Here is a 115,343-nt window from a genome sequence, read left to right on the forward strand (position 1 = left end):
GGCCCCCGGCAGTGGGCGGGCGAGGCCGTCGAGGAGGACCTGCGGCTGGTGCCGGAGCGGCGCGCCGCCCTCTGGCAGGGCGGCGAGATCCGGCTCAGCGACATCGAGTACCGGCTGCTCCAGCTCCTCGTCCGCAACCGGGGCCGGGTCGTCACCACCGAACAGCTCCTGGACCAGGTCTGGGACGACACGACGGCCATCGGCCGCGACCGGGTGAAGTTCGCGGTGCTCCGCCTCCGCCGCAAGCTCCGCACCGCCGGCGGCCCCTCCGCACGCGACCCCTTGGAGGCGGTACGGGGCCTGGGCTACCGCTACGAGAGCGCGGACCGCCCGGCGGCGCGCTCCCCCGGCGCGGCGGCGCACGGCACCGGCGGAGGGTGACGGGCGCCACCGCGGAATCGGGACGGAAGTCCCGGGCGGACCGGTCCGGAGGGCCCGGACGGACGTCCCGACCCTCCCCGCCCGGACCATGGCAACCGTTCCGCAACCGTGCGCCACCGGAGCGCGCGACCGTGGCCCGTCAGCGTCGACGGCATGAACACACTTCCTGCCCGCAGTGTCGCCGTCGTCCTCGGTACCCGCCCCGAGCTGGTCAAGCTCGCCGAGCTCATCAGGAGCCTCGGCCCGGCCGCCCGGGTCGTCCACACCGGCCAGCACTACGACGACGCGCTCTCCGGCAGCTTCCTCGACGAGCTGGGGCTGCCGGAGCCCGAGTACCTCACCGGGGTCGGCGGGCAGCCCCGGGCCGTCCAGGTGGCCGCCGCGCTCACCGGCCTCGACGAGCGGTTCGCGGCCGATCCGCCACTCGCCGTCGTCGTCCAGGGCGACACCAACGCCGCCCTCTCCGGCGCCCTCGCCGCCAACGCCCGCGACCTGCCGCTCGTCCACGTCGAGGCGGGGCTGCGCAGCCACGACCGGGCCATGCCCGAGGAGCACAACCGGGTCCTCATCGACCGGCTCGCCGACGTCCTGTGCGCGGCCACCCCCGACAACCGCGAGCTGCTGCTCGCCGAGGGCGTGCCCGAGGAGCGGATCGCCGTCACCGGCAACACCGTCGTCGAGGCGGTCCACGACCACCTGCCGCCGCCGGAGGAGCGGGCGCGCCTGCTCGCCGTCAGCGGCCTGGTCCCCGACGGCTACGTCCTGGCGACCGTCCACCGGCCCGAGAACACCGACGACCCCGCCTCGCTCGCCGCCGTCCTCACCGAGTTGGCCGAGCTGTCCCGCGAGCTGCCGGTCGTCCTCCCCCTCCACCCCCGCACCCGCGCCCGGATCGAGGCGGCGGGCCTGCTGTCGCTCCTCGACGGGCTGACGGTGCTGCCCCCGGCCGGGTACGGCACCTTCCTCGCCCTGGCCCGGCACGCGGCGCTGATCGTCTCGGACTCCGGCGGCATCCAGGAGGAGACGACGGTCCTCGGCCGCCCGCTCGTGGTCGTCCGCCGCTCCACCGAACGCCCCGAGTCGCTCACCGACTTCGCCGACCTCGTCGAGCCCGGTCCCGGGATCGGCGAGGCGGCCCGCCGCCGCCTCGCGGAGGGCGGGCTCGGGCTGCGCCGCCTGGGCACGCTCCCCAGCCCGTACGGCGACGGCACCGCCTCCGACCGGATCGCCGGGCTCCTCAGGGACCTGGTCGCCGAGCACGCCACGGACGCGACCGTCCCGGCCCCGCGCACGACGGCGCCCCACGCCACGGCGGCCTGAGCCCCCCGCGCACCGCCCGAGCGCCCCGAACCTCCCCCACCCCACCCGGAGACCCCCATGAGCCTCCACCTCCTGCTGTACGTCTTCCCGTTCCTCCTCCTCGCCGGCTTCCTCGCCTACTGGGCGGGCTCCCGGTACGCCTACGCGCGCCGCCGCCCCTCCGAGACCGGCGACCCCGCCGCGTACGACTGGCACTTCTTCGTCCCCTGCCGCGACGAGGAGGCCGTCATCGCGACCACCGTCACCCGGCTGCGGACCGACTTCCCCACCGCCCACGTCTGGGTCATCGACGACGCGAGCGACGACCTCACCGCCCCGATCGTCACCTCGCTCGCCGGCCGGGACCCCCGCATCCACCTCGTCTCCCGGACGCGACCCGACGCCCGCATCGGCAAGGGCGCGGCCCTCAACGCCGCCTACGCGGCGCTCGACACCCACCTCGGCGACGTCGACCGGACCCGCGTGATCGTCTGCGTCGTCGACGCCGACGGCCAGGTCTCGCCCGACGCCCTCGCCCACGTCAGCGGCCCCGACGCCTTCGCCGACCCCGACATGGGCGGTGTACAGATCGGCGTACGGATGCGGAACGTCGACGACGAACGACCCCTGGAACACCGGGGCCGGCTCGCCAACGCCTACGCCCGTCTCCTCATCCGTATGCAGGACGTCGAGTTCGCCGTCTCCAACACCGGCATGCAGCTCCTGCGCCGCCGCACCGGCTCGGTCGGCCTCGGCGGCAACGGCCAGTTCACCCGCCTCACCGCCCTCGACCGGATCGCCGCCGCCGAGCGCCGCCCGTGGCAGCAGGACGCCCTCCTGGAGGACTACGAACTCGGCCTGCACATGCGCCTCGCCGGTTACCAGGTCACCCACGTCGCCGACACCTGGGTCAGCCAGGAGGCACTCCCCTACACGCGCCGCTTCCTCACCCAGCGCACCCGTTGGGCCCAGGGCAACATCACCTGCGTCCGGTACGCGAACCGCATCATCGGCTCCCGCCACTACAAGGCCCGGGGCGTCCTGGAATCCCTCTACACCTTCTTCCAGCCCATCGCCCACCTGGCGACCCTGCTCCTCACCGCGGTCATGCTGGTCGCCCTCGTCCTCGGCGGGAGCGCGGCCGACGTGATGCTCTCCGCGTGGCCCCTCGCCCTCGCTCTGGCCGTCGTCTCGATCGTCCCCTTCCTCCTCTGGGGCCCGGTCTACCGCCGCGAGTTCGCCCCGGACCGCTCCCGCGTCAAGGGCCTCCTGTGGGGCTTCGCACTCTGGCTGTACGCGTACCACCTGTTCATCGTCTCGGCGCGCGGCTTCGTCCGTCTCGTCCGCGGCCGGACCGGCTGGGCCAAGACCCGCCGCAACTCCGAGACCGCCGGTGTCGGCCCGATCGCCACGGAGTCCTGACGACGGGTACGCGGAAGGGGCCCGGACCGTGTACCGGTCCGGGCCCCTTCCGCGTACCGTGCTACGCCTGCGGCAGGGTCGCCAGCTGCGTCTGGATACGGGCGATGTCCTCGTCCGCCTTGGCGAGGCGGGTCCGGATCTTGTCGACCACGTTGTCCGGGGCCTTGGCGAGGAAGGCCTCGTTGCCGAGCTTCCCGTTCGCCTGGGCCTTCTCCTTCTCGGCGGCCGCGAGGTCCTTCGCGAGGCGCTTGCGCTCGGCGGCCACGTCGATCGTGCCCGACAGGTCGAGCGCGACGGTGGCGCCGGCGACCGGCAGGGAGGCGGTGGCGGAGAAGCCCTCGCCCTCCGGCTGGAGGCGCAGGATCTGGCGGATGGCCCCCTCGTGCGCGGCGAGCGAGGTGCCGTCGAGCGTGAGGCGGGCGGGTACCTTCTGGGCGTCCTGGAGGCCCTGTTCCTTGCGGAACCGGCGGACCTCGGTGATGACCCGCTGGACCAGCGCGATCTCCTGCTCGGCGGCCGCGTCGCGGAAGCCGCTGTCCTTCGGCCAGTCGGCGATCACCACGGACTCGCCGCCGGTCAGCGTGGTCCACAGCGTCTCGGTGACGAACGGGACGACCGGGTGCAGCAGGCGCAGCATGACGTCGAGGACCTCGCCGAGGACCCGGCCGGAGACCCGGGCGCCCTCGCCGCCGGCGAAGAACGTCGTCTTCGACAGCTCGACGTACCAGTCGAAGACCTCGTCCCACGCGAAGTGGTAGAGGGCGTCCGACAGCTTCGAGAACTGGTAGTCGTCGTAGAACGCGTCGACCTCGGAGACCGTCTTGTTGAGCCGCGACAGGATCCAGCGGTCGGTCGCCGACATCTCCGAGGGGTCCGGCAGCGGGCCCTCGACGGTGGCGCCGTTCATCAGCGCGAAGCGCGTGGCGTTCCAGATCTTGTTGGCGAACTTGCTGGAGGCCTGGACCCAGTCCTCGCCGATCGGGACGTCGACGCCCGGGTTCGCGCCACGGGCCAGGGTGAAGCGGACCGCGTCGGAGCCGTACGTGTCCATCCAGTCCAGCGGGTTGACCACGTTGCCGAAGGACTTCGACATCTTCTTGCCGTTCTGGTCACGGACCATGCCGTGCAGGGCGATGGTGTGGAACGGCGGGGTGCCGTCCATCGCGTACAGACCGAACATCATCATCCGGGCGACCCAGAAGAAGAGGATGTCGTAGCCGGTGACCAGGACGGAGTTCGGGTAGAACTTCGCGAGGCTCTCGGTCTTCTCGGGCCAGCCGAGCGTGGAGAACGGCCACAGGCCCGAGGAGAACCAGGTGTCCAGGACGTCCGTGTCCTGGTGCCAGCCCTCGCCCGTCGGCGGCTGCTCGTCCGGTCCGACGCAGACGATCTCGCCGTTCGGGCCGTACCAGACCGGGATGCGGTGGCCCCACCACAGCTGGCGCGAGATGCACCAGTCGTGCAGGTTGTCGACCCAGTCGAAGTACCGCTTCTCCATCTCCTGCGGGTGGATCTTGACCTTGCCGTCGCGGACCGCGTCACCGGCGGCCTGCGCGAGCGGGCCGACCTTGACCCACCACTGCATCGACAGGCGCGGCTCGATGGTGGTCTTGCAGCGCGAGCAGTGGCCGACGGAGTGGGTGTACGGGCGCTTCTCGGCGACGATCCGGCCCTCGGCGCGCAGCGCGGCGACGATGGCGGAACGGGCCTCCAGGCGGTCCAGGCCCAGGAAGGGGCCGTGGACGGTGATGACCGCGCGCTCGTCCATGACGGCGAGGTTCGGCAGGTTGTGGCGCTGGCCGATCTCGAAGTCGTTCGGGTCGTGCGCCGGGGTCACCTTGACGGCGCCGGTGCCGAACTCGGGGTCGACGTGGGTGTCGGCGACGACCGGGATCGTACGGTCGGTCAGCGGCAGCTTGATCTGCTTGCCGACCAGGTGCTTGTAGCGCTCGTCGTCGGGGTGGACGGCGACGGCCGTGTCGCCGAGCATCGTCTCGGCGCGGGTGGTGGCGACGACCAGGGACTCGTCCCCCTCGCCGTACCGGATGGAGACGAGCTCGCCGTCGTCGTCCTGGTACTCGACCTCGATGTCCGAGATGGCCGTCAGACAGCGCGGGCACCAGTTGATGATGCGCTCGGCGCGGTAGATCAGCTCGTCGTCGTAGAGCTTCTTGAAGATGGTCTGGACGGCCTGGGACAGGCCCTCGTCCATGGTGAAGCGCTCACGGGACCAGGCGACGCCGTCACCCAGACGCTTCATCTGGCCGGAGATCTGGCCACCGGACTCGGCCTTCCACTGCCAGACGCGCTCGACGAACGCCTCGCGGCCCAGGTCGTGGCGGGACTTGCCCTCCTTGGCGAGCTCGCGCTCGACGACGTTCTGGGTGGCGATGCCGGCGTGGTCCATGCCCGGCTGCCACAGCGTCTCGAAGCCCTGCATCCGCTTGCGGCGGGTGAGGGCGTCGATCAGCGTGTGCTCGAAGGCGTGGCCCAGGTGCAGCGATCCGGTGACGTTCGGCGGCGGGATGACGATCGTGTACGGCGGCTTCTCGCTGTTCGCGTCCGCCTCGAAGTACCCGCGCTCTACCCAGCGCTCGTACAGCGGCCCCTCTACCTCGGCCGGCGCGTACTGGGTCGGCAGTTCGGTGGTGGGCGCTGTCTGCTGCTGAGTGTTCTCGGTCACGGGGCCAGTTTAGGGGTGTTGCCGCCCTGTCCCGAAACGCTTTGGTTCGGTAACGGTGTGGCCCCCGCCGCACTTCCGCCTCGTCGGTTCCGCCAGGATGTTCGGTAGGCATAAACATCCTGTGAGGGGAACCTGTCGATGAGCTACAACCAGCCGGGACCGTACGGCGGCCAGCCGCCCCAGCAGCCCGGTCCGTACGGCCAGCCGGGCCCCTACGGCCAGCAGCCGCAGCAGCCGGGCCCGTACGGCCAGCCGCAGGCTCCCCAGCCGGGTTACGGATACCCCCAGCAGGCCCCGCAGGGCGTCCCGCCGCAGCAGCCCCCGTACGGCTACCCGCAGCCCCAGCAGCCCGGCCCCTACGGCCAGCAGCCCCAGTACGGCGCCCCCCAGGGCCCCGGCGGCTACGTACCGCACCCCCCGGCCCCGAAGAAGTCCAAGGCCGGCTGGATCATCGGCGCGGTCGCGGTCGTCGCGGCGCTCGGCGTCGGCGCGTACTTCCTGCTCGGCGGCGGTGGCTCCTCGGTCGCGGACGACGGCCCGCACAAGCTGATCACGCCGGACACGGTGCTGACCGATTACAAGAAGGCTCCGGACAAGGGGAGTTCCGCCGGGGAGGACTCCCTGGCGGAGGCCGAGAAGAACGGCGTCAAGAACGCGACGCAGGTCAAGGCTTCCTATCAGGTGGAGAACAAGGCCAACCCGCTCGCGAGCAAGATGATCTCCTTCAGTGGCCTCTACGGCGAGATCGAGGACCCCGAGAAGGTCGTCGACCTCATCTTCGCCAGCGCCAAGACCGAGGCCGAGAAGGACTCCGGCAAGAGCGACGCGCCGCAGCTCGTCGACAGCCCGAAGGCGTACGAGCCGGCCGACCTCGACGGCGCCGTCCTGAAGTGCCAGCAGGCCAAGACGAAGGCCGACCCGGCCACCAGCATGCCCGCGTTCACCATCAACATGTGCGTGTGGGCCGACCACAGCACCGTGGGCTTCGTGGTCCCGGTCGACATGTCCGCGATGATGACGGGCAAGTCCGGCTCGGCCGAGGAGGCCGCCGCCCTGACCGCCAAGCTCCGCAAGGAAGTCCGCGTCAAGTCCTGATCCCGGGTGTGTACGCGGAAGGGGCGCCCCGCCGGTCGGCGGGGCGCCCCTTCGCTGTCCGTACGGCTCAGGCCGACTTCTCGTGCCTGCCGTCGTTCTTCACGATCCGGGGGACCAGCGTCGGGTTGACGTTGTTCCGGACGACGTCCGCCGTGATGACGACCCGGGCCACGTCCTTGCGGGACGGGACCTCGTACATCACCGACTGGAGGACCTCCTCCATGATGGCGCGCAGGCCTCGCGCGCCGGTGCCGCGCAGGATCGCCTGGTCGGCGATGGCCTCCAGGGCCGGGCGGTCGAAGTCCAGCTCCACGCCGTCGAGTTCGAAGAGGCGCTGGTACTGCTTCACCAGCGCGTTGCGCGGCTCGACGAGGATCTGGAGGAGCGCCTCGCGGTCCAGGTTGTGGACCGAGGTGAGGACGGGGAGACGGCCGATGAACTCCGGGATCATCCCGAACTTCACCAGGTCCTCCGGCATGACCTCCTGGAACTGGTCGCTCGCCTCGATCTCGCGCTTGGAGCGGATGGTCGCCCCGAAGCCGATGCCCTTGGCGCCCGCCCGCGACTCGATGATCTTCTCCAGGCCGGCGAAGGCGCCGCCCACGATGAAGAGCACGTTCGTCGTGTCGATCTGGATGAACTCCTGGTGCGGGTGCTTCCGGCCGCCCTGCGGCGGCACGGAGGCGGTGGTGCCCTCCAGGATCTTGAGGAGCGCCTGCTGGACGCCCTCACCGCTCACGTCACGCGTGATCGACGGGTTTTCGCTCTTACGGGCGACCTTGTCGATCTCGTCGATGTAGATGATCCCGGTCTCGGCCTTCTTGACGTCGTAGTCGGCCGCCTGGATCAGCTTGAGCAGGATGTTCTCGACGTCCTCGCCGACATAGCCGGCCTCCGTCAGCGCCGTCGCGTCGGCGATGGCGAAGGGGACGTTGAGCATCCGGGCCAGTGTCTGCGCGAGCAGCGTCTTGCCGGACCCCGTGGGGCCGAGCAGCAGAATGTTGGACTTCGCCAGTTCGATGGCGTCGTCCCGGCCCTGCGCGCCGCCGTTCTCGCCGGCCTGGACGCGCTTGTAGTGGTTGTACACCGCGACCGAGAGGGCCTTCTTCGCGGGCTCCTGCCCGACGACGTATCCCTCGAGGAACTCGTAGATCTCGCGAGGCTTGGGGAGCTCCTCCCACCGCACCTCGCTCGTCTCCGCGAGTTCTTCCTCGATGATCTCGTTGCAGAGGTCGATGCACTCGTCGCAGATGTACACACCGGGTCCTGCGATGAGCTTCTTCACCTGCTTCTGGCTCTTTCCGCAGAACGAGCACTTGAGCAGGTCGCCGCCATCACCGATGCGTGCCACGAGGTGCTTCCCCTTCGCCTGGGAGTGCTTGGTTCAGCGACTCCTGGTGCCTCATATTCGACGGTACCTTGCCGGGCCCCCCGTTCGGGCCCCCCTTGGCACGGTTCACATGAACGTGAATGCGTCATGTGCCCCGTGCCGAGGGAAGGTCGGGCGTCAGCGCTCCGTGGAGGCCGTGCTCTTGCGGGTCGACACGATCTGGTCGACCAGGCCGTACGCGAGCGCGTCCTCGGCGGTCAGGATCTTGTCACGCTCGATGTCCTCGCGGATCTTCTCGATCGGCGTCGAGGAGTGCTTGGCCAGCATCTCCTCCAGCTGGCTGCGCATCCGCAGGATCTCGCGGGCCGCGATCTCCAGGTCGGAGAGCTGCTCACGACCGGTGCCGCCGGAGGGCTGGTGGATCAGCACGCGCGCGTTCGGCAGGGCCATCCGCTTGCCGGGCGTACCGGCGGCGAGCAGCACGGCCGCGGCGGAGGCCGCCTGGCCCATGCAGACCGTCTGGATGTCCGGCTTCACGAACTGCATCGTGTCGTAGATCGCCGTCAGCGCGGTGAAGGAACCACCGGGGCTGTTGATGTAGATCGAGATGTCGCGGTCCGGGTCCATCGACTCCAGGCACAGGAGCTGCGCCATGACGTCGTTGGCGGAGGCGTCGTCGATCTGCACGCCGAGGAAGATCACGCGCTCCTCGAAGAGCTTCGCGTACGGGTCGTACTCACGGACGCCCTGCGAGGTGCGCTCGACGAAGCGCGGAACGACGTAGCGGTTGTCCATCGGCGCGCCGGTGTAGAGACCGCTCGCGGAGAGGTTGTTAAGCATCTGGGTGTTCACCGTCCTGGTGGCGTTCGGTGGGCTGGGGCTCTTGAGCGGACTGCCGGGGCTCAGGCGCCCGTGCCGCCGCCGCCGGGAACACCCGCGGCGTGCGTGATGATGGCGTCGATGAGGCCGTAGTCCTTGGCCTCGTCCGCGGTGAACCAGCGGTCGCGGTCACCGTCGCGGATGATCGCCTCGACGGTCTGGCCGGAGTGGTGCGCGGTGATCTCGGCCATGCGCTGCTTCGTGCGAAGCAGGTACTCGGCCTGGATCTTGATGTCCGAGGCGGTGCCGCCGATGCCGGCGGAGCCCTGGTGCATCAGGATGTCGGTGTTCGGCAGCGCGAAGCGCTTGCCGGTGGCGCCGCCGGTGAGCAGGAACTGCCCCATGGAGGCCGCCATGCCCATACCGATGGTGACGACGTCGTTGGGGATGTACTGCATGGTGTCGTAGACGGCCATGCCGGCCGTCACCGAGCCACCGGGGCTGTTGATGTACAGGTAGATGTCCTTCTCCGGGTCGGCGGCCAGGAGGAGCATCTGAGCGGTGATCTTGTTGGCGATCTCGTCGTCGACCTGCTGGCCGAGGAAGATGATCCGCTCGCCGAGGAGCCGGTTGTAGACATGGTCGCCGAGGCCGCCACCGATGGACGGCTCACCCGCGGCGTAAGGCTTCAGATTCGTCACGTATCCACCTGCTCGTCTCCGACGGCCAGGGCCGTCTCAGCGTCTCGTTCCGAGGGCAGTGCCCTCGTATTCATGGACCCTAACGCGCAGGTGGGACAACGCCATCCCGGTTCCCGAACTGTTCGCTGGGAGCGCAAGGTCAGCGGGGGCGCGTAACCGGTCCGGGTACGCCCACGGGCCCGTGCGCACAGCAGTGCGCACGGGCCCGTGGAAAGCGTTCCGCGCGGGGCGCGGGGCCGCTTACTTGTCCTCGGAGACCTCGGTCTCGCCGGTGACGGCCTCGACGGCCTCGGCGGCGGTCTCGACCTCGTCCTCGTCGTCGGAGAGGTCGACGACCTCACCGTTGGTGTCGACGACCTTGGCGGACTCGACGACGACCGCGAGGGCCTTGCCGCGGGCGACCTCGCCGACGAGCATCGGCACCTGGCCACCCTGGGCCACGGCCTGGGCGAACTGGTCGGGGCTCATGCCGGAGGAGGCGGCACGGCGGAACAGGTGCTCGGTGAGCTCCTCGCGGGAGACGTCGAGCTTCTCCTTGTTGACGAGCTCATCGAGGATGAACTGCGTCTTGATGCCCTTCTCGGCCTGCTCCTTGGTCTCCGCCAGGAACTCTTCCTCGGTCTTGCCCTGGAGCTCCAGGTACTTCGCGAGGTCGATGCCCATCTGGCCGAGCTGGTGGTGCTCCAGGTTGTGCTTGCGGGTGTTGATCTCGTCCTCGAGAAGCTTCTCGGGCATCGGGACCTCGACCAGCTTGAGGAGCTCGTCGAGGACGCGCTCCTGGGCCTGGGTGGCCTGGTCGAACTGCTTCATGTTCTCAAGGCGCTTGCGGCTGTCGGCCTTGAGCTCGTCGAGGGTGTCGAACTCCGAGGCGAGCTGGGCGAACTCGTCGTCCAGCTCCGGGAGCTCACGGGCGGCGACGGTGGTGACCTTGACGGTGACCTCCGCGTCCTTGCCCTCGGCGGTGCCGCCCTTCAGCTGGGAGGTGAAGGTGGCCTCGCCACCGGCCTCCAGGCCCTTGACGGCCTCGTCGATGCCGTCGAGCAGCTCGCCCGAACCGATGGTGTACGAGACACCGTCGGCGACACCGTCGGGGAGGACCTCGCCGTCGACCTTGGCCTCGAGGTCGATGGTGACGACGTCGCCGTCCTGGGCGGCACGCTCGACCGGGGAGGTCGAGGCGAAGCGCTCGCGGAGCTGCTCCACCGACTTCTCGATGTCCTCGTCGGTGACCTCGACCGCGTCGACGGTGACCTCGATGCCGGAGTAGTCCGGGATCTCGATCGTCGGGCGGATGTCGACCTCGGCGGTGAAGGCCAGCAGTTCGCCGTCCTTCAGCTCCGTGATGTCGACCTCGGGCTGACCCAGCGGGTTGACCTCGGCCTCGTTGACGGCCTCGGTGTAGAACTTCGGGAGCGCGTCGTTGACGGCCTCTTCCAGCACGGCGCCGCGGCCGAACCGCTGGTCGATCACGCGAGCCGGGATCTTGCCCTTACGGAAGCCCTTGACCGTGACCTGCTGGTTGATCTTCTTGTACGCCGCGTCGAGGCTGTCCTTGAGCTCCTCGAAGGGCACCTCGACAGTGAGCCGAACCCGAGTCGGGTTCAGGGTCTCCACGGCGCTCTTCACGGTTCGGTCTCCTTGTGGCTGATTCCTGGAAACCGCCGATGCCGCGTGAGAGCGGTTCCGGCGGCTCGGCCCGGTCAGAAAGACACACGGGCACGCAGCTTGCATAGTAACCGCAAGCGGGGAGGCGCCCACAACGTGATCATGAACGCGGCAGGCGGGCGCGTGATCGTCATGGTCGGGGTGGCGGGATTTGAACCCACGGCCTTCCGCTCCCAAAGCGGACGCGCTACCAAGCTGCGCCACACCCCGTCGGTGCGACACGTAGGGTACATGGACGGAGACTGTGCGGCGCCCCCGTTTTACGGGGTGTGCGCGAAGGTCCCCCGACCGGCTACCATGCTGTTCGTGCCGCGGTCCTCGTGACCTGCGGTGCGATGCTGTGCGGGCGTAGCTCAATGGTAGAGCACTAGTCTTCCAAACTAGCTACGCGGGTTCGATTCCCGTCGCCCGCTCCACGACCTCAGGGCCAGGCCGGAGAAACCTCTCCGACCTGGCCCTGAGGCGTTTCCGGGTGCCGCGGGCGGGGTTCCGCGGGGCCGCCGGCGAGGCTCCCGGATGCCGGGGCGGGCGGGCGCGCGCAGACTGGGCAGAGCCCGTCTCACCGCCGCGTCGGAGGTAGCGATGAAGGACCTGAAGTTCGAGCGGAAGCGTTCACTGTCCCGGCTGGAGGCAGCCGATCAGTTGATGTCGCTCGCGACCGCCCTGAGGGAGGGCGGGGAGGCCGAACTGGAACTGGGGTCCGGAACGCTGAGTCTGCGCATCCCCGACGAGCTCCGCAGCGAGGTGGAGATCGAGGTCAGCGACGGGGAGATCGAGCTGGAGATCGAGCTGACGTGGTCGACGGGCCGCCCGAAGGCCGCGGCGCCGAGCCCCGCCGTCGCGGGCAGCGACAAGGCGGCGAAGCGGTCGGCGCCGAAGCCCACCGGGTCGCCCACGAAGCCGAGCGGCACCGCCAGGAGCACGAAGAAGACGGCCAAGCCGACCAAGACGACCAAGACGACCAAGACGGCCAAGACGGCCGGCGCGGCCACGACCGCCACGGCAGCCAAGACCGCGGCGAAGGCCGCCAAGTCGTCCAAGGCGGCGAAGTCCTCGAAGTCCGGCTGAGGGCCTGGAGTGGCGGGCGCCGGTCCGGCAGGCCGCCGGCCGTCGCCCGCGCCGGCTCAGAACTTGATGGAGCCGACCGTCTGCGTTATCGAGTCCAGGAAGCGCTGGATGTCGTCGGCCATGCCGGTGGAGGCGAGGAAGAAGCCGAAGAGCACGGCGATCACGGCCGGTCCGCCCTTGAGGTTCCCCCCTCGGATCAGCACCACCAGGATGATTGCCAACAGCAACACCACAGACAGCGAAATGGCCACAACTGCTCACACCCTCGGTCGGTCCCGCCCTGCCCACAAGGGAGTCCGTGTCCCGGAAATCCCCCCGTTTTCTCCATCGTGCCACCAACCCCCTTGCCCCCGCTGGCGGGTGACGAATCGTCGCGTCCTCGCCGAGGTCGCGCCGGAGAGAATCGTCACACTCGTACAACCATGCGGCTTTTGCCGGCCTAAGGGAGGGGCCGGTGACGGAGCCGGAGATGGCGTGGGCGTTCAGGCGGGACGGGAGATGAGCAGCAGGGCCCGGTCGTCGTTGACGTCCTTGGCCACGGCTTCGATCAGGTGCCAGGCGACGCCCTCGAAGCCTTCGGCGACGCAGCGGTCGGCCTCGCCGGTGAGGCGGTCGATGCCCTCGGCGATGTCCCGGTCGGCGGCCTCGACGAGTCCGTCGGTGAAGAGCATGAGGACGTCTCCGGGGCGCAGCGAGCCCTTGACCGGGTGGAACTCGGCTCTGTCGTAGACGCCGAGGAGGGGCCCCTCCGCGGCCTTCTCCTCCCAGCGGCCGGTGCCCGCGTGGAGCTGGAGCGCGGGGAGGTGGCCGGCGGAGAAGAGTTCGTAGTCGCCGGAGTCCAGGTCGAGGACGAGGTGGACGGAGGTGGCGAAGCCCTCGTCCCAGTTCTGGCGGAGCAGATAGCCGTTGGCCGCGGGGAGGAAGCCGTGCGGCGGGAGCGAACCGAGGAGCCCGCCGAAGGCGCCGGAGAGCAGCAGCGAGCGGGAGGCCGCGTCCATGCCCTTGCCGGAGACGTCGGTGAGGACGACCTCCAGGGTCCGGCCGCCGTGGGTGCGGGCGGCGACGACGAAGTCGCCGGAGAAGGACTGGCCGCCGGCCGGGCGGAGCGCCATCTCGCGGTGCCAGCCCTTGGGGAGCCGGGGCAGGGCGCTCTGGACGCGGAGGCGTTCGCGCAGGTCGAAGAGCATGGTGCCGCCGCGCCGCCAGGGCACGCCGACCCGGGCGCGGAACTGGGCGATGAGCAGCCCGAAGAGACCGCAGGCGGCGACGACGAGGACGGTGCCGGGGGTGACCCGGGCGGGGCCCTGGGTGTACGGGCCGAGGACGACGGACTCGACGATGAGGGCGCCGGCGGCCGCCGCGTACAGACCGAGCAGGCTGGCGGGGCGCAGCAGCAGTCCGCCGGCCACGATGGGCAGGACGAGCGCGGCGGGCGCGCACCAGACGGGGTCGAGGATCGTGCCGCAGGCGATGGCCGGGATCATCAGGAGGAGTCCGGCGAAGGCGAGCCAGTCGGAGCCGTCCCCGCGGAAGTAGTCGACGCCCGATTTACGCAGGGCGATGCGGGCCCGGCGGGCGCGTCTGCGCATCCGGGCCGCGTACGTGTTCACTCCGGCGCGGTGTCCCATTGGCCTGGACCCTATCCACCTCGTCCGACATCGCGCAGGGGTACCCCGGTGACAATGTGCGTGAAATCGGGTCGCCCCGGGCGCGCGCCGCTGATATCGATGGCATATGACGACTGAACTGCGGGTGCTCGAGCCGACCGAATGGGACCGCTGGTACGAGGTCCTGGAGCTTGCGTTCGGGGGCGTGGCGGAGTCTCCGGAGGAGCGGGAGCTGTGGCGTGACCTGACGGAGTTCGATCGTTCCCTCGGGGCGTGGGACGGCGACCTGTGTGTGGGGACGGCGGGCGCGTTCTCGTTCCGGCTGACGGTTCCGGGCGGGGCGTCGGTGCCGGTGGGCGGGGTGACGATGGTCAGCGTGGCGGGGACGCACCGCAGGCGCGGGATCCTGACCTCGATGATGCGGCGCCAGCTGGACGACCTGCGGGCCGCGGGCGAGTCGGTCGCGGTGCTCACGGCCTCGGAGCCGGAGATCTACGGGCGGTTCGGCTACGGCATCGCCGCGTACTCGGCGCGGACGACGATCGACACGACGCGGGTGCGGCTCTCGGTGCCGGAGGGCACCGACGAGGTGGTGCTGCGCCGGGCGGACCTGGCGGGGTCCGCCGCGGCGTGCGAGGCGGTGTACGCGCAGCTGGTGCCCGGCCGGCCGGGGATGCTCGCCCGGCGGCCGGGGTGGGAGCGGCTGCCGCTGATCGACCCGCCGGCCGACCGGGAGGGTTCCTCTCCGCGGCTGTGCGTGCTCGCGGAGCGGGGCGGGGAGGTCGTGGGCTTCACGCAGTACGCGATCAAGCCCGAGTGGTCGTACTCCGGGTCCGAAGGGGCCGTCCTGGTCCACCAGTTGATGGCGCTCGACCCGGCGGCGGAGGCGGCGCTGTGGCGGTTCCTCTGCTCGGTGGACCTGACCTCGGAGGTACGGATCCGCAGCAGCCCGGTGGACGGCGCCTGGCAGCAGCTGGTGAGCGACGTACGGCGCTGCGCCCCGACGGTGCGGGACGCGCTGCATCTGCGCCTGGTGGAGGTGGGCGCGGCTCTGGAGGCGCGGACGTACCAGGCGCCGGTGGACGTGGTGTTCGAGGTCGCGGACGCGTTCTGTCCCTGGAACGAGGGGCGTTGGCGGCTGACGGGCGACCGTAAGGGCGCGGTGTGCGTGCGGACCTCCGATCCCGTGGATCTCGCGCTGTCCGTAGGGGAGTTGGGCGCGGCCTATCTGGGCGGGACCTCACTGGTCTCGCTGGCTGCGGCCGGGCGGGTGCGGGAGCTGCGCGAGGGGGCGCTGGTGGAGGCGTCGGTGGCCTTCGGATCGCCGGTCGCGCCCTGGCTGCCGCACGGGTTCTAGCCCGAGGAGCCGAAGGCTCCTAGCGGGTCTGGCAGCCCGGGCACCAGAAGAGGTTGCGGGCCGCCAGGTCGGCCGTGCGGATCTCGGCTCCGCAGATGTGGCAGGGCTGGTGGGTCCTGCGGTAGACGTACACCTCGCCGCCGTGGTCGTCGACGCGCGGCGGACGGCCCATCGCCTCGGGCATGTGCTCGGGGCGGACGGTGTCGATGCGGTTGAGGCGGACGCCCTCGCGCATCAGCGCGGCGAGGTCGGTCCAGATCGCGTCCCACTCCCCCGGTGTCAGGTCCCGGCCCGCGCGGTAGGGGTCGATGCCGTGCCGGAAGAGGACCTCGGCGCGGTAGACGTTGCCGACGCCGGCGATGACCTTCTGGTCCATGAGCAGGGCGGCGATCGTCGTGCGGGACTTCGAGATCCGGCGCCACGCCTTGTCCGGGTCGTCGCGCCCGCGGAGCGGGTCGGGGCCGAGGCGGTCGTGTATCGCCTGCTTCTCGGCGTCCGTGATGTACGCGCACGTGGTGGGGCCGCGGAGGTCGACGTACCCGTCCGTGTCGGCGATCCGCATGCGGACGGTGTCCGTGGGCGGCGGGGCCGGGGCGGCGACGGTGTCCCCGAAGGTCACCTTGCCGAAGAGGCCGAGGTGGATGTGGATCCACCGCTCGCCGGGGAAGCCGAGGAAGAGATGCTTGCCGTGGGCCTCGGTGGTCTCCAGGACGCTGCCGTCGAGCAGGGCCGCCGAGTCGGCGAACTTGCCCTGGGGGCTGGAGACGCGCACGGGCCGGCCGCCGAACCGCTCGCGGTGGTCGGCGGCCAGCCGGTGGATGGTGTGCCCTTCGGGCATCAGACGGTGGGCTCCTGCGGGTGGTGCGCCGGGATCGGGGGGAGCTCGCCGGTGGTCTCGTACTCCGAGAGCATGTCGATCCGGCGGGTGTGGCGTTCGTCACCCGAGTACGGCGTACTCAGGAAGATCTCGACGAACTTGGTCGCCTCTTCCTGGGTGTGCATCCGACCGCCGACGGAGATCACGTTGGCGTTGTTGTGCTCGCGGCCGAGGGCGGCGGTCTGCTCGCTCCAGGCGAGGGCGGCGCGCACCCCCTTCACCTTGTTCGCGGCGATCTGCTCCCCGTTGCCGGAGCCGCCGATGACGATGCCCAGGCTGTCCGCGTCGGCGGCCGTCTTCTCGGCGGCGCGCAGGCAGAACGGCGGGTAGTCGTCGAGGGCGTCGTAGATGTGGGGACCGCAGTCGACGGGCTCGTGGCCGTGAGCCGTGAGCCACTCGACGAGGTGGTTCTTGAGTTCGTAGCCGGCGTGGTCGGAACCGATGTAGACGCGCATGGTGCCGAGTGTGGCATGTCAGGGCGCGGGTAGCGGTCAGCGGGGTCGGGACGTTCACCCGACCTGGTATGGACCTTCGCCTCTCGCGGAGTGGCCCTCGCAACGATCCGGAATGACCCCTTCCGATCACGCCCTCTCACAGTGTTGAATGCACGGGCTCGCGACCCGAGCGCCCCCCACACGTTAGGAAGCGTTCATGAATACGCAGCCGACCCTGGAGAAGGAAGGCGAAAACACCGGTACGGCCGGTGTTCCGCAGTCCTCCGACGGGCTCAAGGCCGGGCTCAAGAACCGCCATCTCTCGATGATCGCCATCGGTGGCGTGATCGGTGCCGGCCTCTTCGTCGGCTCCGGCTCCGGCATCGCCGCGGCCGGCCCCGCGATCCTGCTGTCCTACTTCCTCGTCGGCGCCATGGTCGTCTTCGTGATGCGGATGCTCGGCGAGATGGCCGCCGCCCGGCCGTCCTCCGGCTCCTTCTCCGCCTACGCCGACCGGGCCCTCGGCCGCTGGGCCGGCTTCAGCATCGGCTGGCTGTACTGGTTCTTCTGGGTCGTCGTCCTCGCCGTCGAGGCGACCGCGGGTGCCAAGATCCTTGAAGGCTGGGTCCCGGCCGTACCGCAGTGGGGCTGGGCGCTCATCGTGATGGTGGTGCTCACCGTCACGAACCTCGGCTCCGTCGCCTCGTACGGCGAGTTCGAGTTCTGGTTCGCCGGCATCAAGGTCGTGGCCATCGGCGCCTTCGTCGTCATCGGCATGCTCGCGGTCTTCGGCGTGCTGCCCGGCTCGGACAACCCGGGCACCGGATTCGCGCACCTCACCGACACCGGGGGCTTCTTCCCGATGGGCGCGGGCGCGGTCCTCACCGGTGTGCTGATGGTCGTCTTCTCCTTCATGGGCAGCGAGATCGTCACCCTCGCCGCCGGCGAGTCCGAGGACCCGCAGAAGGCCGTCACCAAGGCCACCAACAGCGTGATCTGGCGGATCGGCGTCTTCTACCTGGGCTCGATCTTCGTCGTCCTGGCCCTGCTGCCGTGGAACGACAAGTCGATCGTCGAGAAGGGCTCGTACGTCGCCGCCCTCGACTCCATCGGCATCGCGAACGCCGGTCAGATCATGAACGTGATCGTCCTGACGGCCGTGCTGTCCTGCCTGAACTCGGGCCTCTACACCGCCTCCCGCATGGCGTTCTCGCTCGGTCAGCGCGGCGACGCGCCGAAGGCCTTCGCGAAGGTCAACAAGCGGGGCGTGCCGACGGCGGCGATCCTCGGCTCGGTCGTCTTCGGCTTCGTCGCGGTCTTCTTCAACTACAAGTGGCCGGACACCGTCTTCGCCTTCCTGCTGAACTCCTCCGGCGCGGTCGCGCTCTTCGTCTGGCTGGTCATCTGCGTGACCCAGCTGAAGATGCGCGGCATCATCCTGCGCGAGACGCCGGAGAAGCTGGTCGTGAAGATGTGGCTCTTCCCGTACCTGACCTGGGCGACGATCGGCATGATCGTCTTCGTCCTCGGCTACATGCTGTACGACGGCGGCAGCGCCCGTGAGCAGGTCGTGCTCTCGCTGCTGGTGGCCGCGCTCGTGATCGCGATCGCGCTGGTCCGGCAGTGGAGGGCGAAGGCCTCCGCGCGCCCGTAGTCCTCGGACACGCGAGAGGGCCCGTCGTTCCCCGGGGAACGACGGGCCCTCTCGCGTATGTACGGAGCCGCTCAGCCCTTGCGGCCGACGAGCTTCCAGGCGGCCGGCAGGGCGCCCATGGCCAGCGCGGCCTTGAGCGCGTCGCCGATGAGGAACGGGGTGAGGCCCGCGGCGACGGCCTGGCCGAAGGTCATGCCGGTGGCGAGCGCCAGGTAGGGCACGCCGACCGCGTAGATGATCGCGGAGCCGAGGGCCATCGCGCCGGCCGTGCGGAGCACCGAGCGGTCGGCGCCGCGGCGGGCGAGGGCGCCGACGACGGTCGCGGCGAGCATCATCCCGAGGATGTAACCGAAGGACGGCATCCCGTAGCCCGAGGTGGCCTGCGCGAACCAGGGCACGCCCGCCATGCCCGCCACCGCGTAGGCGGCGAGGGCCAGGAACCCGCGGCGGGCGCCGAGGGCGGTGCCGACGAGCAGCGCGGCGAAGGTCTGGCCGGAGACCGGGACCGGGGAGCCGGGGACCGGGACGGAGAGCTGCGCGGCGAGGCCGGTGAGGGCGGCGCCGCCGACGACCAGGGCGATGTCCCGGGCGCGGCTCGCCGGGAGCAGGTCGGCGAGGACGGTGCCCGCACGGAGGGAACGGACGGGGGCGGCGGCGGTGCTCATCGGTACTCCGCGAGGGTGAGGGTGGGTGGGACAGGTTGACGGTATGCCAGGAGTGAGCGTCCGATCACCGTCAGCCGCCGACAAAGCGAGAGCCCGGCACTTCATGGGGTTCCGACAAACAGCCGACCCCGTGCATCTTCCATGCATCGCGCTACGTGACCCTTGTCACTGGCAACTCGCCAGGAGACGCCCCTTTTGCGTCAACGGGAGGTCAACAGAGAGACTGTGGGGTCTCCATAAAGTGTCATCTCCCCGAGAGCGCGAGCCTTCCACCATGCGCGACGCCCCGTCGTCCCCTCTGGTCACCGAACCGGAGCCCCTGTCCCACGGCCTGAAGCAGCGTCACCTGACGATGCTGGGGCTCGGCGGGGTGATCGGCGCCGGGCTCTTCGTCGGTTCGGGGGCGGGCATCGCCGTGGCCGGACCCGGCATCGTGATCTCGTACCTGATCGCGGGCGCGCTCGCGATGCTCGTCATGCGGATGCTGGGCGAGATGTCCGCGGCGATGCCCGCCTCCGGGGCCTTCTCGGTCCACGCCGAACGGGCGCTCGGCCGCTGGGCCGGGTTCTCGGTGGGCTGGCTGTACTGGTTCCTGCTGGTCGTCGTCCTCGCCGTGGAGGCGACGGGCGCGGCGCGGATCGCGAACGGCTGGGCGCCGGGGGTCCCGCAGTGGGGCTGGGTGCTGGTCTTCATGGTCGTGTTCACCCTCGCCAACCTCGCGGCGGTGAAGAACTTCGGCGAGTTCGAGTTCTGGTTCGCGGCGCTGAAGGTCGGCGCGATCGTCCTCTTCCTGATCCTCGGCACGCTCGCGATCGTCGGTTGGCTCCCCGACACGGACCCCGTGGGGATGGCCAATCTGACCGGCCAGGGCGGTTTCCTGCCGAACGGCTGGGAGGGTGTGGTCTCCGGTGTCCTCGCCGTCGTCTTCGCCTTCGGCGGCCTGGAGGTCGTCACGATCGCCGCGGCCGAGTCGGCCGACCCCGCGCGGAACGTGGCACGGGCGGTGCGCAGCGCGGTGTGGCGGATCCTCCTCTTCTACGTGGGGTCGATGCTGGTCATCGTGACGCTGCTGCCGTGGACGTCGATGGAGCCTGGCATGTCGCCGTACGTGGCGGTCCTGGACGCGATCGGGGTGCCGGCGGCGGGCCAGATCATGAACGTGGTGGTCTTCGTGGCGCTGCTCTCGGCGCTCAACGCGAACCTGTACGGGTCGTCCCGGATGATCTTCTCGCTGGCGGAGCGCGGGGAGGCGCCCAAGGGGCTGCTCCGGGTCTCGGCCGGAGGGGTGCCGCGCCGGGCGGTGCTCGCCTCGGTGGCCTTCGGCTTCGTCTCCGTCCTCCTCAATCTGAAGTGGCCGGACTCCGTCTTCCTCTACATGCTCAACGCGGTCGGGGCGGTGCTGCTCTTCGTCTGGGCCCTGATCGCCGTCTCGCAGCTGCGGCTGCGGCCCCGGATCGAGCGCGAGGCGCCCGAGACCCTGACGCTGCGGATGTGGGGCTTCCCGTGGCTGACCTGGGTGGCGCTCGCCGCGATGGCGGCGGTGCTCGTCCTGATGCTGACGGACGACGCGGCGCGCCCGCAGGTGCTGTGGTCGGGGGCGGCGACCGGGGCGGTCCTGCTGGTGGCGTGGGTGCGGGAGCTGCGTACGAACCGGTCATGAACCTTCACTTTGTGTGAAGGTCGTGACCGTATAGCGGACATCGGTTCCCTGTGAGCGGTGCGCCCGCCCAGACTGTGGGCTCCCTCCCCGTCTCAGCTAGTGAACAGGGCTCGCCCATGTCTCGGACCACCGCGCCCGCGCCGGCCGACCGCAAGGACGGCGCGACCGCACCCGCCGAGGGCCTCACGCACGGCCTCAAGCAGCGCCACCTCTCGATGATCGCCCTCGGTGGCGTCATCGGTGCCGGACTCTTCGTCGGCTCCGGCGCCGGCATCGCCGCCGCCGGCCCCTCGATCGTGATCGCCTACGCCCTCTCCGGCATCCTCGTGATGCTCGTGATGCGCATGCTCGGCGAGATGTCGGCGGCCAACCCCGCCTCCGGCTCCTTCTCCGTCCACGCCGAGCGGGCCTTCGGATCCTGGGCGGGCTTCACCTCGGGCTGGGCCTTCTGGTTCCTGCTCTGCGTCGCCGTCGGCCTGGAGGGCATCGGCGCCGCGAAGATCATGACCGGTTGGTTCCCCGGCAGCCCCGAGTGGGCCTGGGTCGCGCTCTTCATGGTGGTCTTCTGCGCCACCAACCTGGCGGCGGTGAAGAACTTCGGCGAGTTCGAGTTCTGGTTCGCCGCGCTCAAGGTCGGCGCGATCGTCCTCTTCCTCGGCATCGGCATCCTCGCCATCACCGGCCTCCTGCCCGGCACGGACGCCCCCGCCCCCGGCACCGCGAACCTCACCGGGGACGGCGGCTTCTTCCCGAACGGCTCCGAGGGCCTGATCATCGGCCTGCTGGCCTCCGTCTTCGCGTACGGAGGCCTGGAGACGGTCACCATCGCCGCCGCCGAGTCCGAGCACCCGGTGCAGGGCGTCGCCAAGGCCGTCCGGACGGCGATGTGGCGGATCGCGCTCTTCTACATCGGCTCGATGGCGGTCATCGTCACCCTCGTCCCGTGGGACGACAAGGCGGTCGTCGAGAAGGGCCCGTACGTCGCCACCCTCGACCACCTGGGCATTCCGGCGGCCGGCCAGATCATGAACGTGGTCGTGCTCGTCGCCCTGCTCTCGGCGATGAACGCCAACATCTACGGCGCCTCGCGCATGGCCGGTTCGCTCGTCGCGCGCGGCCAGGGCCCCAAGGCGCTCGGCCGGCTCTCCGGCGGGGTCCCGCGTCCGGCCGTCCTCGTCTCCTCCGTCTTCGGCTTCGGCTGCGTGCTGCTGAGCTACTGGCGGCCGGACGACATCTTCATCTGGCTGCTCAACACCATCGGCGCGATCATCCTCGTCGTCTGGTTCTTCATCGCCGCCTCCCAGCTGGTGCTGCGCCGCCGCACCGAGCGCGAGGCGCCCGAGAAGCTGGTCGTGCGGATGTGGGCCTTCCCGGTGCTGACCTGGGTGGCGCTGGCCGGCATGGCCGCGATCTTCGTCCTGATGGCCCGCGAGGAGGGCACCCGCGTGCAGCTGTACTGGACGGGCGGGCTGACGCTGCTGCTCGCCGCGGTCGGCTACGTACGCCAGAAGGCCGCGGCGGGCCGCGCTTCCTGACCCGCACCCGCTGGACGAGAATCCCCGAACCGCCTTCCGGTTCGGGGATTCTCTGCGCGTGCCTCGGCGGCCCGGCCGGTCCTGGGTCTCAGTCCTGGCCCCCAACGGTCTGCGCAGTCTCGCGCACGAACGAACATGCGAGGCTAGCTCCGTTCGGAGGAACGCCACCAGTTTTGGCGCACGTCGCATCCCCTCACCGTTACGTTGTTCGAGGCAGGTCACCGACCTGCTCGGCGGCCGGGAGGGTCGTCGCGGGACGGACCTGAGCGCCGTCGAACTCCCCGGAGCGATCCAGGGGAGAGTCTCCGGTCTTGGGCCGGAGAGAACTCCAACTGCAGTACAAGAACCAGAAACTCGACTTCGTCGAGACGTACTGGCAGGTCGTCGATCGACAACAACGGCCGCGACGAGCCGAAGGACGTATGCGTCCTTCGGCTCTTTCGTTTACACGACCTCGCTCCTCCGTGCCTCGGCGAACACTCTGGGCTCCGGCTGGGGTGCGCTCGCGGCGAGCCGATCAGCAAGGGATGATCGGCATGCGAGTCCACGACCGCCAAGGCAACCTCGGCCATGGCCGGGTCCCGCGTCTTCGACGTGCGAACCAGAAGGTGGACTTCATCGAGGCCATGTGGCAGGTCGTCAACTGGCAGGACGTGAGCAGGCGCTACCAGGCGGCCAAGGCCTCCGTACCGCTGATCTCCTTCTGATCCGAGCCGTGGAAGGCTCCCCGTCGTCCTGCTCGTGATCGTCTTCTCACCCTTCACGCGCGGGCGGAATGACGAAGAACCCCCGCGATGACCTGAATCGCGGGGGTTCTTCCGTGCCTGCGGCGCGGACTACTCGAAGCTGGGCGCCGCCGTCCGGGTGCGCTTGATCTCGTAGAAGCCCGGCGTCGACGCCACGAGCAACGTGCCGTCCCAGAGGCGGGCGGCCGCGTCGCCGCGCGGGGTCGGGGTCACAACGGGGCCGAAGAAGGCGACCTCGTCACCCGTCGGGCCCGGGACCGCGATGACCGGGGTGCCGACGTCCTGGCCGACCTTGCCGATGCCCTCGTGGTGCGAGGCGCGCAGCTCGGTGTCGTACGTGTCCTTCTCGGCGAAGTCCGCGAGGTCCTCCGGCAGGCCGACGTCCGTCAGCGCGCCGACGATCGCCTCACGGGTCGGGCCCTCGCCGTTGTTGTGGAAACGGGTGCCGAGCGCCGTGTAGAGCTTGCCGACGACCTCGTCGCCGTGCAGCTGCTGGGCGGCTATGACGACCCGGACCGGGCCCCAGGCCTGCGTCTCCAGCATCTCGCGGTACTCGGCCGGCACCTCGTCGAGACGGTTCTCGTTGAGCACGGCCAGGCTCATGACCTTCCAGCGCACGTCGACCGGGCGCACCTGCTCCACCTCCAGCATCCAGCGGGAGGTCATCCAGGCCCAGGGGCACAGCGGGTCGAAGTAGAAGTCTGCGATGGTCCTGCTCTCGGACATGTCACTCCTCGGTACGGCCGTGATGAAGGTGGTGCGCCGAAAGGAGCAAACGCCACGGGCGCTCGAAGGCATTCCCGTGTGCCGGGTGACAGTGGCACATGGGAAGATCGGTGCTGTTTCGAACGTGCCACGAAGGAGTGACCGTGCCCGGTGAGAATCTGTCCCGCGACGAGGCCCACGAGCGGGCCGCGCTGCTGTCCGTCGACGGGTACGAGGTCGTCCTCGACCTGCGCTCCGCGGTCGGCGAATCAGCCGAGGCGGTGCGCACCTTCCGTTCGGTGACGACGATCCGGTTCCGCCGCACCGGCACGGGCGGGTCGACGTTCGTCGACCTGATCGCCCCCTCCGTGAACGCCGTCACCCTCAACGGCCGCTCCCTCGACCCGACGGTCGTCTTCGACGGCTCGCGGATCGCGATCGACGGCCTCGCCGACGAGAACACGCTCGTGGTGGACGCGCAGTGCGCCTACAGCCGGACCGGCGAGGGCATGCACCGCTTCGTCGACCCGGAGGACGGCGAGGTCTACCTCTACACGCAGTACGAGCCGGCCGACGCCCGCCGGGTGTACGCCACCTTCGAGCAGCCCGACCTCAAGGCCCCGTACCGCTTCGCGGTGACCGCGCCCGAGGGCTGGACGGTCTGGTCGAACGGCGCCGGGGAGCAGGACGCCGAGGGCGTGTGGCGGTTCGCGGAGACGGCGCCGATCTCCACGTACATCACCTGTGTCGTGGCGGGCCCGTACCACTACGTGACCGACAGCTACGAGCGCGGCGACCTGACGATCCCGCTCGGCGCGATGTGCCGCAAGAGCCTCGCGAAGTACTTCGACGCGGACGACGTCTTCCTGATCACGAAGCAGGGCTTCGACTTCTTCCACGACAACTTCGACTACCCGTACCCCTTCGGGAAGTACGACCAGGCCTTCGTCCCCGAGTACAACCTCGGCGCGATGGAGAACCCGGGCATGGTGACCTTCCGCGAGGAGTACATCTACCGGGGCAAGGTCACGCAGGCCTCGTACGAGAGCCGGGCCAACGTCATCCTCCACGAGATGGCCCACATGTGGTTCGGCGACCTCGTCACCATGGTGTGGTGGGACGACCTGTGGCTGAAGGAGTCCTTCGCGGACTTCATGGGCTCCTTCGTGAACGCCGAGGCGACCCGCTTCACCAACAGCTGGGTCACCTTCGCCAACAACCGCAAGGCCTGGGCGTACCGCGCCGACCAGCTGCCGTCCACGCACCCGATCACGGCCGACATCCGTGACCTGGAGGACGCCAAGCTCAACTTCGACGGCATCACGTACGCCAAGGGCGCGTCGGTGCTGAAGCAGCTCGTGGCGTACGCGGGACGGGACGCGTTCCTGGAGGGCGCGCGCCGCTACTTCAAGCGCCACGCGTACGGGAACACCCGCCTGGCCGACCTCCTCACGATCCTGGAGGAGACCTCGGGCCGCGACATGAAGACCTGGGCGAAGTCCTGGCTCCAGACCTCCGGCGTGAACACGCTGACGCCGGCCGTCACCTACGACGCGGAGGGCCGGATCACCGAGCTCGCCGTCGTCCAGGAGAGCGGCGAGCTCCGTCCCCACCGGGCCGCTGTCGGCCTCTACCGGCTGACGCCCGACGGCGACCTCGTGCGCTTCGCGCGCGCCGAGACCGACATCACCGGCGCCCGGACCGTCGTCGCGGAGCTGGCGGGCGAGGAGAAGCCCGACCTGGTGCTCGTCAACGACGACGACCTGACCTACTGCAAGATCCGCTTCGACGAGGGTTCGCTCGCCACCCTGCGCGCGCACCTCGGCGACATCACCGACCCGCTGGCCCGCGCCCTGTGCTGGTCGGCGCTGTGGAACCTGACCCGCGACGGGCTGATGCCCGCCCGGGACTTCGTCTCCGTCGCGCTCGCCTTCGCCGGCCGCGAGACCGACATCGGCGTGCTCCAGATGGTGCACGCCTGGTCGAAGTCGGCCGTCACCCTCTACGCGACGCCCGAGTGGCGCGAGGAGGGCGGGCGGCTGCTCGCCGAGGGCGGCCTGCGCGAGCTGCGGCTGGCCGAGCCGGGCAGCGAGCACCAGCTGACCTGGGCGCGGTTCTTCGCGGCCACGGCCTCCACGGACGCCGACTTCCAGCTCCTGGAGGGGCTGCTCGACGGTACGGCGAAGATCGACGGGCTCGACGTCGACCAGGAGCTGCGCTGGGCGCTGCTCTCCCCGCTGGCCGTGCACGCCCGGGCGGACGAGGGCCGGATCGGCGAGGAGCTGGCCCGGGACGACACGGCGACCGGCAAGCGCCACCAGGTCCGGCTCCTCGCCTCGCGACCCTCGGCCGCGGTCAAGGCGCAGGCCTGGGCGCAGGTCGTCGAGTCGGACACCCTGTCGAACGCGCTGGTCGAGGCGACCATCGCCGGCTTCGTCCAGCCCTCGCAGCGTGAGCTGATCGCCCCGTACGCGGAGACGTACTTCGCGGCGATCGAGCGCCTGTGGGGCGAGCGGTCCATCCAGATCGGCATCGACATCGTCCGGGGCCTCTTCCCGGGGCTCCAGGACAGTGACGAGACCCTGGCCGCGACCGACGCCTGGCTGACGGCGCACGAGTCGGCGGCGCCGGCGCTGCGCCGCCTGGTCCTGGAGGCGCGGGACGACCTGGCGCGGGCGCTGCGCGCGCAGGCCTGCGACCGACTGGCCGCGTAGTTCTCGGAACGGTGGGGGTCGCGCGCTTCGGCGCGCGGCCCCCACCGGCATGTCCGGGGCGCGTGTGCTTCGGCGCGCGGCGCCGCCGGCATGTCCGGGGCGCGTGTGCTTCGGCGCGCGGCGCCCCCACCGGCATGTCCGGGGCGCGGCCTGCACCGGCATGTCCGGAGCCGTCGGCGGGGCGTGCGGCCCCCGTGGGTGCGCGGCCCCCATCGGCACTCGAACGCGCGTACTTTAGGGCGAGGTTGTCCCTAAATGTCGACGAGCGTGTAACAGGGGTTAGGGGGACCTTCGGAAGCGGAAGACCCCCGGCATGAACCACAACACCCCCATCACCCCCCGCCCCCTCCCCCTCGCCTCCCGCACCACGCGGACCCAACGACTCGCCTCCGCGGCCCAGTTGAGGGCGCAGGGCGTGCCCGCCGGCGAGGTCGCCGCACGGTGCCGGCCCGGCGGCGGCTGGCAGCAGCTCCTCCCGGGCGTCGTGTTCCTCCACCCCGGGCCCCCCACCAGCGAGGACCGGCTGGGCGCCGCGCTCCTGTACGCCCGCCGGTCCGGGTCCGTGCCACCACAGGGACCCGAGGCGATGATCACCGGGCTCGCCGCGCTGACCCTGCACCGCTTCGCCTCCGCTCCCCCGCTCACCGCCCTGGACCGCATCGACGTCCTGGTCCCGCGCACCCGGCGGCTGCGCTCCACCGGCTGGGTGCGGGTGCTGCGCGCCGCCGACAGCCCGGAGCCGGTGGAGCTCACCGGCCTCCCCGTCGCCCCGGTCGCCCGCGCCGTCGCCGACGCCGTGTCGGGCCTCTCGGACGCCGACACGGTACGTCGGCTCCTCACCGAGGCGGTCCGCGGCGGCCACTGCGAACCCGCCGCGGTCGTACGGGAGTTGAGCCGGGCCCGACTGCTGACCCGGCCGCACGTGGTGGACGCGGTGGACGCGCTGCTCGTGGAGGGACGCTCGCTCTCCGAGGAGCGGCTGTACGAGATGGTGCGGGAGTTCGGGCTGCCGGACCCGCTGTGGAACGTGGACCTGCGGCTGCCCGGCGGCCCGCACCTGGGCGGGGTCGACGCCTACTGGCCGGACCAGGCGGTCGCCGTCGAGCTGGACACCCGGGCGCCCCGGCAGGACGACGACGCGCTGTGGTCCGAGTACACCCGCAAGCGCGAGCACCTGGAGCGGCTCGGCATCACGGTCGTCCACCTGACCCCGCGCAAGCTGCGCGAGGCCCTGGACCAGCAGGCCACCGTGGTCCGTACGGCCCTGACGGCCGCTCCGGACCGGCAGCCCAGCGCGTACGTCGTCGTCCTGCCGCGCTGACCCGGTGAGGGGTCAGCCCTGCGGGGTGACGCCGCAGAACTCGGCCTCCAGGACCGGCCCGGAGTCGCCCGTCCAGTCGGCGTTGAAGTTCAGGGCGAGCGAGTGGCTGCCGTCGCGGGTGACCTGGGCGTCGGAGGAGGAGCCGTGGATGCCGCCGCCGTGGCCCCAGATCTCCTCGCCGCAGCTCAGCTTCTGCTTCATGAGCCCGAGTCCGTACCCCGCCCCGGGGAGGTCGGGGGAGATCGGGACGGTGGTGGTCATCTCCGTCAGCTCGGCCTTCGGGAGGAGCCGGCCCTTCAGCAGGGCACGGTAGAAGGTCTGCAGGTCGCCGGAGTCGGAGATCATCTCGCCGGCCGCGTAGGCGAGGGTGGGGCTGAGCCGGCTGACGTCGTGGATCTGCGCGTTCGGGTCGGCGTAGAGCTTGGACCAGGCGGGGGAACTCGGCTTCGGCATCGTCACGTCGGTGCCGGGGACGCTGGTGGCGCGGAGCTTGAGGGGCTTGATGATGCGGTTCTCGACCGCCTTGCCGTACGGACGTCCGGTGACCTTCTCGATCACCATGCCGGCCAGGACGTAGTTGGTGTTGGAGTAGTTCCAGTCGGTGCCGGGGGCGAAGTCGGGGGCGTGGGTCATCGCGATGGCGACGAGCTGCTCCGGGGTCCACCGGTCGTAGCGGTGCTCCAGGAAGCCGGGGCCGAAGACCTTCTCCTGGAAGCCGGGGTCGGACGTGACGCTGTAGATGCCGCTGGTGTGGTTGAGCAGCTGACGGACGGTGGTCTTCCGCCCGTCGTGGCCGTTGCCCCGGACGACGCCGGGCAGCCACTTCTCGACCGGGTCGTCGAGGTCGAGGCGGCCCTCGGCCTGGAGCTGGAGGAGGACGGTGGCGACGAAGGTCTTGGTGATGGACCCGACGCGGTAGCGGTCGTTGCCCTTGCGCTCGCCCGCGGTACCGGTCCACGCGTGCCGTCCGTCGCGGGCCTGGGCGACGGCGCCGGGGACGCCGGCGTCGACGGCGGCCTGGAGCGCCTTCTGGGTGGGCGCGTGGTCCTGCTTCACGGGCGCGGGCGCCGCCAGGGCGGGTGCGGCGAGGGCGGTGGCCGCGAGGCCGGCCACCAGGGTGGCGGCGACGACGGTACGGGCGGTGCGTGCGGCTGACATGCGGGCTCCCCTGTTCCTGTTCCTGCGAACGCTGTGCTGCGGTCGGCGGGGAGGACCACGGGGTTGCCGGGACGGTTGAGCGGGAGCGCGGTGGTTGAGCCGTTTTCAGCCGTTCGGAGCATGCGAAGGAGAGGTCAGCCGTTCGACGGATCGGCGAGGCGGGAACGGCCCACGGGAGGTCGCTCGCGCCACAGGTCGAGCCCGATGTCGACGAGGGAGACGCGGGGCAGACCGGGGACGGCGTCGAGCGGATGCCAGGCGGCGAGATCCGTCGAACCGCCGGTCTCGTTGCGCAGGGCACCCCCCGTGACCTGCGCCTCGTAGATGATCCGCAGGCCCTGGAAGTCGCCGGGACCGGCCAGGCGGCGGAGCCAGCTCCGGCGGATCGAGTCGATGCCGAGGAGGGCGGTGGGTTCGGTGAGGTACCCGGTCTCCTCCTCGACCTCGCGGACGACGGTGTCGACGGGCTCCTCGCCGTGGTCCATCCCGCCGCCCGGCAGGGTCCATTGCTTGTTGCCGTCGCTCGACACCCAGCGGGCGAGGAGGACCTCGCCGTCACGGACGCACACGGCGTAGGCCGCCACCCTCAACTCCTGCTTCATGCACAGAGGTTAGAACCAGTACGCGGGATATGTCCGCCCCGCTGCACGGGCTCCCGTGAGACCCACTGCGACGAGGAGGAGGGAGGCGAGCGCGAGAAGGCCGAGAAACGACCAGAACGGCGGGGACTGGAGGGCGACGATGACCGCGGTGGCGGCGGCGGGCGAGTGCGGGGTGCGGGCGCACATCATCACGCCGAGCGCGAGGCCGCCCGCGACGGCGGCGCCCCAGAGACCGGGTCCCGCCACGGCGAGGACCGCGAAACCGGTGAGGGCGGAGAGCAGTTGGCCGCCGACGACCGAGCGCGGCTGGGAGAGCGGCAGGTCGGGGGCGCCCGCGACCAGCGCCATGCTCGCCGCGAGCGGGGGGATGAGCAGGGGCTGGTGGAGGAGGGTGCCGACGGCGACCAGGAGGAGGAGCGCGGTGACGGCGGTCGCGGTACCGGCGAGGAGGACCCGGGGGCGGGGGCGGGCGGGGGGTCCGGGGCGGGCGGCGGCCGGAGGGGCGGTGGCCGTCGCGGGTGCCGGGGTGGCGGTGGCCGGGGTGGCGGTGGCCGAAGTCGTGATGGCCGGAGTGGTGGCGGCCGGGGTGGCAGTGGCCGAAGTCGTGATGGCCGGAGTGGTGGCGGCCGGGGTGGCAGTGGCCGAAGTCGTGGCGGCCGGGGTGGCGGTGGCCGGGGTGATGGGCACGGGCGGTCCTCGGGTCAGGGGGTCGACGGGTTGGCCGGGGAGTACTCCGGTGCGGACCAGCGCAGGGGGCTGCCCGCCGGCGTCTCGGCCGTGCGGTCGACGCGGAAGCGGACGAGGCGCCCCTCGGGGCCGTACTCCGTGTGCGCGAGGCCGCTGAGCTGGAGGGTCGTCCCGGTCTCCCAGTCGAGGAAGAGCAGGCCGGCGCGGCCGTCCTCCTCCAGGTTGCCCAGGGTCAGGAACATCGCGTTGCCGGGGTAGTCCCGCCAGCTGAGCTCCCGGGGCGAACCGACCCGGACGAAGCCGGGGTTGCCGCCGCGGTGGCTGGTGTCGACGCCGTCGGGTGCGGCGGTGGCGACGAAGAAGGTGTCGGCGGCACGGACGCGGCGCACCTGGTCGGGGGTGAGCGCCTCGCCGTGCCGCACGGCACCGGACTCGGGACGGGCGGCGCCGGAGTCGTACAACTCCCGCTTCTGGAGGTACTTCGGGCAGTTGGAGAAGACCTGCTCGGCCTCGATGGCGAGGCCGCGCGCGCTGGGCCGCGCGGTGCCGTTGAGCCGCATGCGGCGGCGGGTGCGGGGGTCGAGGGCGATCGTGCCGACGGGGGTTCCGGCGGCGGTGACGGCCGCGGCGAGCGGGTCGTGGGCGGGGACGCCCCCGGCGACGGAGACGGTGTGCGGGCCGGTGGCGCGGGCGAAGCCGGGCGCCCCGGTGAGCAGCGACGACCAGACCCGGCCGCCGGGGTCCGCGGCGCCGATGACCAGCATCGGCTGGGCCTCCAGGAAGGCGGCGGCGACGGGGCGGATGCCGGGGGTGATGGAGCGGCCCACGTGGGCCGCGAGGTCGCGGACGCCGAAGCGTTCCTGTACGGCGAGGGAGCCGGAGTGGTAGGCGCCCATGAGGTCCTCCAGGGTGAGGGTCGCGGGAGTACGGGCCTTGGCGCGGCCGGCGCGTTCGGGTTGTGCCCACCCTCCTCCAGAGGGGGACCCCCAGCCCCGGCGGAACGCATGCCCACAACCAGGTCCAGTCAGAAGAACCCGCAGGTGGGGGCCGTTCCGACCGGGGCTTCGGCGGATTCCGCACCCGTCGGGACCGAGATCTCCAGGCGGGTGCCGTCCGGGTCGTGGAAGAAGATGCCGCCGGAGGCCGCGCCCTCGCGGTGGGCGACGACGCCCTCGTACGCGAAGGAGGTGCCGCGGGCCGTGAGCGCGGTCTCGGCGGCGCGGACGTGCGCGAGGGACTCGGCCTCGAAGGCGAGGTGGTGCAGGCCGGGCCGGGCGGAGTCGTAGGCGCCCTCGGCCTGCTGCCAGAGGGTGAGGACCAGCCGGCCGTCCTGGCCGAGGAAGGCGTAGCGGCTCTCCCCTTCCTTGCCCTCGCCGAGGACCTCGAAGCCGAGGACGTCTCCGTAGAAGCCGAGCGAGCGCTCCAGGTCGGTGACGTTGAGGCCGACGTGGTGGGTGGTGAGCGTGCCGATCGCGGACATGGCTGTCCCTTCCTCGCAGTGGCCGGCCCCCCTCGGGCTAACCTCTTAATTCGACTTTAAGGGTTAGACGCGAAGGGCGTCAACCGCTCACGTACTCTTGAGGGGTTAGTTCACCGAGGAGGGTGCCCGCCATGACCGCCACCGACCCCAGGCCGCTCACCGGCGAGCCCGTCTCCCTCGACCTGCTCAACACCCGCTGGAACGAGGAGGGCGTCCGCCAGGACCTGCTCACCGGCGTCGAGGGCCTCACCGTCTGGCTCACCGCCAACGGCCTGGCGGACCGGTTCGCCGCCGACGCCACCACCCTGCGCCACACCCTCGCCGCACGGGACGCGCTCTCCGCGCTCGTCGACGCCCCCGGCGACCCCGCCGCCACCGCCCGCGTCGACGCCGTCCTCGACCACGGCCGCATCCGGGCCACCCTCACCGCCGAAGGGCCCGGCGAGGAGGCCGAGTTCGCCGACCCCGCCTGGGGCCCCGGCTGGACCGCCGCCCGCGACTACCTCCACCTGCTGCGCACCGCCCCCGACCGCATCCGGGCCTGCGCCCACGAGGCGTGCATCCTGCACTTCTTCGACACCTCACGGAACGGCACCCGCCGCTGGTGCTCGATGGCGATCTGCGGCAACCGGGCCAAGGCCTCGCGCCACTACGCCCGGACGAAGGAGAGCTGACCCGCGGAGGAGAGCAGACCCGCGAAAGAAGCCGGTCCGCGGAGGAGAGCTGACCCGCGGAGGAAGCCGGCCCCCTCACGCGGCCGGCCCGCGGGACCGTCAACTCGCCCCGGTTGAGACTCATTCCTCCCCTGTGGCGCATCGAGAGCACTGGCGGGTTTACGCCTCGGCGGCAAACCGGCCCCGGATAACTCTCCACAAACCCCTGTCATTTACGAAAGGCTGAGCGGTCATCCGGCACCGGAATCCGGACCCTCTCCTTTCACCAACAGGGATGTAAATGACCACCCCCGAAACTCGGAGCTCCATACCCGGTGGCTCGACGCACGGGCACAGGCGAGCGGCTCGCATCGCCGCCGCCGCCGGTCTCGTCGCCGCGCTCGTCGCGACCGGCGCCGCGCCCGTGCTCGCCACCGAGGCCCCGGCCACCACTCCCCCGGTCAAGGCCTCGGACCCCGCCGACAAGCTCGGTGCCATCGACGCCCAGCGGCTCACCGAGGCGCAGGCGAGCGGCGAGCAGAACGTCACCGTCCTCGTCGCCACCGCCCCCGGCGCCACCGAGCAGGTCGCGAGCCAGCTCGACGCCGTCCCCGGCGCTTCCGTCGGCAACCAGCAGGACGCGCTCGGCTACGTCCGCGTGACGCTGCCGACCGCGAAGGCCGAGGCCGCCATCAAGGCCGCCACGAAGCTCTCCTCCGTGCAGTCGATCGACCTCCAGGCCGAGATCGTCCTGGACGACCCGAGCCCGGACGCGGGCGCGGCGACGGGCGCCGTCGACGGCACCACCGTCACGACGACGTACCCGGCCCCGGGCAAGAACACCCCGGCGAAGAACCCGTACAACCCGTCGCACGAGACGGGCGCGGTCGACTTCGTCAAGGAGCACCCCAAGGCCGACGGCCGCGGCGTGACCATCGGCATCCTGGACTCCGGTGTCGACCTCGGCCACCCGGCCCTGCAGAAGACCACCACCGGCGAGCGCAAGATCGTCGACTGGGTCACGGCGACCGACCCGATCACCGAGGGCGACGCCACCTGGCGTCTGCAGAACGCCCCGGTCACGGGCCCGGTCTTCACCGGTGCCACGCAGAGCTGGAAGGCCCCCGAGGGCTCCTTCCAGTTCAGCCGCTTCACGGAGTCCGTCACCACGGGCGGCGACCCGGCCGGTGACATCAACCGCGACGGCGACACGACCGACGTCTTCGGCCTGCTCTACGACCCGGCCGCCGGAACCGTCCGCGTGGACTCCGACCAGAACAACGACTTCACGGACAACGCGCCGATGAAGCCGTACAAGGACGGGTACCAGCTCGGCTACTTCGGTACCGACAACCCGGCCACCGAGGTCGTCGAGAAGACCCCGTTCGTCGTCGAGATCCGCAAGGACGTCGCGATGGACCCGCTCGGCGGCAGCTGGGTCGGCCAGAAGCGCGACTTCGTCAACGTCGGCCTCGTCGAGTCGTCCCACGGCACGCACGTCGCCGGCATCACCGCCGCCCACGGCCTCTTCGGCGGGAAGATGAACGGCGCCGCGCCCGGCGCGAAGATCGTCTCCTCGCGCGCGTGCACCTGGACCGGTGGCTGCACCAACACCGCCCTCACCGAGGGCATGACGGACCTCGTCGTCAACCGCGGCGTCGACATCGTCAACATGTCGATCGGCGGCCTGCCGCAGCAGAACGACGGCGACAACGTCCGTTCGCGCCTCTACACCCGCCTGATCGACCAGTACGGCGTCCAGCTGGTCATCTCGGCCGGCAACTCGGGCCCCGGCATCAACACGATCGGCGACCCCGGCCTGGCCGACAAGGTCCTCTCGGTCGGCGCGGCCGTCTCCAAGGAGACCTGGGCCGCGAACTACGGCTCGGCCGTCGAGAAGAAGTACGCCATGTTCCCCTTCTCCTCGCGCGGTCCGCGTGAGGACGGCGGCTTCACCCCGACCATCACCGCCCCCGGCTCGGCCGTGAACACCATCCCGACCTGGCTGCCGGGTGCCGGCGTCGCCGAGTCGGGCTACGCCCTGCCCGCCGGTTACGGCATGCTCAACGGCACCTCGATGTCCTCGCCGCAGGCGGCGGGCGCGAGCGCGCTGCTGATCTCGGCCGCGAAGCAGAAGGGCATCGCGCTCACGCCGCTGACCCTGCGGACCGCGCTGACCTCCACCGCGAAGCGCATCCCCGGTGTCGCCGCCCACGAGCAGGGTTCGGGCCGCATCGACATCGTCGAGGCCTGGGAGTCGATCAAGGACGGCGCGACCGCGCACGACTACAAGGTCGAGGCCCCGGTCGACACCGCGATCTTCCCGGCCCCGCACACCGGCACCGGCGTGTACGACCGTGAGGGCGGCCTCAAGGTCGGCCAGAAGAAGGTCTACGACGTCACGATCACGCGCACGAGCGGCCCGGACGCGCCGATCGAGCACGAGCTCGAGCTGAAGAACAACGACGGCACCTTCCGTCTCCTCGGCGACGACGAGATCGACCTGCCGCTGAACACGCCGGTCACGGTCAAGCTCCAGGCCCGCGCCGCCACCGCCGGTGCGCACAGCGTCATCCTGGAGGCCGACGACGAGCGCACCGAGGGCGTCGACAAGCAGATCCTCGCCACCTCGATCGTCGCGAGCGACCTGGTCTCCCCGGGCTACGGCTTCTCCGCCACCGGCTCGGTGCAGCGCAACAGCACCAAGTCCTACTTCGTCACCGTGCCCGAGGGCGCCAAGACGCTGGAGGTCTCGCTGGCCGGTCTGAAGGAGAAGAGCCAGACCCGGTTCATCGCGATCCACCCGTACGGCGTGCCGGTCGACCCGACCGCCACCACGGGCTGCTACCCGCACTACAACCCGGCCAACACCTGCCGCCCGGACCTGCGGTCCTACGCGAACCCGACGGCCGGCGTCTGGGAGATCGAGGTCGAGTCCCGCCGTACGTCGCCGGACCTGGACAACCCGTACACCCTGGGTGCCTCCGTCCTCGGCGCCGACTTCGACCCGGCCGTGCAGACCGTCGCCGAGGCGAAGATCGGCACCCCGGCCCCGGTCCAGTGGACGGTCACCAACCGCTTCGCCGGCATCGAGGGCACGCTCAAGGGCGGCTCGCTCGGCTCGCAGAAGTCCGAGACGCCGACCATCCAGCACCACGAGAAGCAGACGAAGACCGTCACCATCGGTGAGGGCGTCGAGCGTCTCGACATCGCCATCGGCAACACCTCCGACAAGGCCGCCGACCTCGACCTCACGGTCAGCCTGAACGGCAAGCAGGTCGGCCAGTCGGCGGACGGCGACTCGGAGGAGTCCGTCTCCCTCGTGAAGCCGGCCGCGGGCACGTACACCGTCGTCGTCGACGGCTACGCGGTCCACGCCGAGGGCGGCACCACGTACGACTACAAGGACGTGTACTTCTCGTCCGCGCTCGGCACCGTGCAGGTCGACGCCTCGAAGTCGGTCCCGCTGGCCCACGGCGCCTCCGCCCCGTTCGCGGCCGAGGTCCTGGTCGCCGGTGCGGCTCCCGAGGGACGCCAGTTCTTCGGCGAGGTCCAGCTGCTCAACGCCCGCGGCACTGTCGCCGGCGCCGGCAGCGTCCTGATCGGGAACGTCACCCCGTAGCGGATCCAGCTTCCCTGGGGGCGGGCGCCTGGCGCCCGCCCCTTCCCTTTTCGGGTGCCCTCAGGGTCATCGGTCATCCCGTCCCTTGGACAGTGACTCCGCTCCCTACCCGAAGGAGGGGCTTCCAGCCCAAGGGCTGCGGTCCAGCCCGAACCGACCTTTACGTGGCGTAATCACGCTATCACGCTACGGAGCGTCGCTCTCAAGGAGAGAAACGGATTGGACAAGGCGGGCGGGGACATACGCATCATGGACCGGCAGCACCCTGCACATACGTACGGAGGAGTCCCCGTGAAGGTCGGAATCGTCGGAGCCACCGGTCAGGTCGGCACAGTCATGCGGAAGATCCTGGCCGAGCGGAACTTCCCCGTCGACGAGCTGCGGCTCTTCGCCTCCGCGCGCTCCGCCGGCACCGTCGTCGACGGTGTCACGGTCGAGGACGCCTCCACCGCCGACTACGCCGGCCTGGACATCGTGCTCTTCTCCGCCGGTGGCGCCACCTCCAAGGCGCTCGCCGAGAAGGTCGCCTCCCAGGGGGCCGTCGTGATCGACAACTCCTCCGCCTGGCGTCGTGACCCCGAGGTCCCGCTGGTCGTCTCCGAGGTCAACCCGCACGCGATCAAGGACCGCCCCAAGGGCATCATCGCCAACCCGAACTGCACCACGATGGCCGCCATGCCGGTCCTCAAGCCCCTCCACCAGGAGGCCGGGCTGAGCGCGCTCATCGCCACCACCTACCAGGCCGTCTCCGGCTCGGGCGGCGTCGGCATCGCCGAGCTGCGCACGCAGGCGTGTGCCGTGGCCGAGACCGCCGACCAGCTGGCGTTCGACGGCGGGGCCGTCGAGTTCCCCGAGCCCGCCGTCTACAAGCGCCCGATCGCGTTCAACGTGATCCCGCTGGCCGGTTCGATCGTGGACGACGGCTCCTTCGAGACCGACGAGGAGCAGAAGCTCCGCCACGAGTCCCGCAAGATCCTGGAGATCCCGGAGCTCAAGGTCTCCGGCACCTGCGTGCGCGTGCCGGTCTTCTCCGGCCACTCCCTCCAGGTCAACGTCCGCTTCGACCGCCCGATCAGCGTCGAGCGCGCCTACGAGCTGCTCAAGGACGCCGAGGGCGTCGAGCTCTCCGAGATCCCGACCCCGCTCCAGGCCGCCGGCAAGGACGCCTCGTACGTGGGCCGCATCCGCGTCGACGAGACCGTCGAGAACGGCCTCGCGCTGTTCCTCTCCAACGACAACCTGCGCAAGGGCGCCGCGCTGAACGCGGTGCAGATCGCGGAGCTCGTCGCGGCCGAGCTCAAGGGCTGAGACCAGAGGCCGAGGCCCGGGGCCGAGACCAAGGGCTGAGACCAGAGGCCGACGCGTTTCAAGGGCTGAGCAGGCGCTGAGCCCGTACGACACGTCCGAGGGGCGGCTTCCCGTTGCGGGGGCCGCCCCTCCGGCATGTCCGCCGTGCCACAGTTCCTCCATGACCCAGATACCCCAGGGTGCCGACATCGCCGTGCCCCCGCAGGTCCTGCACGTCGCGGTCAGCTGGCGGACCGGGCACGGGGTGCCCGACGTGGACGTGTCGGTGCTGCTCCTGGGGGCCGGGGACCGGGTCAGGGGCGATGCCGACCTGGTCTTCTACAACCACGCCGAGCACCCCTCGGGGGCCGTGCGGCACCTGGGGAGGTCGGCCCCCGGGGCGCCCGGCAGCCCGGCGGCGGACTGGCTGTGGCTGGACCTCGTGCGCGTCGAGCCCGAGGTGCGGCGGCTCGTCGTGGTGGCCTCCGCCGACGGCGGCGCCTTCGGGCAGGTGCCGGGGTTCGACGTGCGGGTCACAGACGCGGCTGGGGCCCCCGTGGCGTACTGCGCGATCGAGGGCGCCACGACCGAGACGGCCTTCGTCTGCGGGGAGTTCTCCCGGTGGGACGGCGGCTGGCGCTTCCGCGCGGTCGGTCGGGGGTACGCCGGGGGGCTCGCCGGCCTCGCGACGGGCTTCGGCATCGTGGTGGAACCCCCGCCCCCGCCGATCCCGGGCCCCGGCTACGTACCGCCGCCGCCCGCGCCGGCGCCCGTCGCCCCACCCGCCCCGACGGCCGATCCGTACGGCGGGGAGTTCCGGCCCGCCGTGTACCAGGGGCGCGGCAAGGAGACCGTGCGCTGCGACCCGGAGCTGCCGCCGGGCCGCTGGGTGCTCCTGGAGATCGAGTCGTACCACTCGCTCTCCACCACCATCGAGACCTGCGACGCCCACGGCCGCGCCGAGGAGTACCTGCTGGCGGCGTACGAGGACGACGTCCGCGCCCGTACCGTCGCCCTCGTCCCGCGCGCCCGGCCGCTGACCCTGCGGGTGGAGGCCGACGCCCCCTGGACCCTGCGGGTCCTGCCCCTCTCCCACGCGCGCCGCTTCGACAGCCACGTCGAGGGCCGCGCGCACGATCTGGTGGTCTACGACGGGCCGCCCGGCGTCCTCGACTTCCTGCACCGGGGGGAGTCCCGGGTCACCGTGCACCGGCACGCTCCGCCGCACGATCCCCTCTACGACGACGAGGAGCGGGACCTGCTGGTCGACGACACCGGCGAGGTCCGGGTGAGCGTGCCCCTGCCCGGGCCCGGACTGCTGCGGATCAGCGGTGACGGACCGTGGAAATGCGCCGTGCGCCGCTGAGGCACCCCGTGGAAGGATGGCCCAAACGTCACGAAACCGAGGAGTTGACCGGGTGCCTGGCACAAACCTGACCCGTGAAGAGGCTCAGCAGCGGGCGGCGCTGCTGACCGTGGACGCGTACGAGGTCGAACTCGACCTCACCGGTGCGCAGGAGGGCGGCACCTACCGGTCCGTCACCACCGTCCGCTTCGATTCCGCCGAGGCCGGCGCCGAGACCTTCATCGACCTCGTCGCCCCCGCCGTCCACGAGGTCGTGCTCAACGGCCACGCGCTGGAGATCGGCGCCGTCTTCCGGGACTCCCGGATCGCCCTGCGCCACCTGCAGGCGGGCCGGAACGAGCTCAAGGTCGTCGCCGACTGCGCGTACACCAACACCGGTGAGGGCCTGCACCGCTTCGTCGACCCGGTCGACGACCAGGCCTATCTGTACACCCAGTTCGAGGTGCCGGACGCGCGGCGGGTCTTCGCGTCCTTCGAGCAGCCCGACCTCAAGGCGACCTTCCAGTTCACCGTGAAGGCCCCGGCGGGCTGGAAGGTGATCTCCAACTCGCCGACGCCGGAGACGCCGAAGGACGACGTGTGGGTCTTTGAACCCACGCCCCGCATCTCCACCTACATCACGGCCCTGATCGTCGGCCCGTACCACGCGGTGCACTCCTCGTACGAGAAGGACGGGCAGAGCGTCCCGCTCGGCATCTACTGCCGTCCGTCGCTCGCCGAGTTCCTCGACGCGGACCACATCTTCGACGTCACCCGTCAGGGCTTCGGCTGGTTCCAGGAGAAGTTCGCGTACGACTACCCGTTCGCGAAGTACGACCAGCTCTTCGTGCCGGAGTTCAACGCGGGCGCGATGGAGAACGCGGGCGCGGTCACCATCCGCGACGAGTACGTCTTCCGCTCGAAGGTGACGGACGCGGCCTACGAGCGGCGCGCCGAGACGATCCTGCACGAGCTCGCCCACATGTGGTTCGGCGACCTCGTCACCATGGAGTGGTGGAACGACCTCTGGCTGAACGAGTCGTTCGCCACCTTCACCTCCGTCGCCTGCCAGGCCTCGGTGGCCGGCACCCGCTGGCCGGGCGCCTGGACGACCTTCGCCAACTCGGAGAAGACCTGGGCCTACCGCCAGGACCAGCTGCCGTCGACCCACCCGATCATGGCGGAGATCAACGACCTGGAGGACGTGCTCGTCAACTTCGACGGGATCACGTACGCCAAGGGCGCCAGCGTCCTGAAGCAGCTCGTCGCCTACGTCGGCGAGGACGAGTTCTTCAAGGGCGTCCAGGCCTACTTCCAGGCGCACGCCTTCGGCAACACGCGCCTCTCCGACCTGCTCGGCGCGCTGGAGGAGACCTCCGGCCGTGACCTGAAGACCTGGTCGAAGGCATGGCTGGAGACGGCCGGCATCAACATCCTGCGCCCGGAGATCGAGACCGACGAGAACGGCGCGATCACCGCCTTCACCGTCAAGCAGGAGGCCCCCGCGCTGCCCGCCGGCGCCAAGGGCGAGGCCGTCCTCCGTCCGCACCGGATCGCCGTCGGCTTCTACGACCTCGACGCGAACGGCAAGCTGGTCCGCACCGAGCGCCTGGAGCTCGACGTCGAGGCCGCCGAGCTGACCTCCGTACCGCAGCTGGTGGGCAAGGCCCGCCCGGCGGTCGTCCTCCTCAACGACGACGACCTGTCGTACGCGAAGGTCCGCCTCGACGAGGTGTCCCTCACCAACGTGACCGCGCACCTCGGCGACTTCGCCGACTCGCTGCCGCGCGCCCTGTGCTGGGCCTCCGCCTGGGACATGACCCGCGACGGCGAGCTGGCCACCCGCGACTACCTGGAGCTCGTGCTCTCCGGTGTCGCCAAGGAGTCCGACATCGGCGTGGTCCAGTCGCTCCAGGGCCAGGTCAAGGCGGCTCTCGAGCTGTACGCGGCGCCGGAGTGGCGGGCCGAGGGCCTGGCGCGCTGGGGCACCTTCGCGCAGGAGCAGCTGCGGGCGACCGAGCCGGGCAGCGACCACCAGCTGGCGTGGGCTCGCGCGTTCGCGGCGACCGCCCGTACGGACGCGGAGCTCGACGTGATCGCCGGGCTGCTCGACGGTGGCGAGGTCGTCGAGGGCCTGGCCGTCGACACCGAACTGCGCTGGGCGTTCGTGCAGCGGCTCGCGGCCACCGGCCGCTTCGAGGAGGCGGAGATCGCCGCCGAGCTGGAGCGCGACCGTACGGCGGCGGGCGAGCGCCACGCGGCGGCCGCGCGCGCGGCGCGTCCGACGGAGGCCGCGAAGGCCGAGGCCTGGGCCCTGGTCGTCGAGGACGACAAGCTAGCGAACGCGGTGCAGGCGGCCGTCATCGGCGGCTTCGTGCAGTCCGACCAGCGTGAGCTGATCGCTCCGTTCTCGGCGAAGTACTTCGCGTCGATCAAGGGCGTCTCGGAGACCCGCAGCCACGAGATCGTGCAGCAGATCGTGGTCGGTCTCTACCCGACGCTCCAGGTCTCGCAGGAGACGCTGGACGCGACGGACGCGTGGATCGCCGAGCACAAGCCGGTCCCGGCGCTGCGCCGTCTGGTGACGGAGTGCCGCGCGGGCGTCGAGCGCGCCCTGAAGGCCCAGGCGGCCGACGCGGCGGCCGCCCGCTAGTCACGCGGTGGTACGGAGAAGGGGCGCCCTCCCCCGTGGAGGCGCCCCTTCGCCGTGTCCGGGATCCGCCCGGCGGGCGGGCGTCGGCGCGCGGCCGCGCCGCCGGGCGGAGAACCGGGGCGGGGGTGTCCCGTGGGTCGGCCGCGAGCCCGGCCTGACCGGCAGGCACCCCCTCGGTCAGCCGCCGAGTGCCGCGTACCGGGCGCGCAGGTCGGACGCGCCCTGCTCCGTCAGCGTGCCGTGGAGCCGCATCCGGGCGACGCCGCCGTCGGGGAAGGCGTCGAGGCGGACGTGGGTGACGACGGCCCGGGCGGGGAGCTTGAAGCGGTGCAGGGTGTCGGGCTGGAGACGGGTCCGGGGGATGATCTCGAACCACTCGCCCGTGTCGCCGTTACGGCCCTGGAGCGCGATCCAGCCGGCCGAGTTGCCCTTGAGGTAGGCGGTGTCGATCTCGACGGCGCGGACGGCGCCCTGGGCGGCGAGCCGGAAGCGGACCCAGTCGTTGGTGCCGCGCACCCGGCGGCGGCGGTTCTCCCAGCCGTCGTCCATCTTGCGGGAGGTGCCGGGCAGGATGATCTGCGTCGGCGAGGAGTAGAACCTGTCCGAGGCGTCCTCGTACGAGCCTCCGTTGAGTACGGAGATCAGGTCGAGGGTGCCGAGGAGGTCCAGCCACTCGGGGTCGGGCACGACCTCGCCGTGGACCCGGAGGCGGGCGATGCCGCCGTCGGGGTGCTGGCAGAGCCGCAGGTGGGTGTAGCGGCGCTCGACGTCGATCGCGAAGCCGTTGGCGGCGTGGCCGCGTACGGGGGTCGGCGGGACGAGCTCCTCCCACGTGGCGTCGAGCAGCTCGGCGGGGCTGGGCGAGCCCTCCACCGCGGTGGCCTGGATGCTCACGCGCTGCGGGTAGTTGCCGCGGAAGTGGGCGGTGTCGACGACGATCCCGCGGATCACGCCGGGGGCGCCGAGGCGGACGATCGCCCAGTCGTGGTCCTCGGGGACGGGGAAGACGTTCTCGGCGTCGGCGCCACGGCGGCGGCGGGTCTCCCAGCCGTCCATGATCTTGCCCTTGTGGCCGAAGTGCTCCGGGTCGAAGACGGCCCGCTCGCGGACGAGGAGGTTCTCGCGCTCGGCGAAGAACTCGTCGTTGGCGGCCACGACTCCGGCGCCGAGCCGGCGGTCGGCGAGGTCGACGAGCTCGGTGAAGGGGAAGTCGCCGGAGCGGTAGTCGGCGTACGGGTCGCCGCCGGAGTAGGGGGCGGCGTCGTTGGCGTGCGGGTCCTGGGTTTCGTCGAGGCTGCTCATGGATCGAGCTTCCCCTCGCCCATCACCCGCGGTCCATCGAATGTTTTCGACGATGTTCTTCAGTTCTTCCGAACGGTTTCGCGCGCGGCGGCGGCCTGCCGGAGCGCGGCGAGCACCCGGGCCACCGCCGGGCCCTCCTCCGCCCCGCGCCGTACGGCCGCGACGACATGGCGGCGCGGCTGGTCGACCGAGAGGACCCGCATGACGACCCCGGTGCCGCCCCGGCGTTCGGCGGAGGCCATCCGGGGTACGAGGGCGATGCCGAGACCCGCCTCGACCATGGCGAGGATCGCGGTCCAGCCGGAGGCGCTGTGGGCCTGCTCGGGTACGAACCCGGCGGCCTCGCAGGCGGCGGTGGTGATCTCGGACCAGGGTCCCGAGCCGCCGAAGATCCAGGGCTCGGCGGCGAGGTCCGCGAGGCGGAGGCCGGGCGCGTCGGCGAGCGGGTGCCCGGCGGGCAGGGCGATGTCGAGCGGGTCGGCGAGGAGGGGGAAGCGGCTGAACTTGGGGTCGCGCACGGAGGGCGCGTGGGCGGCGAGCGAGAGCGCCAGGTCGACCTCGCCGGCCGTGAGCAGCTCGTACGCCTCCGCCGCCTCGGCCTCCCGGATACGGACGTCGAGTCCGGGGTGGGCGGTCCGCAGCCGGCGCACGGCGGGGACGACGAGCGCGGGCACGGCCGTCGGGAAGGCGGCCACCCGCAGCTGCCCCGCCTCGCCCCGCAGGTACCCGTCGAGTTCGGCGTCGGCGCGCTCCAGCTGTGCGAAGACCACCTCCGCGTGGCGGAGCACGAGGTGGGCGGCGTCGGTGAGCCGGACCCGGCGGCCCTGTGCCTCCAGGAGCCGTACGCCGAGCTGCTTGGCGAGGTTGGTGAGCTGCTGCGACACGGCCGAGGGGGTCATGAGCAGGGCCTCCGCGGTCGCGGTGACGGTGCCGCGGTCACGGAGGGTGCGGAGGATCCGGAGCTTCTTGATGTCCCACTCGGTCATGGGGCGCAACCTACCGGGGCGCCTTACCGCCGCACCCCGGAAACCTCCAGGCCCGCCGAAACCTTCCGGCCGTTCTCTTCAGTCGAACCGAACGGTTCGGCCTTCTCGACGCCCTTCGGGGTGCGGGGTCCCATCTGTCCGGCCAGGGTGGCGCCGAAGGCGATCACCATGCCGAGCAGCTGCACCGGGCCGAGCGCCTGGCCGAGCGCCACCCAGCCGATGATCGCCGCGGTGATCGGCGAGAGGGGGCCGAGGAGCGTGGCCGAGGAGGCGCTCAGCCGCTCGATGCCGCGGAACCAGAGGAAGTACGAGATCGCGGTGTTGCCGAAGGCCAGGTAGGCGTAGCCGGCCAGGTTGGCGCCGGTCAGGGCCGGCGGGGCGCCCTCGACCAGGAAGGCGACCGGCAGGATGATCAGGCCGCCCGCGGTGAGCTGCCAGCCGGTGAGCGCGAGGGCGCCGACGCCTTCGGGGCGGCCCCAGCGCTTGGTGAAGACGATGCCCGCCGACATCGAGAGGGCGGAGAGCAGCCCGGCGATCACACCGACGAGGTCGAGCGCGGCCCCGGCCTTGAGGACCACGAGACTGACACCGAAGGCGGCGGCGACGGCGGTGATCAGGGACTTGGCCGTGGGCCTGTCGCCCAGGAAGAGGGCGGCGAGGCCGACGACGAAGAGCGGGCCCACGGAGCCGACGACGGCGGCGACGCCACCGGGGAGCCGGTAGGCGGCGAGGAAGAGCAGCGGGAAGAAGGCGCCGATGTTGAGGGCGCCGAGGACGGCCGCCTTCCCCCACCAGGCCCCCTGCGGGAGCTTGCGGGTGAGCGCCAGGAGCAGGAGCCCGGCGGGCAGGGCCCGCATGAGGCCGGTGAAGAGGGGCCGGTCGGGCGGCAGGAACTCCGTGGTGACGACGTAGGTGGAGCCCCAGGAGATCGGGGCGAGGGCGGTCAGTGCGACGACGGCGGCCTTGCGGGACATGACGGGTTCCCCCTGACGCGGAGCTCCGGCGCTGCGGACACCGGACTGGCTTGGCGATAATTAACTTAGCACTAAGCTACTTACTCGCAAGTGGCTTTCTTGCCATCGAGTTGCCGCCGAGAGGAGACTGGCCACATGGAGACGAAGAGCCCGGCCCCCGCACCGGAACCGGCCCCGACACCGGCCCCCTCGCACGACGCCGTCGACGCCATCACCGACCAGTGGGCCGTCGTCCGCCCCGACCTGGACACCGTGCCGATGGCCGTCTTCGGGCGGATCTACCGGCTGGCCAACGCCATGCGCGGCAGGGTGGACAAGGCGTACGCGCCCTACGGCATGGCGCTCGGGGAGTTCGACGTCCTCGCGACCCTGCGCAGGTCCGGGAAGCCGTACACGCTCTCACCGCGCGAGCTGACCGCCACGCTGATGATCACCACCGGCGGGATGACCGGCCGGCTGGACAAGCTGGAGAAGGCCGGGCTGCTCACCCGCAGCCCCGACCCGCACGACCGGCGCGGGCTGCGGGTCACCCTCACCGAGCGCGGCAAGGAACTGGTCGACCAGGCCGTCGGCGCCGGGCTCGGGCAGCAGCGGGCGGCCCTGGCGTCGGCGCTCACCGAGGACGAGGCGGAGCAGCTGGCCGGACTGCTCCGCAAGCTGCTCGCGACCACCGTGTAGACCCGGCGGGCGGCGCCTGTGGAGGCGTGTGCACGCACGCGAGGGCGCCGCACGGTACGTCGGTACCGTGCGGCGCCCTCGGAGAGAGACGAGGAGGCGGTTACGCCTTCTTGGACTTGTCGAGCACCATCACCAGGCCGGCGATGACCAGGAACAGCGCCAACGGGGCGACCACGAACAGGCCGAGGGTCTCGACGACCTCCAGCTTGGGGGCCGGGTCGTCACCGTCGTCGCGGGTGAGCGCGAGCGCGGGGGACGACATGAGCAGCATCATCAGCGTCGTACCGGCCGCGACGGCGCCGGCGCGCAGGGCGTTCTTCTTGTCCACGGTGCAAACGTAGCGAACACCTAAACGGACCGCGCGCCCGGGGGTACCGTACGGGCGTTCCCGGGGTCCGTACGAGCGTTCCCCGACCCTCCTTCCGGGTCCGTACGGTCGTGCAACTCGCGGAGCAGCGCGTGGGCGCGGGGCGAGGACGCGAGGCGCTCCAGGGTGAGCGGCTGACCGTCGGGGCCCGCGACCGGCAGCCGCCAGTTGGGGTACTCGTCCCAGGTGCCCGGCAGGTTCTGCGGCCTGCGGTCCCCCACCGCGTCCGGCAGCCACACCCCCACCATCCGGGCCGGGGTGCCCAGCAGGAACCGGTGCACGGCCCGGATCTCGGCCTCCTCGTCCCCCGGCCCCTCCGGGAGCAGCCCGAGCCGCTCGAACAGGCCGAGCCACTCCGCGGTCTCGGCCGCGTCCACCGCCCGGTCGTGTGCCGGGTCGCCGTCGAGCAGCCCGAGCCGGTGCCGCAGGGCGATGTGGTCGCCGGAGAGCCGGGCGGCCGTGGAGGGCAGGTCGTGGGTGGTGGCGGTGGCCACGCACTCCGCGCGCCACTCCTCCGGGGGCACCGGTCGGCCGCCGCCCGCCCAGTCCCGCTCGAACCAGAGCACGGAGGTCCCGAAGACCCCGCGCCGGGACAGCTCCTCCCGCACCCCCGGCTCGACCGTGCCGAGGTCCTCGCCGATGACGAGGGCCCCCGCGCGGTGCGCCTCCAGGGCGAGGACGGCGAGCATCGCCTCGGCGTCGTACCGGACGTACGTCCCTTCGGTGGGCTCGCTGCCCTCCGGCACCCACCAGAGCCGGAAGAGACCCATGACGTGGTCGATGCGCAGGGCGCCCGCGTGGCGCAGGAGTTCGCGCAGGAGTCCCCGGTACGGGGCGTAGCCCGCGGCCGCGAGGGCGTCGGGCCGCCACGGCGGCAGGCCCCAGTCCTGGCCCCGGGCGTTGAAGGCGTCGGGCGGGGCGCCGACCGACATGCCGACGGCGAAGGCCTCCTGCTGGGCCCAGGCGTCCGAGCCCTCCGGGTGGACGCCGACCGCCAGGTCGTGGACGATCCCGATCTCCATCCCGGCCTCCCGGGCGGCCTCGGCGGCCCCGGCCAGCTGCCGGTCCGTCAGCCAGGCCAGCCGGCAGTGGAAGTCGACCCGGGCGGCGAGGGCGGGGTCGGCGCGCACGACGCGCTCCGCCGAGCGCGGCTCGCGCAACTCCTCGGGCCAGCCGCGCCAGTGGGGACCGTGCCGCTCGGCGAGGGCCTGGTAGGTGGCGTGGTCCTCCAGGGCACGGCCCCGCTCGGCGAGGAAGTGGTGGTAGTCGGCGCGCCGCCCCGGCCCGAGCTCCACGCTGCCGACGACGATCTCCAGGGCCCGCCGCTTGAGCTCCCACACGGCGTCCCGGTCGATCAGCGCGCCCTTGCCGAGGACCCGCTCGCGCAGTTCGGCCGCCTCCGCGAGGATCCGGTCGAGCCCCTCACGGTGGCCCGGGTCCACGTGCGCGTACTCGGGGACGGCCTCGATCCGCAGATGGACGGGGTCGGGGAAGCGGCGCGAGGACGGGCGGTACGGGGAGGGGTCGCTCGGCACCCCGGGCACGCCCGCGTGCAGCGGGTTGACCTGGACGAAGCCGGCTCCGTGCGTCCGGCCCGCCCAGGTGACGAGCTCCCGCAGGTCCCCGAGGTCCCCCATGCCCCATGAGCGGGTCGAGAGCAGCGAGTAGAGCTGGACGAGCAGCCCGTACGTACGCCGCCCGGGGCCGGGCACGCGCGCGGGGCTCACGATCAGGGTGCTGGTCGCGGCGCGCCCGTCGGGGGCCTGCGCCTCGACCGTGTGGACGCCGAGGGGCAGCCGCTCCCAGTCCTGACCGGTGAGGACCGCGCCCTCCTCGGTGGTCACCCGCAGCCGGGTGCCGGGCGGCAGACCCTCCGGGGGGCGGGCGGGTCCCTCGTCCCTCCGCCGGACCAGGGTGGGAGGCAACAGGCGCTCCCGGTCGGCCCGTTCCACCGCGTCGAGGGCGGTGGCGACCGCCTCCGGCGTGGTCGCGTCCACGCCCAGGGCGCCGAGGACGGCCACCACGGCGGCGTCCGGCACGGCGACGGTGACGCCCGCGGAGGGGCTGTACTCGGTGGCGACGCCGTGACGGGCGGCGAGACGGGCCAGGGTCACTTCACACTCCGGGGGACTCCGTGGCGCCCGCGCTGCCGCGGGCGGTGGGTTCGCTGGTGAGGGGGGCCGCCTCGGTCAGGGGCGGCTCGCTGGTGAGGGGCGCGGCGTCGGGGAGCGGCAGTTCGCTGGTCAGCGGCGCGGCGTCGAGGAGCGGCGGTTCGCCGGTCAGCGGCGCGCCGGCGGGTGCCGACTGGTGGGGAATCCGTATCCGTCCGAGCTGGTGGTCGGTCGTGCTCACGGGGGGTCTCCCGGGTTTCGTCTCGTCAGGTGGACCTGGGGGTAACGACTGAGCCCTACCCACCGCACCTCGTTTTACCGGCGGAAAGTGGCGAAGTGCCGTCATCTCCGTGACGGCTCGCCGGGCAAAGCCGACACATCGGCCACCTGCATTGACACCTCCGTGCGACGGGTGGTGGGCTCGTGACCCACTCGTGACCGACCGGCAGCGCGGCCGACCGCGTCGAAGGGAGTTCCCGTGCACCTCGGGCGCAGGAAGCGGACGGCGACGGCGGTCGCCGCCGCCGTCATCGGCGGGCTCCTCGGCGGCGCGGCCCCGGGCGCGGTGCAGGCGGCCCCCGTGCCGCCGTCGGCCGACGCGCCCGCGACGACCCCGACGGGCCCGGCGGCGACGGCGACGGCCACCGCGGGCCCCTCTCCGAGCGGGACTTCCGGGGCCACGCGCGTGCCCGCGTCCGCGTCCTCGTCCGGCGGGGTCTCCGAGGCCGAGGTGCCCGCCGTCTGGCCCCGTCCGCAGTCACTGGCCGGCCGCGGTCCCGCCGTACGCCTCGGGGACGAGGTGACGCTGCTCGCGGACGACGACGCCGATCCGTATGCCCTCGCCGCCCTGCGGGAACTGCTGGCGGCCGCCGGGGTACGGACCGTCCACACCGGGCTCCCGGGCGGGGGCCCGGTCTTCCGGGTCGCGGGTCCCTCGGGCGAGGCCGCGGAGGAGGCCCTGGCGGCCCTGCGCGTGCCCGAACGGCTCGATCTGCCGCGCGGCGGCTACCGGCTCGCGACGGGCCGCGTCCAGGGGCGGGACACGGTAGTCCTGGACGGGGTCGGCGACGACGGGCTGTTCCACGCCGTCCAGACGCTGCGTCAGCTGATCGGCACCGGGCGGGAGGTCCCCGGGGTCGTCGTGCGCGACTGGCCCGGCACGGCCGAGCGCGGCCTCACCGAGGGCTTCTACGGCCGGCCCTGGACCCGGGAGCAGCGCCTCGCGCAGATCGACTTCCTGGGCCGTACCAAGCAGAACCGCTATCTGTACGCGCCCGGCGACGACCCGTACCGCCAGGCGCAGTGGCGCGAGCCCTACCCGGCCGAGCAGCAGGCGGAGTTCCGCGCGCTCGCCGAGCGGGCCCGGGCCCACCACGTGACGCTCGGCTGGGCCGTGGCGCCCGCCCAGTCCATGTGCCTGTCCTCCGGCGCCGACATGGCCGCGCTGACGCGGAAGTTCGACGCGATGTGGGCGCTGGGGGTGCGCTCCTTCCAGCTCCAGTTCCCGGACGCCGGCTACGGCGAGTGGCACTGCTCGAAGGACGCCGACACCTTCGGGCGGGACGCCGGGGGCGCCGCCGCGGCGCACGCGCGCGTGGCGAACGCCGTCGCCCGTCACCTCGCCGAGCGGTACCCGGACGCCGAGCCGCTGACGGTGCTGCCGACGGAGTACTACCAGGACGGCGCGACCGCCTACCGCACGGAGCTCGCCGGGGCCCTCGACGCGGACGTACGGGTCGCGTGGACGGGCGTCGGGGTCGTCCCCCGCACGATCACCGGCGGCGAGCTCGCCGGGGCCCGCGAGGCGCTGGGCCACCCGCTGGTCACGATGGACAACTACCCGGTCAACGACTACGCGCAGGACCGGCTGTTCCTCGGCCCCTCCACCGGCCGGGACCCGGCCGTGGCCGCCGGGTCCGCCGCCTTCCTCGCGCACGCCATGGAGCAGCCCGCGGCCTCCCGCATCCCGCTCTTCACCGCCGCGGACTACGCCTGGAACCCGAAGGGCTACCGGCCGCAGGAGTCCTGGCGTGCCGCCGTCGACGACCTGGCGGGCCCGGACCCGGACGCCCGCGAGGCGCTGCGGGCGCTCGCCGGGAACGACGCCTCCTCGATCCTCGACCCGAAGGGCGAATCGGCCTACCTGAAGCCGCTCCTGGCCGCTTTCCGGTCCTCGCGCACGAGCACCGACACCGTGGTGAAGGAGAAGGCGGCGCGTGAACTGCGGGCCGCGTTCACCGTGATGCGCGGGGCCCCCGAGCGGCTCGCGGCCACCGCAGACGGCGCCCTGGACGACGAGACGGGCCCGTGGCTGGAGCAGCTCTCGCGGTACGGCCTCGCGGGCGAGACCGCGGTCGACATGCTGCTGGCCCAGACGCGCGGCGACGGCGCGGCGGCCTGGCAGGCGCAGTTGCGCCTCGAACCGCTGCGGGAGGCCCTGGAGGCCTCCCCGGTGACGGTCGGCTCGGGGGTCCTCGACCCCTTCCTCACGCGCGCGGTGGCCGAGTCGGAGGCCTGGACCGGCGCCGACAGGACCCCGGCGCGGCAGGCGGAGCGCGCCCCCGACTCGTACACCGTGCGGCTGGACCGGGCGCGGCCCGTGGAGGCCCTGACGGTGCTGAGCGAGCCGAGCACGCGCGCGGGTACGGGTGCGGGCGCGGGCGCACGCGTGGAGGCGTACGTCCCCGGGGAGGGCTGGAGGCCGCTCGGCCCCCTGTCGGTCTCCGGCTGGACGCAGACCGAGTTGAAGGGGCTGCGCGCGGACGCGCTGCGGGTCGTGTGGGACGGCGAGGGGCCCGCCCCCGAGGTGCGCTCGCTGGTGCCGTGGTTCGCGGACGGGCCGCGCGCCGGACTCACGTTGGCCCGCACGGAGACCGACGCGGAGATCGGCGGCCCCGCGCAGCGCGTGGACGTCGAACTGTCGGGGCTGCGCGCGGGCGAGGTGCGCGGGCCGATGACGGCGAAGGCCCCGAAGGGGATCGCGATCCGGCTCCCGAAGCAGGCCGTGGTGGAGCGCGGCGCCCGGACGACCGTCCCGCTGGAGGTGTCGGTGGGCGCGGACGTGCCGGCCGGCTCGTACCGGGTGCCGGTGTCGTTCGCGGGCGAGGAGCGGGTGCTGACCGTGCGGGCGTTCCCCCGAACGGCGGGCCCGGACCTGGCGCGCGCGGCGACGGCCTCCTCCTCGGGCGACGAGACCCCGGACTTCCCCGCCGCGTCGGCGGTGGACGGCGACGCGGCGACCCGCTGGTCCTCCCCTGCGGAGGACGGCTCCTGGTGGCAGGTCGAGCTGGCCGAGCCCGCCCGGATAGGGCAGGTGGTGCTGCACTGGCAGGACGCGTACGCCTCGCGCTACCGCGTCCAGGTCTCGGCCGACGGCCGCGTCTGGCGCACGGCGGCGACCGTCTCGGACGGGCGGGGCGGCCGGGAGTCGGTCCGGATGGACGCGACGGACACGCGCTTCCTGCGGGTGCAGGGGGAGGCACGGGCGACCCCGTACGGCTACTCGCTCTGGTCGGTGGAGACGTATGCGGTGGCCCCGCAGGACCCGCCGGGGAAGCCGGGGACGCCGGAGCAGCCGAAGGAGCCGGAGCAGCCGTCGGAGGCGACTCCCGCCCCCACGCCCACGCCCACGCCCGAGGACCGGGACACCCCCTGACGGGTGCCCCGTCCCCGTACGCGAAAGGCTCCGTACCCGAAAGCGCCTCCCGTACACGAGAGCCCCCGGGTACGCGAAAGGCCCGGCTCAACCCGTCGTCAGCGCCCCCACAGGGGCGTCCGCGACGGAGTCGATCCGGGCCATCACGTCCTCGGCACCGTACGGCTGGAGGTAGGGCAGCCAGCGGGGGTCCCGGTGTCCGGTCCCGATGATCCGCCAGGCCAGGCCGGTCGGCGGGGCCGGTTGGTGCCGTAGCCGCCAGCCGATCTCGCGCAGGTGCCGGTCGGCTTTGACGTGGTTGCAGCGGCGGCAGGCCGCCACCACGTTCTCCCAGGCGTGCGTGCCCCCTCTGCTGCGCGGGACGACGTGGTCGACGCTCGTCGCGACGCCCCCGCAGTACACGCAGCGCCCGCCGTCGCGGGCGAAGAGGGCTCTGCGGGTCAAGGGAACGGGCCCCCGGTAGGGGACCCGCACGAAGCGCTTCAGTCGCACCACGCTGGGAGCGGGGAGGACTTGGGTCTCGCTGTGCAGGAAGGCGCCGGATTCCTCGATACAGAGAGCCTTGTTCTCCAGTACGAGGACGAGTGCGCGGCGGAGCGGTACGACGCCGAGCGGCTCGTACGACGCGTTGAGGACCAGGACATGCGGCACGGATGCCTCCAATGGCGCCGGCGGCGCGTGGCTCGCGCCGGGACGAACTGCTCTCAGTCTCTCCTCATGCCTGGTCGGAGCGCCACCACGTACCGGAATCGGGATGACGGGCCCGGGGTGTTCTCGACCACATCGGCATCTCTTCCTGTTCTTGCCCAGGTGAGGTCCGTCTCTCCCTCGAACACGGCAACAGGACCACGCCCGATGCCCCGTTAGTGTGGATGGTCCTGCGTGCTCGATACCTGGAGGTTGCCCCGTGTTCTGGTCCGCCCTTGCGGCTGCCACCGATCCCCAACCCCTTCCGGTGACCCTGGACGAGGCGACGGAGCAGGCCACGAACGCGGCGAGCTGGGTGGAGGAGAACTGGTCCACCTGGCTGAACACCGGGCTGCGCATCCTGCTGATCCTGGTCGTCGCGCTGCTGCTGCGGATGGCCGTCCGCCGTGCCCTGACGAAGCTGATCGACCGTATGAACCGCTCGGCGCAGGCGGTGGAGGGGACGGCCCTCGGCGGTCTCCTCGTCAACACCGAGCGGCGGCGGCAGCGGTCCGAGGCGATCGGTTCGGTCCTGCGTTCGGTCGCGTCGTTCCTGATCCTGGGCACGGCCGGGCTGATGATCCTCGGCGCCTTCAAGATCGACCTGGCGCCGCTGCTGGCCTCGGCCGGTGTGGCCGGTGTGGCGATCGGCTTCGGCGCCCGGAACCTGGTGACGGACTTCCTGTCCGGTGTCTTCATGATCCTGGAGGACCAGTACGGGGTCGGTGACTCGGTCGACGCGGGCGTGGCCTCCGGCGAGGTCGTCGAGGTCGGGCTGCGCGTGACGAAGCTCCGCGGGGTGGACGGCGAGATCTGGTACGTACGCAACGGCGAGATCAAGCGCATAGGGAATCTGAGCCAGGGCTGGGCGACGGCGGGCGTGGACGTGACCGTCCGGCCGACGGAGGACCTGGAGCAGGTCCGGTCGGTGATCACCGAGGCGGCGGAGTCCATGGCGAAGGAGGAGCCGTGGAACGAGCGCCTGTGGGGGCCGGTCGAGGTGCTCGGTCTGAGTGAGGTGCTGCTCGACTCGATGACGGTCCGGGTCTCGGCGAAGACGATGCCGGGCAAGGCGCTGGGCGTGGAGCGCGAGCTGCGCTGGCGCATCAAGCGGGGCCTGGACGAGGCCGGCATCCGGATCGTGGGCGGGGTCCCGGCGCAGGCGGAGGAGTCCGCGGCCGACCCGACGGCGGGCATGTCGGCCCCGTCGGCGTTCGCCTCGACGACCTCGCCGCAGTCGGCGGCGGCGACTCCGCTGCCGAGGACGGACCTCACCAAGTAGCCGGACCTCTCCGGGTCACACGGACGGGCGGACAGGACGCCCCCGCAGGTAACGCTTTGGTTGCCTTCGGGGGCGTCTCGCGTTCCCGGGTATTGACGCCCGCGTGACGGCCGCCTTACCTTCCTCCCACCGAATAGGAAACTTTCCTAACAGTGTGATCGAGGAAACAGGTTCCGGCAGGCAGCAGAATGGCCGGACCCGACCAGTTCGAAGGGCAGGTGCGACCGTCATGGCCGGTACGACCCCGGGAACCCCCGGTACTCCGCGCGTGCTGCGCGCCATGAACGACCGCGCCGCCCTCGACCTGCTCCTCGAACACGGCCCGCTCTCGCGGACCCGGATCGGCAAGCTCACCGGCCTGTCCAAGCCGACCGCCTCCCAGCTGCTCGCCCGGCTCGAAGCCGCCGGGCTCGTCGTCGCCACCGGCACCACCGCGGGCCGGCCCGGACCGAACGCCCAGCTCTACGCGGTCAACGCACGAGCCGCGTACGCCGCCGGACTCGACGTCAACCAGCACCGCATCCACGCCGCCGTCGCCGACATCACCGGCCGGATCGTCGGCGAGTACGAGCTCCGCACCCCCGGCCGTACCGCCACCGGCGTCGTCCACCAGGTCACCGACGCCCTCGACGGAGCCGTCAAGGCCGCCGGGATCACCCCCGCCGAGGTGCGGCGCCTGGTCATCGGCACCCCCGGCGCCTTCGACCCGGCCACCGGACGGCTGCGGTACGCGTCCCATCTGCCCGGCTGGCACTCCCCCACCCTCCTGGAGGAGCTGGCCGCCGCCCTGCCCATGCCGTTCGAGTACGAGAACGACGTCAACCTCGTCGCCGTCGCCGAGCAGCGCGTGGGCGCGGCCCGTGGCCACACGGACTTCGCCCTGCTGTGGAACGAGGAGGGCCTCGGCGCCGCCCTCGTCCTCGGCGGGCGGCTGCACCGCGGCTTCACCGGCGGCGCGGGCGAGGTCGGCTTCCTGCCCGTCCCCGGCACCCCGCTGGTCCGGCAGGTCGCCAAGGCCAACTCGGGCGGCTACCAGGAGCTCGCGGGCGTCCAGGCGGTGCCCCGGCTCGCCCGGGCCGCCGGCATCGAGACCCCCGATCAGCCGTACGTGGCAGTGGCGTCCGGGCTGCTCGCCCGGGCCGCCGAGACCCACGAGGACGACTCCCGGTACGCGGAACTGCTCGACCGGTACGCCGAGCGCGTCGCCACGGGTCTCGCCTCGCTCGTCGCCGTCCTCGACCCCGAGCTGATCGTGCTCTCCGGTGACGTCCTCGTCGCCGGCGGAGAGCCCCTCCGCGCCCGCGTCCAGTCCGAGCTCGCCGAGCTCGCGGCCTCCCGCCCGAGGCTCGTCCTCACCTCCGTACCCCGGCGTCCCGTGCTGCGCGGCGCCCTCGAAAACGCCCTCGCCACCACGCGCGACGAGGTCTTCGACACCTCGCGCTGACCCGCCCCACCCTTCGCTCACGACCCCATCACCCCGCCCCCGCCACAGGGAGACTCCGTCATGCCCGTACGCCCGCGCAGAGCCCTCGCCGCGCTCGCCGCCACCGCCTCCGTCGCCCTCTTCGCCTCCGCCTGTACGGGCTCCGCGAACAACGCGGCCTCCGACGACCCCAAGGCCGAGACCACCATCACCTTCTGGCACGGCTGGTCCGCGCCGGCCGAGGTCAAGGCCATCGAGGACAGCATCGACGGCTTCGAGAAGGCCCACCCGAACATCAAGGTGAAGGTCGTCGGCAACATCAACGACGACAAGCTCGGCCAGGCGCTGCGCGCGGGCGGCTCCAACGGGCCCGACGTGGTCTCCTCGTTCACGACGGCCAACGTCGGCAAGTTCTGCCACTCGGGCGCGCTCGCCGACCTCAAGCCCTTCATCGAGAAGGACAAGCTGGACCTCGACACGATCTTCCCGAAGGTCCTGCAGGAGTACACCCAGTTCGAGGGCAAGCGCTGCACGCTGCCGCTGCTCTCCGACGCGTACGGCCTCTTCTACAACAAGGACGCCTTCGAGAAGGCCGGCATCAAGGCCCCGCCGAAGACCTGGTCCGAGTTCACCGAGGTCGCCAAGAAGCTCACCAAGGCCAAGGGCGACTCGTACGAGCAGCTCGGCTTCATGCCGAACTACCTCGGCTACGAGACCGTGGTCTCCCACTACATGTCGCAGTGGGACCACACGTACTTCGACGAGAGCGGCAAGTCCAACGTCGCCAAGGACCCGGCGTTCGCCGAGATGATGACGTACCAGAAGTCGCTGGTGGACGCCCTCGGCGGCTTCAAGAAGCTCGACAAGTACCGCACGACGTTCGGTGACGAGTGGGGCGCCAAGCACCCCTTCCACACCGGCCAGGTCGCCATGCAGCTGGATGGTGAGTGGCGGCTGAACTTCGTCAAGGACGCCAAGGTCGGCTTCGAGGTCGGCGTCGCGCCGCTGCCGGTCGCGGACGACGAGGTCGCCGAGTACGGCAAGGGCTACCTCTCCGGCACGATCATGGGCATCGCGCCGCAGAGCAAGAAGCAGAACGCGGCCTGGGAGCTGGTCAAGTACATGACCACGGACACCGAGGCCGTGGTGAACTTCGCCAACGGCATCGGCAACGTGCCCTCCACCCTGGAGGCCCTGAAGTCCCCGAACCTGAAGTTCGACGCGCGCTTCAAGACCTTCCTGGACATCGCCCAGCACCCGCAGTCCACCACCTCGGACGGCGCCGTGAACGGCTCCGCCTACCAGGAGACCCTCTCCGACCTCGCCCAGAAGTACGAGAAGGGCCAGGTCACGGACCTCAAGAAGGGCCTCGCGGACACCGCGGCCCAGATCGACCGTGACATCGCCCAGGCGAAGTGACGGCCGGTACACGTTCCATGAGCACGGACACCCTGCCCGCGAAGGAGGCGGCCGCCCCGGCCGCCGCCTCCCCCGCCGGGCGGCACACGCTGCGGTCGAAGCGCAGGCGCGACGCGCTTCGCACCGCGGCGTTCATGTCGCCCTGGCTGATCGGATTCGGCTTCTTCTTCGCCTACCCGCTGATCTCCACCCTGTACTTCTCTTTCATGCGGTACGACGGTCTCAACCCGCCGACCTGGCGGGGCCTGGAGAACTGGACGTACGTCTTCACGGCCTTCCCCAAGTTCTGGCCGGCCCTGCAGAACACGCTCTGGCTCGGTGTCGTCATGGTCGTCTGCCGGGTGCTCTTCGGCCTCGGCATCGGCATGCTGATCACCAGGATCAAGACGGGTGCGGGGGTCTTCCGGACCCTCTTCTACCTGCCGTACCTGGCCCCGCCGGTCGCCGCCACGCTCGCCTTCGTCTTCCTGCTCAACCCCGGCACCGGACCGGTCAACTCGCTCCTGGAGGCGGTCGGCATCCCCGCCCCCTCCTGGTTCAACGACGCGGCCTGGGCCAAGCCCGCCCTCACCGTCCTCGCCGTGTGGGGCGTCGGTGACCTCATGGTCATCTTCATGGCCGCGCTGCTCGACGTACCGAAGGAGCAGTACGAGGCCGCCGAGCTGGACGGCGCCTCCGCCTGGCAGCGGTTCCGCTTCGTCACGCTGCCGAACATCTCGCCGATCATCCTCTTCGCCGTGGTGACCGGGATCATCGGCGCGATGCAGTACTACACCCAGCCGATCGTGGCCTCCAAGGTCGCCTCGGGCGTGATGGGCGGCTCCGGCGTCACCTTCGAACCGGGCTACCCCGACGACTCCACCCTGACCCTGCCGCAGCTGATCTACAGCCTCGGCTTCAGCCAGTTCAACTACGGCGCGGCCTGCGTGGTGGCGCTGGTGCTCTTCGCCTTCTCCATGGCCTTCACCGCCCTGCTCATGCGCAGGCGCGGCGGCCTGATCGGCTCGGGTGACTGAACCATGACGACCGCTACCGCTCCCGTCCGCCCCTCGGCCGGCGCCTCGGCGAGCTCCGCCGAGAAGCTGGCCCGCCGCAGGTCGCTGCTGCACTGGATCGCCGTGCACTCGCTCGGTATCGCCGCGGCTCTGTTCTTCGTGCTCCCGTTCGTCTTCGTCCTCCTGACGTCGCTGATGAGCGACCAGCAGGCGCTGACCCGGGACCTGACGCCGAACTCCTGGCACTGGGACAACTACATGAGGGTCTTCGAGACCCCGGGCTTCCTCACCTGGTGGAGGAACTCGCTGCTGTACGCGGGTCTCGGCACCGCCCTCGTGGTGGTGTCCTCGATCCCCGTGGCGTACGCGCTCGCCAAGTTCCGCTTCCGCGGGCGGCACCTGTCGCTGCTGCTCGTCATCTCGATGATGATGCTGCCGCCCCAGGTCGTGATCATCCCCATGTACCTGTTCTGGGCCCAGCAGATGGACCTCTCCGGCACGCTGTGGCCGCTGATCATCCCGATGGCGTTCGGCGACGCCTTCGCCGTCTTCCTGCTGCGTCAGTTCCTCATGACCATCCCGAACGAGTACATCGAGGCCGCGCGGATCGACGGATGCGGCGAGTTCCGCACCCTCCTGCGGATCGTGCTGCCGATGGCGAAGCCCGGCATCGCCGCCGTCGCCCTCTTCCAGTTCTTCTACTGCTGGAACGACTACTTCGGGCCGCAGATCTACGCCTCCGAGAACCCGGGCGCCTGGACACTGAGTTACGGCCTGGAGTCCTTCAAGGGCGCACACCACACCGACTGGAACCTGACCATGGCCGCGACCGTACTGGTCATGGCCCCTGTGATCCTCGTCTTCTTCTTCGCCCAGAAGGCGTTCGTCGAGGGAGTCACACTGACCGGAGTGAAGGGCTGAACACACCATGAAGCTCGCTGTCGTGGGGGGCGGTTCCACCTACACCCCCGAACTGATCGACGGATTCGCGCGGCTGCGCGACACCCTTCCCATCACCGAACTCGTCCTCGTCGACCCCGCCGCCGAACGCCTCGAACTGGTCGGCGGGCTCGCCCGGCGCATCTTCGCCAGGCAGGAACACGCCGGGAAGATCGTCACCACCACCGACCTGGACGCCGGCGTCGAGGGCGCCGACGCCGTCCTGCTCCAGCTGCGCGTCGGCGGCCAGGCCGCCCGGAACCAGGACGAGACCTGGCCACTGGAATGCGGCTGCGTCGGCCAGGAGACCACCGGAGCCGGCGGCCTCGCCAAAGCACTGCGCACCGTCCCGGTGGTCCTGGACATCGCCGAGCGGGTCCGGCGCGCCAACCCGGACGCCTGGATCATCGACTTCACCAACCCCGTCGGCATCGTCACGCGCGCGCTGCTCCAGGCCGGGCACAAGGCCGTCGGCCTGTGCAACGTGGCCATCGGCTTCCAGCGGAAGTTCGCCAAACTCCTCGACGTGACCCCGTCCGAGATCCACCTCGACCACATCGGGCTCAACCACCTGACCTGGGAGACCGGCGTACGGATCGGCGGGCCCCAGGGCGAGGACGTGCTGCCGCGGCTGCTCGCCGAGCACGGCGACACCATCGCCGGCGACCTGCACCTGCCGCGCCTGGTCATGGACCGCTTCGGCGTCGTCCCCTCGTACTACCTGCGGTACTTCTACGCGCACGACGAGGTGGTGCGCGAGCTCGGCACCAAGCCCTCGCGGGCCGCCGAGGTCGCGGCGATGGAGAAGGAACTCCTGGGGATGTACGGGGACCCGGCGCTCGACGAGAAGCCGGCACTGCTCGGCAAGCGCGGCGGCGCCTTCTACTCCGAGGCCGCCGTGGACCTGGCCGCGTCCCTGCTGGGCGGCGGAGGATCGCCGTACCAGGTGGTGAACACGTACAACAACGGCACACTGCCGTTCCTCCCGGACGACGCCGTCATCGAGACACAGGCCGCGGTCGGGCCCGCGGGCGCGGTACCACTGCCGGTCGCACCGGTGGACCCGCTGTACGCCGGTCTGATCGCGAACGTCACCGCCTACGAGGACCTGGCCCTCGACGCGGCGCTGCGCGGCGGCCGCGACCGGGTGTTCAAGGCACTGCTCGCGCACCCGCTGGTCGGACAGTACGCGTACGCCGAGGGCCTCACGGACCGGCTGATCGCGCACAACCGGGAGCACCTCGCGTGGGCCTGAACGGAACGCTGCTGGCCGTCGACGCCGGCAACAGCAAGACCGACGTCGCCGTCCTCGCCGCGGACGGTACGGTCCTCGGCGCGGCGCGCGGCGGCGGCTTCCAGCCTCCGCTGGTGGGGGTGGAGGCGGCGGTCGACGCGCTCGCGGAGATCGTCGGCCGGGCGTGCGCGGACGCGGGCCTTCCGCCCGTCTTCGCGCATGTGACGGCCTGTCTCGCCAACGCGGACCTGCCCGTCGAGGAGGACGGCCTGCGGGCCGCGCTCGTGGCGCGGGCCTGGAGCCGGTCCGTGCGGGTGCACAACGACACCTTCGCCATACTGCGGGCCGGGCTCGACGAGCCGCGGGGCGTGGCGGTGGTGTGCGGGGCCGGGATCAACTGCGTCGGGATGACCCCCGACGGACGGACCGCGCGCTTCCCCGCGATCGGGAAGATCTCCGGCGACTGGGGCGGCGGCAGCGGCATGGCCGAGGAGGCGCTCTGGTTCGCCGCCCGTGCCGAGGACGGGCGCGGCGAGCCGACCGAGCTGGCGCGCGCGCTGCCCGCGCACTTCGGCCTGAAGACGATGTACGCGCTGATCGAGGCGCTGCACCTGGGCCGGATCCCGTTCGAGCGGCGGCACGAGCTGACGCCCGTGCTGTTCCGGGTGAGCGCGGAGGGCGACCCGGTCGCGCTGGCGCTCGTGCACCGGCTCGCCGAGGAGGTCGTCGCCCTGTCGGCGGTGGCGCTCGGGCGGCTCGGGCTGCTCGACGAGGAGGCTCCGGTGATGCTGGGCGGCAGCGTCCTCGCCGCGCGCCATCCACAGCTGGAGGCACGGATCGTCGAACTCCTCGGCGTCCGGGCGCCGAAGGCGTCGATCGACTTCGTCACCGCCCCGCCGGTCCTCGGCGCCGGGCTGCTCGCGCTGGACGAGGTGGCGGCGGTCCCGGAGGCGGCGGCCCGGCTGCGGGAGCACTACGGGGCCTGAGCGTCGTGGCGCGGGGCGTCCCGGTCGTCGTGACCGGGGCGCCCCGCGCTGCCGTCCGTCCGGGGATCCGCGCGCCTTCCTGCGGATCCCGTCCGGGGATCCGCGTGCCCTCCTGCGGATCTGTTCACCTGTTCGAGGGATGTGCGGGGTGGAGCGGAACCGATTCCGGCCGGGCGGCGTATTCCACGTGAAGGGGGTTCGCCTGCGGATGTGCCGGGGGCATGGGGCACGATAGGAACAAGATCGAGTCAATCCCGGTGTGCGGGCGGGCCCCTGAGGCCATACTGCTGGCCGGACGGACCGACGTCAGCGACCCAGGGGGAGGTCAAGTGACATACCCGTCGACCGCGCCCGCCGACCCGGCGGCGCAGGGCACGGCGCCCACGTCGGCGCGCCCGGGCACGGTGCCCGCGCAGCCGTCGGCCGCGCCCGCCGGCGGCCCGCCCGCGGGACGTGGGGCCTGGGCCGTGGGCCGGGAGCGGCTCCACGAGGCCGCGACCACCGAGCCCGGCCGGCTCCAGATCCTGGGGGCCGTCCTCGCGCTGCTCGTCGTCGCGTTCGGGGCGGTCACCGCCTTCGAGGTGGCCGACCGCTCCGCCGCCGCCGACGACGTGGTCAGCCGCAGCCAGCCGCTGAGCGCCGACGCCGCCGCCGTCTACCGCTCCCTCGCCGACGCGGACACGACCGCCGCCAGCGGCTTCCTCGCGGGCACCCTGGAGCCCGAGGAGTCCCGGGAGCGGTACCAGCGGGACATCACCACCGCGGCCCGGCTCCTGGTCAAGGCCGCGGCGAACACGGACGGTTCGAGCGAGTCGGCCCGCGAGATCGCCACGCTCAACGAGCAGCTGCCGCGCTACACGGGCCTGATCGAGCGCGCCCGGGCGGCCAACCGGCAGGGCCTGCCGCTCGGCGGGGCCTACCTGCGCTACGCGAACCAGCAGATGACCAGTGAACTGCTGCCGGCCGCCGAGCGGCTGTACGCGGCGGAGACCTCACGGCTCCACGGGGACGACGACTCCGCCCGCACCTGGCCCTTCCTCTCCCTCGCGCTCGGCCTGCTCGCCCTCGCGGTGCTCGTCTGGGCGCAGCGCCGCAACTACGCCCGTACGCACCGGGTGTTCAACCAGGGCCTCCTCGCCGCCACCGCCGCCGCGCTGGTCGTGCTGGTGTGGCTGCTCGCCGCGCACACGCTCGCGCGGTCGGAGCTGAGCGCGGCCAGGGCCCACGGCCAGGAGTCGCTCCAGGTGCTCAACGAGGCCCGGATCAGCTCGCTCACGGCCCGCGCCAACGAGAACCTGACCCTGGTCGCCCGGGGCTCCGTCCTCACCGAGGACGGCAAGAGCGACAAGTACGAGGCGGACTACGCGGCGAGCATGACCGCCCTGACCGAGGCCCTCGCCGCGGCGCGGGAGCTCGCCGACGACGACGCGGGGCGCGGCCCTGTGGACGAGGCGGCGTCGCGTACGGGCGAGTGGCAGAAGCGCCACAAGGAGGCCCGCGCCGAGGACGAGGCCGGCAACTTCGAGGGCGCGCTGGGCCGGATCGTCGGCTCGAAGCAGACGACGGGCCAGTCCTTCGACCAGGTCGACGCGGCCCTGGAGCGGGCCCTCGGCCACGAGCAGGCCGAGTTCACCCGCTCCGCCGGGGACGCCAGGGACGCGCTGAAGGCACTGCCGCTGGGCGCGCTGGCCCTCGGGATCCTGGGCGCGGCCGGCGCCGTGCTCGGCATCAACCGCAGACTGTCGGAGTACCGGTGAGAGGGGGCGGGATGCCGAACGGCACGGACCCGCTGGTGCGGTGGGCCGCGAAGCGCCTGCGGGGCTGGGGCGGGGTCGCCGCCATGGCCGTGGCCTGTGGGCTCACCGCCTCACTGACCCTCCTGCCGCTGGCGCACGACGGGAGCGACGCCGAGGCGGCTCCCGGGACGACCGGACCCGGCCCCGGTGTGGGTACCGGGATCCAGGTCGGGCTCCCGGCGAAGGCGGACACCTGCGAGAACCCGGAGGCCTCGCTGCGGCCCTCGTCGGCGGACGGCCCCTCGATCCAGGCGATCAAGGACCGGGGGAAGCTGGTCGTCGGCGTCGACCAGTCCAGTTACCGCTGGGGCTACCGGAATCCGGAGAAGGGCACGCTGGAGGGGTTCGACATCGATCTGGCCCGGGCCATCGCCCGGGACATCCTCGGCGACGAGAACGCCGTCATCTTCCGGACGATCCCGACGAACCAGCGGATCGCCGCCCTGGACAGCGGCAAGGTCGACCTCGTCGTGCGCACGATGACGATCAACTGCAAGCGGATCCAGCAGGTCGCCTTCTCCACCGCCTACTTCCAGGCGGGTCAGCAGGTCCTCGCGCCCAAGCGCGCCGAGTCCATCACGGGCTACGACTCCTCGCTGCGCGGCAAGCGGGTCTGCACCGCCGAGGGCTCCACGGCCTACGAGGCGCTGGAGGAGAACTCCTTCGGCGCGGTGTTCAAGGACGAGGGCGACGGCACCAAGGACGACAAGGACCTGCTGACCGTCCCCAACCAGCTGGACTGCCTGGCCCGGCTGCAGCTGGGCGAGGTCGACGCGGTCGTCACCGACAACGCGCTCGCGGCCGGCCAGGCCGCGCAGGACCCGGCGGTCGAGCTCAAGGGCAGACCGTTCACCACGGAGTACTACGGGGTGGCCGCCAAGCTCGGGAACGACGACCTGGTCCGCCGGGTCAACCAGGTCCTCGTGGCGTACCGGAACGGCCCCTGGCAGGCCGCGTACACGCACTGGCTCAAGGCGGACCTGCCCGGGATAACCGGGCCGCCCGCACCCCTGTACAAGTGACCCGGCCGACAGCCCCGGCAAGCAGCCCCTGTACACGCGGCGGAAGAGGTGAACGATGGGCGTCACGGGACCTCCTGGGCCGGTGATGGACCGGGACGAGGTGGACCGTGCGCTGGCGCGGCTCGGCGCCGAGCACAAGGCGGTCGAGGACTCGCTCCTCGCCCTCCAGGACCACGCGGGCCGCAGGCTGCTCGAAGGGGCCGAGCTGACCGGCACGACCCGGGACCGCTGGGCGGCGGCCGAGCGGACCATCACCCTGCTCTGGACCTGCTTCGACGTGTACACGGGCGCCCTGCGGGACGCCGGTGAGGTGCGCGGGCGGCGCCGCTGGCCCGGCCGGGACGAGCTCGTGGAGCTGACCGACCGGCTGCGCGGCGAGAGCGTGCTCGTCGCGGGAGGGGCCGGCGAGCGGGGGCTGCTCTCCGAGCGGTTCACGCTCGAAGGGCTCGTCCGGCGGATGAACGAGCTGTACGCCTCCTCGCTCGACGTGGTCGTCACCGCCGACGCCGTCTGGTCGGCGCTGCCGGCCCGGATAGACCTGCTCGCCGCGGAGCTGGGCCGGACGCGTTCGCTGGCGCACTCGGTCGGCGTGCGGCCCGGGGAGCACCCGGCCGGGGACGAGCTGGAGGACATCACGGCCGAGCTGACCGCGCTGCGCTCCCAGGTCGTGACCGATCCGCTCGCCTTCTGGCGCCCCGCGGTGGGCAGTTCGGCGCCCGGCGGGGGCCGGCCCGACACCGCGCGGTACGACCGGGCGGCCCTGGCCCTGGAGGACATCCGGCGCGAGATCGAGGCGGTCCTCGCGGTCCGGCAGGACTCCGAGGACCGGCTGCTGCGGCTGCGGGACGTGCTGTCCCGCGCGGACCGGACGCTGGCCGAGGCGCGGTCCGCGCGCGGCGAGGTCCTCGCGAAGATCGCCGCCTCCGAGGTGCCGGCCGTCAGCGGTCCGCCGACGGCCCTCCAGGAGCGGCTCGCGGCCGCCGCCGAGTACCGCAGGCACGCCCAGTGGCACCGGCTGTCCCCCCTCCTGGAGTCCCTGGAGCGGGAGGCGGAGGACGAGTTGCTGCGGGCCAGGGAGTCGCTGACCGCGGTCACGGCGCCGCTCGCGGTCCGGGCCGAGCTGCGCGGCCGGCTCGACGCGTACAAGGCGAAGGTGGCACGGCTCGGAGCGGCGGAGGACCCGCTGCTCATCGAGCGGTACGACACGGCGCGCCGGATGCTGTGGAGCGCGCCCTGCGACCTGCGGGCCGCGGAGCAGGCCGTGCTGCGCTACCAGCGGGCCGCGGCGGACGTACTGTCCGGCCCGAGAGATGCCGGAGGACGACAGTGGTGAGCGGGGAGACGGGTGTGGGGAGCTGTCAGCGTCCCTCGTGCGAGGGCTCGTACGAGGACATGGGCGGCGGTGAGCTGTACTGCGACACCTGCGGGCTCGCGCCGGTCGTCGCGCCCGGCGGGCTGATCGGTTCGACGCCGACCGGCATCGCCGTGCCCGGCAGGGGCACCGGCACGGGACTCGGCTCGGGGCGCGGCTCCGGGATCGGAACCGGGGTCGGAGCCGGGGTCGGCGGGCCCGATTCGAGCTCCTCGCGGAGCAGTTCGCGGGCGTCCTCGCGCGCCTCGTCCCGCTCGTCTACCTCCCGCCGCTCGGTCTCCGGCCGCCTCTCGCGCTCGCTCTCCGGGAACACCGGCGGCCGCTCGGTGTCGGTGCGCAGCTCGGGTGCGTCGACCGGACAGTCCGCCCGGAACCGGCTGGGCGCCGGCCTGGTGACGATCCCGGAGGTGCCGCGTCCCGACCCGCGCGGTGCGGTCATGGAGAACCCGGAGGTTCCCGAGCGGAAGCGTTTCTGCTCCCGCTCCGACTGCGGGGCCCCGGTGGGCCGTTCGCGCGGTGACCGGCCGGGCCGTACGGAGGGCTTCTGCACCAAGTGCGGGCACCCGTACTCCTTCGTGCCGAAGCTGCGGGGCGGGGACATCGTCCACGGCCAGTACGAGGTCGCGGGCTGCCTCGCGCACGGCGGGCTCGGCTGGGTCTACCTCGCCGTCGACCGGGCCGTCTCCGACCGCTGGGTCGTGCTCAAGGGCCTGCTCGACACCGGCGACCAGGACGCGATGGCCGCGGCCATCTCGGAGCGCCGCTTCCTCGCCGAGATCGAGCACTCCAACATCGTCCGGATCTACAACTTCGTCGAGCACCTCGACCAGCGCACCGGTTCCATGGACGGCTACATCGTCATGGAGTACGTCGGCGGCAAGTCGCTCAAGGAGATCGCCAACGACCGGCGCACCCCGGACGGCCGGCGCGACCCGCTGCCGGTGGAGCAGGCCTGCGCGTACGGGATCGAGGCCCTGGAGGCGCTCGGCCATCTGCACAGCCGGAACCTGCTGTACTGCGACTTCAAGGTCGACAACGCCATCCAGTCCGAGGACCAGCTGAAGCTCATCGACATGGGCGCGGTCCGGCGGATGGACGACGAGGAGTCGGCGATCTACGGCACGGTCGGCTACCAGGCGCCGGAGGTGGCCGAGGTCGGCCCGTCGGTCGCCAGCGACCTGTACACGGTGGCGCGGACGCTGGCCGTGATGACCTTCGACTTCCAGGGCTACACGAACGTGTTCGTGGACTCGCTGCCCGACCCGGAGCACATCGCGGTCTTCCGGACGTACGAGTCGTTCTACCGCTTCCTGATCCGCGCCACGGACCCGGACCCGGCGCGGCGGTTCTCCTCCGCGCAGGAGATGGCGGAGCAGCTGACGGGCGTCCTGCGGGAGGTCGTGGCGCTCCAGTCGGGGCGGCCCCGCCCCGCGCTGTCGACGCTCTTCGGCGCGGAGGTCCGGGTGACGGACACCGTGCTGTTCGCCGAGCTGACGGAGGACGTCTCGCTGCTGGGGGCCCGGAAGGGTGCCGGGAAGCGGGGCGGCGGGCGGCGGGCCCTGCCTGCCGCCGGTGCGGGGGCCGGCGCGGTTGCGGTTGCCGGGGCGGGTGCGGTTGCCGGGCCCGGGACCGCTCCGGGTGCTGCTCCTGCCGCTGCTCCTGGTGTTCCTCCCGCCGCCGGGCCCGGGCTCGGGTGGCTGCTCGCCGCGCTCGACACGCCCGCCACCGCGCTCGCGCTGCCCGTGCCGCGCGTCGACGGGGGCGACCCCAACGCCGGCTTCCTCGCCGGGCTGTCGGCCGCCGCCCCCGCCGAGCTGCTCGGCGCGCTCCAGGCCGCGCCGGCGCCCTCCGCCGAGCTGCGGCTGCGGACCCTGCGGGCCCATCTGGAGCTGGGCGACCTGCCCACCGCCGTACGGACGCTCGCCGCGCTGGAGGAGCGGGACCCGGACGACTGGCGGGTGGTCTGGTACCGGGGCGTGGCCTCGTTGGTGACCGGGGACCACGAACACGCGGCGCTGGCCTTCGACGCGATCTACGACGCCTTCCCCGGGGAGCCGGCGCCGAAGCTGGCCCTCGGGATCTGCGCCGAGGTCCTCGGTCAGCTGGACAACGCCGCCGAGTACTACCGCCTGGTGTGGGCCACCGACCCGAGCTTCGTCAGCGCGGCCTTCGGGCTCGCCCGGGTGCGGCTCGCGGCGGGCGACCGCGCCGGAGCCGTTCGGACGCTGGAGTCCGTACCGGAGGCCTCGATCCACTACACGGCGGCCCGGGTCGCGTCCGTGCGGGCGCGGCTGCGGCGGCGCCCGGCGCACGAAGCGCTCGGCACCGAACTGACGGCCGCCGCGGCGCAGGTCTCCGCGCTCCAGGGCTTCGGTCTCGACCCCGTGCGCCGGGAGCAGTTGTCGACGGAGGTCCTCGGAACGGCCCTCGACTGGGTACTCTCCGGGAGTCCCGGTGCGGCACCGGGCGGCGGCGCACTGCTGCTCGGGAGTGAACTGGACGAGCGCGGACTGCGCTTCGGCCTGGAACGCTCGTACCGGGTGCTGGCCCGGCTCGCCCAGCGGGGCGAGGAGAGGATCGAACTGGTGGAGCGGGCCAACCGCTTCCGCCCCCGGACGTGGGTGTGAGGATGTCCCAGAAGCCGAAGCCGTCGCACGGAATCGCCGCCTGCCCGGGCTGCGCGGAGCCGCTGGAGTCGGGTGACCGGTTCTGCGGGGCGTGCGGCTACGACCTGTCGGCCGTCCCGGCGGCCGAGGTGGAGCCGGACCGCCCGACCGTGGCGATCGGCACCCCCGTGGTCTGGCCGGCCGCCCCGCCACGGGAGGCCGGTTCGCTCTCGACGATGACCCAGCACCCCGGCGACCTGCCGGGCACCGACTCCGGTGGCCGTGACCTGCCCACGATGGCGGTGCGCACGGACGGACCGGTGCCACCGGGTGCGGGCACGCCCCCGGCCGGCGGGACCGGCGGAGACTTCGAGCTCGCCGCCCCCGACCCCCGTACGGCGGTCCAGGTGGATCCGGTCCAGGCTCAGACTCAGGCGCCGGTCCAGGCCCAGGCACCGGCACCGGCACCCGTGCCGGCGGCCGCCTCCGCCGCGGCTGCCGCACACCTGTGCGTGGCCTGCCGGGCCGGGCGGGTGGACGACGACGGCTACTGCGAGAACTGCGGGCACGCGCAGCCCCGCGAGCGGGACCACATGGAGCGGGAGCTGGACACCGTCGCCGCCGTCAGCGACCGGGGCCTGCGCCACCACCGTAACGAGGACGCGTTCGCCGTCTCGGCGACCACCCTCCCCGACGGCTCCCCCGCCGCCCTCGCGATCGTCTGCGACGGCGTCTCCTCGGCGACCCGCCCCGACGAGGCCTCCGCCGCCGCCGCGCAGGCGGCCGGCGCCTCGCTGCTCGCCGCGCTGCCCCGCGGCATCCACCCGCAGCAGGCGATGCACGAGGCGATCGTCGCCGCCTCCGAGGCCGTCAACTCCCTCGCGGAGGAGCCTGGTCAGGGCGGCGCGGAGCACGATCCGCACCGCAACTCCCCCGCCTGCACCATCGTCGGCTCCGTCGTCGCCGACGGCCTGCTCATCGTCGGCTGGGTCGGGGACAGCCGCGTCTACTGGGTGCCGGACGACCGCACCACCCCGTCCGTCCGGCTCACCGAGGACGACTCGTGGGCCGCCCAGATGGTCGCGGCGGGGCTCATGAGCGAGGCCGAGGCGCACGCGGACGAGCGCGCCCACGCGATCACCGGCTGGCTCGGCGCCGACGCGTACGAACTGGACCCGCACACGGCCGCGTTCAAGCCGGACCGGTCCGGAGTGGTCGTGGTGTGCACGGACGGGCTCTGGAACTACGCGGAGGGCGCCGAGGACATGGCGCGGGTCGTCCCCCCGGACGCGGCGGACCGCCCGCTGCACGGCGCGCAGGTCCTCGTCGGCCACGCCCTCGACGGCGGAGGCCACGACAACATCACGGTCGCGCTGCTGCCGTTCACCTTCACCTCCCCAGGGGCAGGATCCGCCTGAGCGCGGCCGTCGGTCCCCCCTCCCCCTTCTCCCTTTCCCCGTCGTCGCCCGAGGAGCCGAAACAGATGGCGAACTTCTCCAAGCCGACCGCGCCGCAGTTCTCCGTGGACGTGTACCAGAACGAGTTCCTGCCGGAGGGCGGCCGCGAGGTCAGTGCCATCGTCACGGTCACCTCGACCGGCGGCGGCACCAGCGGCGGGTTCGCGGGCTTCGCGGGCGGCGGCACGGCCGGTGTCGTGATCATGGTCGACTGCTCCGGCTCGATGGACTACCCGGCCACCAAGATGCGCGGCGCGCGGGAGGCGACCGCCGCCGCCGTCGACACCCTGCGCGACGGCACCTCCTTCGCCGTCGTCGCCGGCACGCACGTGGCCAAGGAGGTCTACCCGGGGAACGGCCGCCTCGCCGTCGCCGACCCCCGGACCCGGGCCGAGGCCAAGGAGGCGCTGCGCGGTCTGACCGCGGGTGGCGGCACGGCGATCGGCACCTGGCTGCGCCTCGCGGACCGGCTGCTCTCCTCCGCCGACCTCTCCATCCGGCACGGCATCCTGCTCACCGACGGCCGCAACGAGCACGAGGCGCCGGAGGAGCTGCGGGCCGCGCTCGACGCCTGCGCGGGCCGCTTCACCTGTGACGCGCGCGGGGTCGGCACCGACTGGGAGGTCAAGGAGGTCACCGGCATCGCCTCCGCGCTCCTCGGCACCGCCGACATCGTCGCCGACCCGGCCGGGCTCGCCGCCGACTTCACGACGATGATGGAAAACGCGATGGGCAAGGGCGTGGCGGACGTCGTGCTGCGCCTGTGGACGCCGGTCGGAGTGGAGATCGGGTACGTGAAGCAGGTGGCGCCGACGGTCGAGGACCTGACGCACCGGCGTACCGAGGCCGGTCCGCGCGCCGGGGACTACCCGACGGGCTCGTGGGGCGACGAGTCCCGCGACTACCACGTGAGCGTGCGCGTCCCGCGGGCCTCGATCGGCCAGGAGATGCTCGCCGCCCGGGTGTCCCTGATCGCGCCGGACCCGGCGGGCGGCGACCCGCGGCCGCTGTCTCAAGGGCTGGTACGGGCGGTGTGGACGGACGACCTGGCGATGTCGACCTCGATCAACCCGCAGGTCGCCCACTACACGGGGCAGGCGGAGCTCGCGGACGTCATCCAGCAGGGTCTCGATGCCCGCAAATCGGGCGATCGTGACGGCGCGACCGCCAAACTGGGCCGCGCGGTCCAGCTCGCGGCGGCCTCCGGCAACGCGGATACGGCGAAATTGCTTTCGAAGGTGGTCGACGTCGTCGACGCGGCGACAGGTACTGTGCGTTTGAAGGCGAAGGTCGCGGAAGCGGACGAGATGACACTCGAAACGCGCTCCACCAAGACCGTTCGCGTCAAGAGGTAGCCCGGCCCGCCGGGCCGGACGACGAGAGGGGGAAGCACCGACATGCCGACCTGCCCGAACGGACACCAGTCGGTCTCCGACGACTGGTGCGAGGTCTGCGGCCACCGCATGGCCGGGGCGGGCGCGCCTGCGGGTGCCGTTCCGCCGCCTCCCCCGCCGCCGCCCGCGTACGGATACCCGGGGCCCGGCGGCCCCGGTCAGCCGCCGATGGGCCCGCCGCCCGGCGCTCCCGGTGACTTCGGTCCCGGTGGACACGGTGCTCCCGGTGGCCATGGTGCTCCCGGTGGCTTCGGTCCCGGGGGTGACCCGAACGCGACCGCGCAGGCGGAGCTCTGCCCGCAGTGCCGTACCCCGCGTGAGCACATGGCGCCGTTCTGCGAGGAGTGCCGCTGGAACTTCCTCACGAACACGGCCACCTCGTACACGCCGCTGGCCCCGCAGCAGTCCGGGCCGCCGCCCGGCCTGAACCTGCCGCCCGGCTTCCAGTCGCCGCCGCCGGCCCCTCCGCAGCAGCAGCCGCACGACCCCTTCGGTTACCAGGGTTCGCGGCCGTCGCAGGTGAACCGTCCGGCCGAGCCGCTGGGCGCCGAGCCCACGCACCACCAGGCTCCGCCGCAGCGCCCGCCGATGCAGCAGCCGCCCGTACAGCAGCCCCCGCAGCCGCCCGTACAGCAGCCGCAGGCTCCGCCCGCGTACCTCCAGGCTCCGCCGCAGGCCCAGGCACCGGCCCAGGCCCCGGCGCCGCCCGCGCCGCCGCAGCCCCGCGCGGACGACGACTGGCTCCTGCCGCCGCCGGCCCAGCCGCAGCCGCCGCAGCACCAGGCCCCGCCGCCTCCGCAGCAGCAGCAGCAGTTCCAGCAGCAGCAACACCAGGCCCCTCCGCCGCCCCCGCACCAGCAGCACCATCAGGCGCCGCCGCAGCAGCAGTTCCAGCCGCCGCAGCAGCCGTTGGGCTGGACCGCGGTCATCGGCCCGGACCGTGAGTACTTCATGGCGATGATGCACCGCAGCGGGCCCGAGGCCTCGGGCCTCAACCTGCCCGCGTACTCGCCGGACAAGCACCTGCCGCTCCAGGGCAACCAGATCTCCATCGGCCGCCGCCGGCACTCCACCGGCGAGTCCCCCGACATCGACCTGTCGGTGCCGCCGGAGGACCCGGGCGTCTCGCACCAGCACGCCGTGCTCGTGCAGCAGCCGGACGGCTCGTGGGCGGTGGTGGACCAGAACTCCACCAACGGCACCACGGTCAACGGCGGCGAGGAGCCGATCCAGCCCTACGTCCCCGTCCAGCTCCAGGAGGGCGACCGGGTGCACGTCGGCGCCTGGACGACGATCACCATCCGCCGGGGCTAGGTGTATTGATCACGAGCGTTGTTGACATGCGGTAGGTCTTGAACATGGCGAAGACCTCCGGTGTGGTGGGAGCTGTCTAGGAACTCACCGCACGGAGGTCTTCGTGTCCCACCGTAATGCCCGGCTGACCGTCTTCGGTAGGCGCCTGCTGGTCGAACGCGTCTGCTCGGGCCGCCCGGTCGCGCATGTGGCCGCCGAGATGGGGATATCGCGGGCCACCGCCCACAAGTGGATCCGTCGCTGGCGGACCGAAGGCGAGGCGGGGCTGCACGACCGGTCCAGCCGGCCTCGCACGACACCGCACCGGACCCCGGCCGACGTCGAGGCGCGAGTCTGTGACCTGCGTCGGGCCCGCAAACTGGGCCCCGCCCGCATTGGCCCGGTCCTGGGGCTGCCCGCCTCGACCGTCCACCGCATCCTGACCCGGCACGGTCTGAATCGGCTGTCCTGGTTCGACCGTCCGACCGGCAGCGTGATCCGCCGCTACGAACGCGACCGGCCCGGCGAACTCGTCCACGTCGACGTGAAGAAACTCGGCCGGATCCCCGACGGCGGCGGCCACCGAGTCCTGGGCCGCGACGCGGGCCGGCCGATCCGCGGCATGGGCTTCGACTACATCCACTCCGCGGTCGACGACCACACCCGCCTCGCCTACAGCGAGATCCACCCGGACGAGAAGGTCGCGACCTGCGCGGGCTTCCTCACCCGCGCCGCCGCGTTCTACCGCGCTCATGGCATCGAGCGGATCGAACGGGTCCTGACCGACAACGCCTGGGCCTACCGCAAGGGCCTGGCCTGGAAGGCCGCCCTGGCCGCCCTCGGCGCCACAGGAAAGCTGACCCGGGCCTACCGGCCGCAGACCAATGGCAAGGTCGAACGCTTCAACCGCACCCTGCTCGACGAGTGGGCCTACCTACGGCCCTACACGAGCAACGAACAGCGGAGCGCAGCCCTGACAGACTTCCTCCACACCTACAACCACCACCGCTGCCACACCGCACTCAACGGGCACCCGCCCATCAGCCGCGTCAACAACGTTCCGGGTCAATACAGCTAGTGTCCTGAGTCGTAGATTCGTCGTTGGTCTGGTGTGAGTCGTCCTGGACCGAAGATCCCGCCGGTGGTGTTGTCCGATGCCGAGCGGCAGATGTTGCAGTCGTGGGTGCGTCGTCGTTCGAGTGCCCAGTCGTTGGCGCTGCGGTCACGGATCGTCCTGGAGAGCGCGGACGGACACGCGATCGCGGAGGTCGCCCGGCGGCTGGGCATCACCACGGACACTGTCCGGGCCTGGCGGCGGCGCTTCCTGGAACGCCGGCTCGACGGCCTGTGCGATGAACCGCGGCCCGGTGTTCCGCGGAAGATCACCGACGCCGATGTCGAACGCGTCATCGTCAAGACGCTGGAGGAGACCCCGAAGGACGCCACGCACTGGTCGACCCGGTCGATGGCCGCGGCGACCGGGATGTCGCAGTCGGCGATCTCACGGATCTGGCGGGCCTTCGCCCTCCAGCCGCACCGGGCCGAGACGTTCAAACTGTCCAAGGACCCTCTGTTCATCGACAAGGTCCGTGACGTGGTCGGGCTGTATCTCGATCCGCCGGAGCGGGCCCTGGTGCTCTGCGTGGACGAGAAGTCGCAGATCCAGGCGCTGGACCGGTCCCAGCCGGTCCTGCCGATGATGCCGGGAGTGCCCGAACGCCGCAGTCACGACTACGTGCGCGCGGGCACCACCACTCTCTTCGCCGCACTCGACACCGCGACCGGCAAGGTCATCGGCTCGCTCCACCGCCGCCATCGCACGGTGGAGTTCAAGAAGTTCCTGGTCAAGCTCGACAAAGAAGTGCCCGCAGACCTCGAGGTCCACCTGATCCTGGACAACTACGTCACGCACAAGGTCCCGGCCGTCAAGACATGGCTGCTGGCGCATCCTCGTTTCCACCTGCACTTCACCCCGACCGGCTCGTCCTGGCTGAACCTGGTCGAGCGATGGTTCGCCGAACTCACCACGAAGAAGCTCCGCCGTGGCGTCCACCGCTCCGTCCAGGCCCTCGAACGCGACATCCGGTCCTGGCTCGCCGAGTGGAACGACCACCCCCGGCCCTTCGTCTGGACGAAAACCGCCGACGAGATCCTCGACAAAGTCGCCGCCTACTGCCGACGAATCTCCGACTCAGGACACTAGGGCCTGTCCGGCGGATCAGGGTCGGATAGGTCGCGGGGTCTGGTGCGGTGCATCGCAAGGCGCCGGAGCGCCCTCATAACGGAGTTATGGGGGCGTTTCGGCAACGCGGCGAGGTGCCGTGCCAGGCCCCGCGACCCCGGCCATGATCCGCCGGACAGGCCCTGAAACACCCGCGCGATCAGGCCACCGGCAGTGGCCAGGCGTACGGCCCTCCGGGCTCGTCCAGCCAGGCCCACTGCCGGTCGCCGCTGACCGTCACCCCGAAGCGCTCCCGATCCGGCCGCCCCTCGCGCAGCCAGAGCGAGAGCGCTTCGCGTCTGTCCAGGGTCTCGGTGACGAGACCGTTCAGGAAGCGGAAGCGTTCGTCCCCGGCGGGGCCGTGGCGCGGGCCGCGGCTCTCCGAGGCGTGGGCGGCGACGCCCCGCAGCGCCACGAAGTACGCCGAGGTCTCCAGGAACCGCCCCTCCGCGTGCGTACCGTCGCGCACCCTCAGCAGGACCAGCCCGGTGGAGAGCGGGGCGAGGACCAGCGCGCCGGGCCGGCACTGGGCGAGCCAGGGGTACGGGACCGCCGGCACCGCGCAGGTCGCCACGATCCGGTCGTAGGGGGCCCGCTCGGGGCAGCCCCGGGCGCCGTCGGCGGCGAGCACCGCGGGCCGGTACCCGGCGGCGGCGAGATGGGTCCGGGCGGACTCGGCGATCTCCTCCTCCAGGTCGATCGTGGTGACGTGCTCCTCGCCGAGCCGGTGGCAGAGCAGGGCCGCGTGGTACCCGGTCCCGGCGCCGATCTCCAGGACGTCGTCGCCGTCGCGTACGTCCAGGGCCCGGAGCATGAGCGCCATCAGAGAGGGCTGGCTGGCGGAGGAGAGCAGCTCCCCGTCCCGTACGCGGGTGGCGATCGCCGTGTCCGCGTAGGCCCCGCGCAGCCAGCGCGCCCGCCGCACGGGGTCGGGGTCGCCGGACCAGAGCCGCTCGTAGCCGCCGGTCCCGGAGACGTAGTAGTACGGGACGAAGAGATGGCGCGGGACCTCGGCGAAGGCGGCGTGCCAGGCGGGGTCGGACAGCACGCCGTCCGCCTCGATCTCCCGCACGAGCGCCCGCCGCTCCCGCGCGCCGGCCTCGGCGAACTCGTCCCGCGGCTCACCCATGTCTCCACTCTCCCGCTGCCCGGGCGCGCGGGCGAGCGGCCGTCCGGGTGCCTGGGTGCCCGGGTGTCCGTAGGGGTGCCGGCAAGGGGGCTCGCAAGGGTGTTCGTACGGGGGGTCCTAAGCCTCCGGTCCTCGGCCGGGTCATCTGAGACGATGGAACGGTGAACGAGATTCCCGGGGAAACGACGCAGGAGCAGACCTTCTACGAGCTGGTCGGCGGCGAGGAGACCTTCCGCCGCCTGGTCCGCCGCTTCTACGAGGGCGTCGCGGAGGACCCGCTGCTGCGCCCGATGTACCCCGAGGAGGACCTCGGTCCGGCGGAGGAGCGTCTCGTGCTCTTCCTGATGCAGTACTGGGGCGGCCCCCGCACGTACAGCGACCACCGGGGCCATCCCCGCCTGCGGATGCGGCACGCCCCGTTCACCGTGAACCAGGAGGCGCACGACGCCTGGCTCCGGCACATGCGCGACGCCCTGGACGACCTCGCCCTCGCCCCCGAGCACGAGGCGGAGCTGTGGCGCTACCTCACCTACGCGGCGGCCTCCATGGTGAACACGGCCGGCTGACGGCCCGTCACCCCTGCCCCGTCCCCCGCTCACTCACGGCGACACCTCCACCCCTGGACGGACACATTCCGGAGACGGAGCGCCGAATAACGGTCACGATCCCATCAAGGTCGGTCCGTAAGCGGTTTCCAGTGGCCCGTGCACTCTGAAAGCATCCGAGGAAGTCCGGGGGTTTCCAGGGTTTCCAGGGGGATGGGTGACGGGGTTCGTATTCCTGCGTGTCAGGGCTCACCGGCTACTGCTGTCCGCGGCGCTGCTCGCCGTCCTGCTGACCACCACCGTGCTGGCCACGCTCGCCGCGTTCTCCGCCTCCGTGGGGGACGCGGCGCTCCAGGCCGGTCTCCAGGGCCGTTCCGCACCCGCCGCCGCGCTGATCGTGACCGGCCAGGTGCCCCCCGGGCAGCGGGCAGACGCCGAGGAGGCCCTGCGCGAAGGAGCCCGGAAGACCTTCGCGGGACTGCCGGTGACCGTACGGCGCCTCGAACGCTCCGGCCCGTACGCGCTGCCCCGCAGCCTCCAGCCGCCCGCCGCCCGCTCCGGCGACCCCGACCTCACCCACTTCGCCGCGCTCGACCGCTCGCGCCTCTCGCTCGTCCGGGGCGCCTGGCCCTCGGCCGCCCGCCCCGGCGGCGTGGTGGAGGCGGCGCTCCCCGAGGAGGCGGCCCGCCGGCTGCGGATCGCGCCCGGAACCGTACTCACCCTCGACGACCGAATAGGCGACGGTCAGGTGAAGACCCGGATCACCGGCGTCTACCGGCCCGTCGACACCGGTGACCCGTACTGGCAGCTCGACCCGGCCGGCGGCCGCGGTGTCCGGTCGGTCGCGTTCACGACGTACGGGCCGCTCCTCGTCGACCCGGCCCTGTCCGCCTCCGGCGCGCTGAGCTCCGGCGAGACGTCCTGGCTCGGCACCGCCGACTTCAGCGGCCTCACCACCGACCGGATGGACGCCCTGCGCGCCGCGGCGATCGAGGGCCCGAAGGCGCTGTCGGCGGAGAGCGACCGGTTCGGGACGACGGTCTTCGCGTCCACCGCGCTCCCGACCGTCCTGGAGCAGACCCAGCGGGCGCTGGTCGTCTCGCGCTCGACCGTGCTGATCGTGGCCGTGCAGCTGGTGCTCCTCGCCGCGTACGCGCTGCTGCTCGTCACCCGGCTGCTCAGCACCGAGCGCTCCGGGGAGACGGCGCTGCTGCGGGCCCGCGGCGGTTCACGGCGCCGGATCACCGGGCTCGCCGCCGCCGAGGCGCTGTTGCTCGCGCTCCCCGCGGCGATCGCCGCCCCGCTCCTGACCGGTCCGCTGACCCGGCTCTTCGCCGAGCGGTCCGCGCTCTCCGAGCTGGGGGTACGGCTCGACACGACGCCCTCCCTCCAGGTGTGGCTGGTCGCCGTCACGGTGGCGCTGTGCTGCGCGGCGGCCGTCGTGGCGCCCGCGCTGGCCGCCGGGGACGGTTCCGTCGTCTCGCTGCGCAAGGCCCGTGCGGGGTCGCTGCCCGCGCCCGTGCGCGCCGGGGCGGACATCGGCCTCCTCGCCGTGGCCGCCGTCGCGTTCTGGCAGCTCCAGCGGCCCGCCGCCGCCGGCGCGACCCTCGGCACGGGCGAGTCCGGTGGGAGTTCCGTGGACCCGGTGCTCGTCGCCGCGCCCGCCCTCGCCCTGCTCGCCGGGACCGTCCTGACGCTGCGTCTGCTGCCCCCCGCCGCCAAGCTGGCCGAGCGGCGGGCGGCGAGCGGGCGCGGTCTCTCCGCCGCCCTGGCCGGCTGGCAGTTCAGCCGCCGGCCGCTGCGCGGCGCGGGTCCCGTCCTCCTCCTCGTCCTCGCCGTGGCGATGGGCATGCTCGCCATCGCGCAGAGCAACTCGTGGGAACGGTCGCAGCGGGACCAGGCGGACTTCCGGGTCGGCGCGGCCGTCCGCGTCCTCGGCGCAGGCCCCGGCGAGCCGACGCAGACCGAACAGCTGGCCCACGTGCCGGGCGTCACGGCCGCGGCCCCGGTGCACCGCGGCACGGTGGACGTCGCGGGGAAGAACGCGACCGTCCTGGCCGTGGACGCCCGCACGGCCGTGGGCGCGCTGCTGCTGCGCCCCGACCTCGCCGGCGCCCCCGCCTCCTCCGTCCTCACCCCGCTCGCCGCCGAGACCGGGACCCGCGCCGGGATCCCGCTGCCCGCCGGCACCCGGACGCTCGCCGTCGAACTGCGCGGCGTCGCGCCGGCCGGCACCCCCGAGGCCCGGGTCACGGCCGTCCTCGAGGACCCGAACGGCATCCCGTACTGGCAGGCCCTGGGGATGCTGCCGCACGACGGCCGGACCCATCGGCTGACCCTCGACCTCGGCGCCCTGACGTCCGGTCTCGGCACGGGCACCGGCGCGGGGAGTGACGCCGGCTCCGGCGGCCGGCTCACGCTCACCGGTCTGGAGGTCAGCGGCCGCATCGAGGACGGCCTCGACCAGCAGCAGAGCCTGCACGTCGAACGCCTCACCACCGTCGGGCCGGACGGCACCCCGCGGACGCACGCCTCGGGGCAGGTCCTCGCCGGCTGGGCCTCCGCCTCCCAGCAGACCGTGGGCGGCGACCTGCAGCCCTCCCTCCCGCTGAAGGGCGGACCCGGCTCGGCAACCGGCTCCGGCTCGGGCTCCGCGACGGGCTCCGGCTCCGCGACGCCCACCGGGCGCCCGGCGCCGTACTCCGTCTCGTACAGACTCATCGGCAAGACCCCCGGGGACCCCTACTGGGGCACCGAGGAGTACACCCTGCGGCTGTCCTCGCCCGCGCCGAAGGTGCCGAAGCGGCTGTCGGCCGTGGCCACCGAGGCCTACATGGCGGCGAGCGGCGCCAAGCTCGGCGACCAGGTCGAGGTCGCCCTCGGCGGTGCGCGGATCCGCGTCACCGTCGGCCGGGTGGTCGAGGAGCTGCCGACCACGGGTGCGGGCGCCGCGAGCGTCTCCGCCTCCTCGCCCCTCACCGTCCCGGCGGACGGCGGCGCGATCCTCGTCGACCTGGCCTCGGTCAACCGGTACCTGCGGGCCGACAGGACCGCGACCGTCCCCGCCACCGAGTGGTGGCTGTCCGTCGCGCCCGGCCGGGCGGACGACGTCGCCGCGGCCCTGCGCGCCCGCCCGAACGCGGACCCGAAGCAGGTCCTCGTACGCGACGAGACCGCCGCCGACCTGCTCGGCGATCCGCTCGGCGCGGGCCCCAACGCCGCCCTCATGGCGGTGGCCGCGGCCGCGGCGGCACTCGCCGCGGTCGGCTTCGCGGTCGGTTCGGCCGGTTCGATGCGGGAACGGTCCGACGAGTTCGGGGTGTTGCGTGCGCTCGGCACCCCGCAACGCCGCCTCGCCCGGCTGATCGCCGCCGAACAGGGCGTCCTCATCGCCGTCGGCCTGCTCGTCGGCGTCGGCCTCGGCGCGGTCCTGGCCAGGGCCGTCGTCCCGCTCGTCGTCCTCACCGGCCAGGCCGCCCGGCCCGTCCCCCCGGTCCTGGTGGAGCTGCCCCTCGGCCAGGTGGCACTGCTGCTCGCCGGGGTCGCGGCGCTGCCGCTGACGATCATCGCGGTGATCGCACTGCGCCGCACCGACCCGGCCGTGACCCTGCGCCACCAAGGGGAGCACTGATGTCCGCCGCACGCAGGGAGAGCCCCGACATGCCCCGGCCCCGGTCCGACGAGCCCGCCCAGCAGGACACGCCCGTCCAGCCGGACACGCCCGCCCGGTCCGGCAGGCCCGCCCGCGCCGTGGCCCCCTGGGTGCGGACCCGGCTGCGGACCGCACCCGGGGCGGCCTGCTTCCTCGCGCTGCTCGTCCTGGTCACCGCGTACCTCGCCGCCGCGCTGCCGCGGTCCGTCGCCGCGTACGAGACGGAGGGCCTGCGGCACGAGATCGAGACCGCCGCGCCCCGCAACACCGTCCTGGACCTGACCGTCGAGCCGCCCGGCCTGGACCTGGACCAGGACAGGCGTGAGGCCGGGCTCGCGCCCGCCGTCCTCCTGAGGAAGCGGGACGCGCTGCGCGCGCGGCTCCCCGAGCCGCTGCGGGACGACCCCCGCCAGACCGTCTACGGCGTCCGTACGGTCAAGCGGGTCACAGGCCTCGACCCGTGGCTGCCCAAGCCCGACGGCATCCCCACCGAGTTCGTGCTCTCCTCGCCGTCCGACCTGACCGCCCACGCGACCCTGCGGCAGGGCAGGCCCGCCGCCGGCGACAAGAGCCGGCCGGAGGCGGTCGTCACCACGGCGACCGCCAAGGCCCTGGGCATCAAGCCCGGCGCGGTCGTGCACGTGCCCCGCCGGTCCGGCGAGGAACCGATCGCCGTGACGGTCACCGGCATCGTCGAACCGCTCGGCACCGAGTCCGCGTACTGGGCGGTGGAGCCACTGCTGCACACCCCGGCGCTCGCCGCGATCGTCAGCTCCGAGCTCAAGTACTACTGGCAGGGGGCCCTACTCCTCTCCCCCGCCTCGGCGCCCGTGCTGATCTCCACCACCGGCGACCCGGAGCTCTACTGGCGGTTCATGCCCACGGCCGGCCATCTCACCGGACAGGACCTCGCCCGGCTCGACACCGCCCTCGACGCGGCGGACGGCGGGCCCGACCTGGTCAAGATGCGCCAGGTCATGGGGCCCACCGGCACCTTCGTCACCGAACTCGACGCGATCGTCGACTCGTTCCGTTCGATGCGCGAGGCGATCAACCCGGTCGTGGCCGTCGCCGTCTTCGGGATCGGTGCGGTCGCCGCCGTCGTCCTCGCGATGACGGGTGGCCTCTTCGCCTCCCGGCGGGACGGCGAGCTGGCGCTGCTCCGCTCGCGCGGCGCCTCGCTGACCGGCATCGGTCTGCGGCTGCTGGGCGAGACCTCGGCGGTGGCCGTGCCGGCCGCCGCGCTCGGCCTCGCCGCCGCCGTGGCGACGGTACGAGGACCGGCCGGTGCCACGACCGGCACGGCAACGGGAACGGGAAGCGCTACGGCGGCCGGGTCCGGGGTCCTGTCCGGATTCGCCGGCGGCATCCCCCTCGCGCCCTCCGTCCTCGCCGCCGTCGTCGTCGCGGCCCTCGCGATGCTGGTCCTGCCGCTGCGGGCGGTCGTCCTGCACCGTCGCCCGCGTCTGCACGGCGGACGCGACGACCTGCTCACCGCCCGCCCCTCCCGGCGCCGTACGGTCACCGAACTCACCCTGCTCGTCCTCGCCGTGGGCGCCGTCGCCTCGCTGCGGCTGCGCGGCACCGGCGACTCCGGCGACCATCTGGTGAGCGCCGCCCCGGTGCTCGTCGGCGTGATCGCCGCACTCGTCCTCGTACGGATCTATCCGCTGCCGCTGCGGTGGCTGGCCCGTCCGGCCCGCCGGCTGCGCGGGGTCGTCGGCCCGCTGGCCCTGGCCAGGGCCGGGCGCTCGTCCTCGACGGGCGCGCTGCCGCTGCTCGCGTTGGTCCTCGCACTGACCACGGCCGCGTTCGGCGGTTCGGTCCTCGCCGGCGTCGCCGACGCCCGCGACCGGGCCGCGCTCCTGGCGACCGGCGCGGACGCCCGGATCGACGGCTCGGTCGAGTGGACCCCGCTGCCGGACGGACTCACCGAGTCCGTGCGCGGTACCGCGGGGGTACGGGACCTGGCCCCCGTACAGGTCGAGTACGGGGTGGCCCTGCCGTCCCACGAGGGGACCTCCGCCCTGCCGATGAGCGCGCCGCTCGTGGGCGTCGAACCGGACTCGTACACGCGGCTCGCGAAGCGGACCGGCTTCGGCCCGTTCCCGGCCGCGCTGCTCGCGTCGACCGGGACGGGCGGCAAGGACGCCGTGGCCGACACCGACCGGGTGCTGCCCGCGATCGCCTCGCCCTCCGTCGCCGAACGGCTGGGCCGTGAGCCGCTGGAGATCGTGGCGGCGGCCGGGGTGTTCCGGGTGAAGGTGGTCGCCGTCCGGTCGACCACCCCGGCCCTGACGGGCGCCGACTTCCTGCTCGTCAACGCCGCCGACCTGGTCCACGCGCGGCCCACCGCGCTGCTCGTCACCGGGCCGTCGGTGGACGGGGCGGCCCTGCGCGCCGTCGTGACGGCGAAGTCCGACGACTTCACCGTGACGCTCCGCGCCGAACAGCGGTCCACCTATGTGAACTCGCCGCTCCAGTCGGGCGCCGAGCGGATCTACGCGGGAGCGATCGGCGCGGGCGCCGGCTTCGCGGTCGTGGCCGTGCTGCTCTCCCTGATGCAGAGCGCGCCGGAGCGGACCACGCTCCTCGCGCGGCTGCGGACGATGGGACTGACCCGGAAGCAGGGACGGCGGCTGCTCGGCCTCGAGGCGCTGCCGCAGGCGTTCCTCGCTGCGCTCGGCGGGATGCTGGTCGGCTGGGCGACGGTGCCGCTGCTCGCCCCGGGCATCGACCTGTTCCGGCTGGCGCTCGCGACGTCACCGGGTCTGGCGCCGCTGGACAGCGCCCCGCTGCGGGCGGACCCGTGGTCGCTGGTGCTGCCCGCGCTGGCCGTGGTCCTCCTGACGGGGGCGGCGGCGGCCGGGCAGGCCTGGTGGGCGGGGCGCAGGGGCTCGATCAAGGAACTGAGGGCAGGAGACGCACGATGACGAAGACCGGCACGACCCTCGACGACACCGCTCCGGGCACCACGCTGGCGGAGCTGGAGCAGCGGGCGGCGGCGCGGCGCGACCGGCCCTCGTACGGGCACGACGCGCTCATCGCCTGCGACCGCCTGGTCCGGATCTTCACCACGGACGGGGTGGAGGTGCAGGCGCTCCAGGGCCTCGATCTCCTGGTGAAGGAGGGTGAGTTGATGGCGCTGGTCGGGGCCTCGGGTTCCGGAAAGTCGACGCTGATGAACATCCTGGCGGGCCTGGACGTGCCGACGGCCGGCGCGGCCCGGGTGGCCGGGTCCGACCTGCTCGCGATGGACGGCAAGGCGCGGCTGCGCTATCGCCGCGAGGTCGTCGGCTTCGTCTGGCAGCAGACCGCCCGCAACCTCCTCCCGTACCTGACGGCAGCCCAGAACGTGGCGCTGCCCATGCAGTTGCGGGGCCGTACGAAGCGGAAGGCCGAGCGGGCCGAGGAGCTCCTCTCGATGCTGGGCATCGCGGACGCCCGCGACCGGCGGCCGCACCAGCTCTCCGGCGGCCAGCAGCAGCGGGTGGCGATCGCGGTCGCCCTCGCCAACAACCCGGCGGTGCTGCTCGCCGACGAGCCGACCGGCGAACTGGACTCGGCCACCGGTGAGCAGGTCTTCGCGGCCTTCCGGCGCGCCAACGAGGAGCTGGGCACGACGATCGTGATCGTCACCCACGACCAGGCGGTCGCCTCCGAGGTGCGGCGCACGGTCGCCATCCGCGACGGCCGCACCTCCTCGGAGGTGCTGCGCCGCACGGAGGTCGACGACCAGGGTCAGGAGTCGCTGGTGGCACGGGAGTACGCGATGCTCGACCGCGCCGGCCGGCTTCAGCTCCCGTCCGAGTACACGCAGGCGCTCGGGATGGAGCACCGGGTGGCTCTGGAGCTGGAGCAGGACCACATCGGGGTCTGGCCGGACGAGGCGCAGGACCGCAGCTCTTAGGCGGTGTCCGCCGGCTCGTCGTTCAGCGCCATGAGTCCGGCGGCCGTGGGCCGGAAGCCGCACCGCTCGTGGAAGTCGGCGAGGTGCGGCTCGTAGTCCACGTGCAGCCAGTGGGCGCCGCGCTCCCGGGCCGCGTCGGCGGCGGCGCGGACGAGGGCGACTCCGAGACCGGTGCGGCGCTCGTCGGGGTGGACGGTCGTGTCGAGGAGGAAGGCGTGCACGCCGCCGTCCCCGACGACGTTCACGTATCCGACGAGCCGTCCGGCGCGACGGGCCGTGGCCCGGAGCAGGCTCCGGGCGAGGACGGGACCGAAGTCGGCGTCCTGGTGCCCGGGCCAGGCGGCGTGGAAGAGCGTGTTGAGCTCGTCCCCGGTGAGGGGCCCGTCGACCTGGATGTCCGTGTCCGGCCTCATCTGGGGGTGACGCCGAGGGACATCGGCACGGTACGGAGGGCTATGGAGCCGTACGGGGTACGCAGCCGAAGCCACGGCCCGGAGGCGAACAGCGCGACCGGGGTCCCTTCGGGCGACGCCGGTGCGGGCCCCTGTGCGGGCTCCCGCACGGGCTCGGGCACGGGCTCCGGCGCGGGCTCCGGCATGGGCGGCAGGAAGCCGAGCGACTGCGCGGCGTGCACGGCCCGCAGCGGGAGCCCGGTGGTGCCGAGGGTCCGGGACCAGATCTCGCGGCCGAGGTGGTCGCGCTCGGCCCTGGTCCGCCGCTCCTCGGGCAGCTCCTCGTCACGCGCCCGGAATTCGGCGACGGCCGCGGCGACCGCGCCCCGCATCTCGGCGGCGGACGGCAGCCCGGCGACGGGCTTCCAGCCGGACCGGGGCGGCAGGACGCCCGCCCAGGGCGGGCCGGTGACGGAGTCCGGGACGACCGCCTTGCCGGCCGACTCCTCGATGCCTTCGAGGAGTTCGCCGGCGGAGACGGTGACGTCCAGGTCCACGGCGTCGACGAGCCGGGCCGTACGGATCGCGAGCACCTCGAAGGACGACGGCCGCCCGAAGACGGCCAGCGCCCCGCCACCCGCCTGGAGGCGGACGGCGGCGGCCCGGTCGTAGTGGACCAGCCGGCCCAGGAAGGCGGCGAGGGCCGCCGCCTCCCGGGCGTCGGCGAAGTGCAGCGGAGCGAGGACGGTCATGCGGCGGAGTTCATCCCGTCGTCCACGTACTCCTCCAGGAAGCTCCGCTCCTCGGCGGTGATCCGCCGCGGGCGCTGGGCCTCCAGGTCGAAGGGCACGACGACCGTGGACGCCCGGACGTACACGACGTCCGCGTCCTTGACCTCGTACGCGATCGTCAGCGACGCCGCGCCGATCTTCGTGACCCACGACTCGATGGTCACCGGCTCGTGCCGGTGGACCAGCGGCCGCTTGTAGTCGATCTCGTGCCGGGCCACGACGGACCCGCCGGAGAACGACGGGGAACCGTCCCCCGGCGCGAGCCGGAACATGAAGTCGATCCGCGCCTCTTCCAGGTACCGCAGGAAGACGACGTTGTTGACGTGCCCGAAGGCGTCCATGTCCGACCAACGCAGGGGACAGCTGTATATGTGCCTGGACACTGGACTCAGCCTCGGGTCAGCTTCTTGTACGTGGCACGGTGCGGACGGGCCGCGTCCGGTCCGAGACGCTCGACCTTGTTCTTCTCGTACGACTCGAAGTTGCCCTCGAACCAGTACCACTTCGACTCACCCTCGTACGCGAGGATGTGCGTCGCCACCCGGTCCAGGAACCAACGGTCGTGGGAGATGACCACGGCCGCACCGGGGAACTCGAGCAGCGCGTTCTCGAGCGAGGAGAGGGTCTCGACGTCGAGGTCGTTGGTGGGCTCGTCGAGGAGCAGCAGGTTGCCGCCCTCCTTGAGCGTGAGCGCCAGGTTCAGGCGGTTGCGCTCACCACCGGAGAGGACACCGGCGGGCTTCTGCTGGTCCGGGCCCTTGAAGCCGAAGGCGCTGACGTACGCGCGCGACGGCATCTCGACGTGGCCGACGTTGATGTAGTCCAGCTCGTCCGACACGACGGCCCAGAGGGTCTTCTTGGGGTCGATGTTGGAACGGGTCTGGTCGACGTAGCTGATCTTGACGGTCTCGCCGATCTTGACCGTGCCCGAGTCCGGGGCCTCAAGGCCCTGGATCATCTTGAACAGCGTGGTCTTGCCGGCGCCGTTCGGGCCGATGATGCCGACGATGCCGTTACGGGGCAGCGTGAAGGACAGGTCGTCGACGAGGACCTTGTCGCCGAACGCCTTGGAGAGGTTGTTGACCTCGACGACGATGGAGCCCAGACGCGGGCCCGGCGGGATCTGGATCTCCTCGAAGTCCAGCTTCCGCATCTTGTCGGCCTCGGCCGCCATCTCCTCGTAGCGGGCGAGGCGCGCCTTGGACTTGGTCTGCCGGCCCTTGGCGTTGGAGCGGACCCACTCCAGCTCTTCCTTGAGGCGCTTGGCGCGCTTCTCGTCCTTGCGGCCCTCGACCTTGAGACGCGTGGCCTTCTTCTCCAGGTACGTGGAGTAGTTGCCCTCGTAGGGGATCGCGCGGCCGCGGTCGAGCTCGAGGATCCACTCGGCGACGTTGTTCAGGAAGTACCGGTCGTGCGTGACGGCGACGACGGCGCCCGCGTACTTCGAGAGGTGCTGCTCCAGCCAGTTCACCGACTCGGCGTCGAGGTGGTTGGTGGGCTCGTCGAGGAGGAGCAGGTCCGGGGCCTCGATCAGCAGCTTGCAGAGCGCCACGCGGCGCTTCTCGCCACCGGAGAGGTTGGTGACCGGCCAGTCGCCGGGCGGGCAGCCCAGCGCGTCCATGGCCTGCTCAAGCTGCGCGTCGAGGTCCCAGGCGTTGGCGTGGTCCAGGTCCTCCTGGAGCTTGCCCATCTCGTCCATCAGCGCGTCCGAGTAGTCGGTCGCCATGAGCTCGGCGACCTCGTTGAAGCGCTTGAGCTTCCCCATGATCTCGGCGGCGCCGTCCTGGACGTTCTCCAGGACCGTCTTGGCCTCGTCCAGCTTCGGCTCCTGCATGAGGATGCCGACGCTGAAGCCCGGGGACAGGAACGCGTCACCGTTGGACGGCTGCTCCAGGCCCGCCATGATCTTCAGAACGGTGGACTTACCGGCACCGTTCGGGCCGACCACACCGATCTTCGCACCCGGCAGGAAGCTCAGCGTCACGTCATCGAGGATGACCTTGTCGCCGTGCGCCTTGCGCGTCTTGCGCATCGTGTAGATGTACTCAGCCAAGAGAAACCGTCCGGCTAGGAGTGAGTGGGCAGATACACCCCATCTTGCCTGACCGCCACCCCCGGGGGCGAACCAGTAGGCGAGGTACCCGCTGACCTGCGGCTTCCGGGATCACCCTCGGAGCGCCCCTGTCACTGCCGGTCGCCACCGGTCACCTCCGAGCCCCCTCGCACGGCCCGCAGACGGCCCGGGGAGGGCCGTTCGCTTGGCAGACCCGCTATCGGCCGAATTCAGGGTCGATGGAACTGCGCTTGTAGTGACACGAGCGAACATACGGATCTCCCCCATCCGCCTGGACACCCCCATTCATCTGCATCTCCCCCTGCTCCAAGGTAAGCGTGAGAAGCTCGGTGCCGTTCCGATTCTCGAAACGAAGCACCACATAGGGCGGCAGGCCGGGGTCGTTGATGACCGCATGCCATTTTCCGCCGGCTGACGTACGTTTCACCTGCTCACCGGGGCCTCCCCACTCGATGGGGTAATCCTTGGCAACAAATGTGTAGTCATCACGCAGCCGAATGAACGGAAGCGGCGACTCACACTCCTGATCCCCGTCCCATCGGCCGACCAATTCGGAATGATGCACGGTCTTCGGAGAGACGTAGGAGGGTTTACTCGCCCCGCAGGCGGTCGCCGAGAGTGCCGTCAAGGCGACAGTCACAAGGCTTGCACTGATGTGGAATACGTCGAATTTCACGCTGTCTGCTTCCAGTCGTTCCGGACGGCGGGGCTGCCTCGGAGGTCCCTGGGACAGCCCCGCCGTCCTCACGGCGCGTCCCCCCAGCCGGCCAACCGCCGGGGGCCTTCCTGTGGACCGAGAAGGGGTCGGAACATGCGACGGCCCCGGGCGCGGGTGCGGTCCGGGGCCGTGCTGGGTCTCACGGAGCGAGGCGCGTCCGGCGCGGATCACTCTGCGAGGTCGGGCGTCCGGTGCCGACGCGAAGCCGGCACCGGGGGAGCCGTCAGTTACCGGCGGTCTTCTTCTTGCGGAGGAAGAACACCGCGCCGCCGCCGATCACGACGAGCGCGGCGGCGATGCCGGCGATCATCGGGGTGGCGTTGGAGCTGCCGGTCTCGGCGAGGTCGCCGCCGCCGGTGGTGCCGGTGGTGCCGCCCGTGGTGTCACCGGTGGTGGTGCCCGGGGTCGACGGGGACGTCGACGGGGTGGGCTCCGTCGAGGGCTCGGTGGACGGCTCGGTGGAGGGGGTCTCCGAGGGCTGCGGGCCCGGGGTGGCCGTCTTGCAGTCGAGGACGCCTTCGAAGGTCTTCTTGAAGCCGTTCGGACCGGTGATCGTGAAGTCGTACGCCTCGTCCTCGGCGAGCGGGACCGCCACGGTCTTCGTCTCACCCGGGGCGATCGTGTGCGAGGTGCCCTTCAGGTCGAAGGTCCAGGGCTCGTCGCCCGCGTTGGAGGCGACGACCTCCAGGCCGCCCTTGGCGCAGTCCTTCGCGACCGTGACGGCCGGGACGGCACCCGTCTTCGCCCAGCTCGCGGTCGCCTTGGCGGTGACGGTGGAGTTGGTGGAGTCGGCCAGGATCAGGGTCTGCGAGGGGCCGTCGATGGAGACGAAGGCGCGGCCGCGCGGGACCGTGGTGGTGGACTCGGCCTTCAGCTCGGCGGCGCCGTCGGGGGTACCGGCGGGGACGTCGAAGTAGACCTGGTCGCCGTTCTTGGCCTTGGTGACGAGGTTGCCGGTGCCGTCGACGATCTTGACGCCCTCAGGGGCGCCCGGGGCGACCGAGATCGTGGGCTCGTCGTTGGTGGAGTTGGTGGAGACGGTGATCGGGCCGATGCGCCCGCCGGCCTTGCCGGCGACGGAGGACGGGGACAGGCTCAGGGAGGCCGTCGGCTCCTCGAGGTCGACCACGTTCGCGACCAGGTAGTCGGTCAGCTTCTTGGCGTCCTGCTCCACCGGCGTCGCCGTGACACCGTCGGAGAAGGCCCAGATCGCGGCCTGCGTACCCGCCGCGGCCTCGTCCTTGGAGAGGTCGACACCGAGCTTCTGGCCGAGCGCCTCGACGGAGAACTTCGGGTAGGCGTTCTCGAGGATCCAGAGGATCTTGCCCGCGTTCTCGTTGTTGTGCAGGGACGACTCGCTCCAGCCCACCTCCTTGTAGCGGTACTCGTGCCGCGCCTCGGTGTGGAAGTCGATGCAGTAGGTCGAGAGGGTTCCCCCACCCTCGACCTCCATCGTGAAGAGGCCGCCACCGACCGGGTTCGGCCGCTCCGTGCCGTCCTTCTCGACGATCTTGACGTCGCCACCCTCGACGATGGTGCCGAGCTTCGCCGTCGCGCCACCCGTACCCGGGGCGTCGTCGGCGGCCAGGGCAGGAGCGGCGGTCGCTATCGCTCCGGCCGCGACGAGGCCGGAGACCAGGGTCGCGGCGGCCAGACGGGCAGCGCCACGCCCACGAACTGAATACATTGCATTCCCCTCCGGGCGCGTCACTCCGCGAACACGGTTGATTCGCGTGGGGGGAGCGCACGCCAGCAGACTCACGGACTCGATGGGCTCATGTGCCACATGAGTACTCGGGAATCCTAGGGACGTGGAACCCCCGGGTGCCCGGCCATACGTTCAGATAACCATTCCGTCTCGGAATCGTTATCCCCACGGCGAGTTGGTCGACAAATCCCCACGACACATGGTCAGGGAACGGTCACCAGGCGCTGCGTGGCCTCCGTCCAGGGGTCCTGATCCGACTCCTGCCCGAGGGTCGGTTCCGACTCCGGCCGGGTCCCCGGCTCCGTCCTGGCCGCGCGCCGGAAGGCCGCCGTACCCCGCGTCAGATCGTGGCCCACGGCCAGCGCGTCGACGTCCACGAAGGTCTTGCGCTGACCGTCGCGCTCGTCCTCCCGCACCCTCAGCCGCCCGTGCACCACGAGCGGTTCACCCACGGAGACCGAGGCCGCGAGGTTGGCCCCCAGCGACCGCCAGGCCGACACCGTATAGAAGCTGGTGTTCCCGTCGGACCAGAGCCCCCGCTCCCGGTCCCAGCGGCGCGCGGTCACCGCGAAACGGAACCGGGCCACCCCGCCGGCCGCCGTGTCCCGGTACTCCACCGCCGTCGCCACGTTGCCGACGAGCGTCACGGTCGTGTCGTTCATGGTCCCGCCCCCACCTGTGCGTTGTTCTCGGTAGGCACCAGGGTGGGGGCGGTCGGGGAGATCCCGCAGTCGCCTGTGGGCGACCCGAGGGGTGGGGACAACTCCCTCACCCGGAAGGGGGAAACGCGTCGGGAGACGGGCCCTGGGAGGAGCTGAGGCGAGCCCGGGTCACGACGGGCAGCGCCGCCGACACCCCTCCCCCGACGCCTCCCCCCGCTACCTCCCCCGCACCCCTGCCCTCGTCGCCCCCATCCGCGTCGTACCGAAGCGGCCGCCGCCGCCGACGACGCGGGCCGAGGGGCGGGTGCCCACCACCGTCGCGTACTGCTCGCGCACCTCCCGGTAGCGCATCAACTCCGCCGACACCGGGTCGAGCACCCGGGCCCGGCCGCAGGCGGCGGCCGCCTCCCGCAGGCGGCGCTCGGCCTCCTGTCCGTACCGCCGGGCCGGGCCCTTCACGGCGCCCTCGCAGGCCCATTCGACGAACGGCCCGCCGACGATGCCGCCGATCATCACGAGGACCGGCGGGAGCAGACCGGGCTGTACGACGCCGACGATCTGGCCCACCAGCCACAGCGCGCCGAAGAGCTGCAGGAGCGTCATCACCACCTGGGCGAGGACGGCGGCGGGCCACCAGGCGGGGCGCGGCGGCCGGGCGGCCGGGTCACCCATGCTCGCCGTCAGCTCGTCCAGGGCCTCCGGCAACCCGTCGGCCCCGCGCGCCGCGGCCTCGCGTACCGCCTGCGCCCAAGAGGTGGGGAGCCCTCGCGAGGCCTCGTCGGCGACGATCCTGACGGCCTGCTCGACGCGCTGGCGGGCCGTCAGTTCGTCCTCGGCGGGGGAGGCGAGGCGCGGGTCGGTGGAACCGTGCGCGCGCAGCCGCTCGTACCAGCGGTAGAGCCGCAGCCAGGGCGTACCGCAGGCGCGGATGGCTCCCCGGCGCCAGACGCGTTCGGCGGCCTCCCCGGCGGCATGGGCGCCGACGGCGATCGCGAGCCGGTCCGCGAAGTCCTCCCGGGCGCGCTCGTCGAGGCCGGAACGGCCGTCGGCGAGGTACGCCGGGCGCAGCCGGACGGCGGCGGCGTCGATGTCGGCGGCGAGCCTGCGTTCGGGCGCGGTCCGTTCCTGGACGAACCGGCCGACGAGTTCGCGGAGTTCGGGAACCCCTTCGCCGCTGAGCGCGGAGACGGCGAGGACGGTGGCGCCGGGCTCGCCGTGTTCGCCGAGGGCCACGCCGTCCTCGTCGAGGAGGCGGCGCAGGTCGTCGAGGACGAGGTCGGCGGCGTCGGTGCCGAGCCGGTCGATCTGGTTGAGGACGACGAAGGTGACCTCGGCGTGGCCGGCGAGCGGGCGGAGGTAGCGCTCGTGGAGGGCGGCGTCCGCGTACTTCTCGGGGTCGACGACCCAGATGACGGCGTCGACGAGGCCGAGGACGCGGTCGACCTGGTCGCGGTGGGCGGTGACCGCCGAGTCGTGGTCGGGCAGGTCGATGAGGACGAGGCCCTGGAGGTCGGCGTCGGCGGCGCCGCCGGCGAGGGGGCGGCGGCGCAGTCGGCTGGGGACGGCGAGCCGGTCGAGCAGGCCGGCGGCGCCCTCGGACCAGCTGAGCGCGATGGGCGCGGAGGTGGTGGGGCGGCGCAGCCCGGTCTCGGAGACGGGGACGCCGGCGAGGGCGTTGAAGAGGGTGGACTTGCCGCTGCCGGTGGCGCCGGCGAGGGCGATCACGGTGTGCCGGGAGGAGAGCCGCTGGCGGGCGGCCGCCTCGTCGAGGACGCGACCCGCCTCGGCGAGGGCCGCGCTCTCGACACGCGTACGGGAGAGCCCGACGAGCTCGTGGAGGGCGTCGAGGCGGGTACGGAGGGGACCGCCGTAGTTCCCGCCGAGGGGCGGAAGCGTGTCCTCCTCCGGCGCTTCGCGCTCTCCGTCCGCCACCACGTCGGGGGCCCGCTCGCCGGCGCGCCGAGCGATCAGCCCGTCGTCCCAGCGCTCACGCCCCCGTTCGCGACCACGGCCACTCCCACTCCCACTCCCACTCCCACTCCCACGGGTGTCGTCCACCACGTCACTTCTCCTTCTGCAGTACGGAGAGCGCGGCGATGAGCTCCGCCTGCGGCTCGGGGGTCATGGCGAGCCCGTCGAGAGGGGCGAGGCGCCGGTCGCGCTCGGCGTGGAGGACGCGGTCGACGCACGAGAGGACCAGCTCGCCGCCCTTGTCGCGCAGGCGCAGGGCGGCCTGGGCGCCGAGGAGTTCGGCGAGCCGGTCGCCCGCCGCCCGGGCGCGCCGGCCGCCGAGGAGGGAGGCGGCGAGGAGGGCGGCGACGGTGTCGGCCTCGGGGACGGCGGCGCGGGAAGCGCGGGAGGCCCGGGAGGCCCGGGAGCCGGCAGGGCGCTCGATGTTCCGGACCTCCTCCTCGGCCAGTTCTTCGAGTACGCGGCGCCAGCGGCGTACCTCCACACCGATCCGCTCCCCCGCCTCCCGGTCTCCGCCGGTCCGCGGAGGGCCCAGGGCGCCGGAGGCGGGGTCGCGGTGCCAGGTGTCCCGTACGCGCTCCTCGGCGGCGGCCACCGCGCAGTGCAGCAGGGCGGCGAGGGACTCGGCGAGGGCGTCGAGCAGTTCGTCGGCGGTGCTGTCGCGGGGGTAGCCGCGCCAGCGGGTGCGGGCGTCGCCGGAGAGGACGGCGCCGCGGCCCAGCTCCTTGCGTACCCGCTTGGCCTGATCGCGGTAGGCGGTCACGACGACGCCGCCGAGCCGGACGGCGGAGGCGTACTGGGCCGCGACCGCGCCGGCGAGTTCGGGGAGCCGGGCGTCGAGGGAGTCGATGACGCCGGTGGCGGTCCGGGAGACGGCCTGCTGGCGGGCGGCCGGGTCCTCGGCGCGGTGGGCGAGCCAGCCGCGGAGCGGGGCGACGGCACTGTCGGGCAGCAGCCCGCTGCCGCCGCCGGCGGACTCGGGGAGCTCGGGGATGGTGAAGCGGGGCACGTCGCCGAGCCCCGCCTTGTCGAGGAGGGCCTCGTACTGGCGGGAGACCTCGCCGATGACCTGGTGCGGGACGCGGTCGAGGACGGTGACGAGGGTGGCGTCGTACTCCTTGGCGGTACGAAGAAGGTGCCAGGGCACGGCGTCGGCGTACCGCGAGGCGGTGGTGACCATCACCCAGATGTCGGCGGCGCAGATCAACTCGGCGGCGAGAAGCCGGTTCTCGACGACGAGGGAGTCGATGTCGGGGGCGTCGAGGAGGGCGAGCCCCCGGGGCAGGGAGGCGGCCGTCTCGACCCTGAGGGCGTTCTCCTCGGGCGGCTCCTCGGTGGAGTGCTCCTCGTCGGCCTGCGGCAGCCAGACGCGGGTGAGCTGCGGGAGGACGCGCATTCCGGCGAACCAGTGGTGGTCCTCGGGGTGGCACACGAGGACGGGAGTCCGGGTGGTGGGCCTGAGCACCCCCGACTCGCTGACGCGCCGCCCGACAAGGGAGTTGACGAGCGTGGACTTCCCGGCCCCGGTGGATCCGCCGACGACGGCGAGGAGGGGGGCGTCGGGATCCTTCAGGCGGGGCACCAGATAGTCGTCGAGCTGAGCGAGGAGCTCGGCCCGGGTCTGCCGGGCGCGTGAAGCGCCGGGGAGAGGGAGTGGGAGACGCACGGCAGCGACACGGTCGCGCAGGGCGGAGAGTGCGTCGATCAGCTGAGGCCGTTCGTCCAAGGTCACCACATGCGAAGAATGCCCAATTTATGAGTGTTTTTGAAGCGTATAAGCGCCCTGCGCGCCGAGGGAGAGGAAGGGCGACCGGGGCGGCAGGCATAACGAGTGCACAACACCCGCCCCCAGTGGCGTGAAAAGCGCTGCGCGAATCGCACCTGCCTGCGATTATCGTTCCGCTTCACCGAACCTCCACATCGTGCCACGCAGGTGAAGCAACCGGGCCAAGGCGATCGGAGCCCTATCCTTGTCCCGGCAAGGCCACACCCCACCCACCAGGGTCTCCTGGCCACACGGCCACCATCCGGCCCCCGTAGCTCAGTGGATAGAGCAGGTGCCTTCTAAGCACTTGGCCGCAGGTTCGAGTCCTGCCGGGGGCGCACGACGGAAGACCCTCCTTCGGGAGGGTCTTTTTGCTGGTCATGGCCGGTTTTCGATCGGGGGTGGGGGTGTCCGGGAGAGACTCTCGGACGGCCGGTAGTGGCCTCCGGCGGCCCTTCGGCCCGAAATCAGCCCGAAGGTTCGAGGCGGCTCCCGGTAAGACCGAGGGGACAAATCGGCATTCGGGTTGAAGACGCGATCGCGTCCGGATCATCCTTACTGCCATGTCCCTCGCCGCCGCGCTCGACGTGTCACGCCTGCCCGACTACGCGTACGACTGGGCCCTGATCGACGTCGAGACGTCCGGTCTGATCGCCCGGCGTGACCGGATCCTCTCGATCGCGGTGCTGACCTTCGGGCCGGACGGGATCCAGACCGGCGAGTACTCCACCCTGCTGAACCCAGGCTGCGACCCCGGCCCGGTGCACATCCACGGCCTGACCGCGGAACGGCTGAGCGGCGCCCCGGCCTTCGAGCAAGTGGCCGGACGGATCGGAGCGCTCCTGCAGGACCGCGTCATGGTGGCCCACAACGCACAGTTCGACTACGACTTCCTGGCCCATGAGTTCGCGCGCGCCCGGCTCCATCTCCCCGTCACCCAGCGCCTGTGCACCCTGGCCCTGAACCGGCGAGTGGAACCGCCCGTCGCCGACCTCAGCCTGGCGTCACTGGCCGCTCACTACGGCGTGCTGCAGACCAAAGCCCATGACGCGCTGGACGACACGCGCGTCCTCGCGGGGATCTTCCGGTCGTCCCTCTCCGAAGCCGCGCGGCTGGACGTCCCGCTGCCACTGGTGCCCTGCCCTCCCCGACAGGATCCGCAGTTCGCGCCGAATCCGCCGAAGACCCCGTGCGCCTACCGGAACCCTGGCCGTCCGGCGCTCGGCGGTCCGCTCGTCCAAGGCATGAAGATCGCCATCACGGGCGAGACCGCGACCTCCCGGGCCGAGCTGGTGGCCCGGGCCGTCGCAGCCGGCCTGAACATCATGTCGTCGGTCAGCCGGCACACCAGCGCTCTCGTCACCAACGACGGGGCTTCGGGCTCGGCGAAGGCGCAGCGCGCGATCGCCGAAGGCGTCACGGTCATCGACGAGCACACCTTCCTCAAGCTGCTGGGAGAGGTGCGCCCCGGAACACCGCACGAGAGTCAGACACCGAGGAAGACCCCGGAAGCGACGACCCCGGAAGCGACGACCCCGGCCACGCCGCCCACGATGCCCACGCCGACGCCGTCCCCTGCTGCGACCGCAGCCGTCGCGGACGTACCGGCGCTCAGGCGGCCCGAGTCCCCGCATTCCGCCAAGCCGTTCGGCCGTCGACGGGTCCTGATTCTGGGCGGCACCCACGAAGAGGCATCCGCCGCCCGGGCCAGGGTCGTCGAACTGGGCGGGGCCGCCGCGATCAACCTCTCCGCGAGCGTCACCGACGTCGTCCTCTTCCCCGGAGGTGAACTCGACCGCCGCATGGCCCGCATCACCGCGTTGGAACTTCCGGTCCACGCGCACGGATGGCTCGGATCCCCCACCTCCGAGCCGGCCGACGTCCCCACCCGGAACGACGCGACGCCCGACGTTCTCCCGCGCGGCGGAGTCATCGATCTCCCCACGCTTCACACCGCCGGCCACTGGCACGTGAGTGCCTCCTGGGCGCAGCAGACGAACTGCGAGATCGACGTCGTCGCCTTCGTCCTCGACGAGGACGAGCAGGTCTCCTCCGATGGGGACTTCGTCTTCTACAGCGCGCCGGAAAGCCCCGACGGAGCCACCCGTCTCCTCTGCGACGGTCCGACCGAGCAGACCATCGCCGTCGATCTCGCGGCGCTGCCTCCCGCCGCCCACCGGATCGCGATCGCCGCCGCCATCGACGGTGCGGCCACTTTCGGGGACATCGGAGCGGTCCAGATCACCCTCGCACCGGGCGTCGATGCTCCGGCCGCGGCCCAGGCCACTCTGGACGCCGCCACCAGCGAACGCACCCTGCTCCTCGCCGAGATCTACTGTCGGGACTCGCGGTGGCGCTTCCGCGCCGTCGGCCAGGGCTACGACCGTGGCTTGGAGTCCCTCGTCCGTGGATACGGCGTCGACGTGGCGTAGCCCTCGCCTCGTGCACGTGGGTGGGATGCCGGAAGGGCCGACAGCCTGCCCGGATGGAGCCGGTCGTCGGCCACCTCTCACGGCTCCGGCACGGGCACGGGCACGGGCACGTGACGCTCCTCGGCACGGCCGCGCCGAGGAGCTCGGTCCGGGGTCAGCGGATCGGGTGGGTCAGTCTCACGCGGACCAGGGTCGTCTCGACGCCGCTGTCGACCAGGCGGCCGGCCGCGTCGAAGGCCGCGGGGCCGTCGGTCATGCCGAAGTCGTTGTCGTTGATCAGGGCGAGGGTCGAGGAGCCTTCGAGCGCGATGCCCTCGATCTTGCCGGGGACGCCCTCGACCGTGTTCAGGTCGAGGACCAGGCGCTTGTCCAGGACCGGGACCTCCGCCGACGCCGTGTCGTCGAGCTGCTCCAGGGTCGGGCCGGCGGCGGTGTCCCAGGTGGTGCCGAGGATGTCCGTGCCGCGGCGGAGGTTCACCTCGTACACGCGTGAGGCCTTGTCGGTGCGCTCCTGGACGAGGAGGCGGTTGCCGCCGAGCGCGACGAGGGCGGAGATCTTGAGCTCGGAGGTCTTGGTCTGGCCGGGCTCGACGACCTCGACCGGGTCGAAGCGGTACGCGTACTCGGCGGTGACCTCGTGCGTGCGGGTCGAGAAGCGCAGCAGGCGCGTGGTGCGGGAGCTCTCCCCTGCCGCCTTGTCGGGGTTGAGCAGCGGGCTCTGCAGCGCCATCACCAGGTCGCCGCCGGGGAGCAGCGCGAGACCCTCGAAGCCGCGGTTGATCTTGCGCTGCAGGAAGATCGACGGCAGCGACTCGATCACCGGGTAGTCGGCGCCCGTCAGGCCGAGGCCCTTCGGGACGTGGCGGGCGAGGATCCGGCCGCGCGGGGAGACGTGCACGAGCGAGGGGCCGTACTCGTCGACCAGCCAGAAGCCGCCGTCCCGGTCCCGCACGATGCCTTCGGTGTCCAGGCCGTTGGGGTTGTACGAGAGCGGGGTGGAGGCGTCGTACGTGTACGGGGCCTCGTCGCGGCCGGGCTGGTTGGGCAGGCCGGTGACGGGGGCACCGGACGCCGTGGTGAGCGGGATGGAGCGCAGGACCTGGATGCGGCCGCCGACCGCGCGGATCTTCACGATGGCCGGGTCGAAGCCGGGCACGGGGAACGTGCGGCGCTTGTCCTTGCCCACGGAGATCTGGCCGTTGGGGCCGCGGTCGGTGACGGTCCAGTACTCGCCGGGCCGTTCGGCCGGGAACAGGTCGCTGCCTATGCCGCCGAGGTCGACTCCCCGGTCGTCGGCGACGCTGCCGGCCGGCAGGCCGTTGCTGAAGGCGGCCAGCGGGATGTCGGGCAGCGTCGCGGTGGAGACGACCCGCGCGGTGGCGTCGTGGTGCGCCGGCGTCGCGTCGGCCGTGCCCACCACCACCGAGAGCGCGAGGGCGGTGGAGAGGGGAAGCACGACGGCGGCGGGCCGGCGCAGGAGACGCGGATTCATCTGAACTCCCTGGGGACACACACATGGAAAGTCGCCGGTGAGGGCGGGCTCATGGTCCGTTTCCGCGCACAACGCCGGACTACGGGTGTGCGACGGCAGGGCGAGTCCTGGGTGAACGCGCGTCTCCGTGGCCCTACCTGTCAGTAGCGGTCGAGGATCAGCTGCGTCTTGAGGATGTCGCCGTGGAAGAGCCAGCCGTTGGCCTCGGCGACGGCGATGGCGTCCTCGTGGAGGTCGGCCGCGTCGGCGTACGAGTCCGTCTTGAACGACAGCTCGACGACGTACTCCGTACCCGTGCCGCCCGCTCCGACGACCGGCAGCACCTCGATGCTCGCGTCGTCCGAGGGGCCCCAGGCGCCGCCGTACACCTTGGCGGTCACCGGCCCGTGCGCGCGGGAGAGCTGGAGCGTGTTCTTGCCCCAGCCGGCGCTGCCCCAGTCCTGCAGCTTGCCGGGGATGTCGTTGACGAGCCAGGTGCGGCCGGTCGTGCTCGACGGCATCGCCGTGCCCGAGTAGCCGCTGGCGCTGTGGCTCTTCTCGGTGCTGAAGCTCAGCGTCTGCTTGGCGTAGCCCCAGTCGACCTCGGCGTCGTAGTTGGTGTCGCCGCTGTCGAAGCCCGCGGCGTTGGCCGTGGTGAGGGCGGCGGCGATGTCGCCGTTCGTCACGGGGAAACGCTTCTTGTACGTCTCCTCGAAGGACGAGCCGCTCTTGTGGCGGAGGCGGACGCTCCACCCCTCGGCGTCGAGGGCCAGGGCGTCGGTGTCGTAGTAGCTGTACGAGCGGGCCTTGGCGGAACCGGTGATGCCGAACGCCGACTTGACCGCCGCGCTCGGGGCGAAGGCCGAGTCCAGCGCGGCGGTGGTGAGGTTGATCTTCACCTCGTACGTCGGTACGGCGTTGGCGGCGGCGTACGCCGGCGAGGTCGGGGCGAGGAGCGCGACGGCGACGGTGAGGGCGATCGCCGAACCGGCGGCGGCGGGGCGCGAGGCCCGCGAGGTGAAGGTCATGCCGTTGATCGTCACGAGGGCGGGTGAGGACCGCGTGACTCCGGGGCGTGGGGCCGGTGAACCGGCGGCGTCGGGAAGCCGCCGCCCGAGGGCCACGCCCCGCCTGCGGCGTCCGAGGGCGGTCCCGTGATCGGGACGGTACGCGTTCCCTCCGCCCCGGAGGCAGAATCACGCCATGGTGATCACCACACGCGCCCTCAACCGCGCCACCCTCGCCCGTCAGTTGCTGCTCGAACGCGCGCCGGTCGACGTCGAGGAGGCCCTGCGGCGGGTCGTCGCGCTCCAGGCGCAGCAGCCGGGTTCGCCGTACGTCGCCCTGTGGAACCGGGTCGCGGGCTTCGACCCGGGCCGGCTCGACGGGGCCGTGGACGGGTTCCGGGCGGTGCGGTCGACGCTGATGCGGCTCACCCTGCACCTCGTCCACGCGGAGGACTACCGGGCGTTCCGGGAGGGCATGGAGCCGACGCTGCGCGGTTCGCGGCTCGGTGACCACCGGTTCAGGGCGGCGGGGTTCACGCCGGCCGACGCCGACGCGCTGCTGCCCGGCCTCCTCGCGTACGCCGAACGGCCCCGGTCCGGGGCCGAGATGCGGGCCCTGATCGAGGAGAGCCGGGGCGGCCCGGTGGAGCCCGTGGCCTGGCGGATGATCCGGCAGTACGCGCCGCTCTGGCACGCCCCGACGGGGCCGCCGTGGTCGTACGGGACCGCGCAGTCCTTCGTCACGGCCGACTCCCGGCCGCGGCTCGGCGATCCGGACGCGTCCGCCGCGGGCCTGGCCGCCCTGGTCCTGCGCTACCTGGAGGGCTTCGGGCCCGCTTCCGTGGCGGACATGGCGCAGTTCTCGATGACGCAACAGAAGCGGATACGGGAGGTGTTGGGGACGCTCGACGGCCGGCTCGACCGATGCGAGGGGCCCGGCGGGACGGTCCTGTACGACGTCCCCGGGGCGGCCCTGCCCGACGAGGACGTGCCCGCCCCGCCGCGGCTGATGGCGATGTGGGACAGCGTCCTGCTGGCCTACGCCGACCGCGGCCGCGTCATCCCGCCCGAGTACCGGAAGTCCGTGATCCGCGTGAACGGCGACGTGCTGCCGACGCTGCTCGTCGACGGGTACGTCGCCGGGGTCTGGCGGCCCGTGGACGGCGGCGTCGAGGTCTCGGCGTTCCACCGGCTCCCGGCGCGCGTCTGGGAGGAGTCGGCCGTGGAGGCCGAGGCTCTCGGGGCGTTCCTGGCCGACCGGGACCCGCTGGTCTACCGGCGCTACGACCACTGGTGGGTCAAGGGCCTGCCGGTCGTCGAGACGAAGGTGTTCCCGGCCCGCCGAGCTTGAGGCTCCGGATCACCACAGCCCGGCCGTCTCCACTCCCAGCCATACGGCTCCGAGTCCTGCGGCCAGGCTCCCGGTCACGTTCAGCGCCGCGTACCCCTTCGCCCCGCCCTCGTACAGCTTCAGCGTCTCGTACGAGAAGGTCGAGTACGTCGTCAGCGCCCCGCACAGGCCCACCCCGAGCAGCAGGTGCAAGCGGGCGGAGGCGACGCCGGTGAGCAGCCCGAGCACGAACGAGCCGACGACGTTCACCGCGAGCGTGCCCCAGGGGAAGGCGGAGCCGTACCGGGCGCGGGCCGCGCGGTCGGTGAGGTACCGCAGGGGCGCGCCGACGGCGGCGCCCACGACGACGAGCAGCCAGTTCACCCGGCCCTCACCACCCGCGTCCGTACCGCCCGGGTCAGGGTGACCCCGGCCCACACGGCGGCCAGTGCGGTGAGCGCGGTCGCACCCAGGTAGAGCAGCCCGCGCGCCGGTTCGCCGGCGCTCAGCAGCCGCTGCGTGTCGAGGGTGTACGTCGAGAAGGTGGTGAACCCGCCGCAGAACCCCGTGCCGAGGAACGGCCGGAGGAGCGGGTGCGGGGCGGTGCGGGGCTCCCCCGTACGAGCCTCCGCCGGATGAGCCTCCGCCGGATGAGCCTCCCTCACAGGGGGCTCGGTGACGAGGACCATGAGGACGCCGAGCGCGGCGCAGCCGGCCGCGTTCACCGTGAAGGTGGTCCAGGGGAAGGCGTGGGCCGGCGTGGGCCAGGCGAGCGACGCGCCGTAGCGGGCGACCGCGCCGAGGGCGCCGCCGGCGGCGACGGCCCCGACGGCCGGCAGCTGCGCGCGCAGTTCCATGGCCATCAGGCTACGGCGGGCGTCGGGGCGAGGCGCACAGGCACGGTTCCCGGCCTGGGGCATTAACCGGGATCCGGGCCCGTGCAACCTCGCTCTGTGATGGTCCGGCCACGCCTTGCGACGGGTCAAAGCGGGGCGCGCGAGTCTGTCAGATCCCCCGCGGGGTATTCCGGAACGCAGGGGTGGGGGTCGGGGACGTGACCCCTGATACCGCTGTGACCTGCGGTAACGGTAGGGGAGGTGGTCCGGTCACCATTCGGCGGCCGATTCGGGTGCCGGGTACACCTCGTCCCGGAGGGCCCCCACGGGCGACGGTGGTGGAGCAGCGGGAGGGAGCGCTGCGCAACCTTCGGGCAGGAGTGTCGTGAGTACATCCGTCGCAACCAAGCGCAGGGCCACCACCGGGGCCGTCTCGTCCTTGACGGTTCCCCTGGGCGTCGCCAGGCCCGTCGGTGCGGCCGCTGCGGCCGGTTCGGGCGAGGAGGTCTACGCCGAGCTGTGCTCCGCGCTCTTCTCCGGTTTCCCGCGCCGCGACCAGCGCCTGAAGGCCGAGCAGTACCTGCACGGCCTGCTCACCGCGCAGGGCCGCAAGTCGATCCGGAACATCGCCGCCCAGATAGGGGGGCCGGCGGCCGAGCAGAGCCTGCACCACTTCGTCTCCAGCTCCACCTGGGACTGGCAGCCGATGCGGGCCGCGCTCGCCCGCTACCTGGAGCGGAACAGCTGCCCGCAGGCCTGGGTGGTCCGGCCCATGCCGATCCCGAAGGCCGGTGAGCACTCGGTGGGCGTGGACCGGCGTTTCGACCCGGAGCGCGGCCAGGTCTTCCACGGCCAGCAGGCGTTCGGGGTGTGGTTCGCCAGCGACGAGCTGAGCGTTCCCGTCAACTGGCGGCTGTTCCTGCCGGACCCCTGGGTGAACGACCGCACGCGGCGCGACCGCGCGGAGGTCCCCCAGGAGGCCGGCGAGGAGACGCTGGAGGAGTGCGCGGTCGCCGCGGCGCTCGACACGGCCCGCTGGTCCGACGTCACCCGCAAGCCGGTGCTCCTGGACATCCGCGGCGGCGCGGGCCGGGCGGCGCTCACCCGGCTCGCCGGGGCCGGGGTGCCGGTCGTGGCCCGGATCGGCCCGGGGTCCCGCATGGCGATCGCGGACCGTTCGCTGCCGGGCTTCGGCGCGGGGCCGCTGTCGGCGCATCAGATCCTGGAATCGCTCAAGGGCCTGCGCAGGCCGGTGAGCTGGGTGGACACGGTGGCCGGCGCGCGGACCTCGCGGACCTCGCTCGCCACGGCCGTACGGGTCGCGCTGCCGACGCCCGGCGGCGAGCGGATGCGGCCCCTGGTCCTGCTCGGCGAGTGGGACGACCCGCGGCGCGGCCCGGCCCGGGTGTGGATCAGCGATCTGACCCACTCCCCCGTCGGCTCGCTGCTGCGGCTGACGAAGCTGGCGCGCCGCGTGGAGCGTGACTTCGTGGAGGTCGGCGAGGGTGCGGGACTGCGGGACTTCGTGGGCCGCTCGTTCCGCGGCTGGCACCGGCACATCACGCTGGCCTCGGCGGCCCACGCGGCGACGGTCCTGGCAGCGGAGTGGGACACGTCCTACGGCTCCGGCTACGCGACGGGCCGCACGGCGAGCTGACCACCGGGCCGGGCCCAGGCCCGGCCCGACCGGCAGGACACCCGGAAAGCCCGAAAGCCCGCGAGACCCCCCAAGTCCCCCTAGGGGGTCGTCGGTCGCGTCGGGTCCGTGGTGCCACGGCCTCGGGACAGGACCTCGCGGGTGCGCTGGAGGCGCAGGGCGAGCTGGACCTCCAGGACCTGGCCCGGCTTCTGCCATTCCGGGCCGAGGAGTTCGCCGATCCGCTCCAGGCGGCGTGAGACCGTGTTGGGGTGGACGTGCAGCGCCTCGGCCGCGTTGGTCGGGCTGGCGCCGGAGGCGAAGTACGCCTCCAGGGTGCGCGTGAGGTCGGTGAACCGCTCGGCGTCGTAGTCGAGTACGGGCCCGATCGCGCCCTCGACGAAGCCCTCCACGTCGTGGTCGTCGGAGAGCAGCAGCCCCAGGAAGCCGAGGTCCTGCACGGAGGCCGCCGAACCGGTGCCGCCCAGCGCGCTCATCGCGTCGAGGCACCGCACGGCCTCCAGGTACATCCGCCCGACGCCGTCCGGGCTCTGACCGGGTCCCGAGGCGGCGACCGAGACGGGGTGGCCGAGCAGCGGGGAGAGCTCCGCGGCGACGGCCTGGGCGGCGGCGGAGGCGTCGATGCCGGGGAGCAGCAGCACGATGCAGCCGCCCTGCACGGTCTTGAGGCCGGAGAGGCGGTACGCGTACGAGGACGCCCACACGACCGCCCGGCCCTGCTCGCCGCCCTCCGGCCGGGCCACCACGAGGACGTGCGGTCGGCGCAGGTCGACGCCGAGGCGGCGGGCCCGCTGCCCGATCTGCTGCGGCGCGTGCGGCGGGTCGGCGATGAGGTCGTCGAGGAGTTCGTCGCGTACGGGCCCCTCGGCGACGGCCGTGGAGCGCCGCATCAGGAGGAGGAAGGCGACGGCCTGGGCGGCGAGTTCGAGAAGCCGCTCGTCCTCGCCGGTGAGCCCGCTCGCGGCACGGATCACCAGGCCGCCGAGGTCCTCGGAGCCCGCGATGACCGGGGCGACCCAGGTGTCCTCGTCGGCCAGGACCGGACGGCGGCGGGCGTGCGCGTCGAGCGAGGCCTTCTTGACGGTCTTCTCGTCCAGGCCGGGGATCTCCCCGCCGGCGAGGCAGCGGCCGCCCTGGTCGTGGATGAGGACGGTGGCGTCGAGGGCGTCCCCCGCGGCCTTGGCCACGTTGCCCAGGTCACCGCCGGCGAGGACGAGGTTCATGATGCGGCTGTGGGCCTCGCTGACATGCCGCATCCGGGTGAGGCTGGTCCGTACACGGGAGCTGTCGCGCTCCAGTTCGGAGACCTCGGCGCGGGTCCGGTCGAGGAGTCCGGCCTTCTCCACGGCGAGGGCGGCGAGGTCGGCGAGCGCGGTGAGGAGGCCGATCTCCTCGGAGGTGTGGTCGCGGACGCGCCGGTCCGCGCCGTAGAGCACGCCGATGACGGTCTCCCCGCTGCGCAGCGGCGCGGCCATGATGGCGTGCACGTCCTCGGCGCGCAGGGCCGCCTCGGCCGCCTCGTCGAAGGCCGGCGCGTGGACGCCCGCGTCGAGGGAGCCGGAGGGGGCGAAGCGCTCGTCGGCGAGGTAGTCCGCGGTCCAGACGGGCTCGTCGTGGAGCTGGACCGCGCCGCCGAGTCCGTACCCCTCGGCGATCCTGAGCCCGGCGGCGAGGTGCGGTCCGGTCGTCCGGCCGGGGCCGGTGTCGAGCCCGGCGCGGGCGCCCTCGATCGTGTGGACGTGGCAGCTGCCGTGCGGGCCCCGCAGCGTCACGAACGCCAGGTCGAGGCCGAGGAGCCGGCGGGCGCGGCGGATGACGACGCGAAGCAGGCTGTCGAGGTCGTACGAGAAGGTCAGATCGCGCGCGGTGTCGGTGAGGGCGGCGAGTCCGGCCTCGCGGCGCGCGGCGTCCTCGTGTCCGGAGCGGACCTCGGCGGCGAGCTTCACGGCCCGCTCCAGGCGGTCGAGTCCGTCGCCGGTGAGACCGCCCAGGCGGGCCTCGTCGAGGAGTTCGTCGAAACGTGCGGGCGGGGCCTGGCGGGCGATCAGTTCGAGGACCGCGAGCAGCGCGTCGGCACCGCCGGCTGCGTCCGCGCCGTGCGAGGTCATGGCCCCACTCCCGTAAATAGAGCGAAATCGGGTGCCTTGGAGGAAACCCGTCCTGCTCGCCGAAACTAATTCGGCTTCGGGAGCCGGTCAACACAGGATCTGCCACGATCCAACGCCGCCCCGGCGCGCTTCGTTCCCGCGGGCGCGGCCGGGCGGGTCCTCAGACGAGCGAGCCCACGGGGACGGGCCTGGCCGTCCGGCCGCCCGGGGTGTACTGGACGGGCACATGGGCGCCGAGGAGGGAGCGGGCCGGGATGTGCCGCACGGCGAGGACCGAGCTCTGGAGCCGGCGCAGCCGCGCCGAGGGCTCCATGCCGTTCTCCCCCAGGAGGGCGGCGCGCAGCCGCTCGTACGCGGTGAGGGCCTCGTCGTGGTGGCCGCAGCGCAGCAGCGCGATCATGTAGTGGGCGTGCAGGGGCTCGCTGGTGCGGTAGCGGGCGACGAGTCCGGAGAGTTCGGAGAGGAGCTCGGCGTGCCGGCCCAGGCCGAGCTGCGCCTCGATCCACTGGTCGAGCACGCTGAGCCGGGACGCCTCCAGGCGTTCGATCTCGCAGCGGAGCCGGGGCCCGGCCGCCACGCCCGCGTAGGGCTCGCCGCGCCAGAGGGCGAGGGCCTCGCCGAGCCGGAGCGCGGCGCGCGCGAGGTCGCCGGCCTCCATGGCCCGGTAGCCGGCGCCGGCCGCCCGCTCGAACTGCCAGACGTCGTTGACGCCGCCGCCGGTGTCGAGGCGGTAACCGCCCGGCTGGGAGACGAGGATCGCGTCCGCGGTGCGCCGGTCCGACCAGCCGGGGCGGGGCTCCGCCGCGTCGGCGCCACGGAGTGCGCTCGCGATGAGGGTCCGCAATTCCGCTATGTGGGACTGGAGTTCGGCGCGGGCGCCGCGCGGGGCGCCGGAGGGCCAGAGCTCCTCGGTCAGGACCGTCACGGGGACGAGCTGGTCGGCGCTGGCGGTGAGCAGGGCGAGCAGCTGTCGCGGGGCGGCTGCCGTCGGAGTGATCGACGCGCCGTTCTCCCGTACCGAAAGCCCCCCCAGGATTCGGACGTCCATCTTGCCCCCTCAGTGCCTGTGCGGTGTCTGCGCGCTGGATGACACTCGTTGATTAGAAAAGACCCCCGCAGGCATGTCAATAAGAAACCGCGGGGTATGGAATGACGGCCTGTGATATCGGGCTGCTTCACCCCATTTGAGGGGATATTTCTGCAGCAGATTTTCGTCACTGGCGCAGACCTTTGGCTCCCGAAAGACTGTTTCAGGACCCGGGGGTACGCTTTCGCAGGGTCCTTGAGGATGCCGAAGGGGTGGTCAACCGCGATTTCACGCCAGAAACCGCCGGGCTGGTCGGTTCCGCCGGAAGGGCTCCCGCGGACGGCCCGGGAGGGATCGCCGAAGGACCGCCGGGCGGCTCCCTCGGGGGCCGCCGGGCGGTCGACGGGCCGTCGGCGAGCAGGCCGGCCGGGCGGCCGGCAAGCGGGTCGGCAGGCGGCCGGCGAGCAGGTCGGCAGGCGGTCGGCAGGCGGCCGGCAGGCGGTCGGCACCAGGGGCGTCTCGCCTGATCCGCAAGACGCGCCCCGCCGGACAGGCCCTGGGTCCGTCAGAGGACCGCAGCGGCGGTGAGCGCTCCGAACGAGACCGTGATCAGAGCCGTACGGACCAGGTGGAAGCCGTTCCACCGCTTCTCGAACGCGGCCCGGACCGTCGACGGGTCCTCGCCGCCCGGACGCTCCGAGGCGGCGAGCGCCACGTTCAGCGGGACGTTGCCGCCGACGGTGACGAGGTGGTTGAGGGCCGCGGCCACGAGCCCGGCCAGGACCAGCCACTTCTGGGTGTCCGTCCGCCCGTCGACCGGGACGAGGAACGCGGCGACGGGGAAGGCGACGACCCCGAAGAAGACGAGCAGGAACACGGCCCTCGGGACGCATTCGTTGATCCGGCGCATCGCCGTGACGAACTCGGCGTCCGTCAGACGGCCGAGCGCGGGCATGATCCCGGTCTGGAAGATCAACATGAAACCGGCGTAGAGGCCGGTGCATCCGACGGCGAGGGCGAGCAGCAGGGTGGCCATGCGGCCATTCTGGCCCGCTGCCCGCCTCCCGCGTCAGCTGTACGGGTCTCCCGACTTCAACTCGCCGTCCCCGGAAGCGCTTTCGCCCGGCTCCGCGGTCGGCCCGAGCAGCCGCTCGGCCTGCCGGACGGCCTCGGCGAGCTCCCGGACCACCGCCGATCCCGACCGTCCGGCGATCGCCTCGGCGCGCTGCGCGAGCGTCGCGAGCCCGGGGTCGCCCGGCAGGTCGCCGCCGCGCAGGGCGTCCGCGAAGTAGGCCGTGATCGCCGTGAGTTGGAGGCTGTCGTGGCCGCCGTCCCAGACTCCGGCGGAGAGCGCCTCGACCGCGACCGTGCCGGAACGCTCGTGCGGCGCCCGGGTCTTCGGGTCGAGCCAGCGGACCGTGGCGGTGGCGACGCGGCCCTTCGCCCCGGGCCGGGTCTTCACGGCGTACAGCGCGGTGACGGTGTGACCCGCGCCGACCTCGCCGCCGTCCACCCCGTCGTTCCGGAAGTCCTCGTCGGCGACCTCCCGGTTCTCGTACCCGATCAGCCGGAAGTTCTCGACGGTCCCCCGGTCGAAGGCGACCTGCGCCTTGGCGTCACGGGCGCGCAGCTCGACATGGGCGGGCAGCTGGTCGACGAAGACCTTGCGGGCCTGCTCGGAGGTGGAGACGTACGTCGTGTGGCCGTCGCCCTTGTCGGCGAGCCGCTCCATGAAGTCGTCGCCGTACTCACTGCCGACTCCGACACCGAAGAGCGTGATCCCGTGGAGCCTGCGCTCCTCGTCGATGCGGCGGAGGATCGCGTCCGCGTCGGTCTCACCGGTGTTGGCGAGGGCGTCGGAGAGCAGCACGACCCGGTTGGTGGCGCCCTCGCGGCGGCCTTCGACGGCGACGTCGTAGCCGGTGCGGACGCCGGCCTCGACGTTGGTGGACGAGGTCGTCGCCAGGGAGTCCACGACCTCGCGGATCCGGCCCCGGGAGTCTCCGACGCGGGTCATGGGCAGCCGGGTCTCGGCCTCGTCGCTGAAGGTGACGAGGGCGATCGAGTCGTCGTCGCGGAGCTCGTCGGTGAGCAGCCCGAGGGACTCCTTGACGAGGTCGAGACGGCCGGGCTCGTCCATCGAGCCGGAGATGTCGACGACGAAGGTGAGGGCGGCGGGCGGGCGGGCGCCACTCCGGTCGGCGCCGCGGGTGGCGAGCCCCACCCGGACCAGGGACCAGCCGTCCTGCCCGGTGCGGGCCCCGTCGAGGCTCACGCCGAAGCCGTTGTCCGCGGGGCGCGGGTAGTCGGGGCGGAAGCTGTTGACGAACTCCTCGGGGCGGACGGTCGCCGGTTCGGGCAGCCGGCCCTCGGACAGCGCCCGGCGGGCGTAGCCGTACGAGGCGGTGTCCACGTCGAGGGCGAAGGTGGAGAGGTAGTCGGGGGCGGGGGGCCGGGTGCGCTGCTCGCCCTCCTCGGGCGCGGCCGCGTCGGCTCCCGGGGTCGCCGTTCCGGGGGCGACGTACCCCGGCTTCCCGGACCCGCCGCCGGAGGTGCCCGGTGCGGTGCGGCCGGGGCCGTCGGCGCGCGACGCGTCGTGGCTCCCGCCCGACGCGCCGCAGCCTCCGACGGCAAGCCCGGCGACGAGCACCCCCGCGATCACGGCCCCGAACCGGGCTCCACGGCGCCCGTCCACTGTCACTCTCCGTCGACTCATGTCATCTCCCCCTCATGGTGCGGCACTTGTGAATGTGACGAATGAAGGGGCCGAACGGAGCAGTCGAAGGAGTTGCGGATGGATCTCGATGTGGCAACGGCGACCGGGGTGGACGAGGGTGGCATGGATTCGCCATCCTCCTCAACAGGGCTTGTCACCGTGTGCAGTCGCATGCGTACATGGAGTGGACATCGATCGGGCGGGGGTGGTCAGCGGTGGCAGAGAGCGCGGGCTCCGTGATGCTCGCCCGTTCGGCGATGAACCGGGCCGCGACCGAGGGACAGCGGCCTGCGGGGCGCCCGGTCCGGGGCGCGCGGCGGATCAGCGCCGCGCTCGCCGGGCTGGCCGCCTCCACCCGGCACGAGCTGCTGACCTTCGACGACCCCGTGGCCTCGGCGGGCTTCGCGATCCCCGGGCCGTTCCTGGAGCTGGCGGGCGCGTGCATGCGGGCCGCGGCGGAGCGGGCCGACGAGGTCCGGCGGATCGTGCCGAGGCACGCCCTGCCCCGGCTGGAGGACGGGCTCCCGCTCCCCGGCCGGGCGCGGCTCGCGGACGCGATCCCGTTCAAGCTGATCGTCGTGGACCGGACGGTGGCGGCGGTCCCGCTCGACCTGGAGCTGCTCTACAACGGCCTGTTGCTGATCCGCGACCCGGTGGTCGTGCAGGCCCTCGTCCGGGCTCATCACGCCTGCTGGGCGGCGGCCGAGGAGCTCACGTACGTACCCCCGCCCCCGCTTCCGCCGTGCGGCCTCCCGCCGCAGCTGCGGCCGGTCCTCGACGCCCTCCTGTCGGGGCTCACGGACGAGACGGCGTCGGCCAGGCTCGGCATGTCGGCGCGGACGTACAGCCGTCGGGTCGGCGAGCTGATGGCGGCCCTCGGCACGACGAGCCGCTTCCGCGCGGGTGCGGAAGCGGCTCGGAGGGGGTGGGTGTGATCGTCCCGGACCGGAGTGCTCCTACGACACGATGTCCTTGCGGGCGAAGCCGCGGAAGGCGAGAGCGAAGAGGATCACGGCGTACGTCACCGAGATCGCCGCGCCCTTCACCATGCCGCCCCACTCCAGCTGCGGCTGGAGTGCGTCGATCCAGGCGAACTGCCAGTGCGCGGGCAGGAAGTCGCGCCAGTCGCCGAGCGCCGTGACCGCGTCCAGGACGTTGCCGACGATGGTCAGGCCGACGGCGCCGCCCACCGCGCCGAGCGGGGCGTCGGTGCGGGTGGAGAGCCAGAAGGCGAGCCCGGCGGTGACCAGTTGGGAGACGAACACGAAGGCGACGGCGATACCGATGCGGAGCATCGCGTCCGTGGCGGGCACCGCACCGCCGGTCGGCAGCCGGAGCGGCCCCCAGCCGTAGGCGACCGTGCCCACGGCCAGCGCCACGAGCGGCAGCAGGACCATCGCGGCCGCGCTGTAGCCGAGCGCCACCGCGAGCTTGGAGGCGAGGAGCCGGGAGCGGGGTACGGGCGCGGCCAGGAGGTAGCGCAGCGAGGACCAGCTCGCCTCGGAGGCGACCGTGTCGCCGCAGAAGAGTGCGACGGGGATGACGAGGAGGAAGCCGGCCGAGACGAAGAGGCAGGTCGCGGCGAAGTTGGCGCCGGAGGCCGTCGCCGTGTCCATCAGGGTGATGCGGCCGTTGCGGTCGCCGTCCCCGGAGCCGCCGATGGCGAAGGCGGCGATCAGGACGAAGGGCAGGGCGACGAGGATGCCGCCCATGATCAGGGTGCGGCGCCGCTTCCACTGGCGCAGGGCCTCGACGCGCAGCGGCAGGGTGCGGCCGGCCCGGTAGCCGGGGGCGGCGGTCTCGGCCGGGGGCGCGGTGGCCGTGGTGGTGGTCGGCCCGCTCATGCGGATCCTCCTCCGATCAGGGTCAGGAAGGCGTCTTCCAGGCGCCGGTGCGGTCCGACCCCGGTCAGCGGTACGTCGAGCCGGACGAGGTCGCCGATGAGGGCGGTCGCGTCCGTGCCGTCGAGATGGACGAGGAGCCCGCCGTCCGTGCGGGCGGCCGAGCCGACGCCCGGGAGGGCGCCGATCTTCTCGACGAGCGGGTCGTCGACGTCCCCGGCCGTGGTCACGAGCAGGGTGGAACCGGAGCCGGTGATCTCGGCGACGGGTCCGGCCTGGACGAGCTGTCCCCGGTCCATGACGACGAGGTGGGTGCAGGACTGTTCGACCTCCGCCAGGAGGTGGCTGGAGACGATGACGGTCCGGCCCTCGGCCGCGTACCGGATCATCACCTCCCGCATCTCGCGGATCTGCGGCGGGTCGAGGCCGTTGGTCGGCTCGTCGAGGATCAGCAGGTCCGGCAGGCCGAGCATGGCCTGCGCGATGGCGAGGCGCTGCCTCATGCCCTGCGAGTAGGTGCGTACGGCGCGTTCGAGGGCACCGCCCAGGTTCGCGATCCGCAGGGCCTCGTCGACGTGGGCGTCCTCGGCGGGGCGGCCGGTGGCCTTCCAGTACAGCTCCAGGTTCTCCCGGCCGGAGAGGTGCGGCAGGAAGCCGGCGCCCTCGACGAAGGCGCCGACCCGGGAGAGGACCGGGGCACCGGGGCGGATGGCCTGGCCGAAGACCCGGATCTCCCCCTCGTCGGGCCGGATGAGGCCCATCAGCATGCGCAGGGTGGTGGTCTTGCCCGCTCCGTTCGGTCCGAGGAGGCCGAGGACCTGGCCCTGTTCGACGCGGAAGGAGAGGTCCCGGACGCTGTACCTGTCGCCGCCCGCGTACTTCTTGGAGAGTCCGGTGATCTGGAGGGGTACGGAGGCGAGTTCCGGGTCCGGCGCGGGGGCGGCGGTCCGGCGGCGGGCCGTCAGCAGGAGGGCCGCGGCGGCGGCCAGGCCGAGGAGCGGCAGGCCCCAGACCCACCAGGGCAGGGCGGTGGCCTGGGTGTCGAGGCCGGGCGCGGTCGGGACGGTGAGGGGGCCCTCGACGGCGACGGTGTAGCCGGCGGGGACCGTCGGGGAGGCGTAGCCGAGGTCGGTGGCGGCGAGGACGAGCCGCAGCCGGTGCCCGGCCTCCACCTCGTGGTCGATCGCGGGCAGGGTCAGGGTGAGGCCACGGCCGGCCTTGGCGTCCTCGACGCGGACGGGGGTGACGAGCTGGGAGGGCAGCACCTGCTGCCGTCCGTCGGGCCCGACGTCGTACACCTTGGCGAAGAGGACGGCGGAGCCGTCGGCGGCGGTCGAGGTGACCTTGACGCGGACGGTCGGGCTGCCGGTGATCCGGACGGCCCCGGTCAGCGGCTTCGCGTCGAAGCGGGCGTACTGGCCGGGGAAGTCGAGGGAGAGTCCGACGCCGAGGGAGGAGAGGCCGGAGAGGCCGCCGCCGAGGCCGGGGACGGCGGAGATGGCGGGCGGTGCGGCGCCGGCCGGGTTGGCGAAGGTCTGCGGCGGCCCGGAGAGGGCGAACGTGCCGGTGGCGGCGGTGAGGCCGGGGTAGCGGTCGGCGGTCGCGGCGCGCAGGGTGGCCTGTCCGTCGGTGGAGTCGACGCCGCCGGTGCGGCTGACGCGGAAGGCGGGGCCGGTGTCGACGGAGGTGTCGCGCTTCAGCCAGCGGTCGAACCAGGTGCTGATGCGGCGCTCGACGCGCTCGGTCTCGCGGTCGCCGCCGTCGTGACCGCCGGCGATCCAGTCGACGGCGACGGGGGCGCCGTTGGCGCCGAGGGTGCGGGCCATCGCGTCGGACTGGTCGAGGGTGAAGAGGGAGTCGGACTGGCCCTGGACGATGAGCGCGGGCACCTTGATGCGGGCGCCGACGGCGGAGGGACTGCGGGCTTCGAGGAGCGCGCGGGCGGCGGCGTCGGGCTTTCCGGCGACGGCGACGCGCTGGTAGAGGGAGCAGATGTCGGCGGTGAAGCGGCCGCAGCCGTTCGCCGGGGCCGCTGTCGCGGAGGCGGAGGGGGTCGTGGTCGTGGCCCCAGCCCCCTCAGCCCCAGTCGCAGCCCCAGTCCCAGTCCCAGTCCCGGTCGCAGCCGCAGCCGCAGCCGCGCCCTGCTGGTCCCCCGCCGAGAAGAAGATCCCCGCCCAGAGCTTCTTGAAGACGCCGTTCGGGAAGAGGGCGTCGGCGAGGTTCCAGTAGGTGATCTGGGGGGCGACGGCGTCGACGCGCGCGTCGTGTCCGGCGGCGAGCAGGGAGATCGCGCCGCCGTAGGAGGCGCCGGTGACGCCGACGCGCGGGTCTCCGGGCTTGTCGAGGAGCACCTCGGGACGGGCCGCGAGCCAGTCGATCAGCTCCCGGACGTCCGCGACCTCGTGGTCGGGGTCGTTGAGTCCGATCTCGCCGGTGGAGGCGCCGAAACCGCGGGCGGACCAGGTGAGGACGGCGTAGCCGTCGCGGGCGAGCTGTTCCGCCTGCGCCCGGACGTCGTTCTTGGAGCCGCCGAAGCCGTGACCGAGGAGGACGGCGGGGCGGCGCTCCCCACCGCCGCTCGTGAAGAACGAGGTGTCGAGCCGTACACCGTCGATGTCGAGCGCCTTGTCCGTGCGCTGCACGGGTGGCGGTTCGTCCGAGGCGACGGCGGTCCAAGTGCCGGCACCCGCGAGGACGGCGAGGACGGCGGTGACCGCGGCCCACCGGGGAAGTCGGAGTCGCATGGGTCGAGCCTAGGCGGCCTCGCTGTGCGGCACGGCTGCCCGGAGGGGGAGGCGTCCGACCTCCTGGAGTCGTACGGGCGGCCGTCGCGTACACCCGACGCGGTATGCGCGGGTCGCCCCGCGCCCAAGACGCCCCCCCGGTACGGGCGCATGAGGACGGCCCCCGGGGCGCGGTGTCGTGCGCGCTCCGGGGGCCGTACTCGGTCAGGGCGGTGTCAGTGGTGCAGTGGTGTCAGTGGTTGCGGGGGAAGCCCAGGTCCACGCCCGACGGGGCGTCGGACGGGTCCGGCCAGCGGGTGGTGACGACCTTGCCGCGCGTGTAGAAGTGCACGCCGTCGTTGCCGTAGATGTGGTGGTCGCCGAAGAGCGAGTCCTTCCAGCCACCGAAGGAGTGGTAGCCCACCGGCACCGGGATCGGCACGTTGACGCCGACCATGCCGGCCTCGACCTCCATCTGGAAGCGGCGGGCCGCACCGCCGTCACGGGTGAAGATCGCGGTGCCGTTGCCGAAGCGCGAGCCGTTGATGAGGGCGAGGCCCTCCTCGTACGTCTCGGCGCGCAGCACGCAGAGCACCGGGCCGAAGATCTCGTCCTGGTAGGCCGCGGCCGTGGTCGGCACGTGGTCCAGGAGGGACAGGCCGATCCAGTGACCGTCCTCGTGGCCCTCGACCGTGTAGCCGGTCCCGTCGAGGACGACCTCGCAGCCCTCGGCCGCCGCGCCGGTGACGTAGGAGGCCACCTTGTCGCGGTGGACGGCCGTGATGAGCGGGCCCATCTCGGAGGTCGGGTCGTTGCCGGGGCCGATCTTGATCTTCTCGGCGCGCTCGCGGATCTTGTCGACGAGCTGGTCGCCGATGGAGCCGACGGCGACGACCGCCGAGATCGCCATGCAGCGCTCGCCGGCGGAGCCGTACGCCGCCGAGACGGCCGCGTCGGCGGCCGCGTCGAGGTCGGCGTCCGGGAGGACCAGCATGTGGTTCTTCGCGCCGCCGAGCGCCTGGACGCGCTTGCCGTTGGCGGAGGCGGTGGTGTGGATGTGGCGGGCGATCGGGGTCGAGCCCACGAAGGAGATCGCGGCGACGTCCGGGTGCTCCAGGAGGCGGTCCACGGAGACCTTGTCGCCGTTCAGGACGTTGAAGACACCGTCCGGGAGACCCGCCTCGGCGAGCAGCTCGGCGATCTTCAGGGCCGGCGACGGGTCCTTCTCGCTCGGCTTGAGGATGAAGGTGTTGCCGGTCGCGATGGCGATCGGGAACATCCACATCGGCACCATGGCCGGGAAGTTGAAGGGCGTGATGCCCGCGACGACGCCGACGGGCTGGCGGATCGAGGCCACGTCCACGCGGTTCGAGACCTGGGTGGAGAGCTCGCCCTTGAGCTGGACGGTGATGCCGCAGGCCAGGTCGACGATCTCCAGACCGCGGGCGACCTCGCCGAGCGCGTCCGAGTGGACCTTGCCGTGCTCGGCGACGATCAGCTCGGCGATCGCGTCGCGGTTGGCGTCGAGCAGCGCGCGGAACTTGAAGAGGATCGTGGTGCGCTGCGCGAGGGACGAGGTGCCCCAGGTCGCGAAGGCGTCCTTGGCGGCGGCGACGGCGGCGTCCACCTCCTCGACGGAGGCGAGCGCGACACGGGTGGTCACGGCGCCGGTGGCCGGGTCGGTGACGGGGCCCCAGTTGCCCGACGTGCCCTCGACGGCCTTGCCACCGATCCAGTGGTCGACGGTCTTGACGGTGTTCGTCATGACGAAATGCTCCTTCAGAGATGGCGGCGTCGGGCGGTGACGTGCCGGTCGTACTCCTCGCGGGCCTTGACCGCCGACGGGCGGGTCGACGTCGCGGCCACGGGCACATCCCACCATGCCTGGGCCGGGGGCGGGCCCGACACTGTGTCTGCCGTTTCGGTCTCGACGTAGACACATGTGGGAACCGTCGCGATCCGCGCCTCCGCGAGGGCTTCCCGCAGGTCACGCACGGTACGTGGGCGTAGCACGCACATACCGAGGGAGGCGGCGTTGGCTCCGAGGTCGACCGGGAGCGGCGCGCCGGTGAAACCGCCCGCCGCGTCCCGGTGGCGGTAGTCGGTGCCGTAGCGCTCGGCGCCGACCGCCTCCGAGAGACCGCCGATGGAGGCGTAGCCGTGGTTCTGCAGGACGATCAGCCGGAGGGGCAGGCGCTCCTGCACGGCGGTGACGATTTCGGTGGGGTTCATCAGGTACGTACCGTCGCCGACGAGCGCCCAGACGGGCCGGCCGGGCGCGGCGAGCAGGACGCCGATGGCCGCGGGGATCTCGTAACCCATGCAGGAGTAGCCGTACTCGACGTGGTACTGGTCCGTGGAGCGGGTGCGCCAGAGCTTGTGGAGGTCGCCGGGGAGCGAGCCCGCGGCGTTGATCAGGATGTCGCTGCCGTCGACCAGAGTGTCGAGTACGCCGAGGACCTGGGCCTGGGTGGGCCGGGCGTCCTCGTCGGGGACGGCGTAGGCCGCGTCGACGCGGGTCTGCCAGCGGAGCCTCTCCTCGGCGTACTCGTGCACGTAGTGCGCGGCGACGTGGTGCGGCTCCAGGAGCGTGTGGAGTTGTTCCAGGCCTTCGCGGGCGTCCGCCACGAGCGGGAGCGCGGCCATCTTGTGGGAGTCGAAGGCGGCGATGTTGAGGTTGACGAACCGTACGGAGGGGTGACCGAAGAGCGTTCCGGAGGCGGTGGTGAAGTCGGTCCAGCGGGTGCCGACGCCGATGACCACGTCGGCGGTGCGGGCCAGGTGGTCGGCGACGGCGGTGCCGGTGTGGCCGATGCCGCCGACGTCCTGGGGGTGACCGTGCGGCAGGACCCCCTTGCCGGCCTGGGTGAAGGCGACCGGGATGCCGGTCAGCGCGGCGAAGTCGTGGAGCACCTCCTCGGCCCCGCTGTACCGGACGCCGCCGCCGGCGACGATCAGCGGACGGGTGGCCTGACCGATCGCCGCGACCGCCGCGTCCAGTTCGTCCTCGTCCGGGGAGGGGCGGCGGACCCGCCAGACCCGCTCGGCGAAGAACTCCGCCGGCCAGTCGTACGCCTCCGCCTGGACGTCCTGGGGAAGGGAGAGGGTGACGGCGCCGGTCTCCACGGGGTCGGTGAGGACCCGCATGGCGGCGAGGGCGGCCGGGATCAGCGCCTCGGGGCGGCCGATCCGGTCGAAGTAGCGGGAGACGGGCCGCAGGCAGTCGTTGACCGACACGTCGCCGGCGTACGGGAGTTGGAGCTGCTGGAGCACGGGGTCGGCGGGGCGGGTGGCGAAGGTGTCGCCGGGGAGGAGCAGGACCGGCAGGTGGTTGATCGTGGCGAGGGCGGCGCCGGTGACGAGGTTGGTGGCGCCGGGGCCGATGGAGGTGGTGACGGCGTGCGCGGAGAGCCGGTTCGACTGGCGGGCGTAGCCGACGGCGGCGTGGACCATG

At 72.4% G+C, this 115,343-nt stretch carries 87 protein-coding genes, 3 tRNA genes and 1 pseudogene (2 of these 91 running past the window's edge); 45 read left to right on the plus strand and 46 right to left on the minus strand.

Annotated elements, in window-relative coordinates; translation table 11 throughout:
- From OG580_RS11830 to OG580_RS11840, 3 genes are all read left to right on the plus strand, one after another.
- Nucleotides 1–381: the 3' portion of a response regulator transcription factor gene (locus OG580_RS11830; protein ID WP_267043621.1), read on the plus strand. It extends 357 nt beyond the left edge of the window; the window shows 381 of its 738 coding nt (coding positions 358–738); the start codon falls outside the window, past its left edge; its stop codon occupies nucleotides 379–381.
- 153 nt (nucleotides 382–534) lie between these two features.
- On the plus strand, nucleotides 535–1,701 hold the full coding sequence (gene wecB / locus OG580_RS11835) for a non-hydrolyzing UDP-N-acetylglucosamine 2-epimerase (protein WP_267043622.1): 1,167 nt from the start codon (nucleotides 535–537) through the stop codon (nucleotides 1,699–1,701).
- A gap of 57 nt (nucleotides 1,702–1,758) precedes the next feature.
- Nucleotides 1,759–3,102 carry a glycosyltransferase family 2 protein gene (locus tag OG580_RS11840; protein ID WP_267043623.1) on the plus strand — a complete coding sequence of 448 codons (1,344 nt, stop codon included), beginning with the start codon at nucleotides 1,759–1,761 and terminating at the stop codon, nucleotides 3,100–3,102.
- 61 nt (nucleotides 3,103–3,163) lie between these two features.
- Here the strand turns inward: OG580_RS11840 and OG580_RS11845 are convergent, their stop codons facing one another.
- On the minus strand, nucleotides 3,164–5,785 hold the full coding sequence (locus OG580_RS11845; RefSeq protein ID WP_267043624.1) for a valine--tRNA ligase: 2,622 nt from the start codon (nucleotides 5,783–5,785) through the stop codon (nucleotides 3,164–3,166).
- A gap of 138 nt (nucleotides 5,786–5,923) precedes the next feature.
- Here OG580_RS11845 and OG580_RS11850 point away from each other — a divergent pair, with 138 nt between their 5' ends.
- Nucleotides 5,924–6,880, plus strand: coding sequence for a hypothetical protein (locus OG580_RS11850; RefSeq protein ID WP_267043625.1), 957 nt, complete (start codon nucleotides 5,924–5,926; stop codon nucleotides 6,878–6,880).
- 67 nt (nucleotides 6,881–6,947) lie between these two features.
- Here the strand turns inward: OG580_RS11850 and clpX are convergent, their stop codons facing one another.
- The 5 genes from clpX to OG580_RS11875 all read right to left on the minus strand — a co-directional run bounded on the left by clpX (nucleotide 6,948) and on the right by OG580_RS11875 (nucleotide 11,605).
- Nucleotides 6,948–8,231 (minus strand): ATP-dependent Clp protease ATP-binding subunit ClpX, encoded by a 1,284-nt coding sequence (gene clpX / locus OG580_RS11855; RefSeq protein ID WP_015033605.1) that lies wholly within the window; start codon nucleotides 8,229–8,231, stop codon nucleotides 6,948–6,950.
- A gap of 156 nt (nucleotides 8,232–8,387) precedes the next feature.
- Nucleotides 8,388–9,050, minus strand: coding sequence for an ATP-dependent Clp protease proteolytic subunit (locus tag OG580_RS11860; RefSeq protein ID WP_267043626.1), 663 nt, complete (start codon nucleotides 9,048–9,050; stop codon nucleotides 8,388–8,390).
- A gap of 62 nt (nucleotides 9,051–9,112) precedes the next feature.
- Entirely contained in the window at nucleotides 9,113–9,730 is a 618-nt protein-coding gene (locus OG580_RS11865) for an ATP-dependent Clp protease proteolytic subunit (RefSeq protein ID WP_267043627.1), read from the minus strand.
- A 240-nt stretch (nucleotides 9,731–9,970) separates the two neighbouring features.
- Nucleotides 9,971–11,356, minus strand: coding sequence for a trigger factor (tig, locus tag OG580_RS11870; RefSeq protein ID WP_267043628.1), 1,386 nt, complete (start codon nucleotides 11,354–11,356; stop codon nucleotides 9,971–9,973).
- Nucleotides 11,357–11,528: 172 nt separating this feature from the next.
- Nucleotides 11,529–11,605 (minus strand) — tRNA-Pro (locus OG580_RS11875).
- A 132-nt stretch (nucleotides 11,606–11,737) separates the two neighbouring features.
- On the opposite strand from OG580_RS11875, the gene OG580_RS11880 reads away from it, so the two are divergent.
- Nucleotides 11,738–11,811, plus strand: a tRNA-Gly gene (locus OG580_RS11880).
- A gap of 166 nt (nucleotides 11,812–11,977) precedes the next feature.
- Nucleotides 11,978–12,463 (plus strand): amphi-Trp domain-containing protein, encoded by a 486-nt coding sequence (locus tag OG580_RS11885; RefSeq protein ID WP_267043629.1) that lies wholly within the window; start codon nucleotides 11,978–11,980, stop codon nucleotides 12,461–12,463.
- Between the two features lie 56 nt (nucleotides 12,464–12,519).
- Here the strand turns inward: OG580_RS11885 and OG580_RS11890 are convergent, their stop codons facing one another.
- Both OG580_RS11890 and OG580_RS11895 read right to left on the minus strand, forming a co-directional pair.
- Nucleotides 12,520–12,714 (minus strand): hypothetical protein, encoded by a 195-nt coding sequence (locus OG580_RS11890; protein ID WP_024755527.1) that lies wholly within the window; start codon nucleotides 12,712–12,714, stop codon nucleotides 12,520–12,522.
- A 231-nt stretch (nucleotides 12,715–12,945) separates the two neighbouring features.
- Nucleotides 12,946–14,091 (minus strand): PP2C family protein-serine/threonine phosphatase, encoded by a 1,146-nt coding sequence (locus tag OG580_RS11895; protein ID WP_267043630.1) that lies wholly within the window; start codon nucleotides 14,089–14,091, stop codon nucleotides 12,946–12,948.
- Between the two features lie 106 nt (nucleotides 14,092–14,197).
- Between OG580_RS11895 and OG580_RS11900 the strand changes: the two genes are divergently transcribed.
- The gene (locus tag OG580_RS11900) at nucleotides 14,198–15,427 is read left to right on the plus strand and encodes a GNAT family N-acetyltransferase (RefSeq protein ID WP_267043631.1); all 1,230 of its coding nucleotides are present in this window, start codon (nucleotides 14,198–14,200) and stop codon (nucleotides 15,425–15,427) included.
- Nucleotides 15,428–15,446: 19 nt separating this feature from the next.
- Here OG580_RS11900 and OG580_RS11905 read toward each other — a convergent pair whose 3' ends face one another.
- Together OG580_RS11905 and OG580_RS11910 are read right to left on the minus strand one after the other, a co-directional pair.
- The gene (locus OG580_RS11905; protein ID WP_267043632.1) at nucleotides 15,447–16,265 is read right to left on the minus strand and encodes an Fpg/Nei family DNA glycosylase; all 819 of its coding nucleotides are present in this window, start codon (nucleotides 16,263–16,265) and stop codon (nucleotides 15,447–15,449) included.
- Nucleotides 16,265–16,759: a ribose-5-phosphate isomerase gene (locus OG580_RS11910; protein ID WP_267043633.1), complete on the minus strand. Its 495-nt coding sequence runs from the start codon at nucleotides 16,757–16,759 to the stop codon at nucleotides 16,265–16,267. Before OG580_RS11910 ends, OG580_RS11905 begins: the two co-directional genes overlap by 1 nt.
- Nucleotides 16,760–16,955: 196 nt before the next feature.
- On the opposite strand from OG580_RS11910, the gene OG580_RS11915 reads away from it, so the two are divergent.
- A complete protein-coding gene (locus OG580_RS11915) occupies nucleotides 16,956–18,392 on the plus strand; it encodes an amino acid permease (RefSeq protein ID WP_267043634.1) in 1,437 nt (478 codons plus the stop codon).
- Between the two features lie 71 nt (nucleotides 18,393–18,463).
- Here OG580_RS11915 and OG580_RS11920 read toward each other — a convergent pair whose 3' ends face one another.
- On the minus strand, nucleotides 18,464–19,057 hold the full coding sequence (locus OG580_RS11920) for a biotin transporter BioY (RefSeq protein ID WP_267043635.1): 594 nt from the start codon (nucleotides 19,055–19,057) through the stop codon (nucleotides 18,464–18,466).
- Nucleotides 19,058–19,331: 274 nt separating this feature from the next.
- Here OG580_RS11920 and OG580_RS11925 point away from each other — a divergent pair, with 274 nt between their 5' ends.
- From OG580_RS11925 to OG580_RS11935, 3 genes and pseudogenes are all read left to right on the plus strand, one after another.
- The gene (locus OG580_RS11925; RefSeq protein ID WP_267043636.1) at nucleotides 19,332–20,717 is read left to right on the plus strand and encodes an amino acid permease; all 1,386 of its coding nucleotides are present in this window, start codon (nucleotides 19,332–19,334) and stop codon (nucleotides 20,715–20,717) included.
- A gap of 116 nt (nucleotides 20,718–20,833) precedes the next feature.
- Entirely contained in the window at nucleotides 20,834–22,252 is a 1,419-nt protein-coding gene (locus OG580_RS11930) for an amino acid permease (RefSeq protein WP_267043637.1), read from the plus strand.
- A gap of 457 nt (nucleotides 22,253–22,709) precedes the next feature.
- Nucleotides 22,710–22,959: pseudogene (locus tag OG580_RS11935) on the plus strand (superoxide dismutase); the annotation flags it as partial.
- A gap of 129 nt (nucleotides 22,960–23,088) precedes the next feature.
- Here the strand turns inward: OG580_RS11935 and OG580_RS11940 are convergent.
- The gene (locus OG580_RS11940) at nucleotides 23,089–23,724 is read right to left on the minus strand and encodes a DsbA family protein (protein ID WP_267043638.1); all 636 of its coding nucleotides are present in this window, start codon (nucleotides 23,722–23,724) and stop codon (nucleotides 23,089–23,091) included.
- A gap of 143 nt (nucleotides 23,725–23,867) precedes the next feature.
- Here OG580_RS11940 and pepN (OG580_RS11945) point away from each other — a divergent pair, with 143 nt between their 5' ends.
- Entirely contained in the window at nucleotides 23,868–26,417 is a 2,550-nt protein-coding gene (gene pepN, locus OG580_RS11945; RefSeq protein ID WP_267043639.1) for an aminopeptidase N, read from the plus strand.
- A gap of 313 nt (nucleotides 26,418–26,730) precedes the next feature.
- Nucleotides 26,731–27,738 carry a hypothetical protein gene (locus OG580_RS11950; RefSeq protein ID WP_267043640.1) on the plus strand — a complete coding sequence of 336 codons (1,008 nt, stop codon included), beginning with the start codon at nucleotides 26,731–26,733 and terminating at the stop codon, nucleotides 27,736–27,738.
- A gap of 12 nt (nucleotides 27,739–27,750) precedes the next feature.
- Here OG580_RS11950 and OG580_RS11955 read toward each other — a convergent pair whose 3' ends face one another.
- The 5 genes from OG580_RS11955 to OG580_RS11975 form a co-directional block, all read right to left on the minus strand.
- The gene (locus tag OG580_RS11955) at nucleotides 27,751–28,896 is read right to left on the minus strand and encodes a serine hydrolase (RefSeq protein ID WP_267043641.1); all 1,146 of its coding nucleotides are present in this window, start codon (nucleotides 28,894–28,896) and stop codon (nucleotides 27,751–27,753) included.
- Between the two features lie 134 nt (nucleotides 28,897–29,030).
- Nucleotides 29,031–29,498: an NUDIX hydrolase gene (locus OG580_RS11960; RefSeq protein WP_267043642.1), complete on the minus strand. Its 468-nt coding sequence runs from the start codon at nucleotides 29,496–29,498 to the stop codon at nucleotides 29,031–29,033.
- Between the two features lie 9 nt (nucleotides 29,499–29,507).
- A complete protein-coding gene (locus OG580_RS11965) occupies nucleotides 29,508–29,906 on the minus strand; it encodes an HPP family protein (RefSeq protein WP_267047976.1) in 399 nt (132 codons plus the stop codon).
- A gap of 293 nt (nucleotides 29,907–30,199) precedes the next feature.
- Nucleotides 30,200–31,081 carry a pyridoxamine 5'-phosphate oxidase family protein gene (locus OG580_RS11970; RefSeq protein ID WP_267043643.1) on the minus strand — a complete coding sequence of 294 codons (882 nt, stop codon included), beginning with the start codon at nucleotides 31,079–31,081 and terminating at the stop codon, nucleotides 30,200–30,202.
- 128 nt (nucleotides 31,082–31,209) lie between these two features.
- A complete protein-coding gene (locus OG580_RS11975; protein ID WP_267043644.1) occupies nucleotides 31,210–31,665 on the minus strand; it encodes a VOC family protein in 456 nt (151 codons plus the stop codon).
- 131 nt (nucleotides 31,666–31,796) lie between these two features.
- Between OG580_RS11975 and OG580_RS11980 the strand changes: the two genes are divergently transcribed.
- From OG580_RS11980 to pepN (OG580_RS12000), 5 genes are all read left to right on the plus strand, one after another.
- Complete coding sequence (locus tag OG580_RS11980; RefSeq protein WP_267043645.1) at nucleotides 31,797–32,339, plus strand: CGNR zinc finger domain-containing protein; 543 nt, start codon at nucleotides 31,797–31,799, stop codon at nucleotides 32,337–32,339.
- Nucleotides 32,340–32,619: 280 nt separating this feature from the next.
- Nucleotides 32,620–35,940, plus strand: a complete 3,321-nt coding sequence (locus tag OG580_RS11985; RefSeq protein ID WP_267043646.1) for a S8 family serine peptidase — start codon at nucleotides 32,620–32,622, stop codon at nucleotides 35,938–35,940.
- Nucleotides 35,941–36,231: 291 nt separating this feature from the next.
- Nucleotides 36,232–37,248, plus strand: coding sequence for an aspartate-semialdehyde dehydrogenase (locus OG580_RS11990; protein ID WP_267043647.1), 1,017 nt, complete (start codon nucleotides 36,232–36,234; stop codon nucleotides 37,246–37,248).
- A 160-nt stretch (nucleotides 37,249–37,408) separates the two neighbouring features.
- A complete protein-coding gene (locus OG580_RS11995) occupies nucleotides 37,409–38,593 on the plus strand; it encodes a TerD family protein (protein WP_267043648.1) in 1,185 nt (394 codons plus the stop codon).
- Between the two features lie 52 nt (nucleotides 38,594–38,645).
- On the plus strand, nucleotides 38,646–41,225 hold the full coding sequence (gene pepN, locus OG580_RS12000) for an aminopeptidase N (protein WP_267043649.1): 2,580 nt from the start codon (nucleotides 38,646–38,648) through the stop codon (nucleotides 41,223–41,225).
- Nucleotides 41,226–41,402: 177 nt separating this feature from the next.
- Here the strand turns inward: pepN (OG580_RS12000) and alc are convergent, their stop codons facing one another.
- From alc to OG580_RS12015, 3 genes are read right to left on the minus strand one after another with little or no spacing between them, the layout of a single operon-like run.
- Nucleotides 41,403–42,527, minus strand: coding sequence for an allantoicase (gene alc / locus OG580_RS12005; RefSeq protein ID WP_267043650.1), 1,125 nt, complete (start codon nucleotides 42,525–42,527; stop codon nucleotides 41,403–41,405).
- Between the two features lie 59 nt (nucleotides 42,528–42,586).
- Entirely contained in the window at nucleotides 42,587–43,513 is a 927-nt protein-coding gene (locus OG580_RS12010) for a LysR family transcriptional regulator (protein ID WP_267043651.1), read from the minus strand.
- 23 nt (nucleotides 43,514–43,536) lie between these two features.
- Nucleotides 43,537–44,487, minus strand: coding sequence for an EamA family transporter (locus OG580_RS12015; protein WP_267043652.1), 951 nt, complete (start codon nucleotides 44,485–44,487; stop codon nucleotides 43,537–43,539).
- A 135-nt stretch (nucleotides 44,488–44,622) separates the two neighbouring features.
- Between OG580_RS12015 and OG580_RS12020 the strand changes: the two genes are divergently transcribed.
- A complete protein-coding gene (locus tag OG580_RS12020; protein WP_267043653.1) occupies nucleotides 44,623–45,165 on the plus strand; it encodes a MarR family winged helix-turn-helix transcriptional regulator in 543 nt (180 codons plus the stop codon).
- 100 nt (nucleotides 45,166–45,265) lie between these two features.
- Here OG580_RS12020 and OG580_RS12025 read toward each other — a convergent pair whose 3' ends face one another.
- Genes OG580_RS12025 through OG580_RS12035 form a run of 3 tightly spaced genes read right to left on the minus strand, consistent with a single transcriptional unit; the run spans nucleotide 45,266 to nucleotide 47,848 of the window.
- Complete coding sequence (locus tag OG580_RS12025) at nucleotides 45,266–45,493, minus strand: hypothetical protein (RefSeq protein WP_267043654.1); 228 nt, start codon at nucleotides 45,491–45,493, stop codon at nucleotides 45,266–45,268.
- 20 nt (nucleotides 45,494–45,513) lie between these two features.
- Entirely contained in the window at nucleotides 45,514–47,646 is a 2,133-nt protein-coding gene (gene malQ / locus OG580_RS12030) for a 4-alpha-glucanotransferase (protein WP_267043655.1), read from the minus strand.
- A 1-nt stretch (nucleotide 47,647) separates the two neighbouring features.
- On the minus strand, nucleotides 47,648–47,848 hold the full coding sequence (locus OG580_RS12035) for a hypothetical protein (RefSeq protein ID WP_267047977.1): 201 nt from the start codon (nucleotides 47,846–47,848) through the stop codon (nucleotides 47,648–47,650).
- Between the two features lie 273 nt (nucleotides 47,849–48,121).
- On the opposite strand from OG580_RS12035, the gene OG580_RS12040 reads away from it, so the two are divergent.
- On the plus strand, nucleotides 48,122–51,298 hold the full coding sequence (locus OG580_RS12040) for a beta-N-acetylglucosaminidase domain-containing protein (RefSeq protein WP_267043656.1): 3,177 nt from the start codon (nucleotides 48,122–48,124) through the stop codon (nucleotides 51,296–51,298).
- Nucleotides 51,299–51,385: 87 nt separating this feature from the next.
- Here OG580_RS12040 and OG580_RS12045 read toward each other — a convergent pair whose 3' ends face one another.
- Nucleotides 51,386–51,949: an HNH endonuclease gene (locus tag OG580_RS12045; RefSeq protein ID WP_267043657.1), complete on the minus strand. Its 564-nt coding sequence runs from the start codon at nucleotides 51,947–51,949 to the stop codon at nucleotides 51,386–51,388.
- 256 nt (nucleotides 51,950–52,205) lie between these two features.
- On the opposite strand from OG580_RS12045, the gene OG580_RS12050 reads away from it, so the two are divergent.
- From OG580_RS12050 to OG580_RS12125, 16 genes are all read left to right on the plus strand, one after another.
- Nucleotides 52,206–53,267: a mechanosensitive ion channel family protein gene (locus tag OG580_RS12050; RefSeq protein WP_267043658.1), complete on the plus strand. Its 1,062-nt coding sequence runs from the start codon at nucleotides 52,206–52,208 to the stop codon at nucleotides 53,265–53,267.
- Between the two features lie 229 nt (nucleotides 53,268–53,496).
- Nucleotides 53,497–54,711: an ROK family transcriptional regulator gene (locus OG580_RS12055; RefSeq protein WP_267043659.1), complete on the plus strand. Its 1,215-nt coding sequence runs from the start codon at nucleotides 53,497–53,499 to the stop codon at nucleotides 54,709–54,711.
- A 60-nt stretch (nucleotides 54,712–54,771) separates the two neighbouring features.
- Entirely contained in the window at nucleotides 54,772–56,109 is a 1,338-nt protein-coding gene (locus OG580_RS12060) for an ABC transporter substrate-binding protein (protein ID WP_267043660.1), read from the plus strand.
- 17 nt (nucleotides 56,110–56,126) lie between these two features.
- The gene (locus OG580_RS12065; protein WP_267043661.1) at nucleotides 56,127–57,125 is read left to right on the plus strand and encodes a carbohydrate ABC transporter permease; all 999 of its coding nucleotides are present in this window, start codon (nucleotides 56,127–56,129) and stop codon (nucleotides 57,123–57,125) included.
- A gap of 3 nt (nucleotides 57,126–57,128) precedes the next feature.
- Nucleotides 57,129–58,025 (plus strand): carbohydrate ABC transporter permease, encoded by an 897-nt coding sequence (locus OG580_RS12070; protein ID WP_267042161.1) that lies wholly within the window; start codon nucleotides 57,129–57,131, stop codon nucleotides 58,023–58,025.
- 7 nt (nucleotides 58,026–58,032) lie between these two features.
- Nucleotides 58,033–59,298, plus strand: a complete 1,266-nt coding sequence (locus OG580_RS12075; protein WP_267043662.1) for a 6-phospho-beta-glucosidase — start codon at nucleotides 58,033–58,035, stop codon at nucleotides 59,296–59,298.
- Complete coding sequence (locus OG580_RS12080) at nucleotides 59,289–60,263, plus strand: N-acetylglucosamine kinase (RefSeq protein WP_267043663.1); 975 nt, start codon at nucleotides 59,289–59,291, stop codon at nucleotides 60,261–60,263. Before OG580_RS12075 ends, OG580_RS12080 begins: the two co-directional genes overlap by 10 nt.
- 329 nt (nucleotides 60,264–60,592) lie before the next feature.
- Entirely contained in the window at nucleotides 60,593–62,020 is a 1,428-nt protein-coding gene (locus OG580_RS12085; protein WP_267043664.1) for a hypothetical protein, read from the plus strand.
- A gap of 11 nt (nucleotides 62,021–62,031) precedes the next feature.
- Nucleotides 62,032–63,081, plus strand: coding sequence for a glutamate ABC transporter substrate-binding protein (locus OG580_RS12090; protein WP_267043665.1), 1,050 nt, complete (start codon nucleotides 62,032–62,034; stop codon nucleotides 63,079–63,081).
- 55 nt (nucleotides 63,082–63,136) lie between these two features.
- Nucleotides 63,137–64,414, plus strand: a complete 1,278-nt coding sequence (locus tag OG580_RS12095; protein WP_267043666.1) for a hypothetical protein — start codon at nucleotides 63,137–63,139, stop codon at nucleotides 64,412–64,414.
- 59 nt (nucleotides 64,415–64,473) lie between these two features.
- Nucleotides 64,474–67,080, plus strand: a complete 2,607-nt coding sequence (locus OG580_RS12100; protein WP_267047978.1) for a tetratricopeptide repeat protein — start codon at nucleotides 64,474–64,476, stop codon at nucleotides 67,078–67,080.
- A 2-nt stretch (nucleotides 67,081–67,082) separates the two neighbouring features.
- The gene (locus OG580_RS12105) at nucleotides 67,083–68,477 is read left to right on the plus strand and encodes a PP2C family serine/threonine-protein phosphatase (protein WP_267043667.1); all 1,395 of its coding nucleotides are present in this window, start codon (nucleotides 67,083–67,085) and stop codon (nucleotides 68,475–68,477) included.
- A gap of 65 nt (nucleotides 68,478–68,542) precedes the next feature.
- Complete coding sequence (locus tag OG580_RS12110; protein ID WP_267043668.1) at nucleotides 68,543–69,871, plus strand: VWA domain-containing protein; 1,329 nt, start codon at nucleotides 68,543–68,545, stop codon at nucleotides 69,869–69,871.
- 42 nt (nucleotides 69,872–69,913) lie between these two features.
- Nucleotides 69,914–71,224 carry an FHA domain-containing protein gene (locus OG580_RS12115; protein ID WP_267043669.1) on the plus strand — a complete coding sequence of 437 codons (1,311 nt, stop codon included), beginning with the start codon at nucleotides 69,914–69,916 and terminating at the stop codon, nucleotides 71,222–71,224.
- A 103-nt stretch (nucleotides 71,225–71,327) separates the two neighbouring features.
- Nucleotides 71,328–72,281, plus strand: a complete 954-nt coding sequence (locus tag OG580_RS12120; protein WP_267043670.1) for an IS481 family transposase — start codon at nucleotides 71,328–71,330, stop codon at nucleotides 72,279–72,281.
- Nucleotides 72,282–72,371: 90 nt separating this feature from the next.
- Nucleotides 72,372–73,406: an IS630 family transposase gene (locus OG580_RS12125; RefSeq protein WP_267047979.1), complete on the plus strand. Its 1,035-nt coding sequence runs from the start codon at nucleotides 72,372–72,374 to the stop codon at nucleotides 73,404–73,406.
- 178 nt (nucleotides 73,407–73,584) lie between these two features.
- Here OG580_RS12125 and OG580_RS12130 read toward each other — a convergent pair whose 3' ends face one another.
- Nucleotides 73,585–74,553, minus strand: coding sequence for a methyltransferase domain-containing protein (locus tag OG580_RS12130; RefSeq protein WP_267043671.1), 969 nt, complete (start codon nucleotides 74,551–74,553; stop codon nucleotides 73,585–73,587).
- A 161-nt stretch (nucleotides 74,554–74,714) separates the two neighbouring features.
- Between OG580_RS12130 and OG580_RS12135 the strand changes: the two genes are divergently transcribed.
- From OG580_RS12135 to OG580_RS12150, 4 genes are all read left to right on the plus strand, one after another.
- Nucleotides 74,715–75,119 (plus strand): globin, encoded by a 405-nt coding sequence (locus OG580_RS12135; protein ID WP_267043672.1) that lies wholly within the window; start codon nucleotides 74,715–74,717, stop codon nucleotides 75,117–75,119.
- A gap of 196 nt (nucleotides 75,120–75,315) precedes the next feature.
- Nucleotides 75,316–78,729 carry an FtsX-like permease family protein gene (locus tag OG580_RS12140; protein WP_267043673.1) on the plus strand — a complete coding sequence of 1,138 codons (3,414 nt, stop codon included), beginning with the start codon at nucleotides 75,316–75,318 and terminating at the stop codon, nucleotides 78,727–78,729.
- Nucleotides 78,729–81,683, plus strand: coding sequence for an FtsX-like permease family protein (locus OG580_RS12145; RefSeq protein WP_267043674.1), 2,955 nt, complete (start codon nucleotides 78,729–78,731; stop codon nucleotides 81,681–81,683). Before OG580_RS12140 ends, OG580_RS12145 begins: the two co-directional genes overlap by 1 nt.
- The gene (locus OG580_RS12150) at nucleotides 81,680–82,660 is read left to right on the plus strand and encodes an ABC transporter ATP-binding protein (RefSeq protein WP_267043675.1); all 981 of its coding nucleotides are present in this window, start codon (nucleotides 81,680–81,682) and stop codon (nucleotides 82,658–82,660) included. Before OG580_RS12145 ends, OG580_RS12150 begins: the two co-directional genes overlap by 4 nt.
- Here the strand turns inward: OG580_RS12150 and OG580_RS12155 are convergent.
- From OG580_RS12155 to OG580_RS12195, 9 genes are all read right to left on the minus strand, one after another.
- Nucleotides 82,657–83,073, minus strand: coding sequence for a GNAT family N-acetyltransferase (locus tag OG580_RS12155; protein WP_267043676.1), 417 nt, complete (start codon nucleotides 83,071–83,073; stop codon nucleotides 82,657–82,659). The genes OG580_RS12150 and OG580_RS12155 overlap by 4 nt on opposite strands.
- Nucleotides 83,070–83,804 (minus strand): hypothetical protein, encoded by a 735-nt coding sequence (locus tag OG580_RS12160; protein ID WP_267043677.1) that lies wholly within the window; start codon nucleotides 83,802–83,804, stop codon nucleotides 83,070–83,072. Before OG580_RS12160 ends, OG580_RS12155 begins: the two co-directional genes overlap by 4 nt.
- Nucleotides 83,801–84,226, minus strand: coding sequence for a thioesterase family protein (locus tag OG580_RS12165; RefSeq protein WP_267043678.1), 426 nt, complete (start codon nucleotides 84,224–84,226; stop codon nucleotides 83,801–83,803). The genes OG580_RS12160 and OG580_RS12165 overlap by 4 nt, the downstream gene beginning before the upstream one ends.
- A 5-nt stretch (nucleotides 84,227–84,231) precedes the next feature.
- Nucleotides 84,232–85,896, minus strand: coding sequence for an energy-dependent translational throttle protein EttA (ettA, locus tag OG580_RS12170; protein ID WP_267043679.1), 1,665 nt, complete (start codon nucleotides 85,894–85,896; stop codon nucleotides 84,232–84,234).
- Nucleotides 85,897–86,113: 217 nt separating this feature from the next.
- A complete protein-coding gene (locus OG580_RS12175) occupies nucleotides 86,114–86,593 on the minus strand; it encodes a hypothetical protein (RefSeq protein WP_267043680.1) in 480 nt (159 codons plus the stop codon).
- Between the two features lie 265 nt (nucleotides 86,594–86,858).
- Complete coding sequence (locus OG580_RS12180) at nucleotides 86,859–88,322, minus strand: Cys-Gln thioester bond-forming surface protein (protein WP_267043681.1); 1,464 nt, start codon at nucleotides 88,320–88,322, stop codon at nucleotides 86,859–86,861.
- Between the two features lie 224 nt (nucleotides 88,323–88,546).
- Nucleotides 88,547–89,005, minus strand: coding sequence for a single-stranded DNA-binding protein (locus tag OG580_RS12185; RefSeq protein ID WP_267043682.1), 459 nt, complete (start codon nucleotides 89,003–89,005; stop codon nucleotides 88,547–88,549).
- A 216-nt stretch (nucleotides 89,006–89,221) separates the two neighbouring features.
- Nucleotides 89,222–91,066, minus strand: a complete 1,845-nt coding sequence (locus OG580_RS12190; RefSeq protein ID WP_267043683.1) for a GTPase — start codon at nucleotides 91,064–91,066, stop codon at nucleotides 89,222–89,224.
- Between the two features lies 1 nt (nucleotide 91,067).
- The gene (locus tag OG580_RS12195) at nucleotides 91,068–92,702 is read right to left on the minus strand and encodes a dynamin family protein (protein ID WP_267043684.1); all 1,635 of its coding nucleotides are present in this window, start codon (nucleotides 92,700–92,702) and stop codon (nucleotides 91,068–91,070) included.
- A 304-nt stretch (nucleotides 92,703–93,006) separates the two neighbouring features.
- Between OG580_RS12195 and OG580_RS12200 the strand changes: the two genes are divergently transcribed.
- Together OG580_RS12200 and OG580_RS12205 are read left to right on the plus strand one after the other, a co-directional pair.
- A tRNA-Arg gene (locus tag OG580_RS12200) sits at nucleotides 93,007–93,079 on the plus strand.
- Between the two features lie 225 nt (nucleotides 93,080–93,304).
- Nucleotides 93,305–95,173, plus strand: a complete 1,869-nt coding sequence (locus tag OG580_RS12205) for a TerD family protein (protein WP_267043685.1) — start codon at nucleotides 93,305–93,307, stop codon at nucleotides 95,171–95,173.
- 154 nt (nucleotides 95,174–95,327) lie between these two features.
- On the opposite strand, the gene OG580_RS12210 is transcribed toward OG580_RS12205, so the two are convergent.
- Together OG580_RS12210 and OG580_RS12215 are read right to left on the minus strand one after the other, a co-directional pair.
- A complete protein-coding gene (locus OG580_RS12210; protein WP_267043686.1) occupies nucleotides 95,328–96,665 on the minus strand; it encodes an esterase-like activity of phytase family protein in 1,338 nt (445 codons plus the stop codon).
- Between the two features lie 140 nt (nucleotides 96,666–96,805).
- A complete protein-coding gene (locus OG580_RS12215; protein WP_267043687.1) occupies nucleotides 96,806–97,672 on the minus strand; it encodes a hypothetical protein in 867 nt (288 codons plus the stop codon).
- 175 nt (nucleotides 97,673–97,847) lie between these two features.
- On the opposite strand from OG580_RS12215, the gene OG580_RS12220 reads away from it, so the two are divergent.
- Nucleotides 97,848–99,002, plus strand: coding sequence for a winged helix DNA-binding domain-containing protein (locus OG580_RS12220; protein WP_267043688.1), 1,155 nt, complete (start codon nucleotides 97,848–97,850; stop codon nucleotides 99,000–99,002).
- A gap of 9 nt (nucleotides 99,003–99,011) precedes the next feature.
- On the opposite strand, the gene crcB is transcribed toward OG580_RS12220, so the two are convergent.
- Nucleotides 99,012–99,365 (minus strand): fluoride efflux transporter CrcB, encoded by a 354-nt coding sequence (gene crcB / locus OG580_RS12225; protein ID WP_267043689.1) that lies wholly within the window; start codon nucleotides 99,363–99,365, stop codon nucleotides 99,012–99,014.
- Entirely contained in the window at nucleotides 99,362–99,838 is a 477-nt protein-coding gene (locus tag OG580_RS12230; protein WP_267043690.1) for a CrcB family protein, read from the minus strand. The genes crcB and OG580_RS12230 overlap by 4 nt, the downstream gene beginning before the upstream one ends.
- Before the next feature lie 364 nt (nucleotides 99,839–100,202).
- On the opposite strand from OG580_RS12230, the gene OG580_RS12235 reads away from it, so the two are divergent.
- Complete coding sequence (locus OG580_RS12235; protein ID WP_267043691.1) at nucleotides 100,203–101,474, plus strand: transposase; 1,272 nt, start codon at nucleotides 100,203–100,205, stop codon at nucleotides 101,472–101,474.
- 80 nt (nucleotides 101,475–101,554) lie between these two features.
- Here the strand turns inward: OG580_RS12235 and OG580_RS12240 are convergent, their stop codons facing one another.
- The 4 genes from OG580_RS12240 to OG580_RS12255 form a co-directional block, all read right to left on the minus strand.
- Nucleotides 101,555–103,582, minus strand: coding sequence for a helix-turn-helix domain-containing protein (locus OG580_RS12240; RefSeq protein WP_267043692.1), 2,028 nt, complete (start codon nucleotides 103,580–103,582; stop codon nucleotides 101,555–101,557).
- Between the two features lie 160 nt (nucleotides 103,583–103,742).
- Complete coding sequence (locus tag OG580_RS12245; RefSeq protein ID WP_267043693.1) at nucleotides 103,743–104,630, minus strand: AfsR/SARP family transcriptional regulator; 888 nt, start codon at nucleotides 104,628–104,630, stop codon at nucleotides 103,743–103,745.
- 544 nt (nucleotides 104,631–105,174) lie between these two features.
- On the minus strand, nucleotides 105,175–105,645 hold the full coding sequence (locus tag OG580_RS12250; protein ID WP_267043694.1) for a DUF1772 domain-containing protein: 471 nt from the start codon (nucleotides 105,643–105,645) through the stop codon (nucleotides 105,175–105,177).
- Nucleotides 105,646–105,678: 33 nt separating this feature from the next.
- Nucleotides 105,679–107,325, minus strand: a complete 1,647-nt coding sequence (locus tag OG580_RS12255) for a VWA domain-containing protein (RefSeq protein ID WP_267043695.1) — start codon at nucleotides 107,323–107,325, stop codon at nucleotides 105,679–105,681.
- Nucleotides 107,326–107,540: 215 nt separating this feature from the next.
- Here OG580_RS12255 and OG580_RS12260 point away from each other — a divergent pair, with 215 nt between their 5' ends.
- Complete coding sequence (locus tag OG580_RS12260; protein ID WP_267043696.1) at nucleotides 107,541–108,260, plus strand: DNA-binding response regulator; 720 nt, start codon at nucleotides 107,541–107,543, stop codon at nucleotides 108,258–108,260.
- A 21-nt stretch (nucleotides 108,261–108,281) separates the two neighbouring features.
- On the opposite strand, the gene OG580_RS12265 is transcribed toward OG580_RS12260, so the two are convergent.
- The 4 genes from OG580_RS12265 to iolD form a co-directional block, all read right to left on the minus strand.
- Complete coding sequence (locus OG580_RS12265; RefSeq protein ID WP_267043697.1) at nucleotides 108,282–109,169, minus strand: ABC transporter permease; 888 nt, start codon at nucleotides 109,167–109,169, stop codon at nucleotides 108,282–108,284.
- Nucleotides 109,166–111,910 carry a CocE/NonD family hydrolase gene (locus OG580_RS12270; RefSeq protein WP_267043698.1) on the minus strand — a complete coding sequence of 915 codons (2,745 nt, stop codon included), beginning with the start codon at nucleotides 111,908–111,910 and terminating at the stop codon, nucleotides 109,166–109,168. The genes OG580_RS12265 and OG580_RS12270 overlap by 4 nt, the downstream gene beginning before the upstream one ends.
- A 232-nt stretch (nucleotides 111,911–112,142) precedes the next feature.
- Nucleotides 112,143–113,654 (minus strand): CoA-acylating methylmalonate-semialdehyde dehydrogenase, encoded by a 1,512-nt coding sequence (gene mmsA, locus OG580_RS12275; RefSeq protein ID WP_267043699.1) that lies wholly within the window; start codon nucleotides 113,652–113,654, stop codon nucleotides 112,143–112,145.
- A gap of 14 nt (nucleotides 113,655–113,668) precedes the next feature.
- Nucleotides 113,669–115,343, minus strand: the 3' portion of a protein-coding gene (iolD, locus tag OG580_RS12280) for a 3D-(3,5/4)-trihydroxycyclohexane-1,2-dione acylhydrolase (decyclizing) (RefSeq protein WP_267043700.1). Its footprint extends 197 nt past the window's final position; 1,675 of the gene's 1,872 nt are visible here — the last part of the coding sequence; its start codon lies off the right edge, out of view; the stop codon is at nucleotides 113,669–113,671.

The sequence above is a fragment of the Streptomyces sp. NBC_00094 genome (genome assembly GCF_026343125.1).
In the GTDB taxonomy this organism is placed as follows: domain Bacteria; phylum Actinomycetota; class Actinomycetes; order Streptomycetales; family Streptomycetaceae; genus Streptomyces.

Excerpts from the sequence above, each read along its gene's own strand:
- wecB (WP_267043622.1), top strand. The coding sequence starts at position 535 with ATGAACACACTTCCTGCCCGCAGTGTCGCCGTCGTCCTCGGTACCCGC.
- OG580_RS11840 (WP_267043623.1), top strand. The coding sequence starts at position 1,759 with ATGAGCCTCCACCTCCTGCTGTACGTCTTCCCGTTCCTCCTCCTCGCC.
- OG580_RS11850 (WP_267043625.1), top strand. The coding sequence starts at position 5,924 with ATGAGCTACAACCAGCCGGGACCGTACGGCGGCCAGCCGCCCCAGCAG.
- OG580_RS11860 (WP_267043626.1), bottom strand. The coding sequence starts at position 9,050 with ATGCTTAACAACCTCTCCGCGAGCGGTCTCTACACCGGCGCGCCGATG.
- OG580_RS11885 (WP_267043629.1), top strand. The coding sequence starts at position 11,978 with ATGAAGGACCTGAAGTTCGAGCGGAAGCGTTCACTGTCCCGGCTGGAG.
- OG580_RS11895 (WP_267043630.1), bottom strand. The coding sequence starts at position 14,091 with ATGGGACACCGCGCCGGAGTGAACACGTACGCGGCCCGGATGCGCAGA.
- OG580_RS11900 (WP_267043631.1), top strand. The coding sequence starts at position 14,198 with ATGACGACTGAACTGCGGGTGCTCGAGCCGACCGAATGGGACCGCTGG.
- OG580_RS11905 (WP_267043632.1), bottom strand. The coding sequence starts at position 16,265 with ATGCCCGAAGGGCACACCATCCACCGGCTGGCCGCCGACCACCGCGAG.
- OG580_RS11910 (WP_267043633.1), bottom strand. The coding sequence starts at position 16,759 with ATGCGCGTCTACATCGGTTCCGACCACGCCGGCTACGAACTCAAGAAC.
- OG580_RS11915 (WP_267043634.1), top strand. The coding sequence starts at position 16,956 with ATGAATACGCAGCCGACCCTGGAGAAGGAAGGCGAAAACACCGGTACG.
- OG580_RS11920 (WP_267043635.1), bottom strand. The coding sequence starts at position 19,057 with ATGAGCACCGCCGCCGCCCCCGTCCGTTCCCTCCGTGCGGGCACCGTC.
- OG580_RS11925 (WP_267043636.1), top strand. The coding sequence starts at position 19,332 with ATGCGCGACGCCCCGTCGTCCCCTCTGGTCACCGAACCGGAGCCCCTG.
- OG580_RS11930 (WP_267043637.1), top strand. The coding sequence starts at position 20,834 with ATGTCTCGGACCACCGCGCCCGCGCCGGCCGACCGCAAGGACGGCGCG.
- OG580_RS11940 (WP_267043638.1), bottom strand. The coding sequence starts at position 23,724 with ATGTCCGAGAGCAGGACCATCGCAGACTTCTACTTCGACCCGCTGTGC.
- OG580_RS11950 (WP_267043640.1), top strand. The coding sequence starts at position 26,731 with ATGAACCACAACACCCCCATCACCCCCCGCCCCCTCCCCCTCGCCTCC.
- OG580_RS11955 (WP_267043641.1), bottom strand. The coding sequence starts at position 28,896 with ATGTCAGCCGCACGCACCGCCCGTACCGTCGTCGCCGCCACCCTGGTG.
- OG580_RS11960 (WP_267043642.1), bottom strand. The coding sequence starts at position 29,498 with ATGAAGCAGGAGTTGAGGGTGGCGGCCTACGCCGTGTGCGTCCGTGAC.
- OG580_RS11970 (WP_267043643.1), bottom strand. The coding sequence starts at position 31,081 with ATGGGCGCCTACCACTCCGGCTCCCTCGCCGTACAGGAACGCTTCGGC.
- OG580_RS11975 (WP_267043644.1), bottom strand. The coding sequence starts at position 31,665 with ATGTCCGCGATCGGCACGCTCACCACCCACCACGTCGGCCTCAACGTC.
- OG580_RS11980 (WP_267043645.1), top strand. The coding sequence starts at position 31,797 with ATGACCGCCACCGACCCCAGGCCGCTCACCGGCGAGCCCGTCTCCCTC.
- OG580_RS11985 (WP_267043646.1), top strand. The coding sequence starts at position 32,620 with ATGACCACCCCCGAAACTCGGAGCTCCATACCCGGTGGCTCGACGCAC.
- OG580_RS11995 (WP_267043648.1), top strand. The coding sequence starts at position 37,409 with ATGACCCAGATACCCCAGGGTGCCGACATCGCCGTGCCCCCGCAGGTC.
- alc (WP_267043650.1), bottom strand. The coding sequence starts at position 42,527 with ATGAGCAGCCTCGACGAAACCCAGGACCCGCACGCCAACGACGCCGCC.
- OG580_RS12010 (WP_267043651.1), bottom strand. The coding sequence starts at position 43,513 with ATGACCGAGTGGGACATCAAGAAGCTCCGGATCCTCCGCACCCTCCGT.
- OG580_RS12015 (WP_267043652.1), bottom strand. The coding sequence starts at position 44,487 with ATGTCCCGCAAGGCCGCCGTCGTCGCACTGACCGCCCTCGCCCCGATC.
- OG580_RS12020 (WP_267043653.1), top strand. The coding sequence starts at position 44,623 with ATGGAGACGAAGAGCCCGGCCCCCGCACCGGAACCGGCCCCGACACCG.
- OG580_RS12055 (WP_267043659.1), top strand. The coding sequence starts at position 53,497 with ATGGCCGGTACGACCCCGGGAACCCCCGGTACTCCGCGCGTGCTGCGC.
- OG580_RS12060 (WP_267043660.1), top strand. The coding sequence starts at position 54,772 with ATGCCCGTACGCCCGCGCAGAGCCCTCGCCGCGCTCGCCGCCACCGCC.
- OG580_RS12065 (WP_267043661.1), top strand. The coding sequence starts at position 56,127 with ATGAGCACGGACACCCTGCCCGCGAAGGAGGCGGCCGCCCCGGCCGCC.
- OG580_RS12070 (WP_267042161.1), top strand. The coding sequence starts at position 57,129 with ATGACGACCGCTACCGCTCCCGTCCGCCCCTCGGCCGGCGCCTCGGCG.
- OG580_RS12075 (WP_267043662.1), top strand. The coding sequence starts at position 58,033 with ATGAAGCTCGCTGTCGTGGGGGGCGGTTCCACCTACACCCCCGAACTG.
- OG580_RS12090 (WP_267043665.1), top strand. The coding sequence starts at position 62,032 with ATGCCGAACGGCACGGACCCGCTGGTGCGGTGGGCCGCGAAGCGCCTG.
- OG580_RS12095 (WP_267043666.1), top strand. The coding sequence starts at position 63,137 with ATGGGCGTCACGGGACCTCCTGGGCCGGTGATGGACCGGGACGAGGTG.
- OG580_RS12100 (WP_267047978.1), top strand. The coding sequence starts at position 64,474 with ATGGGCGGCGGTGAGCTGTACTGCGACACCTGCGGGCTCGCGCCGGTC.
- OG580_RS12105 (WP_267043667.1), top strand. The coding sequence starts at position 67,083 with ATGTCCCAGAAGCCGAAGCCGTCGCACGGAATCGCCGCCTGCCCGGGC.
- OG580_RS12110 (WP_267043668.1), top strand. The coding sequence starts at position 68,543 with ATGGCGAACTTCTCCAAGCCGACCGCGCCGCAGTTCTCCGTGGACGTG.
- OG580_RS12115 (WP_267043669.1), top strand. The coding sequence starts at position 69,914 with ATGCCGACCTGCCCGAACGGACACCAGTCGGTCTCCGACGACTGGTGC.
- OG580_RS12125 (WP_267047979.1), top strand. The coding sequence starts at position 72,372 with ATGTTGCAGTCGTGGGTGCGTCGTCGTTCGAGTGCCCAGTCGTTGGCG.
- OG580_RS12130 (WP_267043671.1), bottom strand. The coding sequence starts at position 74,553 with ATGGGTGAGCCGCGGGACGAGTTCGCCGAGGCCGGCGCGCGGGAGCGG.
- OG580_RS12145 (WP_267043674.1), top strand. The coding sequence starts at position 78,729 with ATGTCCGCCGCACGCAGGGAGAGCCCCGACATGCCCCGGCCCCGGTCC.
- OG580_RS12150 (WP_267043675.1), top strand. The coding sequence starts at position 81,680 with ATGACGAAGACCGGCACGACCCTCGACGACACCGCTCCGGGCACCACG.
- OG580_RS12155 (WP_267043676.1), bottom strand. The coding sequence starts at position 83,073 with ATGAGGCCGGACACGGACATCCAGGTCGACGGGCCCCTCACCGGGGAC.
- OG580_RS12160 (WP_267043677.1), bottom strand. The coding sequence starts at position 83,804 with ATGACCGTCCTCGCTCCGCTGCACTTCGCCGACGCCCGGGAGGCGGCG.
- OG580_RS12180 (WP_267043681.1), bottom strand. The coding sequence starts at position 88,322 with ATGTATTCAGTTCGTGGGCGTGGCGCTGCCCGTCTGGCCGCCGCGACC.
- OG580_RS12185 (WP_267043682.1), bottom strand. The coding sequence starts at position 89,005 with ATGAACGACACGACCGTGACGCTCGTCGGCAACGTGGCGACGGCGGTG.
- OG580_RS12205 (WP_267043685.1), top strand. The coding sequence starts at position 93,305 with ATGTCCCTCGCCGCCGCGCTCGACGTGTCACGCCTGCCCGACTACGCG.
- OG580_RS12210 (WP_267043686.1), bottom strand. The coding sequence starts at position 96,665 with ATGAATCCGCGTCTCCTGCGCCGGCCCGCCGCCGTCGTGCTTCCCCTC.
- OG580_RS12215 (WP_267043687.1), bottom strand. The coding sequence starts at position 97,672 with ATGACCTTCACCTCGCGGGCCTCGCGCCCCGCCGCCGCCGGTTCGGCG.
- OG580_RS12220 (WP_267043688.1), top strand. The coding sequence starts at position 97,848 with ATGGTGATCACCACACGCGCCCTCAACCGCGCCACCCTCGCCCGTCAG.
- OG580_RS12230 (WP_267043690.1), bottom strand. The coding sequence starts at position 99,838 with ATGGAACTGCGCGCGCAGCTGCCGGCCGTCGGGGCCGTCGCCGCCGGC.
- OG580_RS12240 (WP_267043692.1), bottom strand. The coding sequence starts at position 103,582 with ATGACCTCGCACGGCGCGGACGCAGCCGGCGGTGCCGACGCGCTGCTC.
- OG580_RS12245 (WP_267043693.1), bottom strand. The coding sequence starts at position 104,630 with ATGGACGTCCGAATCCTGGGGGGGCTTTCGGTACGGGAGAACGGCGCG.
- OG580_RS12250 (WP_267043694.1), bottom strand. The coding sequence starts at position 105,645 with ATGGCCACCCTGCTGCTCGCCCTCGCCGTCGGATGCACCGGCCTCTAC.
- OG580_RS12255 (WP_267043695.1), bottom strand. The coding sequence starts at position 107,325 with ATGAGTCGACGGAGAGTGACAGTGGACGGGCGCCGTGGAGCCCGGTTC.
- OG580_RS12265 (WP_267043697.1), bottom strand. The coding sequence starts at position 109,169 with ATGAGCGGGCCGACCACCACCACGGCCACCGCGCCCCCGGCCGAGACC.
- OG580_RS12270 (WP_267043698.1), bottom strand. The coding sequence starts at position 111,910 with ATGCGACTCCGACTTCCCCGGTGGGCCGCGGTCACCGCCGTCCTCGCC.
- mmsA (WP_267043699.1), bottom strand. The coding sequence starts at position 113,654 with ATGACGAACACCGTCAAGACCGTCGACCACTGGATCGGTGGCAAGGCC.